This is a genomic window from Picosynechococcus sp. PCC 7002 (assembly GCF_963860125.1).
In the GTDB taxonomy this organism is placed as follows: Bacteria; Cyanobacteriota; Cyanobacteriia; order Cyanobacteriales; family MRBY01; genus MRBY01.
In genome coordinates this window covers 344,509-459,851 of record NZ_CAWLFA010000001.1, presented here as the reverse complement: position 1 = coordinate 459,851, position 115,343 = coordinate 344,509, and the positions used below count along the sequence as shown (strand labels likewise).

The 115,343-nt window shown below is 48.5% G+C and carries 108 protein-coding genes and 1 pseudogene (2 of these 109 only partly in view); 65 read left to right on the top strand and 44 right to left on the bottom strand.

All coding sequences use genetic code 11. From position 1 onward, the window contains the following. A protein-coding gene (locus tag AACQ84_RS02195; protein ID WP_012306068.1) for a M3 family metallopeptidase crosses the window boundary here: on the top strand, positions 1–1,346 show its 3' portion. 724 nt of this gene lie to the left of the window's left edge; the window shows 1,346 of its 2,070 coding nt (coding positions 725–2,070); the start codon falls outside the window, past its left edge; its stop codon occupies positions 1,344–1,346. A 59-nt stretch (positions 1,347–1,405) separates the two neighbouring features. Here AACQ84_RS02195 and AACQ84_RS02190 read toward each other — a convergent pair whose 3' ends face one another. From AACQ84_RS02190 to clpB, 3 genes are all read right to left on the bottom strand, one after another. Continuing rightward, a complete protein-coding gene (locus tag AACQ84_RS02190) occupies positions 1,406–2,167 on the bottom strand; it encodes a ParB family chromosome partitioning protein (RefSeq protein ID WP_012306067.1) in 762 nt (253 codons plus the stop codon). A gap of 3 nt (positions 2,168–2,170) precedes the next feature. Next, entirely contained in the window at positions 2,171–3,520 is a 1,350-nt protein-coding gene (locus tag AACQ84_RS02185; protein ID WP_012306066.1) for an AAA family ATPase, read from the bottom strand. A 167-nt stretch (positions 3,521–3,687) separates the two neighbouring features. Beyond that, positions 3,688–6,627, bottom strand: coding sequence for an ATP-dependent chaperone ClpB (gene clpB, locus AACQ84_RS02180; protein WP_012306065.1), 2,940 nt, complete (start codon positions 6,625–6,627; stop codon positions 3,688–3,690). Between the two features lie 208 nt (positions 6,628–6,835). Between clpB and speD the strand changes: the two genes are divergently transcribed. The 8 genes from speD to hetR all read left to right on the top strand — a co-directional run bounded on the left by speD (position 6,836) and on the right by hetR (position 16,239). Beyond that, on the top strand, positions 6,836–7,219 hold the full coding sequence (speD, locus tag AACQ84_RS02175) for an adenosylmethionine decarboxylase (protein ID WP_041443332.1): 384 nt from the start codon (positions 6,836–6,838) through the stop codon (positions 7,217–7,219). A 371-nt stretch (positions 7,220–7,590) separates the two neighbouring features. Further along, complete coding sequence (locus AACQ84_RS02170; RefSeq protein ID WP_030007054.1) at positions 7,591–7,821, top strand: hypothetical protein; 231 nt, start codon at positions 7,591–7,593, stop codon at positions 7,819–7,821. Between the two features lie 212 nt (positions 7,822–8,033). Next, a complete protein-coding gene (locus AACQ84_RS02165) occupies positions 8,034–9,695 on the top strand; it encodes a GAF domain-containing sensor histidine kinase (RefSeq protein ID WP_012306062.1) in 1,662 nt (553 codons plus the stop codon). 78 nt (positions 9,696–9,773) lie between these two features. Continuing rightward, complete coding sequence (gene ribBA / locus AACQ84_RS02160; protein WP_012306061.1) at positions 9,774–11,438, top strand: bifunctional 3,4-dihydroxy-2-butanone-4-phosphate synthase/GTP cyclohydrolase II; 1,665 nt, start codon at positions 9,774–9,776, stop codon at positions 11,436–11,438. Positions 11,439–11,606: 168 nt separating this feature from the next. Continuing rightward, a complete protein-coding gene (recA, locus tag AACQ84_RS02155; RefSeq protein WP_012306060.1) occupies positions 11,607–12,653 on the top strand; it encodes a recombinase RecA in 1,047 nt (348 codons plus the stop codon). A 178-nt stretch (positions 12,654–12,831) separates the two neighbouring features. After that, a complete protein-coding gene (locus AACQ84_RS02150; RefSeq protein ID WP_232308948.1) occupies positions 12,832–13,902 on the top strand; it encodes a tetratricopeptide repeat protein in 1,071 nt (356 codons plus the stop codon). A 23-nt stretch (positions 13,903–13,925) separates the two neighbouring features. Then, positions 13,926–15,050, top strand: a complete 1,125-nt coding sequence (locus AACQ84_RS02145; RefSeq protein ID WP_012306058.1) for an aldo/keto reductase — start codon at positions 13,926–13,928, stop codon at positions 15,048–15,050. Between the two features lie 244 nt (positions 15,051–15,294). Beyond that, a complete protein-coding gene (hetR, locus tag AACQ84_RS02140; RefSeq protein WP_234991360.1) occupies positions 15,295–16,239 on the top strand; it encodes a heterocyst differentiation master regulator HetR in 945 nt (314 codons plus the stop codon). A gap of 130 nt (positions 16,240–16,369) precedes the next feature. Here hetR and aspS read toward each other — a convergent pair whose 3' ends face one another. Continuing rightward, entirely contained in the window at positions 16,370–18,160 is a 1,791-nt protein-coding gene (gene aspS / locus AACQ84_RS02135) for an aspartate--tRNA ligase (RefSeq protein WP_012306056.1), read from the bottom strand. Positions 18,161–18,418: 258 nt separating this feature from the next. Here aspS and AACQ84_RS02130 point away from each other — a divergent pair, with 258 nt between their 5' ends. The 14 genes from AACQ84_RS02130 to AACQ84_RS02065 all read left to right on the top strand — a co-directional run bounded on the left by AACQ84_RS02130 (position 18,419) and on the right by AACQ84_RS02065 (position 30,422). Beyond that, entirely contained in the window at positions 18,419–19,243 is an 825-nt protein-coding gene (locus tag AACQ84_RS02130) for an ABC transporter permease (RefSeq protein ID WP_012306055.1), read from the top strand. A 24-nt stretch (positions 19,244–19,267) separates the two neighbouring features. Next, positions 19,268–20,110: a DUF2887 domain-containing protein gene (locus AACQ84_RS02125; protein WP_012306054.1), complete on the top strand. Its 843-nt coding sequence runs from the start codon at positions 19,268–19,270 to the stop codon at positions 20,108–20,110. A gap of 50 nt (positions 20,111–20,160) precedes the next feature. Further along, positions 20,161–20,616, top strand: coding sequence for a DUF29 domain-containing protein (locus AACQ84_RS02120; RefSeq protein ID WP_012306053.1), 456 nt, complete (start codon positions 20,161–20,163; stop codon positions 20,614–20,616). Between the two features lie 215 nt (positions 20,617–20,831). Beyond that, positions 20,832–22,133 (top strand): ABC transporter ATP-binding protein, encoded by a 1,302-nt coding sequence (locus tag AACQ84_RS02115; RefSeq protein ID WP_012306052.1) that lies wholly within the window; start codon positions 20,832–20,834, stop codon positions 22,131–22,133. Between the two features lie 39 nt (positions 22,134–22,172). Next, complete coding sequence (locus AACQ84_RS02110) at positions 22,173–22,967, top strand: putative sugar O-methyltransferase (protein WP_012306051.1); 795 nt, start codon at positions 22,173–22,175, stop codon at positions 22,965–22,967. A 29-nt stretch (positions 22,968–22,996) separates the two neighbouring features. Beyond that, positions 22,997–23,695 carry a hypothetical protein gene (locus AACQ84_RS02105; protein ID WP_143592282.1) on the top strand — a complete coding sequence of 233 codons (699 nt, stop codon included), beginning with the start codon at positions 22,997–22,999 and terminating at the stop codon, positions 23,693–23,695. A 3-nt stretch (positions 23,696–23,698) separates the two neighbouring features. Next, entirely contained in the window at positions 23,699–24,568 is an 870-nt protein-coding gene (locus AACQ84_RS02100) for an alpha-1,2-fucosyltransferase (RefSeq protein WP_012306049.1), read from the top strand. A gap of 179 nt (positions 24,569–24,747) precedes the next feature. Next, the gene (locus AACQ84_RS02095; protein WP_012306048.1) at positions 24,748–25,395 is read left to right on the top strand and encodes a Uma2 family endonuclease; all 648 of its coding nucleotides are present in this window, start codon (positions 24,748–24,750) and stop codon (positions 25,393–25,395) included. Positions 25,396–25,563: 168 nt separating this feature from the next. After that, a complete protein-coding gene (locus AACQ84_RS02090; protein ID WP_012306047.1) occupies positions 25,564–26,448 on the top strand; it encodes a hypothetical protein in 885 nt (294 codons plus the stop codon). Beyond that, positions 26,427–27,413 (top strand): nucleotidyltransferase domain-containing protein, encoded by a 987-nt coding sequence (locus AACQ84_RS02085; RefSeq protein ID WP_012306046.1) that lies wholly within the window; start codon positions 26,427–26,429, stop codon positions 27,411–27,413. The genes AACQ84_RS02090 and AACQ84_RS02085 overlap by 22 nt, the downstream gene beginning before the upstream one ends. Then, positions 27,406–28,440 (top strand): hypothetical protein, encoded by a 1,035-nt coding sequence (locus AACQ84_RS02080; protein ID WP_041443330.1) that lies wholly within the window; start codon positions 27,406–27,408, stop codon positions 28,438–28,440. The genes AACQ84_RS02085 and AACQ84_RS02080 overlap by 8 nt, the downstream gene beginning before the upstream one ends. An 80-nt stretch (positions 28,441–28,520) precedes the next feature. After that, the gene (locus tag AACQ84_RS02075) at positions 28,521–28,748 is read left to right on the top strand and encodes a hypothetical protein (protein ID WP_012306044.1); all 228 of its coding nucleotides are present in this window, start codon (positions 28,521–28,523) and stop codon (positions 28,746–28,748) included. Next, positions 28,745–29,134 (top strand): type II toxin-antitoxin system VapC family toxin, encoded by a 390-nt coding sequence (locus tag AACQ84_RS02070; RefSeq protein ID WP_012306043.1) that lies wholly within the window; start codon positions 28,745–28,747, stop codon positions 29,132–29,134. The genes AACQ84_RS02075 and AACQ84_RS02070 overlap by 4 nt, the downstream gene beginning before the upstream one ends. A gap of 43 nt (positions 29,135–29,177) precedes the next feature. Further along, positions 29,178–30,422, top strand: a complete 1,245-nt coding sequence (locus tag AACQ84_RS02065) for a glycosyltransferase family 4 protein (RefSeq protein WP_012306042.1) — start codon at positions 29,178–29,180, stop codon at positions 30,420–30,422. Positions 30,423–30,524: 102 nt separating this feature from the next. Here the strand turns inward: AACQ84_RS02065 and AACQ84_RS02060 are convergent, their stop codons facing one another. Next, entirely contained in the window at positions 30,525–30,947 is a 423-nt protein-coding gene (locus tag AACQ84_RS02060) for a type II toxin-antitoxin system VapC family toxin (protein ID WP_012306041.1), read from the bottom strand. Then, positions 30,934–31,191, bottom strand: a complete 258-nt coding sequence (locus tag AACQ84_RS02055) for an AbrB/MazE/SpoVT family DNA-binding domain-containing protein (RefSeq protein WP_012306040.1) — start codon at positions 31,189–31,191, stop codon at positions 30,934–30,936. The genes AACQ84_RS02060 and AACQ84_RS02055 overlap by 14 nt, the downstream gene beginning before the upstream one ends. 248 nt (positions 31,192–31,439) lie before the next feature. Here AACQ84_RS02055 and AACQ84_RS02050 point away from each other — a divergent pair, with 248 nt between their 5' ends. From AACQ84_RS02050 to AACQ84_RS02040, 3 genes are all read left to right on the top strand, one after another. Further along, positions 31,440–31,862 (top strand): DUF29 domain-containing protein, encoded by a 423-nt coding sequence (locus AACQ84_RS02050; protein ID WP_012306039.1) that lies wholly within the window; start codon positions 31,440–31,442, stop codon positions 31,860–31,862. A gap of 210 nt (positions 31,863–32,072) precedes the next feature. Beyond that, positions 32,073–32,996, top strand: a complete 924-nt coding sequence (locus AACQ84_RS02045; protein ID WP_012306038.1) for a glycosyltransferase family 2 protein — start codon at positions 32,073–32,075, stop codon at positions 32,994–32,996. 3 nt (positions 32,997–32,999) lie between these two features. Beyond that, positions 33,000–34,226, top strand: coding sequence for a glycosyltransferase family 4 protein (locus tag AACQ84_RS02040; RefSeq protein ID WP_012306037.1), 1,227 nt, complete (start codon positions 33,000–33,002; stop codon positions 34,224–34,226). Positions 34,227–34,255: 29 nt separating this feature from the next. Here AACQ84_RS02040 and AACQ84_RS02035 read toward each other — a convergent pair whose 3' ends face one another. Then, positions 34,256–34,687: a hypothetical protein gene (locus AACQ84_RS02035; protein ID WP_012306036.1), complete on the bottom strand. Its 432-nt coding sequence runs from the start codon at positions 34,685–34,687 to the stop codon at positions 34,256–34,258. A 61-nt stretch (positions 34,688–34,748) separates the two neighbouring features. Between AACQ84_RS02035 and AACQ84_RS02030 the strand changes: the two genes are divergently transcribed. The 9 genes and pseudogenes from AACQ84_RS02030 (at position 34,749) to AACQ84_RS01990 (ending at position 45,098) form a co-directional block, all read left to right on the top strand. Next, positions 34,749–36,008 carry a bifunctional folylpolyglutamate synthase/dihydrofolate synthase gene (locus tag AACQ84_RS02030; protein WP_315862073.1) on the top strand — a complete coding sequence of 420 codons (1,260 nt, stop codon included), beginning with the start codon at positions 34,749–34,751 and terminating at the stop codon, positions 36,006–36,008. Then, positions 35,992–36,381, top strand: coding sequence for a hypothetical protein (locus AACQ84_RS02025; RefSeq protein ID WP_012306034.1), 390 nt, complete (start codon positions 35,992–35,994; stop codon positions 36,379–36,381). Before AACQ84_RS02030 ends, AACQ84_RS02025 begins: the two co-directional genes overlap by 17 nt. A gap of 6 nt (positions 36,382–36,387) precedes the next feature. Beyond that, a complete protein-coding gene (locus AACQ84_RS02020) occupies positions 36,388–37,338 on the top strand; it encodes an ADP-ribosylglycohydrolase family protein (RefSeq protein WP_012306033.1) in 951 nt (316 codons plus the stop codon). 219 nt (positions 37,339–37,557) lie between these two features. Then, a complete protein-coding gene (gene urtA / locus AACQ84_RS02015) occupies positions 37,558–38,874 on the top strand; it encodes an urea ABC transporter substrate-binding protein (protein WP_012306032.1) in 1,317 nt (438 codons plus the stop codon). Positions 38,875–38,973: 99 nt separating this feature from the next. After that, the gene (locus AACQ84_RS02010) at positions 38,974–40,152 is read left to right on the top strand and encodes an ABC transporter permease (protein WP_012306031.1); all 1,179 of its coding nucleotides are present in this window, start codon (positions 38,974–38,976) and stop codon (positions 40,150–40,152) included. Between the two features lie 36 nt (positions 40,153–40,188). Then, the gene (gene urtC, locus AACQ84_RS02005; protein ID WP_041443328.1) at positions 40,189–41,358 is read left to right on the top strand and encodes an urea ABC transporter permease subunit UrtC; all 1,170 of its coding nucleotides are present in this window, start codon (positions 40,189–40,191) and stop codon (positions 41,356–41,358) included. A 9-nt stretch (positions 41,359–41,367) separates the two neighbouring features. Continuing rightward, positions 41,368–42,102 (top strand): annotated as a pseudogene (urtD, locus tag AACQ84_RS02000) (urea ABC transporter ATP-binding protein UrtD); the annotation flags it as partial. A gap of 471 nt (positions 42,103–42,573) precedes the next feature. After that, on the top strand, positions 42,574–43,440 hold the full coding sequence (gene larE / locus AACQ84_RS01995; RefSeq protein WP_012306028.1) for an ATP-dependent sacrificial sulfur transferase LarE: 867 nt from the start codon (positions 42,574–42,576) through the stop codon (positions 43,438–43,440). Between the two features lie 20 nt (positions 43,441–43,460). Beyond that, positions 43,461–45,098: an ABC transporter substrate-binding protein gene (locus AACQ84_RS01990; protein WP_041443326.1), complete on the top strand. Its 1,638-nt coding sequence runs from the start codon at positions 43,461–43,463 to the stop codon at positions 45,096–45,098. Between the two features lie 33 nt (positions 45,099–45,131). Here the strand turns inward: AACQ84_RS01990 and AACQ84_RS01985 are convergent, their stop codons facing one another. Together AACQ84_RS01985 and rpsN are read right to left on the bottom strand one after the other, a co-directional pair. Next, a complete protein-coding gene (locus tag AACQ84_RS01985) occupies positions 45,132–45,380 on the bottom strand; it encodes a DUF7219 family protein (RefSeq protein ID WP_012306026.1) in 249 nt (82 codons plus the stop codon). 246 nt (positions 45,381–45,626) lie between these two features. Further along, complete coding sequence (gene rpsN, locus AACQ84_RS01980; protein ID WP_012306025.1) at positions 45,627–45,929, bottom strand: 30S ribosomal protein S14; 303 nt, start codon at positions 45,927–45,929, stop codon at positions 45,627–45,629. 165 nt (positions 45,930–46,094) lie between these two features. On the opposite strand from rpsN, the gene tsaB reads away from it, so the two are divergent. Continuing rightward, on the top strand, positions 46,095–46,754 hold the full coding sequence (tsaB, locus tag AACQ84_RS01975; protein ID WP_012306024.1) for a tRNA (adenosine(37)-N6)-threonylcarbamoyltransferase complex dimerization subunit type 1 TsaB: 660 nt from the start codon (positions 46,095–46,097) through the stop codon (positions 46,752–46,754). Beyond that, complete coding sequence (locus AACQ84_RS01970; RefSeq protein ID WP_234991358.1) at positions 46,682–47,386, top strand: TIGR04282 family arsenosugar biosynthesis glycosyltransferase; 705 nt, start codon at positions 46,682–46,684, stop codon at positions 47,384–47,386. Before tsaB ends, AACQ84_RS01970 begins: the two co-directional genes overlap by 73 nt. Here AACQ84_RS01970 and AACQ84_RS01965 read toward each other — a convergent pair. From AACQ84_RS01965 to AACQ84_RS01900, 14 genes are all read right to left on the bottom strand, one after another. Continuing rightward, positions 47,367–48,236 carry a fructosamine kinase family protein gene (locus AACQ84_RS01965; protein WP_012306022.1) on the bottom strand — a complete coding sequence of 290 codons (870 nt, stop codon included), beginning with the start codon at positions 48,234–48,236 and terminating at the stop codon, positions 47,367–47,369. The two genes, AACQ84_RS01970 and AACQ84_RS01965, sit on opposite strands and share 20 nt — an antisense overlap. Positions 48,237–48,274: 38 nt before the next feature. Beyond that, positions 48,275–49,156 carry a glycine--tRNA ligase subunit alpha gene (glyQ, locus tag AACQ84_RS01960; RefSeq protein ID WP_012306021.1) on the bottom strand — a complete coding sequence of 294 codons (882 nt, stop codon included), beginning with the start codon at positions 49,154–49,156 and terminating at the stop codon, positions 48,275–48,277. Between the two features lie 198 nt (positions 49,157–49,354). Then, positions 49,355–49,633 carry a DUF1816 domain-containing protein gene (locus tag AACQ84_RS01955; RefSeq protein WP_012306020.1) on the bottom strand — a complete coding sequence of 93 codons (279 nt, stop codon included), beginning with the start codon at positions 49,631–49,633 and terminating at the stop codon, positions 49,355–49,357. 130 nt (positions 49,634–49,763) lie between these two features. After that, complete coding sequence (rlmB, locus tag AACQ84_RS01950) at positions 49,764–50,609, bottom strand: 23S rRNA (guanosine(2251)-2'-O)-methyltransferase RlmB (RefSeq protein ID WP_045441474.1); 846 nt, start codon at positions 50,607–50,609, stop codon at positions 49,764–49,766. A 544-nt stretch (positions 50,610–51,153) separates the two neighbouring features. Then, a complete protein-coding gene (locus tag AACQ84_RS01945; protein WP_012306018.1) occupies positions 51,154–51,549 on the bottom strand; it encodes a Mini-ribonuclease 3 in 396 nt (131 codons plus the stop codon). Positions 51,550–51,563: 14 nt separating this feature from the next. Further along, positions 51,564–51,920 (bottom strand): STAS domain-containing protein, encoded by a 357-nt coding sequence (locus tag AACQ84_RS01940; protein WP_041443323.1) that lies wholly within the window; start codon positions 51,918–51,920, stop codon positions 51,564–51,566. 151 nt (positions 51,921–52,071) lie between these two features. Continuing rightward, positions 52,072–53,130, bottom strand: a complete 1,059-nt coding sequence (locus AACQ84_RS01935; protein ID WP_012306016.1) for a ribonucleotide-diphosphate reductase subunit beta — start codon at positions 53,128–53,130, stop codon at positions 52,072–52,074. A 227-nt stretch (positions 53,131–53,357) separates the two neighbouring features. After that, positions 53,358–54,170: a TPM domain-containing protein gene (locus tag AACQ84_RS01930; RefSeq protein WP_012306015.1), complete on the bottom strand. Its 813-nt coding sequence runs from the start codon at positions 54,168–54,170 to the stop codon at positions 53,358–53,360. 132 nt (positions 54,171–54,302) lie between these two features. Continuing rightward, positions 54,303–55,109, bottom strand: coding sequence for an aminotransferase class IV (locus tag AACQ84_RS01925; protein WP_143589380.1), 807 nt, complete (start codon positions 55,107–55,109; stop codon positions 54,303–54,305). Between the two features lie 64 nt (positions 55,110–55,173). Further along, on the bottom strand, positions 55,174–55,737 hold the full coding sequence (locus AACQ84_RS01920) for a cyclic nucleotide-binding domain-containing protein (RefSeq protein WP_012306013.1): 564 nt from the start codon (positions 55,735–55,737) through the stop codon (positions 55,174–55,176). Between the two features lie 170 nt (positions 55,738–55,907). Further along, the gene (locus tag AACQ84_RS01915) at positions 55,908–56,156 is read right to left on the bottom strand and encodes a DUF3146 family protein (protein ID WP_012306012.1); all 249 of its coding nucleotides are present in this window, start codon (positions 56,154–56,156) and stop codon (positions 55,908–55,910) included. A gap of 110 nt (positions 56,157–56,266) precedes the next feature. After that, positions 56,267–57,004, bottom strand: coding sequence for an SDR family NAD(P)-dependent oxidoreductase (locus AACQ84_RS01910; RefSeq protein WP_012306011.1), 738 nt, complete (start codon positions 57,002–57,004; stop codon positions 56,267–56,269). Further along, entirely contained in the window at positions 57,004–57,699 is a 696-nt protein-coding gene (locus AACQ84_RS01905; protein WP_012306010.1) for a hypothetical protein, read from the bottom strand. Before AACQ84_RS01905 ends, AACQ84_RS01910 begins: the two co-directional genes overlap by 1 nt. 54 nt (positions 57,700–57,753) lie before the next feature. Beyond that, on the bottom strand, positions 57,754–58,128 hold the full coding sequence (locus AACQ84_RS01900; RefSeq protein WP_012306009.1) for a c-type cytochrome: 375 nt from the start codon (positions 58,126–58,128) through the stop codon (positions 57,754–57,756). 182 nt (positions 58,129–58,310) lie between these two features. On the opposite strand from AACQ84_RS01900, the gene petG reads away from it, so the two are divergent. From petG to nadC, 10 genes are all read left to right on the top strand, one after another. After that, complete coding sequence (gene petG, locus AACQ84_RS01895; protein WP_012306008.1) at positions 58,311–58,427, top strand: cytochrome b6-f complex subunit V; 117 nt, start codon at positions 58,311–58,313, stop codon at positions 58,425–58,427. Positions 58,428–58,537: 110 nt separating this feature from the next. Further along, positions 58,538–58,666, top strand: coding sequence for a hypothetical protein (locus AACQ84_RS01890; protein ID WP_254903471.1), 129 nt, complete (start codon positions 58,538–58,540; stop codon positions 58,664–58,666). Next, complete coding sequence (locus AACQ84_RS01885) at positions 58,656–60,596, top strand: transglycosylase domain-containing protein (protein WP_012306007.1); 1,941 nt, start codon at positions 58,656–58,658, stop codon at positions 60,594–60,596. Before AACQ84_RS01890 ends, AACQ84_RS01885 begins: the two co-directional genes overlap by 11 nt. A 51-nt stretch (positions 60,597–60,647) precedes the next feature. Beyond that, positions 60,648–61,598, top strand: coding sequence for a glycosyltransferase family 2 protein (locus AACQ84_RS01880; RefSeq protein ID WP_012306006.1), 951 nt, complete (start codon positions 60,648–60,650; stop codon positions 61,596–61,598). A gap of 214 nt (positions 61,599–61,812) precedes the next feature. Next, positions 61,813–63,309 carry a PP2C family protein-serine/threonine phosphatase gene (locus tag AACQ84_RS01875; RefSeq protein WP_234991356.1) on the top strand — a complete coding sequence of 499 codons (1,497 nt, stop codon included), beginning with the start codon at positions 61,813–61,815 and terminating at the stop codon, positions 63,307–63,309. Next, positions 63,299–63,499: a hypothetical protein gene (locus tag AACQ84_RS01870; RefSeq protein ID WP_012306004.1), complete on the top strand. Its 201-nt coding sequence runs from the start codon at positions 63,299–63,301 to the stop codon at positions 63,497–63,499. Before AACQ84_RS01875 ends, AACQ84_RS01870 begins: the two co-directional genes overlap by 11 nt. Before the next feature lie 97 nt (positions 63,500–63,596). Then, positions 63,597–64,388, top strand: coding sequence for a hypothetical protein (locus AACQ84_RS01865; RefSeq protein ID WP_012306003.1), 792 nt, complete (start codon positions 63,597–63,599; stop codon positions 64,386–64,388). A gap of 16 nt (positions 64,389–64,404) precedes the next feature. Then, entirely contained in the window at positions 64,405–65,667 is a 1,263-nt protein-coding gene (locus AACQ84_RS01860; RefSeq protein ID WP_012306002.1) for a hypothetical protein, read from the top strand. A gap of 190 nt (positions 65,668–65,857) precedes the next feature. Then, positions 65,858–66,169 (top strand): DUF2973 domain-containing protein, encoded by a 312-nt coding sequence (locus AACQ84_RS01855; protein WP_030006144.1) that lies wholly within the window; start codon positions 65,858–65,860, stop codon positions 66,167–66,169. Between the two features lie 5 nt (positions 66,170–66,174). Continuing rightward, positions 66,175–67,038 (top strand): carboxylating nicotinate-nucleotide diphosphorylase, encoded by an 864-nt coding sequence (gene nadC, locus AACQ84_RS01850; RefSeq protein ID WP_012306000.1) that lies wholly within the window; start codon positions 66,175–66,177, stop codon positions 67,036–67,038. Between the two features lie 25 nt (positions 67,039–67,063). Here nadC and priA read toward each other — a convergent pair whose 3' ends face one another. Next, positions 67,064–69,475: a primosomal protein N' gene (gene priA / locus AACQ84_RS01845; protein ID WP_012305999.1), complete on the bottom strand. Its 2,412-nt coding sequence runs from the start codon at positions 69,473–69,475 to the stop codon at positions 67,064–67,066. 660 nt (positions 69,476–70,135) lie between these two features. Here priA and AACQ84_RS01840 point away from each other — a divergent pair. Further along, complete coding sequence (locus tag AACQ84_RS01840; RefSeq protein ID WP_012305998.1) at positions 70,136–71,233, top strand: RpoD/SigA family RNA polymerase sigma factor; 1,098 nt, start codon at positions 70,136–70,138, stop codon at positions 71,231–71,233. A gap of 225 nt (positions 71,234–71,458) precedes the next feature. Here AACQ84_RS01840 and moeB read toward each other — a convergent pair whose 3' ends face one another. Continuing rightward, the gene (moeB, locus tag AACQ84_RS01835; RefSeq protein ID WP_012305997.1) at positions 71,459–72,634 is read right to left on the bottom strand and encodes a molybdopterin-synthase adenylyltransferase MoeB; all 1,176 of its coding nucleotides are present in this window, start codon (positions 72,632–72,634) and stop codon (positions 71,459–71,461) included. Positions 72,635–72,929: 295 nt separating this feature from the next. On the opposite strand from moeB, the gene AACQ84_RS01830 reads away from it, so the two are divergent. Both AACQ84_RS01830 and AACQ84_RS01825 read left to right on the top strand, forming a co-directional pair. Continuing rightward, positions 72,930–74,345 (top strand): LCP family protein, encoded by a 1,416-nt coding sequence (locus AACQ84_RS01830; RefSeq protein WP_012305996.1) that lies wholly within the window; start codon positions 72,930–72,932, stop codon positions 74,343–74,345. Between the two features lie 39 nt (positions 74,346–74,384). Next, the gene (locus AACQ84_RS01825) at positions 74,385–76,109 is read left to right on the top strand and encodes an FAD-dependent oxidoreductase (RefSeq protein WP_012305995.1); all 1,725 of its coding nucleotides are present in this window, start codon (positions 74,385–74,387) and stop codon (positions 76,107–76,109) included. Positions 76,110–76,115: 6 nt separating this feature from the next. Here AACQ84_RS01825 and AACQ84_RS01820 read toward each other — a convergent pair whose 3' ends face one another. Next, on the bottom strand, positions 76,116–77,645 hold the full coding sequence (locus AACQ84_RS01820; protein ID WP_012305994.1) for a YifB family Mg chelatase-like AAA ATPase: 1,530 nt from the start codon (positions 77,643–77,645) through the stop codon (positions 76,116–76,118). Positions 77,646–77,723: 78 nt separating this feature from the next. Here AACQ84_RS01820 and AACQ84_RS01815 point away from each other — a divergent pair, with 78 nt between their 5' ends. Continuing rightward, complete coding sequence (locus AACQ84_RS01815) at positions 77,724–78,245, top strand: TolB family protein (RefSeq protein ID WP_012305993.1); 522 nt, start codon at positions 77,724–77,726, stop codon at positions 78,243–78,245. A 41-nt stretch (positions 78,246–78,286) separates the two neighbouring features. Here AACQ84_RS01815 and AACQ84_RS01810 read toward each other — a convergent pair whose 3' ends face one another. The 5 genes from AACQ84_RS01810 to AACQ84_RS01790 form a co-directional block, all read right to left on the bottom strand. Beyond that, positions 78,287–81,793, bottom strand: coding sequence for a DNA methyltransferase (locus tag AACQ84_RS01810; protein ID WP_012305992.1), 3,507 nt, complete (start codon positions 81,791–81,793; stop codon positions 78,287–78,289). Positions 81,794–81,920: 127 nt separating this feature from the next. Continuing rightward, positions 81,921–83,108: a GNAT family N-acetyltransferase gene (locus tag AACQ84_RS01805; RefSeq protein WP_012305991.1), complete on the bottom strand. Its 1,188-nt coding sequence runs from the start codon at positions 83,106–83,108 to the stop codon at positions 81,921–81,923. A gap of 78 nt (positions 83,109–83,186) precedes the next feature. Beyond that, on the bottom strand, positions 83,187–83,660 hold the full coding sequence (locus AACQ84_RS01800) for a phosphoribosyltransferase (protein WP_041443738.1): 474 nt from the start codon (positions 83,658–83,660) through the stop codon (positions 83,187–83,189). A gap of 2 nt (positions 83,661–83,662) precedes the next feature. After that, entirely contained in the window at positions 83,663–84,241 is a 579-nt protein-coding gene (locus AACQ84_RS01795; RefSeq protein ID WP_012305989.1) for a metal-binding protein, read from the bottom strand. Next, the gene (locus AACQ84_RS01790; RefSeq protein ID WP_012305988.1) at positions 84,241–86,391 is read right to left on the bottom strand and encodes an IMS domain-containing protein; all 2,151 of its coding nucleotides are present in this window, start codon (positions 86,389–86,391) and stop codon (positions 84,241–84,243) included. The genes AACQ84_RS01795 and AACQ84_RS01790 overlap by 1 nt, the downstream gene beginning before the upstream one ends. A gap of 278 nt (positions 86,392–86,669) precedes the next feature. On the opposite strand from AACQ84_RS01790, the gene pdhA reads away from it, so the two are divergent. From pdhA to gcvH, 4 genes are all read left to right on the top strand, one after another. Next, positions 86,670–87,701 carry a pyruvate dehydrogenase (acetyl-transferring) E1 component subunit alpha gene (pdhA, locus tag AACQ84_RS01785; RefSeq protein ID WP_012305987.1) on the top strand — a complete coding sequence of 344 codons (1,032 nt, stop codon included), beginning with the start codon at positions 86,670–86,672 and terminating at the stop codon, positions 87,699–87,701. A 156-nt stretch (positions 87,702–87,857) separates the two neighbouring features. Further along, the gene (locus AACQ84_RS01780; protein ID WP_012305986.1) at positions 87,858–89,183 is read left to right on the top strand and encodes an aminopeptidase P N-terminal domain-containing protein; all 1,326 of its coding nucleotides are present in this window, start codon (positions 87,858–87,860) and stop codon (positions 89,181–89,183) included. Positions 89,184–89,198: 15 nt separating this feature from the next. Beyond that, a complete protein-coding gene (locus tag AACQ84_RS01775) occupies positions 89,199–89,321 on the top strand; it encodes a hypothetical protein (RefSeq protein WP_254903472.1) in 123 nt (40 codons plus the stop codon). Positions 89,322–89,500: 179 nt separating this feature from the next. After that, complete coding sequence (gene gcvH / locus AACQ84_RS01770; RefSeq protein WP_012305985.1) at positions 89,501–89,899, top strand: glycine cleavage system protein GcvH; 399 nt, start codon at positions 89,501–89,503, stop codon at positions 89,897–89,899. Here the strand turns inward: gcvH and AACQ84_RS01765 are convergent. Further along, on the bottom strand, positions 89,878–90,909 hold the full coding sequence (locus AACQ84_RS01765; protein WP_012305984.1) for a DMT family transporter: 1,032 nt from the start codon (positions 90,907–90,909) through the stop codon (positions 89,878–89,880). The genes gcvH and AACQ84_RS01765 overlap by 22 nt on opposite strands. Positions 90,910–91,295: 386 nt before the next feature. On the opposite strand from AACQ84_RS01765, the gene ftsH2 reads away from it, so the two are divergent. Both ftsH2 and petL read left to right on the top strand, forming a co-directional pair. Next, the gene (gene ftsH2 / locus AACQ84_RS01760) at positions 91,296–93,182 is read left to right on the top strand and encodes an ATP-dependent zinc metalloprotease FtsH2 (RefSeq protein WP_012305983.1); all 1,887 of its coding nucleotides are present in this window, start codon (positions 91,296–91,298) and stop codon (positions 93,180–93,182) included. 137 nt (positions 93,183–93,319) lie between these two features. After that, positions 93,320–93,415: a cytochrome b6-f complex subunit PetL gene (petL, locus tag AACQ84_RS01755; protein ID WP_099240448.1), complete on the top strand. Its 96-nt coding sequence runs from the start codon at positions 93,320–93,322 to the stop codon at positions 93,413–93,415. Between the two features lie 174 nt (positions 93,416–93,589). Here the strand turns inward: petL and nblB are convergent, their stop codons facing one another. The 4 genes from nblB to purM form a co-directional block, all read right to left on the bottom strand. Next, the gene (gene nblB, locus AACQ84_RS01750) at positions 93,590–94,246 is read right to left on the bottom strand and encodes a phycobilisome degradation protein NblB (protein ID WP_012305982.1); all 657 of its coding nucleotides are present in this window, start codon (positions 94,244–94,246) and stop codon (positions 93,590–93,592) included. A 31-nt stretch (positions 94,247–94,277) separates the two neighbouring features. Further along, positions 94,278–94,742: a CBS domain-containing protein gene (locus tag AACQ84_RS01745; RefSeq protein WP_030006122.1), complete on the bottom strand. Its 465-nt coding sequence runs from the start codon at positions 94,740–94,742 to the stop codon at positions 94,278–94,280. Between the two features lie 87 nt (positions 94,743–94,829). Continuing rightward, positions 94,830–95,276 carry a beta-carboxysome assembly chaperone CcmS gene (gene ccmS / locus AACQ84_RS01740; RefSeq protein ID WP_012305980.1) on the bottom strand — a complete coding sequence of 149 codons (447 nt, stop codon included), beginning with the start codon at positions 95,274–95,276 and terminating at the stop codon, positions 94,830–94,832. 52 nt (positions 95,277–95,328) lie between these two features. Continuing rightward, positions 95,329–96,354: a phosphoribosylformylglycinamidine cyclo-ligase gene (gene purM / locus AACQ84_RS01735; protein ID WP_012305979.1), complete on the bottom strand. Its 1,026-nt coding sequence runs from the start codon at positions 96,352–96,354 to the stop codon at positions 95,329–95,331. A gap of 332 nt (positions 96,355–96,686) precedes the next feature. Between purM and AACQ84_RS01730 the strand changes: the two genes are divergently transcribed. Together AACQ84_RS01730 and AACQ84_RS01725 are read left to right on the top strand one after the other, a co-directional pair. Further along, the gene (locus tag AACQ84_RS01730) at positions 96,687–97,553 is read left to right on the top strand and encodes a septal ring lytic transglycosylase RlpA family protein (RefSeq protein WP_012305978.1); all 867 of its coding nucleotides are present in this window, start codon (positions 96,687–96,689) and stop codon (positions 97,551–97,553) included. Positions 97,554–97,572: 19 nt separating this feature from the next. After that, the gene (locus tag AACQ84_RS01725) at positions 97,573–99,099 is read left to right on the top strand and encodes a bifunctional pantoate--beta-alanine ligase/(d)CMP kinase (RefSeq protein WP_012305977.1); all 1,527 of its coding nucleotides are present in this window, start codon (positions 97,573–97,575) and stop codon (positions 99,097–99,099) included. A 3-nt stretch (positions 99,100–99,102) separates the two neighbouring features. On the opposite strand, the gene AACQ84_RS01720 is transcribed toward AACQ84_RS01725, so the two are convergent. Beyond that, entirely contained in the window at positions 99,103–99,855 is a 753-nt protein-coding gene (locus tag AACQ84_RS01720; protein WP_012305976.1) for an RNA methyltransferase, read from the bottom strand. A gap of 38 nt (positions 99,856–99,893) precedes the next feature. On the opposite strand from AACQ84_RS01720, the gene AACQ84_RS01715 reads away from it, so the two are divergent. Then, positions 99,894–100,016: a hypothetical protein gene (locus AACQ84_RS01715; RefSeq protein WP_254903474.1), complete on the top strand. Its 123-nt coding sequence runs from the start codon at positions 99,894–99,896 to the stop codon at positions 100,014–100,016. A gap of 291 nt (positions 100,017–100,307) precedes the next feature. Next, on the top strand, positions 100,308–102,395 hold the full coding sequence (gene fusA / locus AACQ84_RS01710) for an elongation factor G (RefSeq protein ID WP_012305975.1): 2,088 nt from the start codon (positions 100,308–100,310) through the stop codon (positions 102,393–102,395). 163 nt (positions 102,396–102,558) lie between these two features. On the opposite strand, the gene AACQ84_RS01705 is transcribed toward fusA, so the two are convergent. Next, a complete protein-coding gene (locus tag AACQ84_RS01705; RefSeq protein ID WP_012305974.1) occupies positions 102,559–103,164 on the bottom strand; it encodes a HupE/UreJ family protein in 606 nt (201 codons plus the stop codon). Positions 103,165–103,207: 43 nt separating this feature from the next. Between AACQ84_RS01705 and pbpC the strand changes: the two genes are divergently transcribed. The 3 genes from pbpC to gloA all read left to right on the top strand — a co-directional run bounded on the left by pbpC (position 103,208) and on the right by gloA (position 107,815). Further along, positions 103,208–105,640, top strand: coding sequence for a penicillin-binding protein 1C (pbpC, locus tag AACQ84_RS01700; protein WP_234991349.1), 2,433 nt, complete (start codon positions 103,208–103,210; stop codon positions 105,638–105,640). A gap of 651 nt (positions 105,641–106,291) precedes the next feature. Next, positions 106,292–107,377 carry a transporter substrate-binding domain-containing protein gene (locus AACQ84_RS01695; RefSeq protein WP_234991348.1) on the top strand — a complete coding sequence of 362 codons (1,086 nt, stop codon included), beginning with the start codon at positions 106,292–106,294 and terminating at the stop codon, positions 107,375–107,377. 42 nt (positions 107,378–107,419) lie between these two features. Beyond that, a complete protein-coding gene (gloA, locus tag AACQ84_RS01690) occupies positions 107,420–107,815 on the top strand; it encodes a lactoylglutathione lyase (RefSeq protein WP_012305971.1) in 396 nt (131 codons plus the stop codon). 86 nt (positions 107,816–107,901) lie between these two features. Here the strand turns inward: gloA and AACQ84_RS01685 are convergent, their stop codons facing one another. Then, positions 107,902–108,834 carry a putative selenate ABC transporter substrate-binding protein gene (locus AACQ84_RS01685; RefSeq protein WP_012305970.1) on the bottom strand — a complete coding sequence of 311 codons (933 nt, stop codon included), beginning with the start codon at positions 108,832–108,834 and terminating at the stop codon, positions 107,902–107,904. 83 nt (positions 108,835–108,917) lie between these two features. Here AACQ84_RS01685 and AACQ84_RS01680 point away from each other — a divergent pair, with 83 nt between their 5' ends. Beyond that, on the top strand, positions 108,918–110,558 hold the full coding sequence (locus AACQ84_RS01680) for a rhomboid family intramembrane serine protease (RefSeq protein ID WP_041443318.1): 1,641 nt from the start codon (positions 108,918–108,920) through the stop codon (positions 110,556–110,558). On the opposite strand, the gene AACQ84_RS01675 is transcribed toward AACQ84_RS01680, so the two are convergent. The 5 genes from AACQ84_RS01675 to malQ all read right to left on the bottom strand — a co-directional run. After that, a complete protein-coding gene (locus AACQ84_RS01675; protein ID WP_012305968.1) occupies positions 110,532–111,371 on the bottom strand; it encodes a nuclease-related domain-containing protein in 840 nt (279 codons plus the stop codon). The genes AACQ84_RS01680 and AACQ84_RS01675 overlap by 27 nt on opposite strands. Positions 111,372–111,496: 125 nt before the next feature. Then, entirely contained in the window at positions 111,497–112,189 is a 693-nt protein-coding gene (locus AACQ84_RS01670) for a Rho termination factor N-terminal domain-containing protein (protein WP_012305967.1), read from the bottom strand. Continuing rightward, positions 112,189–113,604: a ParA family protein gene (locus AACQ84_RS01665; RefSeq protein WP_012305966.1), complete on the bottom strand. Its 1,416-nt coding sequence runs from the start codon at positions 113,602–113,604 to the stop codon at positions 112,189–112,191. The genes AACQ84_RS01670 and AACQ84_RS01665 overlap by 1 nt, the downstream gene beginning before the upstream one ends. A 64-nt stretch (positions 113,605–113,668) precedes the next feature. Then, positions 113,669–114,052 (bottom strand): DUF1818 family protein, encoded by a 384-nt coding sequence (locus AACQ84_RS01660; RefSeq protein WP_012305965.1) that lies wholly within the window; start codon positions 114,050–114,052, stop codon positions 113,669–113,671. Next, positions 114,053–115,343, bottom strand: the 3' portion of a protein-coding gene (gene malQ / locus AACQ84_RS01655; protein ID WP_041443317.1) for a 4-alpha-glucanotransferase. Its footprint extends 227 nt past the window's final position; only the last 1,291 of its 1,518 coding nucleotides appear in the window; its start codon lies off the right edge, out of view — the gene reads right to left on this strand; it ends in the stop codon at positions 114,053–114,055.

Below are 115,343 nucleotides of genomic sequence, written 5' to 3'. Positions count from 1 at the left end.
TCTACAAAGCGGCAGTCTCGAAGGCTTCTTCTGGGGAATTTGATAACCACCCCCACATTGATCGCATCCTTGAGTTACGTAAACAAAAGGCCCAAATTTTAGGCTTTGAAAATTACGCCGAACTGAGTCTGGCCCGGAAGATGGCTCCCAACGTCGAAGCCGTAGAAAACTTGATGGAAGAGTTGCGTCAAGTGAGCTTTACCGCCGCGAAAAAGGAATTGGCTGAACTCACGACTTTTTCAGGACAACCGGAGTTGAAACATTGGGATATCGCCTATTGGTCTGAGAAACAAAAGGAAGCAAAATTTGGGTTTAATGCCGAAGAATTGCGCCCTTACTTTTCCCTTGGGCGGGTGCTAGAGGGTTTGTTTGGCCTAGCGCAACGCTTGTTTTCCGTCGAAATCACCGCTGCCGATGGTGAAGCTCCCGTATGGCATGAAGATGTGCGTTATTTCAAAATTAACGACGAGTCTGGTGAACAAATTGCCAGTTTTTACCTCGATCCCTACAGTCGTCCGGCAGAAAAACGCGGTGGGGCTTGGATGAATGATTGTGTGGGTCGCGCCAAAATGGTGGTCAATGGTCACACCGTCACTCGTCTACCTGTGGCCTATCTGATTTGTAACCAGACGCCCCCTGTTGATGGCAAGCCCAGTTTGATGACCTTTGGGGAAGTGGAAACCCTCTTCCATGAGTTTGGCCATGGGCTGCAGCATATGTTGACCCACGTGGACTACCCTGGGGCGGCGGGCATCAATAATGTCGAGTGGGATGCGGTGGAGCTACCCAGTCAGTTTATGGAAAATTGGTGCTACCACCGGGAAACCCTATTTGGCATGGCCAAGCATTACGAAACAGGCGAAACGCTCCCAGAGCATTATTACCAGAAACTCCTGGCTGCTCGCACCTATATGAGTGGCTCGGCAATGTTGCGACAGTTGCACTTTAGTTTGCTCGATATCGAACTGCACGCAAAATATGATCCAGCCAGTGGTGAAACCCCGGAACAGGTACGGAACCGTCTCGCTGAAACCACCACAGTGATGAAGCCATTGCCAGAAGATTCTTTCCTCTGTGCCTTTGGTCATATCTTTGCTGGGGGTTATGCAGCGGGCTATTACAGCTACAAGTGGGCGGAAGTGCTCAGTGCAGATGCGTTTGCGGCATTTGAAGAGGCTGGTCTCGAAGATATGGTGGCGATCGCCGATGTGGGCAAAAAATTCCGCGAAACGATCCTCGGTCTAGGCGGCAGTCTCCATCCCTTGGAAGTCTTCAAGAAATTCCGGGGTCGGGAACCGCAAACAGAACCTTTGCTTCGTCACAGTGGTCTATTGCAAACGGCTTAATCTCATATAATCTAATAATTTTGAAAAAGGCTTTTGGAATATTCCAAAGGCTTTTTCTTTTATTTAGTTTCTTCTACATCAATAAATCGATTCCAAGCATCTAGAATTTTTACCATTGAAGTTTCAGTAATAGCTCTATTTTTGTTCTGTAACCGCACTCTGTTAATAATTTCTCCCAAAGAACTAAAGCGACTTTTTTCTCTCTCTTGAATAATTGCTGTTGCCATTTTCTGACCTTTCTTACCAGTAAAGCCAGCAGAACCTAGTTTATCGACTAAAATTTTGAAATCAGAAGCATTAAAGGTTTCTAGGTGATCCTCATCACGAGGCACAAGAATTTTAACACCATCAAATTTTTGCTCAAGATTTCTCGATAAATTATTTTCTAAGCGAGAAACTTCAAATTTAAGTTGATCTTGAAGGTGAGCTAAAAGATTTTTTTCTAAATTAGCAATTTCATTTTTGTTTAAACTATGTTCCAGAGAGTTAGTCGCAGAACTTTCTTGCACAGTATTTAAATAATCATATTGATGCTTGATCTGCACTTCATTTTCAGAAGTAATAATGATCGCGTTAATCATCTCAAAATCATCATTGATTTCTCTGGCTCGGACTGCTGCATAATATTCTAAATGTCCAGAAACAACGGTAAATGAATCAAAATCTAAGCGTTGAACAAGAATAGGTTGAGAGTTCCCACCGACTGTCAAAAAACTATTGGCCAAAGCTTCAATTTTATCCTTAGAAAAACCAGATCGGGGTTCTGGGCTATCAACAGATAGAATATCAATTAGTTGAATTTTTAAAAGGTTTTCTAGCATAATTTAATTGATTTTCTCTAATACTTCACTAGCTAGCATTGCAAATTCATGGGCTGATACAGAATCTGATTTATAGTCAAAAATAGAGAGTGGATCCGGAATATCTTCTTCTCCATACTCCAAGGTATTTTCCAACGCTTTGGCAAGATCTTCTCGTTCATAAATTGCCGCAGACATTAGGGGAAAACCATAACGTTGTTCGACCATTCTGCGACGTTTGGGATATGTGTATTGGACAAAGCGAGCATTCGTTGAAATCTTCGACGGTAAAACACCTAAGATTTTCAAAGGAGACATGCCAAACATATCTTTGGCTTCGTTTATATCCGCGATAAAATCTTTGACATTATTTAAACCCTCATTAGCAAATGGTTTAAGGTCTGAAGGAATGATTAGATAACCTGCACTTAGTAAAGCAATACGAGCATACAAATTAAGTGAGGGAGGAGTATCAATTAGAACAATATCATAATCATTCTTGACATCTTTTAGCTTAGATAATAGTCGAGTTTTGGCTGGTTCAATCCGGGTTAATTCCGATTCATATTTCATCATCTCAATATGAGATGGGATTACATCAATACCTTGGGATACGTAAGTTGAGGGTCTTGCAACTGCTTTGACTGGATATTTTTCTCTAGATTGAATGAGTTGCAAAATATTGTTATTTTTAAGGTCATCGTCTTTCTCATCAAGAAATTTTGCCAAACCAGTTGCATAAGTCGTATTTGCTTGGCTATCCAAATCAACAATTAAAATCCGTTTGCCTTGCTTCTGCAATGCGGCGGCGAGATTGACTACTGTTGTTGTTTTGCCAACTCCGCCTTTATTGTGATAAACAGCGATGATTTTCATACGATTTTTTCGCGCGGTTAAATTTTTTTCTGATTGAATTTCAGACTTTTTTCGACTACTGGGAACGGGTTTTAAACTTTTACGACCAACTAAAAATTTGATTTTTTCTAGGTTAGCATCAATTTCTGATCCTGAGCATTGAAAACACAGATCTATTTTTGAGCCATCTCGTTCGTAAATACGAAAATCTTTGCCATTCGTTAATATTCCATAGGGAGACTTTAAACTGGTCAAATAGGTTCTTAGACGAGGCACATGACGATCTAAATTTTCTCTCGGACTTTTGGCTTCAATAATAAGATTTAGAGGAGAGCTACTATCCCAAGTGAAAGGCATTACCGTCGCGGTAAACGCCATAAAATCAAGACGAATATTGCCAAAGGCAACTTCTTGGTACCAAGTGTTAGGCGGATAACCTAATTTTGGCAATAAGTAATGGACAATTAATTTACTTTCGACTTCTGTTTCGTTACGAAATGAACTAGGATCAGGAATCACGGCACTCAAAACATTGTGTTTCTTCGCCCATTATCTCCTATATGGATACCAGTTTTTTTGAAGTTTTATAAATTTTAGAAGGATAACTTTAGCAAGTTACAAAGTATTTCTTTGTACATAACACTCAAGAATAATTCAAGCTTAACATTATCCTTTTGCCTCAACACCTAGATAGAATCTAACCAATTTTCTTCTGAGTCAGAATCAGCACCAACATAGGCTGGAGGATTTGTTTCTCTGGTCGGGTATTCTACGCCATTGGCTGTTTGCTCTGGCTCATCGGCACCAAACCATTGATCATCGGGTTCATCGAGTTCAGCCTCTGCAACCACAATTTCATCCGGTGCGACGACAGGAAGGATTTCTGTTTCTGTTATGGATGCCTCTTCTGGTTCTGTGGGTTGCTCTTCCGGTGCTGGGGCGATCGCCTCTTCCGAAATCACCTCTGGCACTTCTCGTTCGGGTCGCTGCCGATCAAAAACCAAGGCACCCTCGACGCAATCGACCAAAATGCGATCGCCTTCCATGAAGTCTGTTTCTAAGATGCGGTTAGCGATAGGATTTTCTAGTTCCCGCTGGATTGCCCGTTTTAAAGGTCTTGCCCCAAAGGTCGGGTCATAACCCGCTTCCACCACATGATCGAGGGCCGCATCCGTAAGCGATAACGTAATTTTTTGGTCGGCCAATAGTTTTTCGATGCGATGGATTTGCAGTTTGACAATTTCGCGCAACTCATCCCGCTTCAAAGTATGGAAAATAATCAGTTCGTCAATGCGGTTCAAAAATTCCGGGCGGAAATTTTTCCGTAACGCCCCTGTCACCTTGTCCCGCATCTTGTCATAGTTGGCATCATCCCCCGACAAACTGAGGATAAATTCACTGCCGATATTGCTCGTCATCACAATGATTGTATTGCGGAAGTCCACCACCCGTCCTTGGGAATCCGTAATCCGGCCGTCATCCAACACCTGCAAGAGAATATTGAATACATCCTTATGGGCTTTCTCGACCTCATCCAGCAGCACCACCGAATAGGGACGACGCCGCACCGCCTCCGACAGCTGCCCCCCCTCCTCATAGCCCACATAACCGGGAGGGGCACCAATCAAACGGGATACAGCATGTTTTTCCATGTATTCGGACATGTCAATGCGCACCATCGCCTCTTCACTATCAAAAAGGAAGGCAGCTAAGGCCCGCGCTAATTCTGTTTTCCCGACTCCGGTCGGTCCCATAAACATAAACGAACCAATCGGGCGACTGGGATCCTTCATCCCAGCCCGGGCGCGACGAATTGCCGCTGAGACAGCTTCCACAGCTTCCTGTTGACCGATCACCCGTTCATGTAAATGACCTTCGAGTTGCAGGAGTTTTTGCCGTTCCGATTCCATCAGACGATTCACGGGAATCCCCGTCCAACGGGCAACAATTTCGGCGATATCGGCTTCCGTGACCTGCTCCCGTAACATGGCATCCCCAGCCGCTTGGATTTCCAGCAGTTTCGCTTCTTTTTCGCTCAGTTCTGCCTGTAACCCTTCTAAACGACCATATTTCAACTGAGCCGCTTTGTTGAGGTCATAGGCCCGTTCGGCTTGCTCCACCTGGAGGCGCAGTTGTTCTTCCTCTTCCTTGAGGGAATTAATTTCGTCAATGAGATTTTTCTCGGCAAGCCATTGGGAAGAAAGATCCTTTTGTTGAACTTCTAGGCTTTTGATTTCTTCGTCGATGCGGTCTAAACGTTCCTTAGAGGCGAGATAGGCGGGGGAAGTGGTGCCGAGTTGTTCTTCACCCTTGAGGGAGAGTTGCTCCATCTGGAGTTGCATTAAGCGGCGATCGATGGCTTCGAGTTCAACGGGTTTGGAGGTAATCTCCATTTTCAGTTTGGCGGCGGCTTCGTCTACTAGATCGATCGCCTTATCGGGGAGAAAACGGTCGGTGATGTAACGGTTGGAGAGGGTGGCAGCGGCAACGAGGGCGGAGTCGGTAATATTGACGCCGTGGTGCAGTTCATAGCGTTCTTTTAAGCCCCGCAGAATGGAAACGGTATCTTCCACGGTGGGCTGTTGGACTAAAACTTGCTGGAAACGCCGTTCGAGGGCGGGATCTTTTTCGATATGTTTGCGGAATTCGTCGAGGGTGGTCGCCCCAATACAGCGCAATTCGCCCCGTGCCAACATCGGTTTGAGTAAATTCCCCGCATCCATCGAGCCATTAGCAGAACCTGCGCCAACAACGGTGTGGACTTCATCAATAAAGAGAATAATTTGTCCGTCGGACTGGGTCACTTCTTTAAGCACAGACCGCAGACGGGCTTCAAATTCGCCCCGGTATTTTGCGCCGGCAATGAGGGAACCCATATCGAGGGACATCAACTGCCGATTTTTCAGGGATTCGGGCACGTCGCCATTGACGATTCGTTGGGCTAAACCTTCGGCGATCGCCGTTTTCCCAACCCCTGGTTCCCCAATTAAAACCGGATTATTTTTCGAGCGCCGAGAAAGCACCTGAATCACGCGCCGAATCTCATCATCCCGCCCAATCACTGGATCAAGTTTGCCGTCCTTGGCCTGTTCGGTGAGATCGCGGCCATATTTACTTAGAGGACTACCACCATAGGAACTGCCACTCTCTTCTTGGTTCTGGGCGGTGACCTTTTGGCTACCTTTGAGTTCTTTGATTTTGAGTTCGAGATCCTGGGGGTCGAGGTTAAAACTTTTCAGCGATCGCCGCCCAATGCGATCATCCTCCGCAAAGCCCACCAGCAAATGCTCAACAGAAATAAAATCATCCTGCCAACTATTGCGACAGGCCTCGGCCCGGTCTAACATCACGTCTAAACCTTGACCGAGATAGAGCTGATCACCCCGCATTAATTTGGGCTGCTGCTGGGCAAACCGTTCTAATTGCTGCTGGAGCCTGATCCCATCGACACCTGTCTGGGTCAAAATCGTTTGGGCCAATCCCTGTTCCTGCTCCTGTTCTAGCAATGACAAGAGTAGATGTTCCACCTCAAGATTTTGGTGTCTGTAGCGACGGGCGATCTCCTGTGACTTGACGATCGCATCCCAAGCTTGTTCGGTGAATTTGCTGGAATCGGTGGGCTGCATCAGTAGTTTGTTTTGGCGTTAACGGTTTTTATCAGCACAGTATAACAAGTTGCTGATTGTCCCTTGGGGGCGATGCGAAAATTTCCCCGATCCAAATTTAGGTAAAAATACGGATTTATTTTCCTCAGAAAATCATTGAAACTGAGATCTTCTTTGTGATATGTACGCAAAGTTTATCCCCTTTACTCGGAGTGTAAGGATAAAAAGAATGAAAAAATTGGGTACTCACCTTGTGGTGGATGGTTGGGGTTCCCCTGCGAACCTCCTCAATGATCCCGAAGGTATCCGTCGGGCCATGATCGAAGCGATCGCCGCCGGAGAAGCGACTCTAATTGATCTCTGTGTCCATCAATTCAGTCCCCACGGTGTAACAGCCACCGCAACCCTTGCTGAGTCCCACATTGCCATTCATACCTGGCCCGAATATGGGTACTTTGCGGCTGATCTTTTCTTTTGTGGTCGCGGCAAACCCGTTGAAGCCATGAAATTCCTCCAGCAGGCGCTACAGGCAACGGAATGTAAAATGACCGAATTTGATCGCGGTTTCCCCAAAGAAATTTTGGTGCCCTCCATGGCTGCGGCGATCGCCTAAATAATCTAACGACTGCTCCAGGGCGAAATTGAACCTCCCCGGCAGTCCAGTTATTACTGAATAACTCAATAAGTTTAGATGCCCCTCTATGTCCCCCAGACCAGAGGGGTTCCTTGTTTTTGGGCAACAAAATGGCAGCCCCATCAAGAAACCGTCACAATTTTGGCTGTCTAAATGAATCCTTCATCATGGTCTTAACCAAAGGCGATCGCCTCCGCAGACCCTACATTAAAAGTCTTTAGCATCCTCTTAGAGAGCTTGTGATGGCGCAAAAGATAACAACCTCGATTAGGGAAATTACCCAAGCCCCTTGATACAGAGACCCAAACGCCCTTTGATAGAATGTAGCTCATCCAATGGCCGCCATTTCTATGGAAAATCACCCCACCGACCCCCAACGACAGCCCGAAAAAACCCAGATTTCGATTCACATCGATCCAGAAGTCCTCGATCAGATCAAACATCTTACTAACGACCCCAGCAAAGTGATCGAAACTGCCGTTAAGCAGTGGCTCCGGGGCGAACGGGTCCGCGATGATGAACTGACCCGACGGTTTCGGCGTAATCCTCCAGTTCCGCCCAAGGGGGAATGGAACGATTAAGAAAGGTAAGTATATTGTTGTTAAGCTGGCCTTTACCCCCAAAATTGTTAGTCATAATGGGCCTTTGTCAGCCATCAAGGAAAAGTCCGATAAAATCCCCAATAGGGTTTGATTTTCTCAAAAGCGCACCGCGCAGCGGATCTCATTGCGATCGCCTGGGCTAGTCATCAAATACCCGGACTTAATCTCGACAATATTCACTCAATGCCTCCATGGGTTGTTTTCCGCCTCAACTACCAGCAGATCAACGGCAGCACTTCGCCTATTGGCAAGCCCTCAACGCAGAAATTATCTGGCTCCAGGACAATATGGGGGTTTGTACCGCTTTTTTTTGGCAATGGGCAGAAACCTTTGGCTGCCAACCCCAGGCAATGGTGACAACAGAAATTTTTCAGCAATGGATCACGGTAGACAACGCCATCTACACAACTGCTCTGCAACGGGTGGGTCAGGGGGGCCTCCCCGAAACCCTAGACGGTACTTTTCAATGGGCCGACCAGACTTTTCCCCTCAAGCTTTTGGTCACTGCCATCGGCGCGGGCCAACTGTTGGTGGTGGGTTTCCCCCAGGCTGTTGCCCCCAGTTCCCTCTCTCCCCTGTCCTATCAAAAAGCCCTCAGTCGCATTGCTCGCAAGATCCGCAATACCTTTGACCTGACGGTGATTCGTCAAGAGGCGATGAATGGCCTAGGTAAAACTTTACAAGTGAGTCGTTGTCTATTGTTGACCGCCGATGCAACCCAAAGCCGATTTCAGATCGAAGCAGAATATCGTTGCAGCTCGGTTCCCTCCTGTCTTGGGGCTAGTTGGCGATCGCCCGATAGCCCAGTCCTCGAAGAAATTTATCAAACTCAAGTTTCCCAATCTTTAACAACCCTTTGCCCGGCCCTGGCCGACAGTCAAGCGGTGCTTATCTTGCCTACCCTCTACCAAGGTAGTGTCAATGGTTTTATCTGTCTGCAACAGTGCGATCGCCCCAGGATTTGGCAGGAAGTTGAGCAAGAATTTGCCCAGGAGCTCGCCGAACAACTGGGAACGGCGATCGCCCATGCTACTCTCTACCAAGAACTCGAACAACTCCACCAAGCCGCCACCGAAGCCGCCCGCCTCAAAAACGACTTCCTCGCCAATACCACCCACGAACTCCGCACCCCCCTCAATGGCATCATCGGTTTTCTGACCCTCGTCCTCGATGAAATGGCCGACGGCCGCGCCGAAGAGTTAGATTTCATTGCCGCCGCCCACGAAAGCGCCCTCCACCTGCTGAACCTGATCAACGATATCCTCGACATTGCCAAAATTGAATCAGGCAAACTCGACCTCGATCTCCAGCCCATTAGCCTAGGGGAACTGCTCGATAACCTCAATAACTTTGCCCGGCCCCAGTTACAAACCAAAAATCTCACCTGGGAAATTTTAGTGCCCGAAAGCCACGACGATATCATCCTCTACGGCGACTACCAGCGTCTTTTTCAGGTGCTCCTGAACCTCGTGGGCAATGCGATCAAATTCACCAATGCTGGTGGTATTACGATCAATGTTGAGCTAGTTTTCAAACCCGTCATCCACGATGATCAACAATTTCCAGGGATGGTCAAAATCAGTGTGATCGATACGGGGATTGGTGTGGCTTTGGATATGCAATCTAAGCTCTTCCAAAATTTTTCCCAGGTGCGGGGTGGCCATACCCGCAAATATGGCGGTACGGGGTTGGGCCTCGCCATTTCCAAGAAACTGGTTGAAGCCTGTGGCGGCAAAATCTCTTTCTACAGTATGGGCGAAGGCTTAGGATCAACGGTCACTTTCTCGGTACTTCTCCAGCAAAAACCCGTGCTCAAACAGCCCAAGCACCAGGATCCCCAAGTGATTATCTAGGCCGCACCGACCCCGGCAAAACGTTACAATAGAAACTAAATATTAAAGAAACATTACATTTAGCAGACCGGAAAATACGTGGATACAGCTTGGCAGTTTGATTCGATTGAAGCGGCATTGGGCGACATCAAAGCCGGACGGGCCATCGTTGTCGTAGACGATGAAAATCGTGAAAATGAGGGGGACATCATCTGTGCGGCCCAACATGCCACCCCAGACATGATTAACTTCATGGCCGTAGAAGCACGGGGCTTGATTTGTTTGGCCATGACCGGCGATCGCCTCGATGCCTTAGATCTGCCTTTGATGGTTCACAAAAATACCGACAGCAACCAAACCGCCTTTACGGTCAGCATTGATGCCCATCCCCGCCTGGGGGTTACTACGGGAATTTCTGCCGAAGACCGTTCCCGCACAATTCAGGTGGCCATTGACCCCACCTCGTGCCCAGAAGACCTCAATCGCCCCGGCCATATTTTCCCCCTCCGAGCCCGGAGTGGTGGTGTCCTTAAGCGCGCTGGCCACACCGAAGCTGCGGTGGATTTGTCCCGTTTGGCTGGTCTATATCCTGCGGGGGTCATTTGCGAAATCCAAAATAATGATGGCTCCATGGCGCGGCTGCCAGAACTGATTGAATATGCCCGAAAATTTGACCTCAAAATTATTAGCATTGCTGACTTGATTTCCTATCGCCTCGAAAATGACCGCTTTGTCTACCGTGAGACTGTCACGAAGCTCCCCACAGAGTTTGGTCAGTTTGAAATCTATGCCTACCGCAACACCATGGATGGCACAGAACATGTGGCCATTGTGAAGGGTGATCCGAAGAATTTTGCCGACCAGCCTGTGATGGTGCGTGTTCACTCAGAATGCTTGACGGGGGATGCCCTCGGTTCCCTGCGCTGTGATTGTCGAATGCAACTCATTGCCGCCCTCAAGATGATCGAAAATGCCGGTCAAGGGGTGGTGGTCTATCTACGTCAGGAAGGGCGCGGCATTGGCTTGATTAACAAACTCAAGGCCTATTCCTTGCAGGATATGGGTTTAGATACAGTAGAAGCTAACGAACGACTTGGTTTCCCGGCGGATCTTCGGGACTACGGCATGGGGGCACAAATGCTCAATGACCTTGGCGTCCATGCGATTCGTTTAATTACCAATAATCCCCGGAAAATTGCGGGCCTGAAGGGCTACGGCCTAGAGGTGGTCGATCGGGTGCCGCTTCTGATTGAGAGTAATGATTTTAATACCCGTTATCTCAATACCAAGGCCCAAAAGTTGGGACATATGCTCCTGCAAACCCACCTAGCGACCATTGCCCTCCGTTGGCAAGGGAAGGATAATGTCACCCAGCGTTATGAACATTTAGAACGGCTCCGCCACTTGACCCAAAAACAACATTTACTCGTGCGGGAGGAAGCCCGTCCGGTCGCTAGTGCGGTCTTTTCCAATGCACCCTTAATCGTTCACCTAGGCTTCGACCAGGCCAAGTTAGCCCGCGCAGATTGGTACACCGATACGCAACATCCCTATCTCCAGGCGATCGCCTCCCTCCTTGGCGACATTGCCCAATGGGATGATCTCACGGAATTGGAGTTTATGATTGCCACAGGGGATGACCCCATGACTGGGTTGCAAATTCAACTCGACCGTGAATTCTTGGCCTGGCTCCAGTTACCAACCTTTATCCAAGCGGCCCCCGTCAAAACCCAGACCATCTATCACTTCCAGCAGCCCAAATAATCATCCCGGTGAGGGTTGTTTGCCGCCGGAATATCACCTGGATCTGCCTTTCGTCAGATTGTAAAAATCCTGCGACAGCTTTCCGGGAAAATTGCGATACCATAAGTACGATTGAACTCAGAAATCCAATCACTTTTGACCCATTACGCCACGGCGATCGAGGTAACCATGTCAGCCATCAGCAATAATCCCGACAAAGAAAAGGCCCTAAACCTAGTGCTCAACCAAATTGAGCGTAACTTTGGTAAGGGGGCGATTATGCGGTTGGGGGATGCCGCCCAGATGAAGGTCGCAACCATTCCCAGTGGGGCTTTGACCCTAGATCAGGCGATGGGCGGTGGGTTTCCGCGTGGGAGAATTGTGGAAATCTATGGCCCGGAGAGTTCTGGGAAAACGACGGTTGCTCTCCATGCGATCGCCGAAGTCCAAAAAGCGGGTGGCGTCGCTGCTTTTATTGACGCTGAACATGCCCTGGATCCCACCTATTCCGCGGCCTTGGGAGTTGATATTGAAAACCTGCTGGTGGCCCAACCCGATAACGGCGAATCTGCTTTAGAAATTGCCGACCAATTGGTTCGCTCGGCGGCTGTGGATCTAATCGTGATTGACTCGGTGGCGGCCCTTGTGCCCAGGGCAGAGATCGAAGGAGAAATGGGCGATGTGCAGGTGGGTCTCCAGGCCCGTCTCATGAGTAAAGCCCTCCGTAAAATTGCCGGGAATATGGGGCGTTCGGGTTGTACGGTGATTTTTCTCAATCAATTGCGCCAAAAAATTGGCATTAGTTACGGCAATCCAGAGGTAACCACCGGGGGAACCGCCCTCAAATTTTATGCCTCTGTGCGCCTAGATATCCGCCGCATCCAAACCCTCAAGAAAGGGAGCGAAGGGGAATTTGGCATCCGCGCCAAGGTTAAAGTGGCGAAAAATAAAGTTGCTCCACCGTTCCGCATTGCCGAATTTGACATTATTTTTGGCAAAGGAATCTCCCGTGTGGGCTGCATGCTAGACCTCGCGGAACAAACAGGTGTCATTACCCGCAAAGGCGCTTGGTACAGCTATGAAGGGGATAACATTGCCCAGGGTCGCGACAATGCAGTGAAGTATCTAGAGGAAAATCCGGACGTTGCGGCGATCGTCACCCAAAAAGTCCGGGAAAATCTGGATATGAGTTCCATGGGTTTCGGGGATGAGCACCACACCACCGAAGAAGAATAAGCATTTTTGTGGCAGCAAATATTCCTGATCCAATGCAAGATGGTAAGACAAGGGGCGAATTTAAGCCTCTTTTTTCTTGAGTTTTTTGAAAATTAGGGAAACAGGCACCAGACAACAGCATAATTTGCGGCGTGCTAGAATCGGATGCGTCATTTTGAAAAAAAACGTTACGTTCACTATGGGTATTCGTTTCTCTCGTTGGTTAGTGGGTTGCGGTGTGGCGATCGCCTTCGGTGTATTGTCCCCTTCAGTCACTTGGGCTAATCCCCAACTCAATGCCCTCCTCGAACAGGGAAATGAACAGCTGACCAATCGGAATTTTGCCCAAGCAGTGCAGCATTACCGCCAGGCTCTCACCCTAGAAGCCAACAACGCCCGGATCCATGGTGCCCTCGGTTACGCCCTTTCCCAACTGGGCAATTATTCAGAAGCGGTGACGGCCTACCGCCGGGCTACGGAATTAGAAGATGATAATGCAGAGTTTTTCAATGCCCTGGGTTTCAATTTGGCCCAAAGTGGCGATAACCGCAGTGCCATCAACGCCTACCAGCGAGCCACCCAACTGCAGCCGAATAACCTGGCCTACAGTCTGGGTTTAGCGACCGTACAATTTCGGGCCGGGGACTACGATCAAGCTCTGGTCGCGTACCGTAAAGTTTTGGCTAAAGACAGCAACAACACCATGGCGCTGCAAAATAGTTTAACCAGTTTGTTGCAATTGGGACGTAACCAAGAGGCGGCAGTGCTGTTTCCTGATTTGCTGCGCCAACGACCCAATGACGCGGAACTCCGCATTAAGGCAGCGGTGACGTGGTTTGGCCTCAATGATCGTGACCAGGCGATCGCCTTCCTGGAAGAAGCCCGCCGCCTCAGCACCCGCGACAGTGCGATGCAAATTCGGGTCGGCAAGATCTACGAAACCCAAAATCTGTTACCCCAGGCGATCGCCGCCTATGAACAGGCTAGTTTTGTCGATCCCCAATCCCGCGAAGCCTTTGCCTTATATGGATCGGCGGCGATGAAGACCGAGGATTATATCAACGCCATTATTGCCTACCGCGCCCTGACGGAATTGTCCCCCACGGATCCGGCGGCCTTTTACAATTTTGCGGTGGCCCTCCAGGGGCGGCGACGTTCCCGCGAAGCCCTCGAAGCTCTAGAAATGGCGCGGGATCTCTACCAACAACGGGGCGATCGCCGGGGGGTTAATATTACGGAATCTCTCATGGCGGCCATCGAAGAGGGCTAGGAACCGCACCAGTCACGATCACCATGCGTTACCGACGGTTTGGGAAAACAGAATTAGACATCTCAATTTTTTCCCTGGGGACAATGCGAGCCTTAGAAAGCAGCGCAACCATGACGGCAACGGTGCAGCGGGCTTGGCAGTTGGGGATTAATCATTTTGAAACAGCGCCGAGCTACGGAGTGAGCGAGCGTTTGTTGGGGCAAGCCTTTCGCGAATTGGGTCTCCCCCGGTCAAATTTTTTTCTCACGAGCAAACTATTACCCAAGGGGGCAGCAGCGGAAATTGAGCAGACCATCACGGTTTCCCTCGAAAATTTAGGCACCGATTATTTAGATTGTCTGGCGATCCACGGGATTAATACAGCGGAACATCTCCAGTGGTTTTTAGAAACGGGTCTGGAGCCGCTCCAACAATTGCAACGGCAAGGCAAATTTCGCCACCTTGGTTTTTCGACCCACGGCCCCCTGCCTTTAATTCTCACGGCCATCGAAACGGGCTATTTTGAATTTGTTAACCTCCATTACTATTATTTTTTTCAGCGTAATGCCGAGGCGATCGCCCTCGCTGCGGCAAGGGATTTAGGGATTTTTATCATTTCCCCTGGCGATAAAGGGGGCCAACTGTTTACACCACCCCAGACTCTCCAGGCCCTTTGTCAACCGGATACGCCCCTAGAACTTACCTACCGTTTTCTATTAGGCGATCGCCGGATTACGACCCTCAGTTTTGGGGCAGCCAATCCCACTGAATTGGCTGTTTTGGTGCCCCTCGTTGACCAAGATCAGCCCCTCACCCCCCAGGAACAACAGCGCCTCACAAACCTGAGTCAGCATCAACACCAACGCCTCCAGGGGACAGAATGCCACCAATGTTACGCCTGCTTACCCTGCCCTGAAGCAATTGCAATCCCCGAAATTCTCCGCCTCAGAAATTTGGCGATCGCCTACGATATGCAAAGTTACGGCGAATACCGCTATCAGATGCTCGAAAATGCCGGCCATTGGTTCCCTGGCAAAAAAGGCAATGCCTGTACAGAATGTGGCGACTGTTTACCCCGTTGCCCCAGCCAACTGCCCATCCCCCAACTGCTTCAGGAGGCCCACCAGCGCTTGAACGGAAAACCGCGCCGTCGTCTTTGGGAAACCTGATTTTGATTTTTGCGCATATTGGCGGATGCATTTAGCCTGTCAATAACCATTAAATTTTCGTGGGGCCGATTCGTCGCCAAAACGGGTTATTAAACTCAGCCAAATGTCAGATTTTCCCTATTTTCAGGGGACAAACCACAGCCAATGGCCAAAAGCCAAGTAGAATTTAGCCCCTAAAGGGATCATCGAAACTTCATTATTCTTGTTTAACTTGCCAGTTGATTCGTTTGGGGAACTCTGAAAATTGACCAATTCCTCTGGGGCTTTTTCGTCGATGGCACAACCGGAACTAGAACTGCTCCAAGCCCTAAATCCGAGTGCCTTTGATCAAGTGTTGTTGTCCTTGGCGTTTTTTGCGCTCCGGCAAAGCAGTTATCGCCATGGGGCTTTTTTGGATGCGGCGGCAACGGCGGCCAAATGTGCGGTCTATACCACCTATGTAGAGCAGGGGGGAAATCTACGCATGACTGGGCATTTGCACCACATCGAACCGAAACGGGTCAAGGCCATTGTTCAGGAAATTGAGCAGGGCCTCCAGGCGGGCCAACGGTTGCAGCATGCGGCTTTCCAGGAACCCACTTACCTGACTGAATTGCCCCAGGTTTGGTTAGGGCAGTATCCCTGGCATCGTTCCCAACCCCGGTTAACGGGCGATCGCCTCAGCGAAGACCAACAAACTTACCTCGAAGCGAAACTGCCCCCAGATCTCCCAGCGGCCCAGGGGATCTCCTCCGCCGAATTTGCGGATCTCATTGCTTTTTTACACCAACAGGCCCAGGCAAAAACCCCAGGCGATCGCCCATTGCCCCTCAGTGAAGCCCTCGCCGAACATATCAAACGCCGTTTGCTCCACGCCGAAACGGTTATGCGCCTCGATAACCCCTGGGGAATGCCCTATTACATCCTTTTGAGTTCTACCTACGGCGGCCCCGACAGCCCAACAAAAGCCCCCCATTCCCTCCTCGAAGACGCCGCCCACTTTCTTCGTCTCAGCCATGCCTGGACAAAGCAACAACACAACGTCATGCGCATTTTTGAATCCCTTGATATTGCCCCCGCCGATTTGTCCCAGGCCCAGACAGAACTGCATGAATTAATGCGGCACTGGGCGAAAAAATATCACCAACGGGGCAAACCCACCATGGCGATTCACATGATGTTTGGCCCCAAAGATCATTCCCTTTCCTAAAACCGAGAACAGCCGCGCTTTCCCAAATGATGTAGAGCACAAAAAAACAGGGGCGATCGCAGAAATTGCACGATCATCCCCCATTATTCTTTTTGAAATGACAATTTCAGTTGTCTTGAAAGCCCATGGCCTAGTCTTTTTCTGGGGCCGTAGAAGCGACAAAAAGTTCCTTCAGTTGCTTTTGATCGACTCCCGCCGGCGCATCGGTCAACAGACAGCTTGCCTGTTGTGTTTTCGGGAAGGCAATTACATCGCGAATGGAATCTTCCTGGGCCATAAGCATCACCAAACGATCTAAACCGTAGGCAATGCCGCCATGGGGTGGGGTGCCATATTCAAAGGCTTCGAGCAGAAAACCAAATTTTTCTTGGGCCTCGGTTTCTGATAAGCCAATGGTCTGGAAGACTTTTTCTTGGACTTCCCGCTGGTAAATCCGTAGACTGCCACCACCGATTTCAATGCCATTTAAGACGATGTCGTAGGCGAGGGCACGGGCCGTTGCCAGATCTTCTAGATCTTCTGGATTCGGTGCAGTAAAGGGATGATGTAGGGCTTCGAGGCGTTTTTCGTCGCTGTTGTATTCAAACATCGGAAAATCCGTAACCCAAACAAAATTGAGCTGATTTTCATTGATCAAGCCCATCTCAGCACCGACTAACTGTCGCACCCGGTCTAGAGACTTATTGACAATATCCGTCGCCCCGGCCCCAAAGAGGAGGAGCGTGCCCGCTTCAGCCCCAGTACGACTGAGAAGTTCTTGTTTTTGGGCGTCACTGAGGTTGTCCTTGATCGCGCCGATGGTATCAATTGCCCCGTCTTCCCGCACCCGAATAAAGGCAAGCCCTTTGGCCCCCATTTCGACGGCGGCATTAAATAGATCGCCACCGGGCTTGATCCGTACATTGGAAATGGCATCATTTCCGTTGGGAATCGGGAGGACTTTTACTTGGCCACCGCTCTTAACCGCGCCAGAAAAGACTTTAAAGCCCATGTCCGCAACGATATCAGAGACGTTGACCAGCTCCAGGCCAAAGCGCGTATCGGGGCGATCGCAGCCATATTTCTCCATGGACTCGGCGTAGGTGATGCGCGGGAAGGGACGCTCTAGTTCAATGCCTTGGGCATCCTGGAAAATACGACAAATTAAGCGTTCGTTGAGGTCAATGATTTCGTCGAAGGACATGAAGCTCATTTCCATATCCAACTGGGTAAATTCCGGTTGACGGTCGGCCCGGAGGTCTTCGTCCCGGAAGCAACGGGCAATTTGATAGTAGCGATCGCAACCGGCCACCATCAGCAATTGCTTAAAAAGCTGAGGCGACTGGGGCAGGGCATACCAATCGCCTGGGTTCACCCGGGACGGCACCAGATAATCCCGCGCCCCTTCGGGGGTAGACCGGGTCAGAATTGGCGTTTCCACCTCCATGAAGTTTTCATCGTCTTCCAGGAAGCGGCGCATGGATTTGACGACGGTGTGGCGCAGTTGGAGGTTTTTCGCCATGGTTTCCCGGCGCAGGTCGAGGTAGCGATATTTTAGCCGGAGGTCTTCTTTGACTTGATCGCCGTCGGCACTACTGGAAACGAGGATCGGTAGCTGTTTATGGACGCCATTTAGGATCTCGATGGTGTCAGCGTAGATCTCCACTTCGCCAGTGGGCAATTTGGGATTCTTCGCCCCTTCTTGGCGGGCACTGACTTTCCCAACAATTTTTACAACATACTCACTACGGCTAGCATCGGCATCATTGTAGGAATCTGGGGTTCGCTGGGGGTCACTGACAATCTGGACAATGCCCGTGCGATCGCGCAGATCAATAAAAATTACGCCACCATGATCCCGACGGCGATCGACCCAGCCATACAGGGTTACGGTCTGGTCAATGTGCTCGGAGCGCAAATCCCCGCAGTAATGAGTACGCATAGTTAGTATATATAGTTAAAGCATAGAGTTTTAAAGCGATACTAAGCCTACCAAAGATCCTGGGTCTTGCCTACATTCTCTTGGGCATCCCAAACTTAAGGGTAAAACTGGCTGCCATCTGACAAAAATCCGATCCTAATAATTCGTCAAGTCCCCCGCCCTGAATCAGCAATGAAAACTAGCGCGGCGATCGCCTGATGATTGTATAAACCCGTAAAATGCAGCAAGGTTATTGAAATAGCATTTCCCAGGGAATCGATGCGAAATTACTATCTGGTTATTGAAGCGGGCAAAACGGAAAAACAGTATTGGCAGGACATTTGGCAATATCGAGAACTGTTCTATTTTTTGGCCTGGCGGGATATTTTGGTGCGCTACAAACAAACGGCGATCGGCGTGCTCTGGGCTTTACTGCGGCCTTTTTTGACGATGATTGTGTTTACGATTGTTTTTGGTAATCTGGCGAAACTCCCCTCCGAGGGGGCACCTTACCCAATTTTGGTATTTGCGGCGATGCTACCGTGGCAATTTTTTGCAAGTTCCCTTGCTGAATGTAGTAACAGCTTAATCACCAACTCCAATCTTTTGGCAAAGGTTTATTTTCCTCGGTTGATTGTGCCGACCAGTGCCGTGATCGTCAGCTTTGTGGACTTTCTCATTTCGGGGTTTATCCTGCTGGGGCTGATGGCTTGGTATAACTTTGTCCCCAGTTGGCGAATTCTAACGTTGCCCATTTTTGTGGCGATCGCCTTTATGGCGGCGATGGGGGCAGGACTATGGTTAGCTTCTTTGAATGTACAGTACCGCGATTTTCGCTACATTGTACCGTTTTTCGTCCAATTTGGCCTGTATATTTCCCCGGTAGGTTTTAGCAGTAGCATTGTGCCGGAGCAGTGGCGGTTATTGTATTCTCTTAACCCGATGGTCTCGGTCATTGATGGTTTTCGCTGGGCAATCCTAGGGGGCGAGTCCCAGATTTATCTCCCAGGATTTTTGTTGTCCTTCGGTTTGGTGGTCGCAATTTTTGCGGGTGGTGTTTGGTATTTTCGGCGGATGGAGCGTATTTTTGCCGATATCATCTAAACTTCAGTCATTTCAAAAAAGCTCATGCGCACTGACAAATGGTTTTACGAGTTATTTTTATCCCAACCGGGGATGTTAGCGGAATTAATCCCTGGTATTGATCCTGACTGGGAATTTGTTTACAGCGCCCCCGTCGTTAAGGAAAAGGAATTTCGCTTGGATGGTCTGTTTTTGCCCGTCACTGAAAAGCCTGGGATCCCAATCGTATTTGCAGAGGCGCAAATGCAAGCAGATGAGCGGTTTTATGGTCGCTATTTTGCGCAATTATTCGTTTATCTGTACCAGTACAACGTTGACTGTGACTGGCGGGGACTACTGATTTTACGGGGTAGAAGACAAGGATTAGGTTCGGAATTACCCTATCAAGGCTTATTAGAACAACGGGTAACACGACTGTACTTGAGTGACCTCAAGGACAAGGCGGACTTGAGTCCTAATTTGATGCTGTTGCAGTTGTTGACGACAGAGAAGCTGCAAAGTATGCAGCTCGGCCAAACCCTGTTGAAAACTGCAGAAACAGAGGCGGAGTTTGACCGTCGACTGAGTTTGATTGAGACTATACTGACAAATAAATACCCAGATTTGACCCAGGAGATGATTATGGAAATTCTCGATCTGAAACAGACAGATATTACTCGTTCTCGCTTTTACCAAGAGATCATGACCAAAGGTCTTCAGGAAGGTCGTCAGGAGGAAGCGGCAAATTTGGTGATGCGTCAGTTAAAACGGCGCTTTGGAGAATTATCAGAGTCACAGAGCGAAAAAATCCGGTGTTTATCTGTGCGGCAGCTAGAGGATCTGGGAGAGGCACTATTGGATTTTGCTGCGGTAGCTGATTTGGATGGATTTTTGGCGCAGGTGGATTAGGGGATTCGGAAATCTCTATATTTTTCTAATTTTCTAAAGTCGATACTTTCATGGCTATCCCTCTTAGTCCGACACTTTACGATGATGATTATGTTGCTTGGTTAGATATCACCCTAGAGCAACTCAAAAAACATGATCTAGATCATCTTGATTGGCAAAATCTGACCGAGGAAATTGAAGCATTGGGACGGGAACAACGCCGCAAAGTCGAGAGCTATCTACTTCGACTTTTAATCCATTTACTGCTCTATCAACATTGGCATACCGAAAGAGAATGGTCGGGCAGAGGTTGGGAGAAAGAAATCGATAACTTTCGCTTGGAATTGGATTTACTCCTAGAATCAAAAGTCTTATCTAATTATTTAGAGACAGTCTTAGAAAAAGACTACCAAAAGGCGCGGAAAAGCGCGATTCGCAAGTCCCGGCTTTCTCCCGAAACCTTTCCCATCAGTTGTCCCTACAGTATTGAGCAAATCCTCGACCCGAATTGGCTCCCTAAAATTTGATCATTAGAGGCGATTTATAGAGCCCCCTGGCCCCCAGTCTGGGGGAGATTTTCGGATCAAAATTCTCCATTTCTGAAGCGGTCAATAAAGCTTTGAGAGCAATTCTCTCTGCGATTCCTCAGTAGTTCTCGGAGTAACGGTTTGTCGGAAGTGATCGCCTTTGGGGTCTGATCGGGTAGGCTATTTTAAGAATTGATATAGGTTACTGGGTTTCCATGTCGGACACGATCATCCGGGTCGAAAATTTAGGGAAAAAGTATATCATCGGCCACCAAGCGCAATCGGGGGGCTGGAAGCCGAACCGTGGTAATTATGTGGCGTTGCGGGATGTGGTGGCGAACGGAGTCAAATCTTTTGGGAAGCGGCTCCTAGGGAAAGAACAGCGGCGCAGTTACACAACGGAAGAGTTTTGGGCGCTGAAGAATATTAACTTCGAGATTAAACGGGGCGAGGTGGTTGGTATTATTGGCCGCAATGGGGCGGGAAAATCGACGCTCCTAAAAATCCTCAGTCGAATTACGGAACCGACCACAGGCCGCATTGAGTTACGGGGACGGGTTGCGAGCTTGTTGGAGGTGGGGACGGGCTTCCATCCGGAACTAACGGGACGGGAAAATATTTATCTGAATGGGTCGATCCTGGGGATGAGTCGGCTAGAGATCCGCAAGAAGTTTGATGAGATTGTGGCGTTTGCGGAGGTGGAGCGGTTTCTAGATACGCCAGTGAAGCGGTATTCGAGTGGGATGTATGTGCGGCTGGCGTTTGCGGTGGCGGCGCACTTGGAACCGGAGATCTTGGTGGTGGATGAGGTGTTGGCGGTGGGGGATGCGGCGTTTCAGAAGAAGTGTTTAGGGAAAATGGAAGATGTGGCAACAAATGAAGGGAGAACAGTTTTATTTGTTAGTCATAATATGGGTGCTATTGAGAAGCTATGTCGTTCTGGAATTGTTTTACAACAAGGTTGTCTGCGATTTCTTGGTTCTAGAGATGCTGCTATTAATGAATATTTAGCAGGTTTGTCTGAAAGCAACCTATCGTTATCTAAGCGTAAGGATAGAAGGGGTAACGGAGAAATAAGAATAACAGGTATTGAAATCAGAGATGAATCGGGCAAAATTTTAGATGTAGCTCAGTCAGGCCAAAATATTAATGTTCATTTTTACTTTGAAACTTATAGTGATCGTAAGCTATCGCGAATTATTATTGGATTAGGAATCACCACTATGTTTGGTACTCCTGTTTTTCTAATACATAATCGTTTAACTGGCAATGATTTTGGAGAACTGCCTAAACAAGGGGTTTTTATCTGTCATTTAGAAAAGCTAGCATTACCTCCGTCTAACTATCAAATTAATTATTCTGTTCTTAGAGATGGTGTGGACTACTTAGATTCTATACACAATGCAAAAGAGTTATCTGTAGTTGATGGCGATTTTTATGGTTCAGGTGAAGTCCCTCCAATTTCTCATGGTGTAAGCTTGGCGAGAGGAGAGTGGAAACTCCTCCGAGTTAGTTGATAAATCCTAGCCTTAAAAATTTAATCGATAGTAAAATTCATGACAAAAACAAGCTGCTCTGACAATGGCACATATCCAGACTTTTGTTTAAAGGCTTCTAGTCAAGAAAATATTTTTAATTGTTTCAGAAGACACCCAGTATATACTCAAGTCGTTGAAACAGTTCCCAGAAAAGGAGGAAAAGATTATCTTAAACTTGCGTTGAAATTCAATCCAAAAATAACTAAACATCTTGACAAGTTTGCAACAAGTGAAAGAATAGGTAGTCCAAAAACTTACAAATACCGAACTTCTTTTTTAGGCAAAAACTATACTTTTTCTCCAACGACATTGCGTTATGTTCTTGTCCTTAGTCAACTAGTACATTTTTTCGGAGATTTGAACAACTTCAATATTGTTGAAATTGGAGTAGGCTATGGAGGATTATGTAAAGTGATTGCAGATCTATTTCCTTCTGCAAAATATACCTTAGTAGATTTACCCGAAGCACTAAGCCTATCTCAAAAATTCTTGACACATTTTGATGTCAAAAATGTACAATATCTTGATGCAACTCATATACCTACTCAAATTTCTTACGATTTATGCATTAGTAACTATGCCTTTTCAGAACTAAGTAGAGATATTCAGGATTTATATTTTCAGAACATACTGAAAAACTCTAAATGTGGTTATATGTTGTGTAACTTTAAAACTCACACATGGCAAAATGAGCAGTATAAAGAAACTGAATTGCTTGAGCTGCTAAAAGGATCAGTGGTTTATAAAGATAAGCAATGGCTAGCAAATATAGATTTGCAATATAATATTTCATTAATCACATGGAATCAATAATGTTTACCATTACATACTAAATCAACCAAATGGGAATTGTAAGAATGGGGCCACCTGAAAATTTAATTCAGGAGCTAAAGAATCATTTAAAGCTCAATTATTTTGTGGAAACAGGAACCTATCTAGGTGGTACGGCAGTATGGGCTTCTAAAATTTTCCAGTTTGTTTTTACGATTGAATTTTCACCAGAACTTTTCCATAAAGCAAAAGAGAAGTTTGCGGATGTTCAAAATGTAAAATGTCTTTTCGGAGATTCAAGGGAGCAGTTAAAAGAAATCATTGACACACTTGATCAGCCTGCTCTTTTTTGGCTTGATGCCCATTGGTCAGGTGGCGTAACTTATGGCGATGAAGATCAATGTCCATTACTAGAAGAGTTAGAAATTTTAAATAATTCTGAATACAATCATTTTATCCTCATCGATGATGCAAGACTATTTTTATCTCCGCCTCAACCACCTCATCAAGTAGATCATTGGCCAAACATTTGTAATATTGTTGATGTTTTACGAAAAAAATACTCAGATAAGTATATTGTCATCATTGAAGATGTCATTATTGCTGTACCATTAGAAGCAAAAGATATAGTGATTCAATACTGTCAAGAAACCAATGCCAAGTCATGGCATGAATATGGCAGATCAAAACTAATTAAAGGTATTGAATTGATCGGAGTTTGGGGAAAACAGAAGCTGAAATCTGCTCTCCAAAAGATTTTAAAGCCTTAGGTTATGATTGTTATCTTTAGCTCTGGTCGTTTAGGGAATCAACTCTTTCAATACGCAGCAGCGAAAACCCTCTGTGATGATGGAGAGTGGCTAATTGGGATTGGCTTTGAAGATTTGCATGCTGGTTTTGATGGCATAGAAATGAAAATCATCAATCAAGAAACTTTCAAAGTATATCCATTGCTATATAAAATTCTCTTTAAATCTGCAAAAAAAATAATCAATTTAATGCTGAGACTAAAGCTCATTTCAAAAATTAGTGAATCAAAAGATAAACCAGAGTATTATAAGCAAGACGGATTATTCAAAAAAATCAAGATAATTCAAGATTGTTATTTTCAAAATGAAGACTTTTTTCAGAAAACTAAAATAGAATCCTTAAGAATAAAATCGACTTTTGAATCTTATGCAAAGCAAATCTTGAATAAAAATTTACCTGTAGAGAAAGTTCCCATTTTTGTTCATGTGAGACGAGGAGACTATTGCCATTGGCCTAATCGGGAATATGCGGCTGTTTTGCCTGCCCAATATTACCGTAAAGCAATCCAACAGATTCAAGAAAAAAACATCAATCCTTTTTTTATATTTGTATCAGATGATCCTTGGTATATTAAAGATGCTTTTTCTGATTTAGAAGATGCCTATATATCTAAGGGAAAATTTTTTGAGGATTTTGCTTTGATGACCTACTGTCAAAGTGGGATTTTATCGGCGAGTAGTTTTTCTTGGTGGGGTGCATACTTTGCAAAACAGCAACATTTAGAAAAAGCAATAGTTTTTCTTGCACCAGAACATTGGTTTCAACATCGTTTAAACGTATCACGTCCTAATTTTGTGAAAGCAAGTTTCATAAGTTATATTCATGTTTCCTGATTTACCCACATTACTTTCATTGATGTTATCTAGATCCGCTATGGAGGGCGATCACCTAGCATTGATCAGAATAAATATAGTGTTTTTGTTCTATTTTTAAAGGTGGGTCAAAAAGGTGATCGCCTACAATAAGAAAGAGTAGTAAATAGATTGTGGTACTCTATACCGAGGTCAAAAATATGTTTATCAAAGACAAAATTGATATTGACTTGCCACAAGAAACAAAGTTACTGACCTTAGAGGAATTTTGGGATTGGTATCCCGATGGTTATAAGGGCCGATTTGAATTACATAATGGGGTGATTGTCAAAATGCAGCCTACCGGAACCCATGAGCAAGTCGCTGGTTTTTTGGCAATGGAAATTGGGTTTGAAATTAAACGGTTAGGCTTACCCTTGTGTATTCCGCGCCAAGGCTTAATTAAAGCGATAGATACCGACAAAACCGCCTATATTCCTGATGTGATGGTGTTAGATAGTGCTGCCATACAAGATAAAGAGCCAATGTGGAAAAAGCGATCAACCATTACCCAGGGAGAAACCGTTCGATTAGCAATCGAGGTCGTCAGTACCAATTGGCAAGATGATTATTTAATGAAATTAGGAGAATACGAAAAGTTAGGCATTGCTGAATATTGGATTGTGGACTACTTAGGATTGGGTGGTAGACGCTATATTGGTAGTCCCAAACAGCCGACCGTTTCTATTTATCATCTAGTAGAGGGAGAATACACTTTTGCCTTGTTTCAGGGTCAAGATACCCTACGGTCAAATCTTTTTCCAGAACTGAGTTTAAGTGTGTCGCAAATCTCTCAAATTGGGCAATAGTGATATTTACTTGAATGAGGGGCGATCGCCTAGCCTCGCCAGAAATATTGTAATAACTTTGTTCTGGCTTTAGGGGGAAGTAAAAAAGGTGATCGCCTTGGTCACTCAGGTTTATACTTTTATAGTGCAGCACCTTTCCGATGGTCACAGACTCCCTACTCCATAACGATGCTCAAGACCCCCGTTGCTTTTATTATCTTTAATCGTCCGGATCTGACGCAGATTGTGTTTAATGAGATCCGGAAGGCACAACCAAAACAACTTTTTGTGATCGCCGATGGGCCAAGAACTTCAGAAGAACAGGCAAAATGTCAGGCAGCACAGGATATTATTAAGCAAGTAGATTGGGACTGTGAAGTTTTTTGTAATTATTCTGATATAAATTTAGGTTGTCGAGAGCGGGTTTCTAGTGGGATTACTTGGGTGTTTGAGCAAGTCGAAGAGGCAATCATTCTAGAAGATGATTGTTTTCCTTCTTCTTCTTTCTTTAAATTTTGTGAATATCATTTAAACAAGTATCAATATGATACAAGAATCATGTTGATTAGTGGGTATAATGCTCAACAGGAATGGAATTCTCATAAACAAGATTACTTTTTTTCTCATTTTGGTGGGATTTGGGGATGGGCTAGTTGGCGAAGAGCATGGAAAGAGTTTGATCTAGACATGAATAAGCTAGATGAACTTATCCAAGATAAAAAAATCAGACATCTCTTAGGAGAAGGTCTTGGTAAAATAAGAGAGAGACAGTTTCTTGATTGTCGCAACAAACAAATAGATACATGGGACTATCAATGGGCTTACTCTCGTCATATCAACTCAGGTTTAGCTATCGTTCCCAGTAAAAGCTTGATTGAGAATATGGGTTTTCGTGAAGATGCAACACATACTAAGTCTCAACCCCAAAGCAAAATCTTTGCTCAAGATTTAAAGTTCCCTATTCAAGAAAATAAAATTTTAATGCCAGATAAAGAATACGATCAATTATTTCACAATCCTAAAGTATCAATGACAAACAAACTCAAAGAAAAATGGTCGAAAATCTTCAAATAGTTCCTTCCCGTGGTGGATTTGTTATTTGGAACATCAAAAAAATCAAAGATAAGTTTATTTTTAAAAATCAATACAGCCCAGAAAGTAAAGATAAGCATCTTCAAAAATTAAATCAGCAATCTAGGCAAACCTTTCAAGTTAAGATCATATACAAAAAAAATATTCAATTAGATAAAATATTCTCTGAATATAATCAATTTGAGAATATTGATATTTATATTCACGGTAGCTGGGTAGACGAAACTAAAACACCTTTTTCGGATTTAGATGATTTGATTATTGTCAAAAGAAGTGACATAAAAACATTTAGAGAAGTTCGTAAAATTGAATCTTGGCTCAATAGAGTAGATATGAGATTTTGCCGTATAGATCCTTTGCAGCATCATGGACACTGGATTATTTATAAAGATCAGCTAGAAAATTATGATGAGTCTTACATGCCTCTCATAGTTCTGGAAAATTCAATTTGTCTACAGGGAGAAAAGCATATATCTGCACAGGTTGACCTAGAAGCAACTCAGCAGGGCTTAGAAAAAAATTTAGATACCACGTTATCAAATATAGAAAAATATTATGAAAAATATCAAAAGGGAAAAATAAATCTTTTTGAAATGAAGTGTTTAGTAGGCTCTTTTTTATTAATTCCTGCTTATGTTTTTCAATTGCAAGGAAAGCGTGCTACAAAAAAATGGGCAATTGAAAACGCATCAAATATATATTCCGCTAATGCACATAAAGCACTAGAAGTATGCTCGATGATGCGTCAAGATTGGGGGAAAGCCCTAAACACATTTCAATTTAGACTATTTTCTATATCACCAAAGTTTTTTACTAATCCCCACCTATATCGAAGGTTTGCACAAAAAATGTCTCCCAAATTTCCTTATGAACTTTTTCCTACCCTAGAAATCACTTCAGTCCAGAAATTCGTACAAGAAACAAGACAAAATTCAAATAATGGCTAGTCTAAAAATTATTGATGATTTATCAAGAGATTTGACTTTTAGTGATTATCAAGTAGCAAAAAGTAAGTTTGAGTATTTGTGTAAAAATGTCGGTATTCACAACAATCAATATGGATACTTTGGTTCTATTTCGTATCCTGGAATATCAGATATAGATGCTGCTGTAATAGGAACGTGTGAACAACTTCAAAGATTACATAAATTGTTTTCAGCAGAGAAAAAAAACAATGCAATTTTTGATTATGTATTCTGGCATCCTCCTGTTTATATTGAATCTTCTATATTAAACGATGTTCATTTTTTACATACGTTGGAAAACTTGAATTTAGAAGCCCTTACAGAAAACAAGAAGAATACTTTTTTAGATAGACAAGATGATCTTTATCTTGTTTGGTTTACGTTTCTCATTAGAGTCTGTATATCTATATTAAGAGGAAGAAAAATATCACTTAGATTATTATTGCTTGTTTACAAAAATCTGGAAGCATCCGAGCTATTTTTTTGTAATCAATTAAAGTTTGAACCGAATAAATTAGAAAATAGTCAACAAATACGTGAGTTAATTTTTTCTCATAAAATATCTAAAGATTACTTTTTTTCTATATTTAAAAGGAAATTCGAATTTTTGTTGTCCTTATTTGATCAATATTGCTTTATTCTTTCCAAAAATAAATCCCTAAAATACAGAGGCTTTTTCATATTAAGTAAAAATACGATAATTTCGCCTTCATCCAAAAGTGATATTTCGCTCGTTTCAAATATTGCTTTTTTAAAGCTTAATCAGTTCGCCTTCAATTTTTTAATTCACTTTGTTTTATGGGATGAGTATGTAAACAATTCAGGACTTTTTGATTACTTTCTTGCATCTAAAAAAACTGCGAAATTCTACCGAGAAAATAATCTGCATTATTCTTTTGTTACTCCCTTTGGAATCAATATCCAAAACAATCAAGTTTCAAGGAAAATCAATAAATTAATTTTTAATACTTTTAATTCTTTAAAAAACGACAAAAACTCTTCAAGTTGATATCAGTGATATTTCTGATGAAGTGGCGATCTAATAAAGTCACAGGCTTTGGTTATACTTAATGAAAGAGGAATGTTACTATGAAAGCCCAACATATTATTCTCGAAACTGACCCATCAGGAAACATCAAGAATATCCCCAAATTACCACCTAACAAAAAAATAGAAGGCATTTTTCTTGTCCTTGATGATGTCGCAGATTCTAGCTTACCCGTCCGTAAACCCCACCCAGATCTCGTTGGCCAAGTACAAATCCTTGACGACACCTTTGATAGCGTCCCTGAAACCGACTGGGAAATCCTGCAATGATTGTGATGGATACCCACATTTGGCTGTGGTGGGTTAACGGTAACCTTGACCGATTAGGCTCAAAAAGAGTCCAACTGTTAGAACAGCCTAAACCCTTGGCAGTTAGTGCAATTAGTTGCTTTGAGGTCGCTTGGCTAGATCACCATCAGCGCATCATACTGCCACACAAGAAAACAGCATGGTTTGATAAAGCTCTTGGTGGGTCAGATATTCTATTGCTACCGATTACCCCCAAAATTGCCGAAATAGCAGTCACTTTGCCGGAACATCACCGTGATCCCCAGGATCGTCTGATCATTGCCACTGCTATTTTTTACGACGCTTATCTGATGTCCGCTGACCAAAAATTCCCCCAATACTCTGAAATCAACGAAAAACTGGTATAAGTACTGATTTATTTTTAATGATTCAGATCACAATCCCACTCAGATGTTAAAAGTACTCCAGATTAGCAGTAGTGATATTTCCGGTGGGGCATCCATTGCCGCCTATCGACTCCACCAAGGCTTACAAAGAGTCGGTATTGATTCCAGCATTTTAGTCGGTAACAAACAAAGTGGCGATCGCCATGTAAATCAGATCAGCAAACGTCGCTATGTTAATAAAGCCCTTTCCCGTATTGGCGCAAGCTTTGGTCTCCACTACCTGACCATTCCCGATACCTGGCAGATCAAAAAACACCCCTTCTACCAAACCGCTGACATTCTGAATCTCCACAACCTCCACGGCGAATACTTTAATTATCTGGCTCTGTCCCAATTAACAGCTAATATTCCCGCTGTCTATACCCTCCATGATATGTGGAGCTTTACCGGACACTGTGCCTATAGTTTTACCTGTGAAAAATGGCAATCTGGTTGTGGTTCCTGCCCAAATTTAAGTACCTATCCTGCCGTTAAAATCGATAATACCCAACTCGAATGGCGACTAAAAAAGTGGGTTTATGACAAATCAAATCTAACAATTGTCACCCCCAGCCAATGGCTAAAACAACAGGCTGAAAAAAGCATTCTTATCGCGAATAAAACAACCCAAATTTACTGGATTCCAAACGGTATTCCTACTACAATTTTTCAACCACTTGATCAGCAACTATGTCGCTCCGTATTAGGTTTACCCCAGAATAAATATATTCTTGCTTTTGCGGCCCAGAACCTCAACGATCCCCGCAAAGGCTCCGATCTTCTTCAAAAAGCCCTCCAACTGATTCCCACTTCCCTCAAACAAGAAATTCAACTCCTAATCCTGGGTAATCAATCCGCCGGATTTCTAGCAGACATTGATATTCCTGCCATCTCCCTCGGTTATGTAGAAGGCGATCGCCTAAAAACCATTTTTTATAATGCCGCTGATTTATTGCTTTGCCCGACCCGTGCCGATAACTTACCCCTCGTTTTACAAGAAGCAATGGCCTGCGGTACACCTTTAGTCTCCTTCGATATTGGTGGCGTGCCTGATTTAGTGCGTCCCGGTGTAACTGGTTATCTCGCCCAACCCGAAGATCCCCAAGACCTTTGCAATGGCATTGTGCAACTGCTCGAAGACAAAACCTTAAGGGGAAAAATGGCACAAAATTGCCGCCGCATTGCCGAAACAGAATATCCTATTGAACTGCAAGCCCAACGCTACATCGACCTCTACCAACAGATCCTCAACCAAAAGACTACTGCATAAATGAAAGGTGAGTTTTGTCGGGGGATTTAGACAATAAGCAATATCTTAGGCTAACAGCGATAGTAGGCGATCGCCTCTGTCAGTACCAGAAAACAGCGACGATCAAAGTTTTTTTGGAACCGCAACAGAAGGCTGAAGACCCAGTCGTTGGACACGTTTCGCAAAACGTTTATCATCAAAGCTCACAAAACTCTGGCACTCCCGACTAGCCGCAAGATGGAGAGCATCAGCAAAATCCAGCCCTTGTAAATGCCACTGCAAAGCCAGATCAACACGTTCCCAACTCTCGACGATCACATGCTCTAATCCTAATAAATGTCGAATGACCCGGGCAAAATCTTCCCGTTGGAAACCATAAAACGCTCGCAGCACCCATTCCAACTCTAGGATGACAGTGAGCGGCACAAACAAACGAGTTGATTCTGTAAAAATTTTATAAGCGAGGCTTCTTTGCTGTTCTGCTTCTGGGTCGTTGGGATCATTGACATAGAACCGAGCCAAAATATTCGTATCAATCCCGATCACGTTGTTCCCTCATGGCTTGGGCAATATCAAAATCATCGAGCCGCCTCGGTGTTGTCGGTGGACAGACCAACATCCCAAATCCCTCGTCTATCTTGCTCTGGCATTGGGGATGCTGCAGTTCAACGCGAATGGACTCTCCATCCAAGCTAAATGAGAGCTTACAACCTGGCTTAATGCCCAGTTGCTTGCGAATTTCAATCGGAATCACAACCTGACCTTTGTGGGAAACCGTCACTGTATTCATCGGCTCATCGTCTTACTGAGTAAGAATATTGTAACAGGCCTAACTATACTGTTGAAGATAGTGCCAACCTGTGAAGATAATTAGGCGATCGCCTTTATGTTTTATCGCGTACACCGAGATGAAAAAATCTCACTCTCAATCACTACTAAAATCATAAAGGCCGTGATTGGCGATCGCCCTCCTATCTCCGCAGCAGCTTACTATAATCAAAATGAAATCAACAAACCCACCCATTGGCAGCAATACCCATGAGTACCCTGTATGAACAAGACTTTAGTCAATGGGCCGAAACCATGGCCGAATTGCTTGAAAACGGTCAGTTCAGTGCCCTCGATTTAGAAAACTTAGTAGAAGAGATTCGAGACTTGTCTAAACGAGAACGCGATCGCCTTTTAAGTAGCCTACGTTTAATTCTCCATCACCTCCTCACATGGGATTATCAACCAGAGCTTCGATCAAGAAGCTGGTTGGGAACCATTCAACAGGAACGATCAAATATTGCCGATTATCTAGCCGATAGCCCCAGTCTTAAGCGATATCTCACGGACGACTATTTACTCAAAACCTACCAAAAAGCCAGACTACAGGCGATCGCTGAAACAGGTATCGATATGCCAAAGGATTGTTCTTATCGCTTGGCAGACGTCCTAGAGCGTTCTTTGAATTTTTAATATTCCACAGCAAATTCTCCGTTACAAAGTTATTGCCTAGGTAAGCTTTGGCTATATCGAAGCGTTCTTTAGACAGTAGGCGATCGTCAAAAACTAATCACCAAAGAAACTTCACGGACAATAGTGGGTACCCTAAATCTATAAGAAGAACAATCTCTAGTAAAAGATAACAGTATCATTTCCAAAATCTACTTTAAGATATTTCAAACGATGCAACAATCTCTAGACTTTCAAGCATCAATAGACCAACCTGACCCCCCTCCTGCTGTCTATATCATCATCCCTGTACATAATCGCAAGGAGATTACTCTCACCTGCCTAAAACATTTACAGGAAAACGGAGACCTAGATCAATATTCAGTGGTTGTTGTCGATGATGGTTCTACTGATGGTACTGCCGAGGCCATCCAAGCTCAATTTCCTATTGTCACAATTTTGTATGGTGATGGGAATCTCTGGTGGACAGGAGCAATCAAAATGGGGATGGAATATGCTCTGGCTCAGAAAGCTGATTATATTATCTGGTTAAATGACGATTGTTTACCCCAAAAATATACTCTCAATACTCTAGTTGAGTTTTTAGAAAATCATTCACATACAATCGTTGGTGCAGCTTGTTATCTCAACAAAGTAAACATTCTAATTAAAACTGGCTGTTTACATAGAACTCCTCTAACAGCAGAACCTAACACAGTTACCTTTGTCGATAGCCTTTCTGGATATTGTGTTGGTTTTCCTTCAAATTTATGCTCTGTCATTGGTTTACCTGATGAGAGGCGATTTCCCCACTATAGAGGAGATGATTTATATGTCTTGCAGGCTACACGTTCAGGATTTCAAGCTTGTATTTTAGGAGATGCAAAAGTTTTTCTCGCGGACACAGTAAACCCTCCTAAAAGCCTGAATCAATATCTAAAACAAAATCCCAAAAACAAATCTATAAAGTCAGTTTTTTTGAATAAGAAATCAAAATATTATTTGCCGAGCAATTTCTTCTATTTTATAAAAAAATATAAAGCAACTAAAGGTACATTCCTCTTTTCTTTAAAGCTTTTACTTTGGTCATATCAGTATCTTGATTTTTTACTTATTGATAGCTTCTTTAAAAGAACTCAGACAAAGCATAATCAATAAATTATGAACTTAAATGAATTTAACTCTTTGTCACTACATATTTTGATGCTGCATAACCGCTATCAATATACCGGCGGTGAAGATACCTCGACACAAGCAGAAATTTCTATCCTAAGAGATTTTTGTCATCAAGTAACTTATTTAGAAGCTGATAATGATCACATTAAACAATTTAGTTTTTTTGATAAATTCCAGCTCTTTTTCACTACTGCCTGGAATCCTCAGCAGGCCACGACTTTGAAATCAAAACTCAAGAACTTAAAGCCTGATATTCTTCACGTTCAGAACTTTTTCCCACTTTTTTCTCCTTCTGTCCATCAAGCCGCTCAATCCCTAAATATTCCTACCGTTCAACACTTGAGAAATTTTCGCCTAGGCTGTCTTAATGCTTCTCTATTTCGAGAAAATCAAGTTTGTGAAGTCTGTATTGGTAAAAATCCCTGGCGAGGCATTGTTTACCGTTGCTACCGAGGGTCATTACCTGGTTCTTTAGCTGTTTGGAATATGATCACAGTCAATCACTGGCATAAAACTTGGGAGAAAAATGTTGATGCGTTTATTACCCCTAGCCAGTTCGCCGCCAACAAACTAATTCAAATGGGTATTCCCGGCGATCGCCTCTATGTCAAACCCAACGTTACTGAAGATCCTTTACCCAATCAAATAATTCCAGCATTGCCCAAAAGACCAACCTTTCTCTTTATCGGTCGCCTTTCATCGGAAAAAGGGGTGATGATTTTACTGAAAGCTTGGGAAAAACTGAATCAACCTGAATGGCAACTCAATATTGCTGGCGATGGCCCCCAGAAAGCGGAGCTAATGACATTTGTCCATGAGCGTGGCTTAACAAACGTCACTTTTCTGGGTCAGCAAACCAAAGAACAAGTGATCGCCGCTGTCCAAAATGCCACTGCGGTACTCGTTCCTTCGCAATGGTACGAAACGTTTGGGCGAGTTGTCATTGAAGCTTTTGCTTGCGGTCGGGCTGCGATTGTCTCTGACTTAGGTGCCCTCGCCGAACTGGTTAAGGATCAGACAACGGGTTTCCTAGTATCCCATAGTGATATTGATGCCTGGGTTGAACGCTTAGAATGGGCTGGCACACATCCTCTCGAAATTGCAGCAATGGGACAAAATGCTCGCTTAGCCTACCAGCAAAACTACACCCCTGAAATCAATTACCAACAAACAATGGATATTTATCAGCGACTTTTGCGGGGGAAGACTTAGCATTTTCTCCGGGTTACTTCTGTCTCGCTCTAAAACATCTCTCCATACTCTTCCAAAACAGCCAAGGTGTTAATCAAGATTTGTCGGTTGGCTTCGCTTGGGTCGAGTTGGTAGCGGAGTTCCGCAAGACGGCATCGAGTTTCGATTTGAGCTCGCGCAATTTGGCGTTCTCTTGCTTCAGCTCTTTGTTGCCCCTCCTCAGCTCTTCGTTGTGCTTCTTCAGCCAGGCGGTTTGTTTCTCGATTTCGACGGTTCCACTCAACGCCGAAATTAGCCAATGTAGCCACGACGGCTGCCACGGTGAGTCCATTGCTCCACTGTCTGGGGTTGGCGATGAGTCCGAGGAATTCAAAGTCGGTTTGGTCATAGAACCTCAAAAAGGCGATCGCAATCAATAGAATTGTTAAAACGCTTGAAGGCAGTAACGCCAGAAAATTGATCCAGATCTGGGAATTTCCCATACACAAATCCATTATAGTCTGGGGATATTGTCCCAAATTTTTGATATTCATCATGAGCCAAGTGGCGATCGCCAATCTCCTTGAAACCTTTGAACGGTTTGGCATTAACCTCGGTTTAACGCGCATTACCCAACTATTGGCGAACCTTGGTCATCCAGAGCGCCAAGTACCGATTCTCCATGTGGCAGGTACCAATGGAAAAGGGTCGGTCTGTGCCTATTTGTCTTCTATTTTGGCGGCGGCAGGCTATCGGGTCGGGCGGTTTACGTCACCCCATTTGGTGGACTGGACAGAACGGATTTGTTTGAATAATCAGCCGATTCCTTCCGAGCAGTTACTGACGGTTTTGGAACAGGTGAAAGCAGCCATTGATCCCAACCAAGAAACACCGACCCAATTTGAGGTGATTACGGCGGCAGGATTTTTGTATTTCGCCCAGGAACAGGTAGATATTGCGGTGATTGAAGTGGGTTTGGGGGGACGCTTGGACTCGACGAATGTTTGCGATCGCCCCCTCGTTTCTGTCATTACCTCCATCGGCATGGATCACTGGCAGCGCTTAGGTAATGGTTTAGATAAAATTGCTGGGGAGAAAGCGGGCATTTTAAAACAAGATTGTCCGGCGGTGATTGGGGAAGTGCCAGAGATCGCGGCGAAAGTGATTCGTGAAAAAATTAGTGAGTTAAATTGTCCTGCTACCTGGATTCAGCCTGCCCAAGCCATTCATCCCCCTTCAGGAGAGGGACAGAGGCGGAGGATAGCGAAATACAGTGATTTTGAATATTTTTTGCCGCTTTTAGGGGATATTCAACTTCATAATTCGGCGATCGCCATTGAAACTATCTATGCGTTGCGCAAACAAGGTTGGCAAATTTCCGATCAACAATTGCGTGATGGCCTTGCGAAAACTCGCTGGGCGGGCCGCATTGAATGGCACCAATGGCAGGGGCAAAAAATCCTCATTGATGGCGCTCACAATGGTGTGGCGGCGGCGGAATTACGCAAATATGTAGACACCCTCCCCCAACCCGTCACTTGGGTCATGGGAATGCTTTCCACCAAGGATCACCAAAATGTCCTCGAAGCCCTCCTACGAGACGGGGATCACTTGCATCTCGTACCAGTGGGGGGTCATAGCAGCGCCGATCCCCAGAGTTTAGCAATGTTGGCCCAGGTGATTTGTCCGGCCCTCGCCTCCTGTCAAACCCATGAAACCTTATTTGAAGCCCTTGATCAGGCGATCGCCACCCCCCACACTAGGGTGTTATGTGGTTCGTTGTATCTTTTGGGAGAATTTCTAAGTTATGCAGCCAAAATTTAAAACCCGCAAAGCCTGGAATCAGGCCGAAATGCTACTCCAACCAGCTTTTATTCGGGTCGTCGATAATTTCCGTGCTCAATTAGAAGATTCCCCCTGGACTGGGGAGTACGAAGATATTCAAGACCCCTACCCTGGCTACGTTTTGCGCCTCAAGAAAGACCACATCGAAACGACGGTTAATATCTGGGATCTCTGTTATCAGATCTGTTTTGTTGCCTATCCCACCGGAGCCCTCGTGGAAAATGGCTGTGCCGTGGAAATCGATGAAACCCTTTTCGAGGCGTCCGGGGCCGTGGATTGGCAAAAACTGGAAGCGAAAACCCAACAGTTGATCCACAATATGTTTGAGCAATTTGATCACTTAGGGGAGTAATCATTGATGGTTACGCAAGCGCAGATTCAAGGGGGACTATTGGGACTTTGTGTGGGGGATGCCCTGGGTGTACCTGTGGAATTTTCTGAGCGCCGCACCCGACAGCGGGATCCTGTGACAAGGATGCGGGGCTATGGCACTTACAATCAACCCCCCGGCACTTGGTCAGATGATAGTTCCCTCACTTTTTGTCTGGCTGAGGCGATCGCCGAAGTGGGTCTGGGCGAAGAACTCCCCGAACATCTGGGCCGTAAGATGGGTCTTTGGCTCAAGGAAGCTTACTGGACACCCCACGGCGAAACCTTTGATGTGGGCAACACGACTGCCGCCGCAATTCATCAAATTTTAGCGGGTATCAATCCCCTGGAAGCGGGTGGGATCGGGGAGCGGAGTAATGGCAACGGCTCCTTGATGCGTATTTTGCCCCTCGCCTTTTGTGGTGAGCGACTGCCCTATGCCGATCTTTTGGATCTCGTCCACAACATTTCCTACCTGACCCACCGTCATCCCCGTTCCCTCATTGCCTGCGGCATGTATATTTCCATTGCCCTGGAACTGTTACACGGAAAAAGTATTGAAACTGCCTACCAGCAAGGGATACAACGGGCCGAAGAGTTTTATCGCGATTCCATCTACAAGCCGGAACTCAGCCACTACCAGCGTATTTTTGACGAAAATTTAGCAACATTGCCCATCCATGAGCTTCAATCGAGCGGTTATGTCGTCCATGCCCTCGAAGCCGCCCTCTGGTGTTGTTTAAACCATGATAACTATCAGGATACGGTGCTCGCGGCGGTGAATTTGGGGGATGACACTGACACCACAGCGGCGATCGCCGGGGGGTTGGCCGGACTTCACTACGGCCTCGACAATATTCCCCCTGATTGGCTGGCGCAAATTCCCCGGCGGGATGACATTCTCCAGTTAGGCGATCGCCTCTTCAGGGCTATCTGTTGACCGAGCAGGGGCAAGCAGTCCATTTTCTTTAATGTAAAGTTAAATTAATTCTTCTCCATTAACAAACCCTTGAATCAAGCGCATCGGCACTTTGTATCAAGTGTCACATTTTTTTAGGGGCGGGACTTTTACACTGCAAAGCTTAAACACGACTTAAACTTTTAAGCTTCTTTCCTCCCACACACTATCCCAAAGCCCCTTGAGAAAATCGCATTAACCATGAGTAATCTCGGAAGACGTAAATTTATTCTCTACAGTTCCGCCGCCCTCGGTTCCAGTATTCTCCTCAAAGCCTGCGGCCAACCCACAGAAACCCCTGATACCCCCGATAGTGGCAGCACAACCTCAACCCCCAGTGGTGACACGATCAAAGTTGGCATTCTCCACTCCCTCAGTGGCACCATGGCCATTAGTGAAACCACCGTGGTCGAAGCCGAACAACTCGCCATCAAAGAAATTAATGCCGCCGGTGGCATCGATGGCAAACAAATTGAAGCCATCGTCGAAGATGGTGCCTCCGACTGGGATGTCTTCAAAGAAAAAGCCGAAAAACTCATTGATCAAGATGGTGTCGCCGTCGTCTTTGGCTGCTGGACTTCCGCCAGCCGAAAAGCGGTTAAAGATGTCTTTGAAGCAAAAGACCACATGCTGTTCTACCCTGTCCAGTACGAAGGCCAGGAATGCTCGAAGAATATCTTCTACACTGGGGCCGCCCCGAACCAACAAATCGAGCCCGCCGTGGATTGGCTCCTCGAAAATAAGGGCACAGAATTTTTCCTCGTCGGTTCTGACTATGTATTCCCCAGAACCGCGAACACCATTATCAAAGCCCAGTTAGAAGCCAAAGGTGGCACCACGGTCGGCGAAGACTATCTCCCCCTCGGTAATACTGAAGTGACGCCGATTATCACCAAAATCAAAGCAGCGCTTCCCAACGGTGGCGTGATTTTCAACAGCTTAAACGGTGACAGTAACGTTGCGTTCTTTAAGCAAATTCGTGATGCGGGCCTCACCCCGGAGCAATATCCGGTCATGTCGGTGTCGATCGCCGAAGAAGAAGTCCGTCAGATTGGCCCCGAATATCTCACGGGTCACTATGCGTCTTGGAACTACTTCCAAACCGTAGAAACCCCCGAAAATGAAAAGTGGGTGGCAGACTTTAAAGCGGAGTACGGTGAAGATCGGGTGACCAATGACCCCATGGAAGCGGCCTACATCATGGTCTACATCTGGAAGCAGGCGGTAGAAGCGGCGATCGCCAATGGAGCGACCGATGCCTATGACCTCGAAGCTGTACGGAGTGCCGCCATTGGTCAAGAATTTGCGGCTCCCGAAGGCCCGGTGACGATGAATGTTAACCACCACCTCTCAAAGACCGTGCGCATCGGTCAGGTACGGGAAGACGGGATGTTCGATATCGTCTGGGAAACCGACGGCCCCATCGCCCCCCAAGCCTGGAACCAGTATGTTGAATCCACCAAAGGATTTGCCTGTGACTGGAGCGACCCCACAAAGGGTGAAAAATATGCCATCTAGGGCCTAAAACCCAGATGTTTTCCGGGAAAGCTGGGATTCCGCCCTACAGAATCCGGCTTTCTCGCGGTTTTATTGCGCGTATTGTGGTGGGTTTGCCCTGTGACAGAACTTCTAATCGGTATTTTTAACGGAGTCAGCATTGGCTCTGTGCTTTTGGTTTCGGCCTTGGGTTTGGCGATCGCCTTTGGTTTGATGGGGGTGATCAACCTGGCCCACGGCGAATTAATGATGCTGGGCGCCTACACAACCTTCGTGGTCCAAAATGTATTCCGGGGGTTCGGGGAACCTTTTTTTAATCTCTACATTATCTTTGCGATTCCCCTGGCTTTTTTTGTCGCCGCCGCAGTGGGCTTTGGCCTGGAGCGGGGCGTAATCCGTTACCTCTATGGCCGTCCCCTAGAAACCCTCTTGGCCACCTGGGGGGTCAGCCTGATTTTGCAGCAGTTTGTCCGGAGCGTGAACTGGGCGATCGCCTTCGGGGTCATTGCCTTTCTCCTTAAAGATGTGATCCGCTGGGCCGTGCTCCAAGCCTTAAATCTCGCCAAGATCCAATCCGTGGCCCTAAAAATGTGGCTGGATAAATTAAACGTGGTTGCCGCCTTTGCCCTTGGTTTTGGGGTGATTTTCGGGGTCAATCTGACGAAAAATGACGCCCTCACAAAGCCGTGGTTTAGTGCCCGAAATGTGGATGTGACTGCGCCGCAATGGCTCCAGGGGGGACTTTCCCTGGGTTCCGCCCAACTGCCCTACAGCCGCATTTTTATCATCGTCTTGACCCTGATCTGTCTGGGGGCGATGTACTGGTTTTTGAACAAATCCAACTGGGGCCTCCGGATCCGTGCCGTTACCCAAAACCGCGAAATGAGTTCCTGTTTAGGAATTCCTACCGCCCGCGTTGATGCTTTGACCTTTGCCCTGGGGTCGGGTTTAGCAGGCATTGCCGGGGTGGCGATCGCCCTGTTGGGTTCCGTCGGGCCAAATACCGGCCAAAACTACATCGTCGATGCCTTTATGGTGGTCGTGGTGGGGGGCGTTGGTAATTTGCTCGGCACCATTTTGGCGGCCCTCGGTTTGGGGATTATCAACTATCTCATCGGTTCTGGCACATTTGTTACCGTTTTTACCTCTCTCCAAGCCCCACAATTTCTCTTGGATTTGGCCACTTTTTTTGCCACCACCAGTATGGCAAAGGTGATGACCTTTGTGATTATTATCGGCTTCCTCCAATTCCGGCCTGCGGGTCTCTTCCCGCCGAAAGGCAGAACCGCAGAACTATAAGCCCTTGTTCCGATAGCCCAGCCCATAAACAGCACCATGAATGTAGGTTTAACCCGACGTGACCAGCGCAAACAACAGCGCACCAAACTTCTCATTGAGGGAGCAATCATCCTTGCTCTGGTGATCATTACGATGGTCATCTTGCCCTTGATTTTGCCGGAATTTCGCCTCAAACTCGTGGGGCGTTTTCTCTCCATGGCGATCGTCGCCCTGGGGATCGACCTCATTTGGGGCTACACTGGCTTGCTCAGTCTTGGCCAAGGGATTTTCTTTGCCCTCGGTGGCTACGCCCTGGCGATGCACCTCAGTTTGCAACTGCCTGATGGTGCCATTCCCGAATTTTTTATGCTCTATGGCGTCGAAAAATTACCCCTCTTTTGGCAGCCTTTTTACTCGCTACCCCTGACTCTGCTTGCCATGGTGCTTGTGCCGGGGATCGTTGCGGGGATTTTGGGTTATCTCGTCTTTCGCAATCGCATTAAGGGGGTTTATTTTTCGATCATCACCCAGGCGGCGCTGTTGGTCTTTTTCAATTTTTTCAATGGTCAGCAAAAACTGATCAACGGCACCAATGGTCTCAAGACAGATACCGCTGTTTTTCTGGGGCAGCGGGTTGGGGATTCAGGGATTCAGTTGCTGTTTTATGAAACAACGATTGTCGCCTTGCTGTTGGTTTATCTCCTTTGTCGCTGGCTGACGAGTGGTCGCTTTGGCCGGATGTTGATCGCTATTCGGGATGATGAAACGCGGGTGCGGTTTACGGGCTACGATCCCACCTGGTTTAAGGTAGTTGTTTTTGCGATCGCCGGGGCGATCGCCGGAATTTCCGGCGCCCTTTATACGGTGCAAAGTGGGATTATCACGCCGAACTACATGGAAGTGGCCTTTTCCATTGAGATGGTGATCTCCGTGGCAGTGGGAGGCCGGGCGACCCTGATCGGCGCAATTATTGGCACGATTTTGGTCAATTTTGCCCGCATTTATTTGAGTGAAAGCTTCCCAGAAATTTGGCTGTTTTTCCAAGGGGCGCTGTTTTTAATCGTGGTGACGGTGCTCCCGGACGGCATTGTGGGCTGGGTGCGGGACGTTCTCTGGGTCAAGGTGGCCCGTCTGTTGGGGATCGGCCAGCCAGTGAGTTATCCGGCGATCGCCGACGATCCCGATGTGCAAAATATCCAAGAAGACCAATTAGTGACAAAGGAGTAGGGCGAGGCCATGGAAAATATCTTGGAAATTGAGAATTTGACCGTTAACTTCGATGGCTTTAAAGCCCTCAATAACCTCACCTTCCGCATGGGTAAAGGGGAGCTACGGGTGATCATTGGCCCCAATGGTGCGGGGAAAACTACGTTTTTAGATGTAATCACCGGCAAGGTTAAACCCACCACAGGCAAAGTCAAATTTAAAGGCAAAACCATCAGCGGTCTCCCAGAACATAAAGTGGCCCGCCTCGGCATTGGTCGCAAATTTCAAACGCCTCGGGTCTACCAAAATTTAACGGTACGCGAAAACCTAGACCTCGCCTGTAATCGCCACAAAAACGTTTTACCTACTCTTTTTGGGGGAACCAAGGCCACGGAAAGAACCCAAACCCTAAGTCTTTTAGAAACCATTGGCCTCACCGAAAAAGCCGATATCCAAGCGGCCTGGCTAGCCCATGGCGAAAAACAGCGCTTAGAAATTGGTATGCTCGTGGCTCAGTCCCCGGATCTGTTGCTGGTGGATGAACCTGTGGCGGGCTTGACCGATGAGGAAACGGAAAATGTCGGTAATTTACTCCTCGCCCTCGCCGAAAGCCATTCCCTGATCGTGATCGAACATGATATGGAGTTTGTGCGCCAGATTGCCCGGCAAGTAACGGTACTGCACCAGGGTTCTGTACTCTGTGAAGGCAACATGAATCAGGTACAAAACGACCCCAAAGTGATTGAGGTTTATCTAGGGGAAGCGCCCACCGTCACCCCGGAGCAAATGAACCTGATTCGCATCGCCGCGAGTATGGCCTGGGCCGATGGCAACTTTGCCCCAGAGCAGAAACAGGTGATCCTCAGTCGCCTGAGTGAGCAATTTACCAACGACAGTCAGCACCAGGCGCAACTGCAAGGGGAACTGGAAAATTATCTGGCGAGCAATCTGCCCCTAGAGCAGTTGACAGATACCCTAACCACGGAAAACGAGAAAATTACCGCCCTAAAGCTCAGTTATGAGGTCATTCGAGCCAATGGGGTCAATGAACTAGAGAGCATTGTCTACCAGCAACTCCTGGGGCAGTTGGGCCTTCCTCTGGAGATGGTGCGGGAAATCGAGGCCGAGATTGATCAAGTCTATGGTGGCTAGGGAGATGGCGATCGCCTTGGGGCCAAAAGCACCAGAGCAATCTGTTAAGATCCCAGGCTAAACCTTCAGTGAACGCGGCGATCCATGGCTTGGCAAGAAAAACTCACGGCACTGCAACATTTTTTCGAGGCAACGGAACGGGCTTTAATTGCTTATTCTGGGGGCATTGACAGCACTTTGGTGGCCAAGGTAGCCCACGATGTTTTGGGCGATCGCGCCGTGGCGGTGACTGCCGTTTCGCCATCCCTATTACCGGAAGAACTCGAAGCGGCGATCGCCCAGGCGAAAACCATTGGCATTGTCCACGAACAGGTGGAAACCCACGAAATGGACAACCCCAATTACGTCAGTAATCCGGCCAACCGCTGCTATTTTTGCAAAAGCGAACTCCACGACACCCTCAAACCCCTGGCCCTAGAACGGGGCTATCCCTACGTGATTGACGGGGTCAATGCCGATGACCTCCAGGATTATCGCCCCGGAATTCAAGCGGCGAAGGAACGGGGGGCGCGATCGCCTTTAGCGGAGGTGGGGATCGCCAAATTAGAAGTGCGGGAAATTTCCAAACAGTTGGGATTGCCCTGGTGGGATAAGCCCGCGCAACCCTGTCTCAGTTCCCGGTTTCCCTATGGTGAACTGATCACCACCGAAAAACTCCAGCGGGTCGGTCGTTGTGAAGTTTATCTACGGCGTTTGGGCTGGCGATCGCTGCGGGTCCGTTCCCAGGGTGACACGGCTCGCATTGAGTTGCCTCCCGAACAAATTCGCGATTTCGTCGTCCAGGTAGATCTCGATGCCCTGGTCAAAACGTTCCAAGGCTATGGGTTTCTGTACGTCACCCTAGACCTAGAGGGCTACCGCAGTGGCAAGCTGAACCAAGTCCTCGATCCCCAAACCCGGTCTGCCCAACAATATTCGGGGTCAAATCCCGCTATGATCAAGTCCACCTAGTCCTGTTGTCCAAAAGCACTATGATCCATTCCCGGCAATTTTATTCCGCAGCGGCGATCGCCCTTTGTTTTGGTTCCCTTCTGGTGAGCTGTAATCCCAATCCCAACGGCACCACTCCCAACAGCGAAACGACGACCATTAGCGCCGATGTCAATAATCGTCTGGCCCTGGGCACCACCGCCAAACCCCGCACCATCGATCCCGCCGATAGCTACGAAATTGCCGGTTTAAATATCATCTACAACGTCACCGAAAGTCTCTACACCTACGAAATCGGGACCACGGAGATCAAACCCCTCCTGGCCGCAGCTCTGCCCGCCATTAGCGACGATGGCCTCACCTATACAATTCCCCTGCGGGAGGGCGTCACTTTCCATGATGGCGAACCCTTTAACGCGGCGGCGATGAAATTTTCTTTAGATCGCTTCATGGAAAACAAAGGCAAACCCTCCTTTTTACTGGGGGACATCATCGAGAATATCGAAGCGACCGGGGAATATGAACTCACCATTACCCTCAAGCAACCCTTTGCTGCGTTTCCTGCATTATTGGCTTTTGCTGGGGCTAGTGCTGTTTCCCCCGCGGCCTACGAAATCGGCGAAGGTGCCTTTAACCCCAGTCAACTGGTGGGCACTGGCCCCTACAAGCTAACGGCTTTTACGAGCGACACCATTACCCTCGACCGTAATGACGATTACTGGGGCGAGACAGCGAAGAATGCCGGAGTTGATATCCAAATTTTTAATAGTAATGCTGCCAATTTATTTAATGCGCTCCAGACGGGGGCCGTGGATATCGCCTACCAATCCCTGGAGCCGGAACAGGTGAGTAATCTCCTACGGGAGGCAGAAAGCGGCGAAATTCAAGCCCTAGAAGCAGAGGGGACAGCGGTGAATTTTATGGTGCTAAACCGTAACCAAGCCCCCCTCGATCAGCTCGAAGTCCGCCAGGCGATCGCCGCTCTCCTCGACCGCAACCTGATCAACGAACGGGTACTCAATGGCCAGGCTGATCCCCTCTATAGTTTGATTCCGACTTCTTTTCCAGCATCACAACCGCTATTCCAAAGCGCCTATGGTGATGCCAACATTGAACAGGCCAAAACCCTCCTCACCGAAGCGGGCTTTACCCCAGAAAATCCGGCTGTAATTCCCCTGTGGTATCCGTCCGGCTCCACCACCCGTGGCATTATCGCCACAACCCTAAGGGAGTATGCCAACCGTGAACTGGAGGGCTTGTTGCAATTTGAACCCAGCAGTGTGGAAGGGGCGACCTTTTTTCAAAATATTGCCCAGGGGATTTATCCGGCAGCCCTGGGGAACTGGTACCCGGACTTTTTAGATGCGGATAATTACATTCATCCCCTTTTGAATTGTGAGGTGGGATCGCCAGAAACGGGCTGTGAATCGGGGGGCGCGCAAAACCAAGGGTCTTTTTATTGGAATGAAGCGATGAACCAATTAATTGATGCCCAACGGACAGAAACTGACCCAACAAAACGCCTCGAAATTTTCACGCAAATCCAGGAACAAATGGTGGCGGATGTGCCCTATATCCCCATTTGGCAAGGGAAAGAATATGTTTTTGCCCAGGCTAATATTCAAGGTTTAGCAGTAAATCCAAGCCAAAGTTTACCCCTCTGGCTGGTGGAAAAGTAGCGAAAAGATCACCAATATTATTCCCAAAAAAGATTAGGCTTTGTTCTCCTCGTCGGGGAGTTCAAGGCTTTTGCGGGTACTTTTAAGGGTTTTCCAAAGGTTTTTTATTTCTTGATAGGCTTGTTGTGATGAAATTTTGCCGTTCGTTTCTAGGTTGCAGATAAAATTCACCCGCTGGGCAAACTCCTGGAGGTTGGCATTAAAGAGGACTTTCTCCATTTTGAAGTCGCCTCGGTAGCTCTCAATGGGGAATAAAAATTTTTCTTTTTCGGATTCAGACATGGCGATCGCCTACGATAACTCCAATGAGGTTTTAATCAATACAAAAAAACACCCAAAGACGACTCTAGTGTAACGAAAGAATTTCTTGAGGGGAGGTGTTGCCTGATGCTTTTTACAAATTGCCTTCTCTCCTCCCCTGGCGATCAAAAGTAGCCATCAAAAAAGGTAGAGCGGGACTCTACCTTGGCAAAAATATTAAAAAAATAATGGATTGATTGCCTCAACCATTGGGGTAGAAGCCAGTCGTTACCAACTGGATTTAACCACGCCGGGGAGCAAGCCTTGGTGAGCCCAATCCCGGAGGACGTTACGGCACAGACCAAAGTCGCGGTAGTAGCTGCGGGGTCTGCCAGTAATTTGGCAACGGTTGCGCATCCGGGTCGGAGAGCTGTTGCGGGGAAGATTCTGGATTTTGCGGTGGATTTCGAGTTTTTCGAGGGGATCAGCTGCGTTGTTAAAAGCTTCCTTAAGGGCAGCTCTTTTTGCGGCGTATTTTGCCACCATGCGAGCACGTTTCTTGTCGCGCTCAATCATTGATTTCTTGGCCATGAAATTTAGTCTAAAAATTCTATATAAAGACAGCATTTTCTATCATAGCTTAAATGGCCAAAATTCCTAATCCCTAAGGCTAAATTTATGGGGCTACCGTTGGGTAATCGGCAGGCGATCGCCTAGAATGAAAGGCCTGTTATTTGTGGCAATTTGCAGACATCTATGGCGATCGCACCGGAGCCCACCTTGGGTTTAGCACTCCACACCACAACCCCCCAGTTAGGGCTGAGTTTACGGAACTTGGTCACAGGGGAACAACGCACGGCCCTGTGGGAACTGGGACGGGATCTATCGGCCCAACTCCATTGCTATCTCCAGGAGTTTATCCAGCCCCATGCTTGGCAAGACATCGCCTTTTTAGGGGTGGCAAAGGGGCCTGGTGGCTTTACGGGCACTCGGTTAGGCGTTGTCACGGCCCGCACCCTCGCCCAACAGTTAAACATTCCCCTCTATGGCATCTCGACCTTAGCGGCGATCGCACAGCGATCCACGACGGGGTGCGCTTTTCGGAACCGAGAAAATTGTCTGGGTCAAACGGTGGCTGTGGCTTTGCCAGCGCGACGGGGCGCAGTCTTTGGGGCCATTTATCAAATCACTGCGACAGGGGCGATCGCCCTCGTGCCGGATCAGTTATTTACCCCCACGGCTTGGGCAGATTGTCAGGGCAATTTTCCTGATTTGCAGGTGATCGATCCCCCAGAAACGATTGGTGATACTGTGACTGAAGTTTTAAGCCTTGCCCAATCCCAATGGCAAGCAAACCCCCAGGGGCCTTGGGGCGCGGTTGTACCGTTCTATGGGCAACACCCCGTTTATCAGTAATGTGTCACAAAGCAGCTCATCTCATTATTTTCACCCGCTACCCGGTGCCGGGCCAGACAAAAACCCGTTTAATTCCTGCTTTAGGGGCGGAGGGGGCCGCAACACTACAACGCCACCTGACGGAAGATACTCTGAAAACCGTAGAAGTTTTGAAAAATATCGATATTTCGATTTACTTTTCCGGCGCTACAATGCCCCAAATGGCGGCCTGGCTGGGGGAACAGTGGCATTATCAAGCGCAACAGGGCCAAGATTTAGGCGATCGCCTGATTCATGCTTTTCAAACCAGTGAACAACAAGGTTATGACAAAACCGTGGTGATTGGTATCGACTGCCCAAGCATTACCGATGAAATTCTCGCAGCGGCCTTTGATAAACTCGATGCGGCTGAAGTTGTCCTTGGCCCAGCAGTAGACGGTGGTTATTATCTGATTGGTCTGCGCCAAAATATTGCTGCTCTCTTTACAAAAATGCCCTGGGGTACAGCTCAAGTTTTCTCGGAAACCGAGGCCCGCTGCCAGCAGTTAAATCTAAGCCTTGCCTTACTGCCAATACTCCAGGACATTGACGAACCCACCGATCTCAGGGTTTGGGACAACCTTAAAAACACTCTTAAAAAAGCTGCTGAATAATTCGCTTGGCTTGGTTGCCATAGCCCCCACCAAATAAATTGAAGTGATTGAGCACGTGATAGAGGTTGTATAAATCGCGGCGATCGCCATAGCCAGAATCCAGGGGCCAAGCCTCGTTATAGCCCTGGTAAAAACGTCCCGGAAAGCCACCAAATAGCTCTGTCATCGCAATATCTACTTCGCGATCGCCGTAGTAGGCCGCTGGGTCAAAAATAATTGGTTCCCCCTGGTCGGTCACTGCGGCATTCCCTGACCAAAGATCCCCGTGGACGAGGGAGGGTTGGGGCTGATGATCCCGCAAAATTCTTCGTACTCCTTCAATGATCCGCTGTGGCTCCGGAAAATCGCCCCCTTTTCGCCTCGCAAGACGCAGTTGATAGCCAAGGCGTTGTTCCGCCCAAAATTCAGCCCAATTGCTTTGCCAGTCATTCATTTGGGGCGTAGAACCAATGGTGTTGGGGCGATCCCAGCCAAATTTTTCCGCCGTACCCCGACGGTGAAGTTCTGCGAGGTGGTGGCCCATGGCTTGCCAAGCATCACCACTACCACCACCGAGGTCGATCCATTCCAGGACGATATAACTATTACTCTCGGTTTCCCCCCAACAGATGGGCTTTGGAACACGGATAGTTTGGGTTGCGCCCATTTGCTGGAGGGCCAAGGCTTCTGCGGCGAACATTGCCGTCTGATTCGGGCGATTGAGCTTCACAAAATACCGCTGGCCAGAGCCTGCCAAACAGTAGCCCTGATTAATACAGCCGCCCCCCACGGAACGCTGCTGTTCGAGGGTAAACGGTTGGCCAGTGGTTGCCGCAATGTGCTCGGCAATGGCCCCTAGGGAAGTACGCATCGCAATACCTCAATTCGTCGGCGGAGTCTATCTCCAGCTTAGGCGATCGCCTTTTGTAACGGAAAGCCCAATTCTTCCCGTTGGGCAAGGTAAAGGTGGGCCACCTGGCGGGCCATGTGACGAATCCGCCCAATGTAGCGGGTACGTTCGGCCACGGCAATCACCCCCCGCGCATCGAGTAAATTAAAGGTGTGGGAACATTTCAGCACATAATCAAGGCTCGGCATCACCAACCCTTTCTCAATGAGTTGTTGAGCTTCTGCTTCGTAGAGCGAAAATAGCTGAAACAACATTTCCGGATTAGACGCTTCAAAATTGTAGGTGCATTGCTCAATTTCACTTTGCAGGAAAATATCTCCGTAGCTGGTGGTCTCATTCCAGCGGATCTTGGTGATCGCGTCCACTTCCTGGAGGTACATTGCCAGGCGTTCTAGGCCGTAGGTAATTTCAATACAAACCGGGCGGCAGTCAAGGCCACCACATTGTTGAAAGTAGGTAAATTGGGTGATTTCCATGCCATCAAGCCACACTTCCCAGCCCACACCCCAGGCACCGAGGGTCGGCGACTCCCAGTTATCTTCTACAAAGCGGATATCGTGGTCTTCCGGCTGAATCCCTAGGGCTTTGAGGGAGTCTAAATAGATTTCTTGAATGTTGTCCGGTGACGGTTTGATGATCACCTGGTACTGGAAATAATGCTGTACCCGGTTGGGGTTTTCACCGTAGCGGCCATCGGTAGGGCGACGGCAAGGTTCGACATAGGCAACGGACCAAGGTTCAGGGCCAATCGCCCGCAAAAAAGTGTGATGGTTCATAGTGCCGGCCCCTTTTTCGGTGTCGTAGGGCTGGGCAATTAGACAACCACGATCCCGCCAAAATTGATTGAGGGTGGCGATGATTTCTTGAAAATTTAACGACACGCTATTTTGCCTCGAACACTTGCTAGGAAATGGACAGAATATAGATTTTGTTCCCTAATGAAGATATCACAAGACTTCTACCCCTGTGGCGTCCTGGTTTCAGGGAAGCGGCTTCGCAACCACGACAAAAATCCCCATTATGAATAGCGCCGGGGCACACACAGAAAATGGGGATTACCAGGGGGAATAATTCAGAAGCTAGTGGCTAAAGCTAAAGATGGGCATCAGGGTTTTTTTTGACCCAGAGTCATCAAAAATGGTGAGCTCTTTGGGGGTACGACACCGCTGTAGGTTTACGTTGATGTTCTGGGCGCCTTCGTTGGTAAGGTCTTCGAGGAAACCGGGCTGGGCGGCGATCGCCTCTTTGCGACTGAGGTAAGGACCAAAGTAGTAGGTACACTCCGGTTGCTCAGTGGTAATTTCAAGCCAATAGGCACGACCAATGGTCTCGAAGAGCTTGAGCAAAAGTTCTTTCATATCTGTCCCTGTGGTGGTGAAGTTTGAGGTATGGGTCTACTGGAAAAATACTTGTTGTTGAAGATAGCTTGTCTGGATCCAAACCAACAACTCTTGTTTTATCCCGAAAGCGCTCACTTTGCATACTGCCTTAGGGGGTATCCGGGAGGGTGATTTGCACCTGGCGTACAAGCTTTTGTCGGTACACTTCATATAAGGCGATCGCCGCAGCGACGGAAGCATTTAGGCTAGGGGTTTTCCCGGTCATCGGAATTGCAACCAGTTCATCACAATGCTTTTGCGTCAACAAACTAAGACCTTGTCCTTCCGAACCGATAACTAATCCTATCGCACCTTCAAATTTGATATTGTGTAAGGCTTTACTGGTTCCGGCGGCAGTGCCATAAATCCAGAAACCAGCTTCCTTGAGTTCTTCCATGGCCCGACTAAGATTGACCACCCGCGCAACCGGGAAATGTTCAAGGGCACCGGCGGCCACCTTCATCACCGTTGAGGTTACCCCCACCGCCCGCCGTTGGGGAATAATCATCCCTTGGGCACCAATCGCTTCGGCAGTACGAATAATCGCCCCCAAATTATGGGGATCGGTGATGCCGTCGGCAATCACAACCACGGGGGATTCTGTTTTGGCCTTCGCTTGCTCAATGAGATCCGGCAACTCCATATATTCATAGGGAGCCGTCTGCACAGCGATGCCCTGGTGGACGCCCCGGTTGGTCAGATAGTCTAGGCGGGACATGCTCACTTCGTCGATCACCGTGCCTTGGTTCTTGGCGGCCTGGAGGAGGGTATGGAAACGATTGGCGTGGCGCAGGCGGGAGGTGACCCAAATTCGGTTGAGGGGACGTTCGCTCTCCAGCACTGATAACACCGCATGTTTGCCGTAGATCAAGTCATTATCTTCTTCTGGAGTGACTGCTTCGGTAACTTCCTCTGGGGCGGTTTGGGGCGTGAGTTCAGGCGCATCTTGGGGGATGAATTCTGACCCTTGGCTGCGCTGGGGCTTGGGACGGTCTGTAATGGGGCGTCTTTTATTCGGGCCCGCACCTTGGCTGCTGCGTTTATCAAAACGTTTAAAGGAGCGCTCTCCTCCTTCGTCTCGTCGGGAAAATTGACCCTTGCGACGGGGGGCTGGGCGATCGCCCCGTTCAAATTTACCGCCATCTTCGCGGCGATCAGAACGTCGATCCCGATCAAAGGAAGAAGCTTTTCCATACTTTTTGCTCGGCTTGCGGTCTCTTCCCCCAGCAGCTCTACCGTATTTTTTACCCGAATCGGATCGATGTGGCTTGTTCATAAAAAATCAGTCTTTGGTCGTTCAGATGTATTAACTTGTCAAGGAAAATCAGTTGCAGGGGCTGGGGCGATCGCCTAGAGTATGACTCTGGTTATTTAAAGTCAACAAAATCACCTTTTTCAGCCAACCCTTAAATCAACACAAACATATTTTTGTCTTACCTCAGGCGGAGCGCTCCCTGGGGGAAAAAGCCCCAACGAAACACAAAAGAGAGTCGATCATATCAGACCCCAGACCGTTCTTGGGGTAAACAGGTAAATAATTCGGCCAAACGCTGCGGGTTTGTGAGATAGAGATATCCGACTAGGGCTTCAAAGCCCGTAGCCTGCCGATAAATAGCTAAGCTCAGACGCCTTGGTTTTCCGGTGGCTGCATTGCGCCCCCGGCGAACAATGTCCCGTTCTAGCTCGCTTAAATGGGGTTCCAGGAGAGTTAAATATTGGGCTTGGGTTTCTGCCCGCACCTCCGCCACCACCTTACCGTGGTAATCCGCGATGCGACAGGGGGGCAACAAAAAATAACAGCGGCTGTAGAGTTCATAAACAGCATCCCCCACATAGGCTAAGGACGCGGGGGATAATTGTCGGAGCTGATCAGCGGTAATGTCAGGGACAAACAATGGTTTTCTCGTCCCTATTTTTTCTCGTCTAGGTGGGCGATCGCCTCATCAATGGAGTTCCGTAGAGACAAAAACTTCTCTAGGCGAACCAACTTCACCGTTTGGGTCACCCGTGGATTGGTTACCACCTGCATCGTTCCCCCAGCATTTTGGGTGTGTTTTACCAACTGCACCAGGGCACCGATACCAGAACTATCCACAAAATCAATTTGGGCTAGGGAGAGGATAATATCGTGGGGGCCTTCATTAATGCGGTTTTTGATGGCTGTACTAAACACAGGCTCGGAAAAAGCATCCAATAACCCAGTTAAGCGGAAAATTTGATATTTGTTGTCAATGACTTCGTAAGTTCCTCTCAAACTTACAGTCAGATTTAGCGGTTCAGGAATAGTCCTCTCCTCCTCAAACTGAACGGATATGCAACGCTAATTTTAGCTCATTGCGACTGCGGGCAGAATAAGGGACGAAAAACAGTACAACAAACTACAGATTTTTTGCTGCATTATCGCCCCCAGTGTCTGTTTAAAATTCATCCCAACCCGTAATTCCCGATGACATCACGTAGCTGGTCACCCCGGCCTCAAAGAAGTTGGCTTTGGTGTTGCCTTCTTTTTTTGTGTCTGAGAATCGTTCGAGGTGACGGTAGGGGCTTTTCTTGTATTGATCCCCTTTGTACAACGGTTCGAGGCCGATAGCTTGAAGACGAATATTCGCTAAATACTTGGTGTAAATCTCGGTGCTTTGTTCTGTAATGCCGAGGATATCGTTGCCGACAATGTGGTTTGTCCATTGGCATTCGTACTGTACAGCCCGTTCCACCATTTCATAGATGTGATCGACAGAGTGATCAAAGGTGGCCATGGCCTCTGGGATCAGTTTTTGGAATAGGCGCACGTGGCTGAGTTCGTCCCGGTTAATCATCTTAAAGATATCCGCAGAACCGGGCATCAACATCCGCGAGGCAAGGTTATAGAAGAACACAAAACCATTGTAAAAATACAGCCCTTCTAGCAAATAGTCGGCGACGAGGGTTGTGAAGTAATTTTCTGGGGTGGGGTTGTCAATGTAGCGTTGGTAGTTGCTGGCAATGTACTCACAGCGATCGCGTAAGACTTTATCCGTACGCCAAAAATCATAGACGGCACTGCGGCGATCGCTAGGGATAATCGTCTCAATCATGTATTGATAGGACTGGTTGTGCATCCCCTCCTGGGAGATCTGCTCGGCGATGCACAGGCTAATCTCTGGGGCCGTAATCGAGCTTTTGATGTGAGGAAGATTACAGGTTTGGACAGAATCAAGGAATGTGAGGTAGCTGAGGATCCCGTCAAAGGCGCGGCGTTCTGAATCTGTCAGGTTGTGGTAGTCGGTGACATCCTGGGTAATGTCCAGCTTCTGGGGAATCCAAAAGTTTTCGCGCATCTGTTGGTACAGTCCCACCGCCCAAGGGTAGCGAACGTCGTTCAGCTGCATCAGGTTGGTAGTTTCCCCGAACCAAATGGAACGGTGGGCGATATCGTCATTCCCATCGGGATTAAAGATGGGATTGGTGGGCATCCGGTCAAGGAGAGATTGTTGCATAGTGGCTGGGGCCGCGTAGAGGATACAAATCTTAAAAGGTCTTAGTTTAGTTTAAAAGAGTTTGCTGAGAGATACCACACCAGTGATGGGTGTAGTTGGAATGATTGTCCCCCAGAAAGCACTATTTATAGTCTGATTGCAATTTTTGTTTTTTTCTGGGCGAGCAGATAAAAAAGCCTCCCAAGGAACTGAGAGGCTTCAGGTTGAATTTTACAAGGGGACAAGCTTTAGGATTCAGATTCGGAAGGATTCGGTTGATTAAACATCGGCGCAATAAAGGCCACGATCGCCCCCATCATGAAGCCGAGGACATTGCGGAGTAGGGGTAACCAGTCGGAGGTGCGGGTGACAACGGGGCCAACGCCGAAGGCGAGGAAGAGGATGCCCCAGAGGGGAGACATGATTAAGGCCCACTGCCAAGCAAAGGCTTGACCTTCCTTGCGGGGAATGGCAGCAAAGCCACAGATAACGCCCCCAACAACGGAACTAATGAGGGTGAGTAGCCACTGTTCACGGGGTAAGCCAGGCACAACGATACAACCGCCTTCTTTGGTGACACAGACTTTAACGGTTTCTAGAGCGTCGGCGATCGCCTGATTTTCGCCATGTTCACGAACGTAGTACATATTACCGAAGCGAGTCTGGAGTTCGATCCAGAAGGTGCGGGGCATCAGCTCATAAACATCATCACCAATGCTAAAGGCTAAGAGGTTACCCCCCCGACCATCGGCAACGAGCAAAATGCTTTTATCATCGAGACCCCAGTATTCCTTTACGGCCCGTCCGGGACTGCGATCAAATTGAGTTAAGACGCGCATTTTCCAGCCCGTTTCTGCTTCAAAATTGTTCAGATCCGTCACGAGATTTTCTTCCTGGAGCTGGGGGAGGAAGTTCGCCAAATCCACGACCGGCGTTTCATAATCGGGGAGCAGTTCAGGGTTGTTAACGGCGAAGGCAGCGGGGGCGATCGCCCAGGTCATCACCGCCAAACAGACCGCGAAAAGACTACGGAGCAGGGGACGAGGCAAGAAATGATTCATAGAAATTTCTGAAAATAATGAAGCCAGCAGGGGCCGCTAATTATGAAAATTAATCGCGTTTTTATTACGGCTTGTTACTTTATTTTAAGTATTTTAAGATTTTTCTCAATGTTTTTTCGGGATTTACCTGGATTACACGACCAGTTGACCGCTCAAATGCTGGAGGTGGCGCAGGGCTGGATGGTTGATTTGGAGAGCGTTTAAGGAAAAATTTGCTCCCTGAATTGCTTGGAAAGGAATCACGCCCACGACGCTGTTGCTGTAGGCGATCGCCTCGAAGGTTTGGATCAAATCAATGTCCCAAGGAATTTCCTGGACGGGTATTTGGTGTTTTTGCAGTTGCCCTAGGAGGTGCGATCGCATCACCCCAGGCAAAATTCCCCCTAGGGGCGGCGTGTACCAAGTTCCTTGTTTAAACCCCCATAAATTTCCGGTGGCGGTTTCGAGCCAGTGGCCGCTGGGATCTGGCAAAATTGCTTCTCCGGCCCCCAAGGCGATCGCCCGTTGGCGGGCCTGCCACGCGCTGAGGTAATTGCCTGTTTTAAAATCCGCCTGGGGTCTCTGGAAGTAGGGGTCTTGGGCCAACCAACCTTGGATTCCCTGCTGCTGCTGTTGGGCTAAATGTTCCGGCAGTGGACGGCCGAGGATCAGTTCGCGGCCATCATGGAGGATTGTCACCCGCACCACGGGGGCGACGGTGGCCACTTTTTGGGCGCCCTGGTTAATGCGCTCCCAATCGGGTGCTGGCCATTGCAAAGTTTTAATGCTGTGGCGGAGGCGATCGCCATGGTGAGACCACAGACTGCGGGGATCCGTGAGGGAGTTTTGGTGAGCCCGGAGGGTCGTAAAGAGGGTCGCCCCAAATAAAAAACTCGGATCACTAACCGGGAGAGTCAGTTCTGTCCCCTCGTACCAAGCCCCCGCGTACCAATAGCCCATGACCATAAGATTCTAAAATTTCTATCACACCATACTTCAAACTGCTTTTACCTGGCGGAGAGCGTTAAACAGGATTTTCCGGCACCGTTTGGGATTGTACCCGGCGCAGCAACCAATCAAAGCGGGTGGTAGCGACATTGAGATTTTCTTGAATCATGCTGGGCACGGCTTCGGTAGCGCGACTTTGATTAAACACAAAATCTTTATCCTCGCCGAGGTGACGCACCGTATTCCGAAGACGACTCGCTAAAAAAGTGGCGATCGCCCGATTAAATCGCGCCGAAAAGCCAATATCTTGATTCAGGCGGTCGGAAATTTTGTCTTGGGATACGGCCAGTAATAAGCATTCACCACAGGTTTTGACACTGGCACTGGGTAACTGCTGATCAATAAAAGACAGTTCCCCAAAAACTTCCCCACTCTGGAGCACCGCAATATCCTTTGTCACTCCCATGAGGTCAATGAAAACCGATACCGAGCCATCGAGGAGAATGTAGAAATTTTCCAGGGGTTGATTTTCCTGGATTAAAACTGTTTGCGGTGGAATTTTGGCAATCTTACCGGCAGTGATAAGCCAGTCAATATCATCATCATTTAATTCTCCAAACAGAAATAATACTTTCTGCATTGCCAATGTCCTTTAGCACGAATGGTGCGGTCTGTGGTTATTTTACCCCGGATTTCCAAGGGACTTAGACCGCTGCGGCGATGTGTAACAAGATTTTTTGATTGCGTTACCGTGTCACTATCTAAATTTCAGTCTCCCCACAATTAATCCGAAAAGGAGTTGGAGGAACTTTATAGCCGTGACCGGAGGGTGAACTGATAATCGCCACCTGGTTCCAGACGATAATCACTCTGCTCCAAAAATCGGCCCAGGGGTTCGTAAATTAAGGCGCGGCCGAGGGTCGGATGTACCCGCAATTTTCCCTGGCGGAAATGCCACTGAAATTCCCATTGGTAGGAACCCGCTTGCACTTCGCCAATGATTTTGCCCTGCTGCCAGGACTGTTGCAAAATTCGCACATGGGCCGGGGTTTCAGGCACAACAACAACCTTAATTTGGTGCTAAAGAACGTTCCCTATTGTGGAAGTTTTTGCCGCAAAACGCACCATCATTTCAGCATTTCATGGCAAAATCGTTCTATTTTCTGCCGCTACCAGGGCAAAGGCTCACCATCCCAGTTAAAAAATTTACCCGTATCCTGGGGGTGCAGATTGGCGATCACTTGGCGCAGTTGGCTCACTGTCCGTGCGGGCGAAAAGAGCTTTTCCGGGGGGACATTTTTTTGGAAAGGCTGGGAGAGATCGGTAGCCGTTGTCCCTGGGTGCAGGGCCGCCACAATGATATTTGGGGCAACGCGACTCCATTCAATGGCGATATTTTTCAAAAACATATTCAAGGCTGCTTTCGAGGCACGGTAGCCATACCATCCCCCTAGGCGATTGTCTTCGATGCTGCCGACTTTAGCGGAAATAGCGGCAAAAATTGCGGGTTCTGGGTGACGGAGAAAGGGGAGGAGATGTTTGGCCCAGAGGACGGCACCGATGGCATTGACTTGAAAATAGGTCAGTAAATTTTCTGTTTGGATATGGCGGAGACTTTTTTCCGGTTGGAGGGTTTGGTGATGCAGAAGACCGACGCAATAAATTACTTCATCAAGGCGAGAGGTTTGGGCTTTGAGGGTGGCGATCGCCGCTGTGATTTGCGCTTCCTGGGTCACATCCACGGGGATTAGTTGGAGTCGATCAGGGTAGCGCGCCTGTAACGCCAGGAGATCGGCGGAGGGCTGGCGGTAGGTGCCATAGACCCGCTGATACAGATCTGAGGCGAGGTATTGCCGGACAAATTCTAGACCGATGCCGCGACCAGCACCAATAACAAGGGCTTCCATTATGAACGGCTTACCTCCGCAGTATTTGGGGGCTGACTGGAGGTTACGGGGTTTTCATGCTCTAGGGTGGGGGGACGCAGGGCAAGGTATAAGGCTGCGCCAAGGGGAGGTGTAAAGGCGATCGCCCACAGCAACCAGTTTTGCTCCCCAAGGCCACGGCGGGCTGAATCGTCCTTGATCAGGGTCGGAAACAAAAGCGCCAGCAAACAAAAATCTAAGCTCATCACGTGGATAAAGCGATCGCCCCAAAATCTGGTGCCAAAATCGCCCCAATCCCCCGCACTGAATCCATAAATCAGGAGTCCCAGCAGCGCAACCAAACAAAATAAGCCCAACAGTCGCGAATCCTGCCACCGGAGCCACCAATTTTTCTGCCCCGTAAAGGTGGGATTATCGCGCCGCAACGCCAAATAGGGCAGCAACGCAAACGCACCGAGGAAAAAACTGCCTGCCGCAAAGACCCAAGCGGGTAACTTTTGGCGATCGCCATCGAGAAACAAGAGCGCCCCATACATGACCGGGAAAATACCCATGATGTTAAACAGGGCAATGATCAACGGGTTGATGCCGTCCCACTGTCCACCGGATAAAGCGGTAATCAGCTCTAGGGTTTCCGGTTGGTTGGGGGGCGCACCCAAAAAGGCATACAACACAAAGGCAAGCCACAGGGAACCAAGGAAAATCGAGCGGGCCATAGCGAGTGAACTCCTAGGGACAGGGAAGAATAATAAATGGCGTCATTGAAACAACTACAGGGTGCGGAGGTAACTCAACAGATCCGCCATTTCCTGGGGGGCCGGCTGGAATTTCGGCATGGGGGGCGTTTTCCCGCTGATAACCTGTTGAATCAAACGCACGTCGGATTTTCGCTGGGCGACGGCCCGTAAACTGGGCCCCACGTTGCCATCCGCCTGGGGGCCGTGACAGCCAGCACAATTAATTTGAAAAATGGCATTGCCCCGCAGTTCATCCCCTTGGAGCGCTAAAACCTGTTGAATGTAGGGGTCACTGGCCTGGGTACTGTACACACCAAAGATCCCCAGGGCAGCAATGGCCAGCACTAGGATGATTACGAAGAGGAGCTTCGAAAAATTTGGGACGGAAAGCTCAGAAGAATTAGCCACGGGGTTTGCTGTAGAGGAGATACAACTTTGTTGATATTACGCAATTTTTCTTAATGGTTATCCTACTGCGATCGCCTAAGAATGTCGAATCAAATCCCTTTGCACGGACTTCCTCCATCCCATAGAATGATTAAAAATCTTTAACAGTTAGCTTTAATCTGCCGCCATAAGGAGAAACCCCTGTGATTGAACCCCTCTTACTCGGTATTGTGTTGGGCCTGATCCCCGTAACCCTCGCTGGTTTATTCGTCGCTGCCTATCTCCAGTACAAGCGTGGTAATGACCTCGGCATGGAGTAACTAGCCATCTACGGCTTCTATCCCAGTAGCGATCGCCAATCCTTGCTTTTTTTGGAGCAGGGATTATTTTTTACAACACAATGCACCACGGGTTTAAAAGGGAATTTCCCTTGTTAGAATTTTGGGCAGAAACGTTGGTGGGCGACACCGTTGCTGTGGGCGATCGCTCCCCGCCCATAGTTTGGACTGTTTCAACTTACCTTCTCAAGTCTTTAGAGGTTAGCGCCATTGTCATCTAGTACCGTTCGGCAGAAAACGAAAAAAGCCCTTGCCCGTCAGTCCAAAGAAAGGCGATCGCCTCAAGGTTTCTTGCGGGGGGTTGCCCAAAAGGCTATGGGAACGGTGATTGGTTGCACCATGCTCGGCAGTGCGATCGCCGCTGGGGGGTTAGTGGGTCTTGCCATTAGTTTCCGGAACCTGCCCGATGTGCGGACCCTAAAGACCTATGTGCCCACCGAAACCAGCTATATCTACGACATCAACGGCAAAGTCCTCCTGAGCCTCCATGGTGAAGCCAACCGAACCAATATCGAACTCAGTGAAGTTTCCCCCGAACTCAAGATGGCTGTCCTCGCCATCGAAGATAGTCATTTTTACCAACACAACGGCATCAATCCCACCAGTATCGGTCGGGCAATCCTCTCCAACCTCGAAGCAGGCGGCATCACCGAAGGAGCCTCAACCATCACCATGCAATTGGTGAAAAACCTCTTCCTAGCCCAAGATCGTACCTACAACCGTAAACTCGCCGAAACCGTCCTCGCCCTCCGCATCGAACAGATTTTCCCCAAGGACGAAATCCTAGAAATGTACCTCAATAACATTTATTGGGGCCACAACAACTATGGCGTCGAAACAGCCGCTGAATCCTATTTCAATAAATCCGCCGCCGATCTAACCCTGCCCGAAGCCGCCGTGATGGCCGGGATGATCCAAGCCCCCGAAGATTACAGCCCCTTTCGAGATTACCAAGCCACCAAACAACGGCAAAAAATCGTCCTGAATCGCCTAGAGGATCTCGGTTGGATTACCCCCGAAGAAGCCACCGCCGCCGCCCAAGAACCCCTTTTGGTGGGTCAACCAACTGCTTGGAAAGCCAGTGCCTCCCCCTATATCACCCAAGCTGTGGTGGAAGAACTCACCCAACGCTTTGGCGAAGAATTAGTTCGCAAAGGCGGGATGCGCGTCCAGACCACCGTGGATCTCAATATGCAACGCCGTGCCGAAGAAACGGTACAAAAAGCCTTTCAGCAGGCCCGTAGTCGGGGGTTACGAGCTGACCAAATTGCCGTAGCTGCCGTTGATCCGCGCACCCATTTTGTCAAGGTTTTGGTGGGGGGCAGAGACTACGAAGAAAGCCAATTTAACCGAGCGATCCAGTCTCAACGTCAGCCAGGATCAGCCTTTAAACCTTTTGTTTACTACTCTGCCTTTGCGAGTGGCAACTATACACCCTTTTCGACCATCGACGATAGCCCTGTGAGTTACCCCGATGGCAACGGTACCTATTCACCCCAAAACTATGGGGGATCTTTTTCTGGCACCGTGAGTTTGTATGACGCCCTAGTCACTTCCAAAAATGTTCCCGCTGTCAAACTTGGGAAAGCAGTGGGCCTCGAAAAGGTGATCGAACTATGTCGTTTATTGGGAATTGAGAGTCCGCTCCAACCAGTCATTTCCTTGCCCCTCGGCGCAGTGGGGATCAGCCCCCTAGAAATGGCTAGCGCCTACGCCACTTTTGCGAGTAATGGCTGGCAAAGTGAAACAACTTTGATCTTGCGGGTCACCGATAGCCAAGGGAATGTTCTTTTGGATAATACACCCCAGCCACGTTTAGTTTTAGATCCTTGGGCCACGGCCTCCCTGACAACAGTGCTCCAAGGGGTTGTGAATGGCGGCACAGGTCAGGCTGCTAATTTAGGCGATCGCCCCGCCGCCGGAAAAACTGGCACTACCTCCTCAGAACGGGATGTGTGGTTTGTGGGCTATGTACCCCAACTGGCAGCAGCGGTTTGGATTGGCAATGATGACTATCGGCCCATGGGCACTGGTACCACTGGCGGCGGCGATGCGGCTCCCATCTGGCGCGCCTTTATGCAGGAAGCCCTTAAGGGAGAAGAACCCCAATATTTCCCGGCAGCGTCTAAATATCCCCGCCCTAAACCGTAGGGGGATCCGGCATAATAGGACAGTCTTTTTCCATTTCCTTGGGTTAGAACTTTGGTTTACATTAGTGTCGTTATTCCCACCTACAATCGCAAACCCATTTTGACAAAATGCCTCCAGGCCCTAGAACAGCAACAGGTGCCGGAAGAGCTAGAGAATGGGGGCTACGAGGTGGTGGTGGTGGACGATGGCTCCACCGATGGCACAGTGAATTGGCTCCAGACCGAAGCTGACCAATATCCCCACGTGCGGCTCTTTGAACAGGCCCACAAAGGGGCGGCGGCGGCCCGAAACCTCGGCGTAGAACAGGCCCAAGGGGAGATTATTATTTTTATTGACAGTGATCTAGTGGTCACAGAAACTTTTTTGGCAGCCCACCTAGAGGGACTCCGCCGGGGTAAACGCAAACTCAAAAGCGATCGCCTATTTACCTACGGACGTGTGATCAACACTGCCAATTTTGAAGATCCCACCAGCGAACCCTTTAAGGTGACAGATTTTTCGGCGGCCTACTTTGCCACGGGAAATGTGGCGATCGCCCGCAAGTGGCTCCTTGAAGCTGGCTTATTTGATACCGGCTTCCAGCTCTATGGTTGGGAAGATTTAGAACTGGGTGTCCGTCTCAAAAAACTGGGTCTCACCCTGATTAAATGTCCCGATGCCGTCGGTTACCACTGGCATCCCCCCTTCAGTTTGGCGCAAATCCCTCAGCTCATTGATCAAGAAATTCAACGGGGCAAAATGGGGGTCATCTTCTACAAAAAACACCCCACCTGGGAAGTTCGCATGATGATCCAAATGACCTGGCTCCACCGTCTGCTCTGGGGCATCCTTTCCCTGGGGGGCTGGCTCAATGAAAAACGTCTAAAACCCCTTTTAGGTTGGCTAATCCAGCGAGGAAAATCACAACTGGCCCTCGAAATTGCCCGGATTTTTCTCAATTGGTATAACGTGCAGGGGGTCTATGCTGCCTACCGGGAAGATCAACTGGCCCGTCGATCTTGAATTGCGCAAAAATTATCTTGACAAGATCATGGGGATTGAGCTATGAATTAGCAACCGTAAAAAATCAATCTCTTTCAGTTCTTAAAAATTGAGTATTTTTTTCCTGAAAAAAGCTAACTTTTTGTTAGTTACGGAATCTGTCTCAGGGTTGATTTTTTAACAATTTTATTTGTACTAGGTCTATTTCTCTACACATCCCACGAAAACAACGATTGTGACTCCTTCTGCCTCTAACTTTGCCACTCCCAAGTATTTTGACCCTGCCGCCCGGGAGTCAGAGTTGCAGCTCGTTTCCGGCAAGCCAGACTCCCGCTTAGAAACGGCCATTGGCGAAGATGTCGAATTTTTGCGGGCACAAATTGCGAAGCTCAGCCGAGAGCAAACGAAGGTTCAAGATCTGTTGAGTTCCCTGGGTTTTGCCCTCAGAAGTTTTAACAACCTCAACCAATTTCTTGAGTTGACCCCCTTAATGTCTGCGCGGGTAGTGGATGCTGATGGTGGTGCTTTGGTGCTGTTTGATGCCCAGGGCCAGGTGCAGCTCGAAAAATTTTATTGTGGTGAGGGGGGAGATTGTCAGTTTATTCGACAAGCATTTACGCAGCTTCAGACGAGAGCGAAGACCACAAACCCGGAAGCAGCGACCTGTACGGCCCAGGAAGCGTTGCAGTTTGACGAAAAACTCCAGGCCCAGCTCGGCGAAGAAATTCGGGTTTGTAGCACGCCCATCCTTGTCAAAAATGTGACCCGTGGCAAGCTCTACGTATTTAGTCGTGATCCCCAGTATGGCTGGGATATTACCCGGCGAAAATTGGTGCAACTGGTGGCGGATCAAACGGCGGTGGCGATCGCCAACAATGACCTCACCAGCAAACTCCGGAGCAAAGAAAAGCAAGACCGGGAACTAGAAATTGCCTCGGAAATTCAAAACCATCTTTTACCCAGTGAATGTCCGCAAATCAAAGGTTTGGCGATCGCCGCCGATTATCGCAATGCCTACCGGGTTGGGGGCGACTACTACGACTTCATTCCCAGTAACTACGACCGCATCCGCAGCCAGGATGATCCGAAGCTTGTGCAATGTGTCCCCTGGAGTATCGTCATTGGCGATGTCATGGGGAAAGGCGTCCCGGCAGGTTTGATTATGACCATGACCAGGGGGATGCTCCGGGCCGAAGTGCTCAACCGCCACAGTCCCGCTAAAATCCTTGAACATCTAAACCGGGTCATGTACGCGGATCTAGATAATTCCCACCGATTTGTGACCCTATTTTATTCAGAGTACGATCCGAAAACCCGTACCCTGTCCTATAGCAATGCGGCCCATCACCCGCCGCTACTGTGGCGCGCCCAAACCCAAAACATCGAACCCCTCGACACCCAGGGCATGTTGATTGGTCTGGATCTAGATTCGTCCTACGAAGACGCCAAGGTGGTGCTGGAGGTGGGGGATATCATTCTCTATTACACCGATGGGTTTACCGATGCCGTCAACTCCCACGGCGATCGCTTTGACGAAGAAAACCTTGTGCGGGTCTTTCAAAATGCCTGCCAAAATTGCCAGACGCCGGAAGCAATCGTGCAGGAACTCTTTACCCAAGTGGAAAAATTCACCTATCCTAAAGTGCGTGGCGGTGATGATATGACCTTGGTTGTTGTGCAGGTACAATCAGAAGCAATTGAGTCCCATCTGTGTCAACACCATGACTGCTAAATCTCCTTTGCCCTTACCATCCGTAGCATCTGAGCAAATTGTGATCGCCCAAACGGGCTATGTCGAAGATCCTGATATTTTGGGTCAAATCCGTGATGGCTTTCAAAATTTCGTCGATAGTGGTCAAATGTGGGCCTTGATCTTAGGTTTTGTCCTCGGTTATTGGTTTAGTGGCATCCGTCGCGGTTAAGGGATTTCTCTCCTCTGATAAGTACGGTATGCTTAAAAGGAATTTTTCCTGCTTTGGAAAGATTTCTGTCGATATTACTAGCCCCTAGACTGTTTTCGTGTCTAAGTCTTTTCGCTTACGATCATCTCCTACTTTGATTGCGAAGGTGCGCCGTTTCAGTCAGCGCCCGCGTCGATGGTTTGCCCTCAGTCGGTCTGTGGATTGGCTTTGGGTGGGCAAAGTTGGCGGATTGGGGGTCGGCATTACTAGTCTTTGGCTCTGGCAATGGCAACTACTGGTGGCGATCGCCTTAGGATCTGGGGCAATGGCCGCGATTTATCTTTTTGAAGCTTCGCCTTGGCAGAAATATTTAGAAGAAGGTTATCGACTCTGGCATAGTCGCCACCGACGGTTACTCCTGGCGGGTATGGGCGGCAGTCTCACGGTGTTACTGAGTTATGGGGCGATCGCCTTTTGGCAATCCATGGCGAACCACTGGCTGACCAGTGTAATGCTCATTCAAGGGTTCATGATTAGTGCGATGTTTGCCCTGATGTTCAGTCGCCACTGGCAGTATCGATCGCCTCACCAGCAATTCGAGCAAGCCCTGGAAAATTTAGGCGATCGCAGTAGTATCCGCCGACTCTACGCGATTCGTCAATTGCGGCAGTTATTACAAGAGCAACGATTGACGGCAGAACAGCGCCACACCCTCCACGCCTTTTTGCAATTAAGCTGGCAACAGGAACGGGAAAAGCCCCTGCGGGAAGCCCTCCTGGGAACACTGCGCCTCTACACCAGACCCCAAACCCCATCTCCCCGGCCCCTCCAACTCCAAAAATCCCGCCCTCCCCTCAACTTGACCAGGCAGCAGCAAACCCGCAAATCTTTAGTCAAAGAGCAGGTCTAGGGGTGTTTGAGCAACAATGGCCCAACCCTTTGACCTGATTATCCTGACCAATGGCCCCGGTGAAGTGACCACTTGGCTCCGTCCCGTCGTGCAGGCCGTGCGTGCCCATTGGGGAAGCCTCCCACGCATTTCTGTGGTCTTGGCTCCCTGTTCCCACAGCACGGGTCAAGAAGCGGCGATCGCCCGCAGTTATCCCGAAGTTGACCGGGTTCAGGCCGCCAAGCATTTTTTCCCATTTCTGCTCTGGGGAAAAACCGCCGAATCTTGGTCTTGGTTTTCCCAGGGGGTGGTGCTCTTCCTCGGTGGGGATCAATTTTTCCCCCTAGTGATTGGTAAACGCCTAGGCTTTAAAACCCTAATTTACGCCGAGTGGGAAGCCCGCTGGTGGCGCTGGATTGATGGTTTTGGGGTGATGAATGCCCAAGTTCTAGCGAAAATTCCCCCCAAATACCAGGCTAAATTTCAAGTGGTCGGCGATCTGATGGTGGATATCTCCCAGGAGGCACAGCAGACTAGCACCCCACCGATCATCGGCCTCTTACCAGGCTCTAAGGGGATGAAACTCGCCCAGGGAGTCCCTTTACTCGTGGCCACCGCCAGTGTGATCCGCCGCCAGCGCCCAGCGGTGCAATTTTTGCTCCCCGTAGCCCCGACCATCACCGTGCAAACGCTACTGCACTATGGCGATCGCCAACGAAATCCCATGGTAAAACGCTTTGCTGCACCTGCCATTGAGCTTTGCCACACTGGGGATCAGCCCTATTTACAAGTCGCCGATGGCACGCAGATTCAACTGATCACTGACTTTCCTGCTCACCAGGACTTAAGGCAATGTCAACTTTGTCTCACCACCGTTGGCGCAAATACCGCTGAATTAGGCGCTTTGGGCTTGCCAATGCTGGTACTTTTGCCCACACAACAGTTGGACGCGATGCGCGCCTGGGATGGCATTCCCGGTCTCATTGCGAAAATTCCCTGGTTGGGAACCTGGTTTGTGCGCTGGCTTAATCGACGCATTATTACCCATGCCCGCAAACATCGGGTGCGTTATGCTTGGCCAAATATTTGGGCGAAAAAAGATATTGTGCCGGAGCTATTGGGGGAACTAGATCCAGAAACCCTAGGAGCGTTGGTGTTAGATTATTTAGATCATCCTGAAAAACTTGAGGCGATGCAAGCCTCTCTCCAGGCTTGTCGTGGCGAAGCGGGGGCCGCCCACAAATTAACGCTGATGATCGGTGATCTGTTGCACTTAACGACGGTGGATTTAGGCCATTAGCAGCCGCCAGTACACCCTCAGGATTCCCGCTTAAACAGGGAGAATAGTTAAGGATAAATACTTAGCCTTTGGGGATCAAAGGCGATCGCCCTTTGCCAGACGGGAATTTTTTCGAGATAATAGACCTAAGCATAGCGTAGCCCTTTTTTTGCACCGAATTGCTGCTATTGAAGCGAGGCACAGATTAATAATGTTTCATTTCTTGTTTATTTTGGCATTTGGAATTATCGCCACCATCGCAGCGGTGAACTTGGTGCGCAGCTTTATGATGCTGAGTAATGAAACAAGGGTCTACCCAAATTTTCAGAGTAATACCCAAGGAACGCAATCCCAACGGCCCCGGCCGACCCCCCACCCAGAAATGGTTGACGACTTGGGCCAACCGATTAATGAACCGCTATTGGTCGTGCGATCGCTAGATGTAGAAGACGCGAGGCAACGCCTGGATAATTTATACAACTCATCGCCGAGTGGTGAAAATAACCAAGAAGAGGATGCCTAGAACCGATGGCAACCTTACCCCCTTGGCTCATCGTTGATCCCCTCCTCCAACAATGGTTACAGGAAGATCTCGGACGGGGCGATCGCACGACCCAATCCCTTTTTGCAAATACCCAAGCTCCCATCGGTCAGGCGAAACTGATTTTAAAAGCCGATGGTCAGGTGGCGGGTTTACCTTTAGTGGAACGGGTTTTTCAGTTACTTGATCCCCAGAATTTTAAATTTGAAACGGCTTTATCAGAAGGTTCTTCGGGACAGCCTAAAAATTTAATCGCTACGATGACGGCTCCCCTCGATATTTTGCTCATGGGGGAACGGGTCGCGTTAAATATTTTGATGCGTTTGAGTGGGATCGCCACAATGACGGCGCAGTATGTGGAAAAAATTGCTGATTTGCCGACGCAATTGGTGGACACCCGCAAAACAACTCCTGGCTTACGTCTGCTGGAAAAATATGCGGTGCAGGTGGGTGGCGGGCAAAACCATCGTTTCGGGCTAGATGATGCGGTGATGATCAAGGACAATCACATCCAGGCAGCAGGGGGAATTTCCCAGGCGATCGCCCTTGTGCGGCAAAATATGCCCTATCCTCTAGCAATTGAAGTAGAAGCCGAAACCCCGGAACAGGCTTTTGAAGCGGTGACAGCGGGGGCAGACATTTTAATGCTGGATAATATGTCCGTGGCGATGATGGCGGATTTGATCCCCCCACTGCGGGCCAAAAATCCCCGTTTGAAATTGGAAGCGTCGGGCAATATTACCCTGGAAACGTTGCGGGAAGCGGCGTTGACAGGGATCGATTACATTTCTACCAGTGCGACGATTACCCGTGCGCCGTGGCTCGATATCAGCATGAAAATTACGGCTTAGTTTTAAAAAATTTTTCGCTGAATGGCTAATCGATGTACAACGGATCAACATTAATCGAAAGGCTTACCGGACGCGGGCAAAATTCCCGCAAAAAAGTCAAATCGGGGATCTCGGTTTTGCGCTGGGGAAATTTTAAAACCACCTGCCAACGGTAACGCCGTGCCACTCGCAGAATATTCGCTGGCACGGGGCCAAGAAGTTCGTCTTCGGGTTCGAGCAGTGGGAAACATTTTTCGGCGATCGCCTCGGCGGTGTAGCGCACCTGATCGTGGTTTTCTCCACTAAAGCGCAGCAAAATTAATTTGCCAAAGGGCGGATAGTCCAATTCCTGCCGTTGACTTATTTCCCGCTCGGCAAAGGTCAGGTAATCATGGGTTTTTACCGCTTGAATCACCGGATGCTCTGGGGAATAGGTCTGAATGATCACTTGGCCCGGTTCATCACCCCGACCCGCCCGACCTGCCACCTGGGTTAGGGTTTGAAAGGTGCGTTCCGCAGCCCGATAATCACTTTGGTGTAATAGACCATCGGCGGCAATCACCCCCACAAGGGTCACTTGAGCCACATCCAAACCCTTCGTGAGCATCTGGGTACCTAGTAAAATATCCGCCTCGCCCCGGGCAAATTGCCCCAATAAGTCGCGGTGCGCCCCTTTTCGACGGGTGGTATCACTATCAAATCGCAGACAGCGTAACTGAGGAAATTCTTTTTGCAGCGCCTGGAAAACTTTTTGGGTGCCGTTCCCGAAAAACTTGAAATAGGGGGAATTACAGCTTGGGCAATGTTTGGGTTGGATCTGGCTATGATCGCAATAATGGCAACGCAATAGCGGTAAACTGCCCTCCTGAACGTAATGGTAGGAGAGGGACACATCACAATGGGGGCATTCCATCACATAACCGCAACTGCGACAGGAAACAAAGGTACTGTGACCGCGACGGGCAATAAATAAAATCCCCTGTTCGTGGGTTTGGGTAATACGTTCGAGGGCCTGCCGGAGGGACTGACTAAAAAGGGAGCGGTTGCCGACGCGCAGTTCATGGCGCATATCAACAATTTCCACGGGGGGCAGCGGACGAGCATACACCCGCTCAGGCAGGGAAATGTAATAGTAATTTGAGTTTTGGGCGGTTTGAAATTCTACCCAAGTGTCCAGGGCTGGGGTGGCAGAACCAAGAAGCAATGGGCAATTTTCCTGCTGCGATCGCCACCGGGCGACGGTGCGGGCATGGTAGGTGGGGGCGGGCTGATCCTGTTTGTAACTACTGTCGTGTTCTTCGTCGAGGATGATCATCCCTAAATTGGGCAGGGGCGCAAAAACAGCGGAACGGGTGCCGATGATAATTTGGCTGTCGGGGCGCAACATTTGCCGCCATGTATCGTAGCGTTCTCCTGCTGATAAACCGCTGTGGTAAGTCAAAACGCGATCGCCAAACCGTGACCGAAATCGATCCATTAGTTGCGGTGTGAGGCCAATTTCTGGCACGAGGACAAGGGCGGATTTTTGTTGAGATAACAGGGGGGCGATCGCCTGGAGATAAACCTCCGTTTTCCCTGAACCCGTCACCCCATGTAACAGAACTTCCCCGTAACCCTGGATTTTTTTGATGGTTTCTAGAGCTGCTTGTTGGGCATTAGTTAATGTTTTGGCAGGGTCTACGCCCTGGGACGGCGACTGGTGTAAGCGTAATTTTTCCCGTTCGGCGATCGCCACACAACCGACCTTTGCCATTTTCGTCACCGTTGTCGCCGTTGTTTTCGCCACCCCCACCAATTCCGAGAGCCACATTTCGCCCCCTTCATGGCGCAACACCAGCAAAATTTCCCGTTGCCGTTTGGTGAGCCCTTCCCGTTCGCTCACGTAGCTCACCCACTTTTGCCGCTGCCCGTGGATGACTTGGGGCGTCGCCAAATATCGTTCTGCGAGGCCCGCCTTTTCCAATTCCTGTATCCCGCGATAGACCGACTTAATCTGTCGTTGGAGGTACTTCACACTGTAGTCCTGGGTTGATCCCCGCTGGAGTAACTGGAAAAGTTGTTGGGCCGTCGGTGGTAAAAAGTCGATGTCGATGGAGGCGAGATCGGTTTTCAAAAGCCGAACACGGGGTTGCGATCGCCGCAATAAACCCGGCGGCAAAGCCATTCGTACCACCGTCATCATATCCGTTTGATAGGCCTGGGCAACCCGCAACAAAAGTTGCCAATAGTGGGGCGAAAAAAAGCCCCGCGCGATGATCCCCTGCACCGGACGGATTTGCTCAGGATCTAGTCCCTGGGGGAGCTTTGCAATGAAGCGAATGGCGATCGCTCCCACCTGTTGCGCCCCAAACCCAACCAATACGATATCCCCTGGCACCACCGCCAATTCTAGCGGCACTCCATAGGTAAAAAGCCCCTGAGTATAACCACAATCAACTAAGACCTCAAGCCAATCCAAATCCCCAATCTCCTAAGATTCCCAAAACTCACTGCAAAAGCACTATACCCCATGATTTTTTATCAATTCAAATAAGGGCAATTATTTTTCTCTATATACAACTCTGGGTAGAGGGAAGTAAGAAGTAAATTGTGAGAGTTTATCTTTACTAATCAAAACTAAATTTTCTTGAAATTTCCTGGATTACATCACATTAAATAATCCTTAAAAGAAGTGTCCCTGATAATGCAGATGCCGCCAGTCTGCTATGTCAAGCTATTTTGATGGGCAGCCGATCTTTTTGGGCTTGGCAAGCAATTTAAGAAAAATTTACACAACTTCCCTGGGAAAAAGATTGACTCAACAAAACCTTAATTTTGTATTTAACAAAACCATATTCTACTCAACCATCTGCTACATTAATTCTGAGAAAAGTCTCGGATTTTTCCCAGAAACCTTTACTAATTGCTGCAATTGTTGATTTTTATTAAAAGCTTATTTACATTCCCAGAGCTCAAACAGGTATAACAGTTCTAAAGAATGAACTGTCTGCTCCTTGAAATTGTTTTAGCTGCATCCTGATAAACGATTATTTGGTATTGAATTCTGCTTATTTTTGTTTTTCTTTAGCTAATCCTCGCTTCCCACCACACATCCCCTGACTCTTTATTTCGTAGGATTATGTTCGACACAACCACAACCAACAGTCTTGACCCTGTGTATGCTCAAGATAGCCATCAAGCCACTGAATTAGAATCGAGCAATTCAATGGTTGAAGCGGAATTTTCAGAGACAGAACTCACAAATTTGCGGGGAGTCCGTAGTCGCAATGAGGATACTGTCGGTGCTTTTTTTAAAGAGATGGCCCGCTACCCCCTCCTCAAGCCAGACGAAGAAATTCAACTGGCCCACAGTGTTAAGTTTCTCAATGATGCTGAAGAGCGTCGCCTTGAACTTCAGGAACAATTAGGGCGATCGCCCACCAACGAAGAATGGGCGAGTGTCCTTGGCCTCGAAACAGTTAAACAGCTCAACTCTGCCCTGTACAAAGGCCGGGTGGCGAAGCGGAAGATGATTCGCTCCAATCTGCGTCTTGTGGTCTCCATTGCGAAACGCTATCTCAACCGGGGTGTACCATTCCTGGATCTGATTCAAGAGGGGGCGATCGGCCTTAACCGTGCCGCCGAAAAATTTGACCCCAACAAAGGCTACAAGTTTTCGACCTATGCCTATTGGTGGATTCGCCAGGCGATTACCCGCACCATTGCTAACGATGCCCGGACAATTCGCTTACCGATCCACATCGTCGAAAAGCTCAATAAACTCAAAAAAGCCCAACGGACGCTCAAACAAACCCTGCAACGGAATCCAACTGAAGCGGAATTGGCCCAAGAACTCGATATTACCGCTGATCAACTCCACCAACTGCTTCAACTCCGGCGTCAATCTCTCTCCCTGAACCACCGTGTGGGTAAAGGCGAAGATACGGAATTAGTTGATCTCCTCGAAGATGATGGCCTTCAACTTCCCGAAGAACGGATGAGTGAAGCGATGATGCGCCAAGAACTTTGGGATGTCCTCGGTGACGTGCTCACTGACCGTGAAAAAGAAGTCATTGCCCTCCGCTATGGCCTCTCCTCTGAACAGCCCCATACCCTCGAAGAAGTGGGTGGGATGTTTAATCTGTCCCGGGAGCGGGTACGACAAATCCAAAGTAAGGCGATGCGTAAGCTACGGCGTCCCCAGGTGGCCCGTCGCCTCAAAAGTTGGCTGTATTGATCCCCCAGATTAATCTTTGCTGGATTTGGCGATCGCCAACCTAGATTATTCCTCCTTTCGCTTTTGCCCCCGTAGCCCCTCTGTAATATTTAAGAGGGGTTTTTTCTATGGTTTATTGCTTTTGTGCCCACAAAAAAACCCGCTTGGTGCGGGCGCGTTTTTCATGAATTAATCATTTCAACGATTTTATGTGGTTCCAACCTGTAGCCTCATTCCCAAGACTGTCTAGTACAAGGGAACGTTAGCATCAACTTCTTCACTCCAGGCTTTGATCCCACCTTTGACGTTGATGCCTGTAATGCCTGCTTCCTGGAGAATACCGAGAGCTTTCGCTGAGCGGCCTCCCATTTTACAGTGGGCAATTAACTTTTTCCCTTCTGTCAGTAATTCCTTGACCTGATCAACCCCATCGCCTTGCTCAATATCGGGGAGAGGGATCAGGGTCGCCCCCGGAATTTGGGCAATGTCATATTCATGGGGATTGCGGACATCGATCAAAACATAATCATCAGCACCGCTGTCCAACAATGCCTTGAGTTCTGTAACTGTCATTTCTTCCATAGCTGCCTGCTGTTCTGCCTCCGCTGCCTTTGCTTGGGGAATGCCACAAAACTGTTCGTAATCAATTAATTTTTCGATTACAGGACGTTCTGGGTTGGGACGTAATTTCAATTCCCGGAATTTCATATCGAGGGCATTGAAAAGTAAAAGTCTGCCACTGAGGGTATTTTTTGCCCCAAGGATAATCTTGATGGTCTCTGTGGCTTGGATCGTGCCAATAATCCCTGGTAATACACCGAGGACACCACCCTCTGCACAGGATGGCACCATGCCTGGTGGCGGGGGTTCGGGATATAGATCGCGGTAGTTGGGGCCGCCTTCGTAGTTAAAGACAGTGGCTTGGCCTTCAAACCGGAAAATCGAACCGTAGACATTGGGCTTATTTAAAAGCACACAAGCATCGTTCGTGAGATAACGGGTGGGGAAATTATCAGTCCCATCCACAACGATGTCGTAGTCTTTAATAATGTCGAGGGCGTTACTCGAATTAATCTGGGTCTCGTAGAGATCAACTTGGCAGAAGGGGTTAATTTCCAGGATCCGGTTTTTGGCCGATTGGATTTTGGGCTTGCCAACCCAGGAGGTGCCGTGGATGATTTGGCGTTGCAGGTTAGAAAAATCTACAATGTCGAAATCGACCAGACCAATCCGACCGATTCCCGCAGCAGCAAGGTAGAGCAGTAATGGCGAGCCGAGACCACCACTACCGATACAAAGGACACTGGCGGCTTTAAGCTTCTTTTGTCCATCTACGCCCACTTCCGGCAAGATTAGGTGCCGTGAATAGCGTTCGTAGTCATCCTTTGTTAGTTCTATAGTGTCTAAATTAGGATTTAACATTTTTGGGTGTTCTGAGGAAATGTTTTAGAGTCTGCGGTCTGGGGTCACGACCAAGAACACGATTGCAGTCTTTTAGTCTACTGCGTTGTGGGGTTAGATTCTAGGTTAGCTTAAGGGATTGTGCCTTGGGCAGAAAATATTTTGCCCAGGAATAGGCGACGATTGACGAATTTCTTGGTATTTTTTGAGGAAAGCATTGTGCAACACTGCGGCAAATTATATTGACAGGGTATAGTCGCTTTTAGGATTCACTAAGCGGGATAATTTTGTATTAGTCCCTAGGAGAAACGGTCTTATGGTTCACGGTCAGGAAGTTACGAATGGGGATCATCCCCGCAAAGGCTCCACGAAGCTTCTTCGATCACCGCGCCACAATCTCTCCCGCCGCCATAAGCCAAAGTCTAAGGTTTTTTCGCCTTTCGTGCGGGGACTGTCATGGGGGGTTGGGTTTATGGGCACAATTCTCCTATCCGCTTCCCTAGGCACGGCGATCGCCGTCTATACCCCCATTGCCCAATTGGTATTACCTTTTCTGCCAGCTCCCCTGGGAAGCCTTGCCACCGACGGTTTACGGCAATTAGGGACTTACAGCTTGGGCCGCCCCGTGAATGTCCTTGTGATGGGGGTTGATCGCGTCGAAGGAACGGAGAATCCAGAAGCCGAATTTAATGGACGCAGCGACACAATCCTCTTGGTTCGCTTCGAGCCAGAACAGGGACAAGTCAATATGCTTTCGATCCCCCGGGATAGCCAAGTCAGAATTCCCAATGTGGGCATTACAAAAATTAATGAAGCCAATGCCTACGGTGGTGGTCAGTTGGCGGCCCAGGTTGTGAGTGACGCCTTAAATGGTGTGGCAGTTGATCGCTATGTGCGTTTGACCACCGACACTTTTAAAGAGTTGGTTGATGCCGTGGGGGGAGTTAATGTGTTTGTCCCAGCGGATATGCAATACACAGACCAGACCCAGGGCCTAGAGATCAACCTCGAAAAAGGCTGGCAAGTGCTAGATGGAGAACAGGCAGAACAGTTTGTCCGCTTCCGGCAGGATCAATATGGTGACATTGGTCGGGTACAACGCCAACAGATACTCCTCAAAGCGCTCCGGGAAAAAATTCAATCCCCGGCGATTATTCCCCGTCTTCCGGCTCTGATTGGTTTAGTACGTGAACACATTGATACGAATCTAACCTGGGAAGAAATGCTGGCATTGATGAATTTTTCACGACAGCTTGAGCCAGAAAATTTTCAGATGGTGATGCTCCCAGGGCGCTTTAGTGACGTGGGTGAATATAACCGTAGTTACTGGATTATTTCTGACCAGGGTAAAAATCAGGTGATGACAGAATTTTTCGCGGTGGAATCGCCCGTCTGGTCAGCCCCCGGCGAAAATGATGGCACTTTAACGAAAAACGTGCGCATTGCGATTCAAAATGCCTCTGGTTCACCGGGAATGGCGCGGCAGGTGTCGGAATTTTTGCAGACCCAGGGCTTTACGAATATTTATTTATCGAGTGATTATCCAGACCGCCTCGAGCAAACCCAAGTGATTGCCCAACAGGGAAATGTGTCTGGGGCGAATCAACTGCTAGCAAACCTAGGTACGGGCAGGGTTGAAGCTTCTTCCATCGGCGAAATTGAATCGGACTTTACGATCCGTGTGGGCCAAGATTGGCTGGAACAATCCCAGGAATCGTTTGTGTCCAATTAATTTGAAAGTAATTGAATCGATTAGCAACTAAGCAAATTAATGGAAAACTTACGGACGCAGGTCTTGGTGGTCGGGGGCGGCACCGGAGGGACAGCCGCAGCAATTCAATGTGCGCGACAAGGAATTGAGACAATTTTAGTGAGTGAGTTTCCCTGGTTGGGGGGGATGCTCACAGCGGCAGGGGTAGCGGCACCGGATGGCAATGAACTCAAGGCCTGGCAGACGGGACTTTGGGGCGCTTTTCTCCGGGAGCTACAACGGCGACATCAGCAAGCAGGCTTGGATCACAGTTGGGTGAGTATGTTCACTTTTGAGCCGCGAGTTGGGGCTGAGATTTTTGCAGATTGGGTTAAAGCAGAGCAGCAGTTAACCTGGATTGCGGGACAGATCCCCCTGGAAGTCAAAAGACAAGGCGATCGCCTTTGTGCGGTACGTTTTCCAGATTATTGGATTGAGGCGGACATTATCTTCGACGGGACAGAATTAGGGGATCTACTTGCCTTAGGAGATGTGCCCCACCGTTGGGGTTGGGATTGGTCAGAGAAATTTAAGGAACCCAGCGCTCCCACTGCCCCAAATGAAATGACGCAAATCTACCCGGTGCAGTCGCCCACCTGGGTTTTTTATCTAAAGGAAAAAGGGGTGCAGCCACCGCCTAGCCATGGCGATTTTTCGGCGTTCCAAGGGGCTTGGGAAAAATATGGCCTGGAGCATTTTCTGAATTATGGGGGCTTACCCAATGGCCACTACATGATGAACTGGCCCCTCGCTGGTAATGATTTTGGTTTGGGGGGCGATCGCCTTTTAGATCCCCAGCAACGTCTTAATTTTTATCGGGAAGCCCAGGCCCACAGTTTGGCGTTTGCGGATTACATTTACCAAGCATCTGGCGGAAAATATGGCCTAGCGACGGGCGTTTTTCCCCATGACTTGTACGGCGGCAGTTTTGCCCTGATGCCCTATTTCCGGGAAAGTCGGCGTTTGATCGGGACAGAAACTCTTACGGAGCAGCAAATTTTACCCCAAGGTACTGTTGCACCTTTGCCGTTAAATTCAGCCGGAGAAGTCCAGGCGATCGCCGTTGGGAATTACGCCAATGACCACCATTATCCGGGCTTTGAGTTTCCCCTCATGCCAAAGTCGATCCCCTGGGGCGGCCGCTGGACAGGTACTCCCTTTACGATCCCCTACACGGCTCTGTGTTCAGCCACGGTGGAAAATTTGCTTGCCTGTGAAAAAAATATCGCCGTTTCCCACATCGCCAACGGGGCAACGCGCTTGCAACCCCTGGTACTCAATCTTGGTCAGGCAGCAGGCCAAGCAGCGGCCCTGGCAATTCAAAATCGGTGCGCCCCAAAAGAGATTGATGTCCGACAACTCCAAGAAAAATTATTGACGGATAACGTCGCGCCCGCAGCAGTGATCCCTTTGTATAATTTGGCCTCTGACCATCCCGAATGGCTGAAATGGCAACGATTTTACCTCGATCATCCCGAACAATATCCCCAGGATGGTTTATGCGATCGCAGGCCGTTTGTCTCAGCACCCACACCCCAGGCAAAACTCTACAGCGGTGAAATTTTTCCCCAAGGTAATTGCCAATATGCGATCGCCCTACCTGATCAGTCGAAACCAATTCAGGTGGTAACCCTTGATCCCCAGATGCACCAATGGCTGGGAAATTTGCAGACTCCCCAAAAAATTCAGGCGATCGGCAGAATTAACAAGGCTGCCCCTTGGTTTGTCCTTGAGGACATTGCCTAAAACCTGCTACTGCATTCGGTCAATGGTGCGGTATTGAATCGCTTCGGCAATGTGGACTGTTTGGATGGTTGGAGCGGCGGCTAAATCGGCAATTGTCCGGGATACCTTCAGAATCCGATCCATGGCCCGGGCCGATAATCCCAACTTACGGATTGCCCCTTCGAGTAAATTACGACTACCTTGGTCAAGGCCACAATGTTGCCGCAAATCCTTGGTGGTCATCTCCGCATTGCAGTGCACTTGGGGGTGATCCTGAAATCGCACTTGGGCAATCTGTCGCGCCTGGTTAACCCGTTCTGCGACGGTGTGAGAATCTTCACCGACACCCTGTTGCATCATTTCTTCTGGCTTCAGACGATTGACCGCTACCTGGAGATCAATGCGATCCATCAACGGCCCAGAAAGTTTCGCCCAGTATTGTTCGCGGGCGCGGGGACTGCAAGTGCAAGCTTGGATCGGGTCGCCAAAATAACCACAAGGACAGGGATTGGTGCTGGCAACGAGGGTAAATTGGGCGGGAAATTCCACTGACTGGCGGGTGCGGGAAATGGTGACAAAACCATCTTCGAGGGGTTGCCGTAAAAACTCCAAAACAGTACGTTTGAACTCAGTCAGTTCATCAAGAAACAACACTCCTCGATGGGCGAGGGAAATTTCCCCTGGGCGCGGAAAACTACCTCCACCAACGAGGGAAGGGCCAGAGGCGGAATGGTGGGGGCTACGGAAAGGGCGTGCTGTTACCAATGTGCCACGATCTTTGAGTAAACCAGCGACGGAATGAATTTGCGACACTTCTAGGGCTTCATCGAAGGACAGTTTCGGCAAGATGCCCGGTAATCTTCGAGCCAGCATCGTTTTTCCGCTACCGGGTGGCCCCACAAAAACGAGATTATGGCCCCCAGCGGCGGCAATCTCCAGGGCGCGACGGGCTAGGGTTTGGCCTTTGACATCTTTGAGATCGGGGACGAGGTGGGCGGCTTTGGCGATCGCCTCTCGGATATCGATTTTTACAGCTTGATGCCCATGGGGTGCCCCCAACAGATCCGCCACTTCCTTTAAATTTCCACAGCCATAAACCGTTAGACCCGCTACGACTGCTGCTTCCTGGGCGTTGGCAGTGGGAACGACCATCCCCTTAAACCCTAACTTTTGGGCGGCGGCGGCGATCGGTAAAACTCCTGCCACAGGCCGGAGGGTGCCATCGAGGGACACTTCCCCCAGGAATAAAAAATCTTCTAGGAGCGTTGTTTCAATTTGTTCCGTCGCGGCCAAAATGCCCACACTAATGGGAAGATCAAAACTAGGGCCTTCCTTGCGGAGATCGGCAGGGGTGAGATTGACTAAAATTTTGCGCACAGGGAAGCCGAAGCCAGAATTTTTGAGGGCAGCCTTGACCCGTTCCCGGGATTCTTGTACTGCTGTATCCGGCAGTCCGACCACCATCATTTTCGGTAAGCCGCCGGAAATATCCACTTCCACCCCGACCCTGAGGGCATCGACCCCGACAATGGTGGCACTCCAAATTTTTGCTAGCATGGCTCTGTTTTAGTGTGCTGTTAGGACAATATTATAGAAAAATTGGCGATCGCCCGCCCTTTGATTTCCCTTTGACCTATGCGCTATGTTTCTTTTCTACGCAGTTTTTTCCTCGGTAGCCTCGGTTTGCTGCTCCAGAGCTGCGTTGGTTATCCGCGCATTGTCAATTTTCCCGTTGATCCCGGTGGCCGCAGTTTAAATAGTCGGGCCCTCGAATTTGACCCGGCGATCGCCGAACCCTACCTCGTTTTTGCCTCAGACCGCAATGGTTCCCAGGATATCTATCTATTTGATACCAGCACCAGGCAAACGATTCTGTTACCGGGCCTCAATACCCTAAATGAAATTGCCTCCCATCCTGCCGTTTCTGAAGATGGTCGCTACATTGTCTTTGCGGTCAATCGTCGCGGCGAATCTGATATTTATCTCTATGATCGCGAGTTTGAACAAAAGCGGAATTTAACCGATAACTTAAACCAAGAAGTGCGTAATCCAACCATTAGTGCTGATGGGTCTAAAATTGCCTTTGAAGCCGCTGAAAATGGCCAGTGGGATATCCTCGTTTATGATCGCAATGGCCGTCAGCTAGATGTCGAATAATATCTCCTGACCTTCTTAGCTAATGCAGCACCAACTGATCACTAGAGGGTAGCGTAGTAGCACTTGGTTTCGGTTTCGGTGTGACTCAAAATGACGCCGAGGTCTTCGAGGATTTCTAGGCAGTTTTGAATCGTTTCTAATTTTTTTGCGCTTGTGCCTTTGAACTGGGCGGCAATTTGGGTAATTGTCCATTCGCCGCCTTGGGTACGCAATAAATCTCGGATCGCGGCGAGTTGGCCTTTGAGTTTTGTCGGGAATTTTTGTTGTTCAGGAGGGGCAATAACGGCTTCTTTTGTTTCCTCTTCTACGCCAATACCTTCTATGACTTTCTGGGTGACGACTTGATCGGGGGCTTGGTATTCGGGACGGAGCCAACGGACAAAGCCGTTTCGTTCTTCTTCGGCGCGTTCGGCATTCAGATCGACTAATCTTTGCAAAATGCTTTGTTCGAGTTGTTCTTTGGTTTCGGTGTTGTTGGGTTCGGTTTGACATCCCTCTAAATCTCCCTTCGGAAGGGAGACTTTTTGCCAGAGGGGGATCAGGTCTTCCCATCCGTAGGCGCAGAATACGGCTTGATCGAGGTCGTCGTGGATTTGTTTGAGGGTGGTGATCAGGGCTTTATTGTTAAATTCTCTGTCGCCATCGGTGAAGGGTTCGCCACTACGCATTTTTTCGAGGCAATTATACATGGCGGTAATGGTGACTTCGGGATGGGCGGCTTGGACTTGTTTGCGGTGGCTGTCTAATCGCTCGCCTAATTCTCGTATTTCTTGTTTCAGTTCTTCCGATGGATCTGGAAATGGAAAACGATAAAAACAAGCATCATGATTATATACGGGACGATCTTCTAACCTCCCGCCTTGTGCCAGGGCCCAAATAATATGCAAACTCGAAGAACAAATGCCAAGAAAGTATGAATCATCGAGAAAAATCATCACCACACCACTTTCAGCCATTATTTCAGAGTTTAAAAATTGGAAAACTCTATGCTTAGCGGTTCTAACTGTTGCAATATATCGATTTAAATCTTTAATTCCATCTCGAATACTAGTATTAGCCCTTCGATATCTCCACCATTCACGTTTCAATTTCGGATCATTATTTGTTGATCTTTCTAATTTTACAGTCTCAGAAAGCCATTGATACGTTTTTGGATATGAAGATAAAAGCTGTTTTTTAGATAAATGATTAACATCAATTGTCTGTCTAAACTCTGGAGACTGTGTTAGATCTCGTCCTGTTTTAAACGGATGGATAATTTCTTGCTCTAAATTTTCCACTAAAGCTTGATTTTTAAGAACAAATCCTGAACCACCTACTACAAATCCTTGAGAAGCCAAGTTTTGATTGCTTGATAGACTATTCGCTTGATTGACATCATACCCAAATTGCAGATTGCTAAATATCTCATTAGCTTTGACATATGAAAATTTCAAACTGAATGCTGTTTCTTCAGGAGTATTCAGCTTGGACTCTTCTAAAATATGAGTTAATTGAGAATACTGTCTTCGCTTTTTCTTTAGTTCAACACCCGTCATTGAGATTCTTACAGCTACCTCGCCATCTGACCAAGGGTGATCAGGTATTGCAAAAAATAAGCGTATTCGTTTTTTTTGATTGAAATGAAAATCGATAACTGAACGTAAACGGGCTTGTCGAATACTATTGGTTGTAATAAAACCAAATCTTAAAGTCTTTTCTTTTCTGATTAATTCTGCTGCTTTATGCCACCAATACATTACAAAATCAACAGTATCAGGCACATCTTTATACACTTTCCGCAGCGTTTCTGTGTAGCCATCTCCCAAATATTCCCGCATTCTGGCATTACCCAAAAAGGGCGGATTTGAAACAATATAATCAGCCTGTTGCCATTGCGCTTCCCTTGGGTTGATATATTCCAAAATTTCAACTTGATCACTCGGATCCGGCACATCTTCCCCCGTTACTGGATGCTTCATTGTGCGTCCACCCCAGCGCGTCCGCACCTTACCCGTTTTCGGATCAATCGCCGGTTTCGTCCCGTCATAATCCAGCACCGCATCCCGATTCTCGATATTTTTATATTCCCGTAACACAGGCTCCACCGGCGGCAAACTCCCAAACAACCGAAAATGCCATTGCAGATAACCAATCCAGATCACCAAATCCGCGATCTCCGCCGCCCTGGGGTTAATCTCGATCCCCAAAAACTGCGAAGGATTAATTTGATCAAAATCTAGCCGTAACTGAGAAGCCCCCATCACCGTCCCCAGACGATTCAGCACCTCCAGCTCTAGCGTTTTCATCAAATCCATCGTCACATAGAGAAAATTCCCCGACCCACAAGCCGGATCCAGCACCCGAATTTTCCGCAACTCCCCCAGAAATTCCGTCAGCTTTTCCGCCGCCGCATTCCGTTTTTTCGTCTTCGCTGATGCCGACTTAGCCGCTTCTTCTTCTTCCAAAAGCGTCTCAACCTCCCCCTGAATCAACTGCCACTTTTCCTGTAAAGGCTCAATAATCACCGGACGCACCAACCTTTCAACATATGCCCTCGGCGTATAATGCGCCCCCAACTTACTCCGCTCCTTCTTCTCCAAAGCCCTTTCGAGTAATGTCCCAAAAATCGCAGGCTCCACATTTTTCCAATCCCGTTCCGCCGCCGTGAGGAGAATTTTTAGCTGATCCGCTGTCAGGGCGATCGCCTGCGGTTTCGCAAACAGACCCCCATTAAACCGCAGCAACTGCCCATGAAACCCAAAACTTGTCCCGTCATTCATCGCCTGCCAGAGCGCTTCCACTTGGGGCTTAAAATCCTGCGGTTGCGGAATCCAACGTTCCTTGAGTGCCTCCGTAAATAAATGCTCCTTCAGTAAACCCACATCCTCCGCAAACATCGTAAAAATGCACCGCATCAGGAATTGCGCCACTTCTTGAGGCTTGGTGGTTTGTTCCAACGTTTTCGCCAACTCCGCCAAATCCGCCGCCACTTCCCGCGTCACCTGCGCCGCGATCTTTTCCGGGTTTAACGATTGCGGATCCGTAAAAACCTTGTAGAAAAAATCCTGTATTTCTGGCTTTTCCAGATCCGTAAACGGAATTTTCGGCACACTGTCATAGGTTCCGTAATTCCCATTCGCACTCAGCCACGACTCACTAAAATCCTGCCAAACCCGAAAATGATCCCCGATATCACAGGTAATCAAAAACGGCGGCTTCGGCTCTACAAACCGCGCATACTTCAGCGCCTGCCCGAATGCCTTTTTCATCTCCTTCCGGTAGGCAGCCGTCCCCCGTTTCCCGTGACCCTTGTTGCTGGTGTTGCTACCCTGCTTCGTCTCTAGGACAAAACAATCCTCTTTGTAAAAATCAATAAAATTTGTCGTTTCCGCCCCACTCGGCGCAATGATTTTCACATCCCGATCAAAACAATAACTATTATTCCCGCTTCCCTTCGGTGGCGACTTTTCTACCCCTAGAAATTCACAAAAATCATTCAAAAAGCTCTGGTAATTGGCTCGCTCATTCCCTTCTGAGTTCTGCCATTTCTGAATAAAATCCGTCATACCCTATACACATATTGAGGCGATCGCCCCTTGATTTTACTCCATACACTAAGAGAATCCTCTCTACCTGTGGCATCTCCCCCAAGGGAGGATGGTCGGTGGGCGATCGCGCTTTTGGCTAGTGAAGCTAGGAAATTTTCAATTGAACTTCCTGCCGTTTAAAGGGAATATCCGCATTGATCGCTTCAATTTCCTGTTGCTCCATGGCATTAATTTCATCAATATAAGCGTCTAAAACTTGGCCCATGCGGGGTTGATAAAAACGGTGGAGGCTATAGTTTGGGGTTGCCGGGAAACCACGTCGTCGCTTATGTTTTCCGCCAGCGCCCGGATCGTACATCGTAATTCCCTGCTCGATTGCCCATTGGATCGGTTTGTAATAGCAGGCTTCAAAATGGAGACAGTCATATTCATCAAAGGCCCCCCAATAACGACCATAAAGATAATCATCTTTACGGATACAAAAAGATAAACCGACGGGATGTTTGTCATCTTCTGGCGTGTAAGCGGCGGCCAGAACAACGCGATGGCGATAGGTAGATTCTAGGGTTTCAAAAAAGGGTTTCCGGAGATATTTACTCCCCCAAAAAAATTTGTCGCAGGTGCTGCTATAGAAACGATAAATGAGTGGGAAGTAATGGGCGGGAATTTCGTCCCCGGTCATCATCTTGAGGGATAAACCTGCTTTGTCAACGGCTTTGCGTTCGCGCTTAATGTTTTTGCGTTGGTTGGAGGTAAAAGCACCGAGATAGTCGTCGAAGTTGTCGAAATTCTGGTTACTCCAGATATAACCATGGTGGAGCCAAGCTCGGAAGCCGAGTTGTTCCATGGTTTTTTGCCAGGTGGGATCGACAAACAGAAAATTACAGCCGGAAAGCTGTTGGCGATCGCAAAATTGATCAATGGCAGCGACCATGACCTGGGAGAGGGTCAATTCATCTTCGCCGGGGGCAATGAGAAAGCGGTAGCCCACGGCGGGCGTGAAGGGGGTCATCCCCACGAGTTTTGGGTAATATTCGTGGCCCAGGCGGTAGGACAGATCGGCCCATTGGTGGTCAAAGACAAATTCGCCGTAGCTGTGGCCTTTGATGTAGAGGGGGGCCATGGCAATAAATTCTCCATCCCGCTGCACCGAGAGATGGCAGGGTTGCCAGCCCGTCCGAGGGCCGACACTGCCAGACAGTTCAATATTGTGGAGCCAATCCCATTCTAAAAAAGGGGTTTTCAATGGCGCGGCGATCGCATCCCAGGCAGCTTTGGGGATTTCCGCGATTTCACTGTGCCAAGTAACGGTAATTTGCGACGGGGCAACCATTGATTTAGGCAAAATTTAAGAATTTTTTATACCTTAATGGATCTCGTTTGATTTTGCATGGCTCTCCCTGGGCATGGCTCACCATTTTTCGTAATGCTCAAAGGGTTGCTGAATCCAAGGATTATCGGGCAAATGCTGGACAAAGTAATCGGGCTGAAATTGGGAATGGCCTTTGTACCAGAGGACGGCGGTACGAATTTCTGTAATCTGGGGGGCTTGGGTTTGGAGCCAGGTCTGGGTTTGCTGGAGACTCCGCCCCGAATCAACTAAATCGTCTACCAGTAAAAGGCGATCGCCCAGAGGCCCAAAGTTCGTAAAATGTTCCGCAAACAAGAGTTTTCCACGTTCTCGATTGCCTGTGCCGCCGTAGCTAGCCACATTGAGAATTGCCAAGGGTTGATCGAAAATGCGCGCCAAAATGTCACCAATTCTTAAGCCACCTTTCGCCAAACAGAGAATTTGGTTGAATTCCCACTGGGATTTTTGAATTGTAGTGGCCAATTGTTCAATTAAAGCGTGGTATTCGGCCCAACTGATCTTGAGGTCTGCTATGGTCATCTTCGGGAGGAACGGGGGGATTTACGACGTTTTTTGCGTTTTTTCCGAGAAAAGGAAGAAAATAAGCCTTGTTTCTGGGATCGTTTAACCATGGAACCAAGCCAATCGCTGACGGAATGACTCATTGCTCCAATTTCTAACCCCACAAAGAGCGCTAAACTTTCCGCCCAGTAGTGTTGTTGCCACTGTCGCTGGACGTTAAGAAAGGCGGTACGCCAATTCCAGGAAAAATCAAACATTAATTGGGCGATCGCCACACCGATGATTGTTATAAACAGCAGAATTGACCCCAGATAGAGCAGGCGAACAATTGTGCCAATTAAAAACCCATGGGAAAGGGCTGAACGATGGCGGAGATTTTTTTGGTAGGGAAGCCAAATCCAGCGAAAAATTCCCCAACGTTTAAACTGCACGGAATGAATATCCAAGTCCGGGCCAAACATTAAGCCGCTAAACAGATAGGCCAAACTTAGAATGAGGGCCAATTCCCACCGTCGCAGCAGGAGAAAACCGAAGCCCACCACCACGGGCAATCCCCAGAACGTGATCTGATCGTGGGTGCGTCCGGAAGGCATTACAGGGTTTGGGAAGAACGAATCAACCAGCGATCGCCTTGGCGCACCAAGCTGTAGCGGACACGCAGGTCAGAATCATAGGACTGGCCGGGATCGCGTTCCCCATTCGCCCGGTAATAATCTGCCTTTTCCTGCACCTGGGCCTCAACGGTCGCCACATTGGGTTGGTCTGGGTTGAAGCTCACCGTTTCAATGGTCAAACTGTGGTCATAGGTGCGGTAGGTACCAGCGCTGCGGACGGCCTGGGCACTACTGCGCCAGCGGGACAGGGACGGTTCTGCCAAAATATTTTCTAGAGCCGCCAAATCACGGTCTTGGCCAAAGGCTCTAGCTTTACTCTCAAACCAAGTTTGAATCACCTCAGCGGCGATCGCCTCATTGAGCGCAGGCGTTGTCGTTGTATCGGTCGCTCCATTCTCCGGATTATTATTTGCCTCGGCGGTGTCTAAGCTGGGGATCGTTAGGGGTGGCTCACCGTTGAGGGTGACCTGTAAGGGTTCCTGGGTAGTTAGGCCAGACAAAATTCGCACCAGGCCCACGACCAGCAAAACACTCCCCACGATAGCGGCGATCGCCCCCCAAGGCCCGATAGACTTTTTTGACGAAACTGATTTTGACGAAGCAGAAGACGCTTCCGGGTCTGGGTTTAATGCCGCAGTTACAGGTGCTACACCAGGAGAAGGCGGTGCCGGGGGAACTGTAGCGGGAGTTTGAGTGACGAGATCCTCAAAGGAATCAACCTTGGCGGGACGACTGGGATGCGGCGAAACACCGGTTTCTGACTGTAATGTTTCCGGTGGCTTTTCCGACGGGGCCGCTGTACTTTCTGTGTCTGGATGTGGTGTGGGTGTGGGGACAGCCTCCGTGAGGAGATCGTCAAGATATTGCTGCACTTCAGGATCGGCGAAGTAAGCCGTCAACGAAACAGAGCCATCTTCACGCCGTTGCCGGAGATCGCGGAAATGGGAAAAAACCTCTGTCTTCAGCCACTGTTCCCCGTAGAGACATAGGCCTGGGAGTAGATCCGGTGCCCCCTCAGACTGCTCTTGAATGTAGGCGATCGCCTCCTGTTCCTGACTTTGTTCTAACAGTTGATTGGCTTCCGTTGGCTGACCTAAAAGTAAGGCGCAGATTGATTGCTCCAAGAAAACATCCTGGCGTTTGCCGAGGCGTTTTAATAGGGTCTGGGCTTGCACGACCAGGTCAGGTTTCCGTTGCGAAAACCCAGCAGCCAAGAGAGCATACACCGCTAGGTAGGCCGCTGCCGCCGAAGGTCGCTTTGATTCTGCCACAAAGAGATCCAACTGTTCTTGCACCGTTAGATAACTGCGTAACTGCTGGATAAAGCGCAAAAAATCATCAATACTTAGACCCGACTGATCGTCCCCCTGGCCATCAATCCCCACGCGAGCACTCAACATTTCCTGGAGCAGTTGTAAGCCCCGTTGTCGCTCTTGGGTTTCTGATTCGGGTAGGGCCAGAAGTTCTAGAACTTGATAGGGTCTGAGGCGATTGAGATCCCCTTGAATTTCCTGTTGGAGGTCTGCAAATTGTGCCACATCTACCAATAGCTCTTGACTCTTCTGACCGGAGAGAGCCGCCTGTTCATAATGTTGTTGGAGCCACTGTTCCCGGCTCAATTCCCAGTGGGCCAGGGCCAAACAAAGCCGTAGTTCTTGCTCGACGATTTCGACGGCCCCAAATTTCCCTTCCTTGACCAGCTTGCCTTTGCCCTTGAGGTAGGGGGCAGCCCACTTCAGCACTAATTCGTACTCCCCCAGGTCGAGGAGTAACAGCAGTCCCCCCAGTAAATCTTTTTCCGCGATGTCAATGGTTGGTTGGTGGGCTGTCAGGGCTTCTAACTCTGTGTCACTGGAGGGGCGATCGGGAAAAGGCAGTTTCGGACGGCTGGGGACGAGGGAACGAAACATATTGCCCGACAGCTCATGGTCGTAGACGGCGCGGGTTTCTGTTTGGGATAACACCTCAAAGGCTTGCTCGATAATCCGGTTGCGGGCCTCAATGGCCAAGGCATTATGTTCGCGACGGGGAAATTGGGAGAGGCGATCGCGATAGGCTTGGGTAATTTGGGCAGTGGTTGCCTTGGCGGGGACGCATAGGATGCGGTAATAGTCGAGCGGAATGCGCACAGTTTACTTTCCTATCAGCAAAAGTCAGGTCAATTAAGGTTATATTAACCAAAGAATTTTAAACACCATAGGTTGCACGCTGTAGCGTTACCGAGCCCCGCAATCCTTAGAACATAGACCTCAGACCCTCTGGTTTGTTGATTGCTAAGCGATTGAACCGATGATGCTTTGCTTCTATGGAAGTCAATTTGATTCTAAACTGTTACTGCAGATTTCACACAGCCCTCGCGCCGCGTGATCGACTCATAAGACTAACCGAAAAATCCTGAATGTTAATGATGCATAAAGAACGGACAGCCCCAGAATTTGATAGTTCTTCGGTAGAGATCACCAAAGAAGAAGCCCTCATGCTCTACGAAGATATGACCTTAGGACGCTTGTTCGAGGATAAGTGTGCTGAGATGTATTACCGTGGCAAAATGTTTGGCTTTGTTCACCTCTACAACGGTCAGGAAGCGGTTTCCACTGGGGTGATTCGCTCAATGCGGCAGGGAGAAGATTTTGTTTGTAGTACCTACCGTGACCACGTCCACGCCCTCAGCGCTGGGGTTCCCGCACGGGAAGTAATGGCGGAACTGTTTGGGAAAGAGACAGGCTGCAGCAAGGGTCGGGGCGGCTCGATGCACATGTTTTCAAAAGAGCATGGTCTCCTGGGGGGCTATGCGTTTATCGGGGAAGGTATTCCTGTGGCGGCAGGTGCGGCTCTCCAAAGTAAATACCGCCAGGAAGTGATGGGCAATAAAAATGCTGATAATGTGACGGCTTGTTTCTTCGGGGATGGGACGTCCAACAATGGTCAGTTTTTTGAAACTTTAAACATGGCGGCCCTCTGGAAATTGCCGATTTTATTCGTCGTAGAAAACAACAAGTGGGCGATCGGTATGGCCCATGAACGGGCAACGTCCCAGCCGGAGATTTATAAGAAAGCAAGTGTGTTTGGGATGCCCGGCTATGAAGTGGACGGGATGGATGTGTTGGCGATGCGGGATGTAGCCCAAAAAGCCGTGGCCAGAGCCAGAGCCGGAGAAGGGCCAACTTTGATCGAAGCACTAACCTACCGCTTCCGGGGTCACTCCCTCGCCGATCCCGACGAATTGCGGTCTGCTGAAGAAAAAGAATTCTGGGCCCAGCGGGATCCAATTAAACGCTTTGAAAAATTTGTCACCAATCGGGGCTTGGCTACCGCCGAGGAACTAAAGGCGATTGAGAAGAAAATTCAAGAAGTTGTAAATGAGTCTGTGACCTTCGCTGAAAGTAGTCCCGAACCGAATCCGGCAGAATTGCGCAAGTACATTTTTGCCGAAAGCTAAAACAGATCTTTAATTTCTAAAGTTAGGGTTGGCGATCGCCTTTTGGGTAGGATCGCCAACCTTTTTTCATGGGTCAATTTCCGGGGCTAAATTCGGGGACAGAAAAGTTTGCTACCATTTTATTCACTTAAAACAAGCGCAAATCGATAAAAATCAATGGGCATTACACCGCAGGAATATCAACAGCGTCGCCAAGCATTCATGGCCGAAATTGGCCAGGGAACCGCCATCCTACGCAGTGCGCCCCACGCGGTGATGCATAACGATGTGGAATATAATTTCCGCCAAGATAGCGATTTTTATTATTTAACGGGTTTCAATGAGCCCAATGCGGTGGCTGTGTTCGCTCCCCACCACCCAGAACATCAATTTATTCTGTTTGTGCAACCAAAGGATTTGGCCCAGGAAATTTGGGTCGGCTACCGGGCCGGAGTCGAAGGGGCCAAGGAAAAATTTGGCGCGGACATCACCTACTCAATTCAAGAATTAGACGAAAAACTGCCGGAATACCTCAAGGGCGGCGATCGCCTTTTTTATCACCTGGGCCGGGACGAAAAATTCAACCAAACGATTCTGCAACACTACCAACGCCTCCTGGCAACCCGCTCGAAGCGTGGTACAGGCCCCACTGCCCTTGAAGATCCGGGGCAAATTTTACATCAGATGCGCATGGTCAAAAGCCCAGCGGAACTAGATCTAATGCGTCGGGCCACAGCCATTTCTGCCAAAGCTCACCTCTGGGCACTGGAATATGCAAGACCTGGACTCTATGAATATCAAGTTCAAGCCGAAATCGAACACCTTTTCCGCCTCGAAGGGGCTGCCGGCTTTGCCTATCCTTCCATTGTTGCCGGGGGGGCCAATGCTTGTATTTTGCACTACGTCGAGAATAGCGCCCAACTCCAGGACAACGAATTACTTTTGATCGATGCGGGCGCTTGCTATGACTACTACAACGGCGACATTACTCGCACCTTCCCCATTGGTGGCCGATTTACCCCGGACCAAAAAACCCTCTACGAAATTGTCCTCGAAGCACAAAAACAAGCCATCGCAGCCGTCCAACCGGGGCATTCCTACCAAAGTTCCCATGCTGCTGCCGTGCGGGTCATCACCCAGGGGTTACTAGATTTGGGATTACTCCGGGGCGATCTCGAAGAATTGATCGAAGGGGAGAAATATAAGCCTTTCTTTATGCATGGCACAGGCCACTGGTTGGGGTTAGATGTCCATGACGCAGGGATCTACAAAATTGGCCCGGAAAAAGATGCTTGGACGAATTTTGCGGCGGGCAATATTGTCACCGTTGAACCGGGTATTTACATTTCCCCCTACATTGAACCGGCCGAAGGTCAGCCAGAAATTCCCGACCACTGGAAAGGCATTGGCATTCGCATCGAGGACGATGTGCTGGTCACAGAAACGGGCCATGAGGTTTTGACGGCGGCTGTCCCCAAGGAAATTAAAGATCTAGAGCAGTAGGGAGGCATTTTTGAGATGCAGCGTGATTTGCTCGGCTTTGGGCTGTTTTTTCTGGGCTTAACCCTCTATCTTTTTTGGTCGGCGAAAACAGAAATGGGCACTAAAATCGGTCAGAAAATAAAAGGCGATCGCCGCTAATGGGCCTTGAGGCGTTGCGGCCATTGTGGCCATGGCTCAGAAATCGTAACAAATTTCTGGTTAAGCCTTGATCTTGCCAAAATTCCAGAATAAAGTAGCCCAAGGGTTGTACAGACTTGACACATCCATGGCGATTTTCTGTCTGTGCCCTGCAACCTTCCAGCCTAGAGAAATTGACTATGGAACTCGAATATCCAGATGACCTCCGCTATTTAGATAGCCACGAATATATTCGCCTCGATGGGGAAATTGCCACCATTGGCTTGAGTGCCCATGCCATCGATGAATTGGGGGATATTGTGTTCCTAGAGTTACCGGAAGAAGGGGATGCAATTGTTGTGGGTGAAACCTTTGGCAGCATTGAATCAGTCAAAGCCGTCGAGGATCTTTACGCGCCAATTTCTGGCACTGTCATTGACCGTAATGAGGCGTTAATCCAATCCCCAGAGATGGTTTCCGAAGACCCCTACGAAGAAGGGTGGTTTATCAAAGTGCGGGTCGATAACCTCGACGATGAAATGCTCGCCGAAACGATGACCGCCGAAGAATACCGGCTTCAGGTGGCAGGCGAAGAATAGGATTGGGTGATAGCTTGGGTTTGGGGCTTTTGGGTCTGGGCCGATTTCGCCAGATAAATTCCCCCAAGCACCCCGCAAAAGGCGATCGCATTGGTCGGCGTTAAAGTTTCACCCAAGAGACCCCAGGCAAACACCGTTGTAATAATTGGCTCCAAAAGGAGAAAAATCGCCACAAAGCCAGACGAAAACGTTTTGAGACTATAGACCACTAGCCCCTGGCCAAAACACTGACACAGAATTGCTAAACCAATGGCGGCTCCCCATACTGGCAAGGACTGGGGAAACAGATGGTCTTCGGTGAGCCACACAAAAGGCAACAGCAACAGACAGCCGAAACCGCAGCGCCAGAGCAAAATTTGACTGGCCCCCAGGCGATCGCGCAGATTTTCTACCAAGAGCAAATTCACGCCATAACAAAGGGCTGATAGCAGAGCCAGCAGATCCCCGGTCAAATGCTGCCAGGCCAACTGGAAATCCGTCACCCCAATGGCGATCGCTCCCCCCATAGCTACGACCAGGCCCCAGAGAAAGCGTCGGTCAAAACTTTGGCGTAACCATAACCAAGCCCCCAGGGTCGTGAACAGCGGCGTCAAATTGCGTAAAACCGTCGAATTCGCCACACTTGTCTCGGCGAGGGAGAGCGCCCACAGCACCACAGAGCTCGAAGAAACCGCCCCCACCAAAAGCAACAAAGCATAATCTTTGCCGGCGATCCGTGGGGCGATCGCCGTAACGTTGCGATCATTCGCCCTGGGTTTTAACAGCTCCCACAAGCCCAAAACCACCGTCGCCAACCACAGCCGATTAAAAACCGTGGCCCCAGCCCCTAGCTCCGTACTGCACCAACGGATAAAAATCGCCGCAAACGATACCGCCAGCAACGCCAAAATGAGCAAAAATAAAGTCCACTGTAAGGGCGACTGGGTTGATGAATCAGGGGAAACTGGGTCATGGGGAGTCGCCGCATCGGCGGTCAGAGAGTCTTGGGGAACAGGGGAAGGAAAGATCACAGCAAAATCACGTTGAAAATCTAAAAAATTGAATTAAATATTTAACCTTAACCAAATCTACAGTAGAAAACGATCAGTCCTCCCTTTGTCTGGGAAACGCAGCCAATCATCGGCATTCCCCTCGCCCAGCGAAAAGCAGCGATTCGCCCTAAGAAAATCCCAGAAAGTTGCTATCAAAATGAGAATTAAGTTAAATTTAGTTAAGACATCGTCATAAAAATGCCAATTTATAGGCAAAGCCCCTAAGCAACGCTTCCTTTTTATACTGCTAACAAGCGCGGAAACCCTTGCTTCGTGGTGCGCCCCTAGGGATTGCAAAGATAAGTGGCCCACCGCTGCTTTTCTCCACATCCATTTATTGAATCAAACATAACAAAGATTAACCCATGAAACCATCTTGGAAAACCGTTGTCCTCTGGGCACTTCCCCTACTCGTGATCGGCTTTTTTGTCTGGCAGGGAGCCTTTTCGGCAAATCCCTCCAACCTCGTTGGTAATAGCGCCAACATCCGCATGAGCTATGGCCGCTTCCTTGAGTATTTAGATGCTGGCCGGGTAACAAGTGTTGATCTCTACGAAGGGGGCCGCACAGCGATCATCGAAGCGGTTGACCCAGAACTCGATAACCGTGTGCAACAAATCCGGGTTGATTTACCAGGCAATTCTCCTGAACTGATTAGTAAGCTCCGGGACGCCAAGGTAGATTTCGATTCTCATCCTGTCAGCAACAATGGCGCTGTATGGGGCATTCTCGGCAATCTGATCTTCCCAATCCTGTTGATCTCGGCGCTATTCTTCCTCTTCCGTCGCTCCAGTAATATGCCCGGTGGCCCTGGCCAAGCGATGAACTTCGGCAAGTCTAAAGCTAAGTTCATGATGGAAGCCCAAACAGGCATCATGTTCGATGACGTTGCTGGCATCGAAGAAGCAAAAGAAGAACTCCAAGAAGTTGTCACTTTCCTGAAGCAGCCGGAAAAATTCACAGCAGTGGGTGCCCGAATTCCCAAAGGGGTACTGCTTGTGGGGCCTCCTGGGACAGGTAAAACTCTCCTCGCCAAGGCGATCGCCGGTGAAGCGGGCGTACCTTTCTTCAGTATTTCTGGTTCTGAGTTTGTCGAAATGTTCGTTGGGGTTGGTGCGTCCCGGGTACGTGACCTCTTCAAAAAAGCCAAGGAAAATGCCCCTTGCTTAATCTTTATCGATGAAATTGACGCCGTTGGTCGTCAACGGGGTGCAGGCATCGGTGGCGGTAACGACGAGCGGGAACAAACCTTGAACCAGCTTCTAACGGAAATGGATGGTTTCGAGGGTAATACTGGCATCATCATCATTGCCGCAACCAACCGTCCCGACGTGCTGGATTCCGCGTTAATGCGTCCTGGTCGTTTTGACCGTCAGGTGACGGTGGACACCCCTGATATCAAAGGTCGTCTGAGCATCCTCGAAGTCCATGCTCGCAACAAAAAACTTGCTGACGAAATCTCTCTCGATGTCATCGCCCGCCGGACGCCTGGTTTTAGTGGCGCTGATCTCGCTAACCTTTTGAACGAAGCGGCAATTCTCACAGCCCGTCGCCGCAAAGAAGCAATCACCATGGCGGAAATTGATGACGCTGTAGACCGAGTGATCGCTGGGATGGAAGGGACACCCCTCGTTGACAGCAAGAGTAAGCGTCTGATTGCCTACCATGAAGTAGGCCATGCGATTGTCGGCACCCTACTCAAGGATCACGATCCGGTGCAGAAAGTAACCTTGATTCCCCGTGGCCAAGCCCAAGGTTTAACCTGGTTCACCCCTAACGAAGAACAGGGCTTGACGACGAAGTCCCAATTGATGGCCCGCATTGCTGGTGCCCTCGGGGGCCGCGCCGCCGAAGAAGAAATCTTTGGCCACGATGAAGTGACTACTGGTGCTGGGGGTGATCTCCAACAGGTCAGCGGTATGGCGCGCCAAATGGTGACCCGCTTTGGGATGAGTGATCTTGGCCCGTTGTCTCTAGAAAGCCAACAGGGTGAAGTCTTCCTTGGTGGTGGCTTCATGAATCGCTCGGAATATTCTGAAGTGGTTGCCTCCCGCATTGATGAGCAAATCCGCGTCATCGCTGAAGAAGCCCACCGCCTCGCCCGCAAACTGGTACGCGATAACCGGGAAGTCATTGATCGTCTCGTAGATCTGCTGATCGAACGAGAAACTATCGATGGAGAAGAGTTCCGACAGATTGTGGCCGAATACACAACCGTTCCCGAAAAGGAGCAGTTTGTGCCACAACTCTAAACTCACAATTTGAGATTAATCTAAGGATCAGGGGGAGCTAGTCAGTGACTTGTTCCCTCTTTTCTTGGGGCAACTTTTTGGGGCGATCGCCCTTTCCTTTATAATGAATGGCAATGTTTTTATTAGGACTACATCAGATGGCTGCCATTATTCCTTTTGCGGGTTATATCGTCGTTTTCACTGGTATTGCCCTTGCTGGCTTCCTTGGTCTACGGGCCGCAAACATTATCTAGGGAATTGATTTTTAGCGCGATATTTCGTTAGAAACTCATTCTAAAAAACTGCCCCAGGAGAAATCATTGACATGAAAAATCCGAGGCAGTTTTTTGTTGTTTATTCAGTTAAAAATGAATGCTATGGTTAAGCAGAAAAAATTCAAAAATGAGTCCCTTTGATTACGATAAAACCTAGTTAAGATGGTGCTTTGCTTCGTCGGCCACTGCCACTTGTTCATCCTGGGCTAGGGTTTCTAGGAAGGGCTTAACTTCTTCACCCCCCAGCCGTCCTAGGGATTGGGCCAAGCGATAGCGCACTTGCCAATCGGGATTAGCAATAAAGGGAGTTAATAGCTCAATGGCACGGCGATCGCCTAGATCTCCGAGGGCACTGATCGCGCTGGTGCGCACCAATTCTGTTTCTGATTTGAGGGCTTCTTTGAGTAAATCGAAGGCATTAGGATTGCCCAATTCACCGAGGGCTGCCACGATGCTGAATTGCAACAACCACTCCGAGGTGGAATGGTACACCTGGGCCAAATCATCATAGGCTTCGGCAATTTTTAAGCCGGCGATCGCATCGGCTGCTGCTGCCTTGACATCCAATTCCGAATCGTTAAAAAGGGCATGGCGGAGTAGTGCTAAAGCCTCTGTTTCAAAGCCTTGGCCCACCGCATCCATTTGACTGACCGCCGCATAACGTACCCGTGCTTCGGGATCACTCAGGAGGGGCTGAATCAGGGGAAACGCATCCTGGGACGAAAAAGCCCGGAGCTGATTTAAGCCGGAAATGCGATCGCCAAAGCTATCGGAAGAAAGCAATTGTCGGACGGATTCGAGGGAAGCCATGAAGATGTTTTACCAAATGAAACAATGGAATTTAAGAGGCCTGGGCCATTGCTCGAATAATATCACCTTGGGTAATGATCCCAATGACTTTTTCGCTGTCTGGGGCAATGACGGGCAAACGACCCACGTGTTTCTCATGCATTAAGTGAGCCGCTTCCCGGACAATTTTTTCGGGGTGAATCGTGTAAACTTTTTTGCTCATGACTTCCCCCACCGTTTGGCCGAGGGCCTTGTGAATCTCAGCGTCATGCTTGGCGGGATTTTGCAGATAAATCACACTATCCAACAACATGATGTAGGGGGGCGTATCTACCCCTGTTTCTTGCCAGGTGAGGTCACTGTCTGAAATGATCCCCACCAATTTACCCTGACCATCAACAACGGGAAGGGCGCTAATTTTTTTCTCCACAAGGAGGGCGATCGCCGTTTGGAGCGAATCATCTGCTTTGACCACGGCGGGATCGGGGGTCATGACTTCGGCAACGGTTTTGGTAATCATGATGCCAGCTTAGGGGATTTTTAGGATTTTCTGTCTTTATTTTAGGAAAATCTCGCTTTATTGTGGGGTTCTCGTAGTAGATCGTTACTTCGAGGCCGATTCAAGCTGGATAGATTCAGCCATGGCCGCTTCTAAATCGGCAATCAACTGATCCAGATCGGGGCCATGGGTTTGCCAACAGGTTTCAGGGCTGGGGTCAGCTTGGTAATACACCAGTTTCACCTGCCCATCACCAATGCAGAGGATAATTACATCCTGCTCAAAGTCTGCCCCTGCAATGATCCCCAGGATTTCCTGGAGACGACCCCCCACCCGTCGATTGAGGGTCTGGAGGGTTTCTGGGGAGCAGGGCACAAAATGGGGCTGGGGTTTGAGGTCAATGCCGAGGATCGTGCCGTCGTGGTGCCATTCCTGCTGGAGCCCCCAGGCGAGGGCCGTCAGTTGGGAGCGGTAGTCTTGGACGAACCAATCCACGTGCGATCGCCATTTTTCCCTGGGTTGCGGGCCTTGATTGTCGAAGGAGGAAAACATGAACTCAAACCCAATATCAGTAACTATTAATCGTTGGCAAGGATGACCGTAGCTATTGTAGCCCGAGGACTTCCCCTTGACCTGCGACCACCGTACCCACTTGCCAAGCCGCGATCCCCTGGGCCTTAAACCAAGCAACATTTTCCGCCGCTTTGGGGGCCGGCACAATTACCACATAGCCCACCCCCATATTGAAGGTGTCCCACATGGCTGCTTGGGGGACATCGCCCATGGTTTGCAGCCACTGGAAGAGGGTGGGGATTTCCCAGGTGCTCGGATCAATGGCCATGGATTGATTGGCTTGGAGACACCGGGGCAGATTTTCGGGGAGACCGCCCCCGGTGATGTGGGCCATACCGTGGATTTCCATCTTGGCCTTGAGGGCACCTTGGATCGCCTGGACATAGATTTGGGTGGGCGTAAGGAAGACTTCACCGAGGGTTTTGCCCTGAAATGCTGCGGGCTTGTCGTCCCAGGACAATTGATTCATTTCGATGATTTTCCGCACTAGGGAAAAACCATTGCTGTGGACACCGCTACTGGGTAAGGCGATCGCCACATCGCCGACCTGCACTTGGGAGCCGTCTAAAATTTCGCTTTTTTCGACGATCCCCACACAGAAGCCCGCAAGATCATATTCCCCTGCTTGGTAAAAACCCGGCATCTCCGCTGTTTCGCCCCCCAGAAGCGCACAACCACTCTGCTTACACCCTTCAACAATTCCGGCGACCACCTGGGCCAGTTGTTCAGGCTCGAGCTTGCCCGTCGCTAAATAGTCGAGGAAAAAGAGCGGTTCGGCCCCAGAGGTGAGGATATCGTTGACACACATTGCCACCAAATCAATGCCGACGGTGTGGTGCTGATCGGTCTGGTGGGCGATTTTGAGCTTTGTGCCCACCCCATCCGTACCGGAAATTAGCACCGGTTGACGATAGCCAGCGGGAATTTCAAAGCAGCCACCAAAACCACCGAGGCCACCCAGTACCCCCGGTCGGTATGTGCTTTCGACGTTATCCTTGATGGTTTTGACGAAGGAACGCCCTGCTTCGATATCTACTCCTGCTTGTTGGTAGTCCATGCGATAAAAATTCTTTATGAATTGGTCAAGGGAAATTGTCGAGTCTGACAAAACTCGAAAAGCAGATTTTACCGTGCTTTAACTTTATTCGTTGCCATTTATTTTGACCTGAAACCCCATTTTCGACTCTGTGTATACGGATGTGAAGCCGAAAAAGCCTGTGTTACTGTATGTCGGCTTAAGAAATGTAACGTGATCACAACGTTCTGACTTAGGTGTGGGTAAGCGCATTTTTTGGATGCAACGGCCCCTTTGACCAAAGGAAACCCTCTACTGTCAATTGTTTTTGGTGAGGCATGGTTTTCGGCGGTAGTTGAATTCAATTTTTTTTCATGACCTTAAAACGTAAACATTTGCTCGCTTTGTCTGCTGTTTTTACGACCTTTGCTCCCTTGAGCTTGACCACAGCACCAACCCTAGCAAATACGGATACGTCTCCTCGTGTTCTGGCCCGTACTCAAGTGACCGCTGCGGCAGAACGTTTAGAACCAATTGCTACGTTGTTTTCTTATCCCCACGAAGAACGGACTGCTACCACCCTCTACGTCAATCAACTCCCCGTTCTCACGTTTCTCAATTCTGGTGATGCCGCCGATGATGAGGCCCAGGCGATCGCCCAAAAAGTTTCCCAAGAATTAAATACCCTCGTTGCCCAAGCGGACTTTGATGCCACGAAATTTTCTGCAAGTTGGCAGGCCGCAGGCAAATATGACTTGCTCTATGACAATGCACCCTTGATCACCCTAGATGATTCGGTTTTTCTCGCGGATCGGACGGGCAATGAGACCCAGGATGCTCTGATTGCGGTGAATCGCTTCCGGCGGATCCTCGGTGGTGCTGAACCCATGGCGGCGATCGCCAATGCCCCCAAGGCAAAAAATGTGGCGGGTGCTGGCCTGAAGGTACAACGCACCATGCAAGGCCGGGCCTCTTGGTATGGGCCAGGATTCCATGGCCGACGTACGGCGAGCGGCGAACCGTTTAATCAATATGCGATGACTGCCGCCCACAAAAGCCTACCCTTTGGCACAAAGGTGCGGGTAACAAATGTCCGCAATGGTCGCTCTGTGGTGGTGCGCATCAATGACCGTGGCCCCTTCACCCCTGGTCGCATTATCGATTTGTCCAAGGGTTCGGCCCAGCAGATTGGTTTAGTCAGTGCTGGCGTGGCTACGGTAAAGTTAGAGGTTCTGAACTAACGTCTCTATCCCCTAGCCGATGAAAGTTGTACGCACCCTTGCTGGATTACAAACGGCGATCGCCCAGGTTGCCCCGAGGCAAAAAATTGGTTTTGTCCCCACGATGGGGGCGCTCCACCGAGGCCATGGCAGTTTAATCCAACGGGCAAGGGTAGAAACAGACTTTGTGGTGGTGAGTATCTTCGTCAATCCTCTGCAGTTTGGGGCCAACGAAGATCTTGACCACTATCCCCGGCAATGGGAAGGCGATCGCCAATTTTGTGACGACCTGGGGGTAGACCTCATCTTTGCCCCCACAGTAGCCGAAATGTATCCGGGGCCAGAACCAGTGCAGATCTTGCCGCCTTCTGGGTTAACCAGCGGGCTTTGTGGTCGCTTCCGTCCAGGCCATTTTACGGGGATGGCGACGGTGGTGGTGAAACTGTTGCAATTGGTGCGGCCGGCGATCGTCTATTTCGGTGAAAAGGACGCCCAACAACTGGCGATTATTAAACGGCTGGTGCAGGATTTGCATCTACCCGTCACTGTCCGGGGTTGTCCCATTGTCCGGGAGCCGTCGGGGTTAGCGCTCAGTTCCCGCAATCAATATTTATCTGCGACAGACAAAACCGAAGCGATCGCCCTTTCCCAGGCCCTCCAAACTGCCCAATCGCTATTTCAAACGGGGGAACGGCACGCAGGTCGGCTCATTGCAGCGGCCAAAGAAACCCTGGCTAAATTTCCGAGGGTACAACTGCAATATATAGAATTAGTTGATCCAGAAACCCTGATGCCCCTGCCCCAGGTGCAAAAATCTGGTTTACTGGCGATCGCCGCCTATGTCGGTCAAACCCGTTTGATTGATAACACCATGCTAAAAACCCGTCAGCCGATTATTGCCATTGATGGCCCCGCCGGAGCCGGCAAGTCCACCGTTACCCGCCAAGTGGCCGAGCAGCTCAAGCTTCTCTTTCTAGATACCGGGGCAATGTACCGGGCGATCGCCTATCTCGTTTTAGAAAACAATATCAATCCCCAGGATGAAGTGGCCGTCGCCGAACTCGTCAGTACCGCCACCATTACCTTAGTGCCCCCCAAGGCGCCCACAGAACCTATTACCGTGTTGGCGAATAACCTTGATGTGACCCAGGCAATCCGCACGCCTGCCGTGACGAAACAGGTATCTGTCATTGCCGCCCAAGCCGCCGTCCGCCAAGCCCTAGTGAAGCAGCAGCAACGCCTCGGTGAAAATGGGGGCCTCGTGGCAGAGGGGCGCGATATTGGTACCCATGTGTTTCCCGATGCCGAACTCAAGATTTTCTTGACTGCCACCCCCGCTGAACGAGCCAGACGCCGCGCCAAGGATCTCACTGCCCAGGGAGAAACCAATATTGACCTAGGACAACTAGAGGCAGAAATCACCGAACGCGATCGCCTCGATAGTACCCGCGCCATTGCCCCTTTGACCAAGGCCCCCGATGCGGTGGAGTTAATTACCGATGATCTCAGCATTGAAGCGGTGGTCGCTAAGATTATCCATCTATATAAAGGTATAAACCAGATCTAAATATTATTGTTCTGGTGCAGCCGCATTGGCGATCGCCCATTCCACCTGCCGTAAAATTCCCCGTAACATCGCCACTTCTCGACTGCTGGGACTGGCACGGTGGTACAAATTACGAAACGTTTCCATCCGTGAGGTGCTGGTGTGGGGATATAGAAATCCCACCTGCAACAACACCCGCTCTAGGTGCTGATAGTAGCCCTCTAATTCACTGAGATCGGCCAAATCAGGCAGTGGTGCGGCCTTTTCCTTGGGAGGAAAACCCTGTTGCTCGGTGGCCAAACTGCGCAATTCGTAGCTACAAACAGCGACCGCCTGGGCCAAATTGAGGGACGTATATGCATCCCCCGTGGGAATGCAGACCAGCCTTTGGGCTTGGTTTAATTCGCTATTACTCAAGCCGTGGTCTTCCCGCCCGAAAATTAGCGCACTGGGTTGATCGTCTTCTAAAAACCAGGGCAAAGCTGCCTTGGGGGTTTCCACGGGCATCGGTAAACTGCGCTGGAGTCCAGTGGTGGCGATCGCCTTTTTGCAACCCGTCAATGCCGTTGTCAAATCGGGAACAACCACCGCCCGTTCGAGAAATTCCCGCCCATGGACTGCCATTAAAAAAGCCTCTTGGCCTAAATGGTTACAATGGGGATTCACTAAGAACAATTGCCCCAGGCCCATATTTTTCATCACCCGGGCAATGGAGCCAAGATTTAGGGCCCCTGCAGGTTCTACAACCACAATCCGAATATGCGTCAAACTCGCCAAGCTATTTTCTCCATCGCAGTGCAACTCCCCATTGTGCCGTGGGCGTGACCCCAAAAAAACCCTGGCGATCGCCAAATCTCATTCTGATTCCATCGGCTCAATATTTGGGTCATGGTTACCTCACCCATTGGCGATCGCCCCCCAAGATCCTTTTAAGTTGACCGCAAGATAATTTACAATCTGTAATGTTGCCATCGTGCCCCGCAAGGATTTTAATATTCTTTGCTGTAGCAAAATATTCAGTTTTCCCAAGACTGGAGCGGCAGCTTATACGAACCAAGCGCGTGACACTTACAATACAAATTAGTCCCTTAACGACTCACCATAAACCACATCGGTTTTAGATTGGCTCAAACAAGACCGAGACGTTTTCAGTTGTACGTCTAATTGCACCGAGTGATCACCCTAGTAAAAATAGTAGTACTTAAATTTTATCGAGCGAACATAAACCTATGAAAGACCTGACCAAATATCGTAATATCGGTATCTTCGCTCACGTCGATGCGGGTAAAACCACCACCACCGAACGTATCCTGAAGTTAACCGGAAAAATCCACAAATTAGGTGAAGTGCACGACGGTGCAGCCACCACTGACTTCATGGAGCAGGAACAGGAGCGCGGGATTACCATTCAATCCGCTGCCACAAGCTGTTTCTGGAAAGATCACCAGCTCAATATTATCGATACTCCCGGTCACGTCGATTTCACCATTGAAGTTTATCGCTCCCTAAAAGTACTTGACGGTGGTGTCGGTGTATTTTGTGGTTCCGGTGGTGTAGAACCCCAATCCGAAACCAACTGGCGTTATGCCAACGACTCCAAAGTTGCGCGGTTGATCTATGTCAACAAATTAGACCGGATCGGTGCTAACTTCTACAACGTTGTGAAGCAGGTAGAAAATATCTTGGCAGCAACCCCTCTGGTAATGACCCTGCCGATCGGTACAGAGAGTGAATTTAAGGGCGTTGTTGATCTGCTTACCGAAAAAGCTTGGATTTGGGACGAATCTGGCGATCCGATGAACTACGAGATCACCGATGTCCCCGAAGACATGAAGGATCAAGTAGCAGAATACCGCGAGGCCCTCGTCGAACTCGCTGTCGAACAAGACGACGAGATCATGGAAAAATACCTCGAAGGCGAAGAAGTCAGCATTGACGAAATCAAGGCTTGTATCCGGAAAGGAACCCGTGAACTGGCTTTCTTCCCCACCTACTGTGGTTCCTCCTTTAAGAACAAAGGGGTACAACTGGTTCTCGATGCGGTTGTGGACTATCTCCCCAACCCAATGGAAGTAAATCCCCAGCCGGAAACGGATATCGAGGGTAACGAAACGGGTAATTTTGCCATTGTTGACCCCGAAAAGCCCCTCCGTGCTTTGGCATTCAAGATTATGGATGACCGTTTTGGGGCCTTGACCTTTACCCGGATTTACTCTGGGATGCTCAAAAAGGGTGACACTGTTCTCAACACAGCCACGGGCAAAACTGAGCGCATCGGGCGGATGGTAGAAATGCACGCCAACTCCCGTGAGGAAATCGATGAAGCCCAAGCGGGTGACATTATTGCCATCGTCGGGATGAAGAACGTCCAAACAGGTCACACCCTCTGTGATAAGGACAATCCGGCGACCCTCGAACCGATGGTTTTCCCCGACCCGGTAATCTCCATTGCGATCGCCCCCAAAACTAAAGGCGGCAACGAGAAAATGGGGGTTGCCCTCAGCAAGATGGTGCAAGAGGATCCCTCTTTCCAAGTGGAAACTGACCAAGAGAGCGGTGAAACTATTATTAAAGGGATGGGCGAACTTCACCTCGATATTAAAGTAGACATCCTCAAGCGTACCTACGGCGTGGAAGTAGAAGTGGGTAAACCCCAGGTTGCCTACCGTGAATCGATCACCAAAGTCATCAATGACAGCTACACCCACAAGAAGCAGTCTGGTGGTTCCGGTCAGTTCGGGAAAATCGACTACACCATCGAACCTGGCGAATCCGGTAGCGGCTTCCAGTTCGAGTCCAAGGTCACTGGTGGTAATGTGCCCCGTGAATTTTGGCCCGCTGTTCAAAAAGGTTTCGAGCAATCCATCGAGAAGGGTGTACTGGCTGGCTTCCCCTGTGTTGACCTGAAGGTGACTTTGACGGATGGTGGTTTCCACCCGGTTGACTCTTCGGCGATCGCCTTTGAAATCGCGGCCAAGAGTGGCTATCGTCAAACCCTACCCAAAGCTGGCCCCCAAATCCTCGAACCGATCATGAAGGTGGATGTCTTTACCCCCGATGATTACGTTGGGGATGTAATTGGTGACCTCAACCGTCGTCGCGGCATGATCGAAGGTCAAGAATCCGGTGCTACTGGGATCCGCATCAAAGCGAAAGTGCCCCTCAGCGAGATGTTTGGTTACATCGGTGACCTCCGTACCATGACCTCCGGCCGTGGTCAGTTCTCCATGGAGTTCTCTCACTATGATCCTTGTCCGAAGAATGTTGCGGATGAAGTCATCAAAGAAGCTAAAGAACGGGCGGAAGCAAATAGCTAACCCTTAAACGAAGCTCTCCCACTGGGCGAGATTAGAACCAAAAAGCCGATTGGTAAAAATGCCAGTCGGTTTTTTCTTTGGTCGTCATCAACCCATTAAAAAAACTCCCCACTAAAACCTGGAGAGTTCTTTGAGCCAATATTAAACCTGTCAGTATCGCTGCTTAAATGCTTTGGGCCAAGACCGCCACACCAGCGACCACCATCATCACCCCAGCAATGCGGAAAAATTGAATCTGTTGACGACGCAAGGCCAGAAAAGCCGTTCCCATGCCGATAAGGTGCAAGCTCGCAGTTCCCGCTAGAAAACCGAGGGCATAGTGAAGACCTTGGGCATTGGCAGGCATCTCGGCGCCGTGGGCATAGCCATGAAAAACGGCCAGCGCCCCAATAATGAGACTACTCCACAGCAACGGCAGACGGGTGCCAAAGAAAACAAAGCAACCTAACAGTAGATCGGAAAAGATAATCCCGACCTCGATCCCTGGTACGCTCATGCCAACCATGCCGAGTAAACCACCCACCAACATCAAACCCAGAAAACTCAGAGGAAGTAAAAAACGCCCTTGCTTTTCTTCGACTTGAACGGCCCAAATCCCCACCGCTAACATGGCAATGAGGTGATCGAGGCCCCCAAGGGGATGTTGAAAGCCATGCCAAAAACCAGCGGTTTCGTGGCCGCCAACGTGGGCGATCGCCACCGATGGCAGAAAAACGCAAAGCATCGCCCCAAGAAATAACAAACCGTGCCGAATGTAACGCTGACCCATGGTGTCGCTCCTTTGAAACATTCCAATTTTAGTGAACAATCTCATGGGTAATATCGCTTTGGTGATGAGTCTTAAAGATTCGCTTTATTCGGTAAAACTGCAAAATATTAAGCCTTTGGGCGATCGCCCCAGAAAAGGGCTACAACTACGACAAGAGATGAGGCCCAAGCTGCCTGTGTTGCTGCGTGACTGGCTCCTAAAAATTTGGCGACGATCGCCCCTCCCCGTAAAAATGATCGCTGTCCTGGGGGCGATCGCCTTGGTGGTGCGTTTAACGCCCTTCCTGATGCCCTTGCAAGCAGCGGATATTGCCCAAACCGATCAAGCCTTTCGCTTTTATGACCGCAATGGTTTGTTTTTGGGGACAGTCCTCAGCGCCGACCAAGAAAATACCTCTGTTGTCAGCCTCGATGAAATTTCGCCCTATTTTCAGCAGGCGATTATTGCGGCGGAGGATGGTGATTTTTACCACCATGGCCCCCTGGATCTCCAGGCGATCGCCAGGGCCACGTACCAAGCAATCAAACACAAAAAAATTGTCAGCGGGGCCTCGACGATTACGATGCAGCTTGCCCGAATGTTAGGCGATCGCCCCCGGACTTTGAACGCAAAACTCCAGGAAATTTGGGTCGCCTGGCGGTTAGCAGCAGGCATGAACCGCCAAGAAATTCTCACCGCTTATATCAACCGTTTGCCCATGGGGGGAAATATCTATGGCGTTGAAGCGGCAGCCCAGATTTATTTTGGCGTAGCGGCAGCGGATCTTAATTTGGCCCAGGCGACCCTCCTTGCGGCCATTCCCAACAGTCCCATTTATCTCAATCCCTACGATTATTGGGACAATCTCAAACAACGGCAACAGTATGTGCTGACGCGCATGGTAGCCGAGAGCGAACTGTCCCCAGAGCAAGCGGATCGAATATTCCAAGAAGCTGTCACCCTGCAACCGCGTCACCAGGGCATTCTCAGTGCGCCCCATTTTGTTTTTTGGTTAACGGAGCAGTTGGACACCAGCCAAAATCCTGTGATTCGTACCACCTTAGATAAAAATCTCCAGGATTTTGTTGCGGCACAGGTGCGCCAGACCGTTTTAAATTTAAACCAAAATCATGTCCACCAAGGGGCGGCGATCGCCATTGATAACCAAACCGGCGAAATCTTGGCCTATGTGGGATCTACGGATTACTTTACGCCCCAAGGCGAAACCGATGGGGTACAATCCCTTCGGCAACCAGGCTCCACCCTCAAGCCCTTTCTCTATCAATTGGTCCTAGAAACCCGCACCATTCGCCCCAATACGATTTTGGCGGATATTCCCACCTACTATGCCATTCCCGACGCCAAACTCTATGAACCCACGGACTACGATGAAAAATTTTTAGGCCCGGTGCGGGTGCGTCTCGCTTTGGGAAATTCCCTCAATATTCCGGCGGTGCGGGTTTTAGAAAAAGTGGGTGTTGAGGCATTTTTACAACGTTTGCACCAATTGGGTTTTCAGCATTTAACCGAAGCCCCCGACTACTATGGCTTGGGTCTCACCCTGGGGAGCGGTGAAGTAACCCTGATGGAGTTGGCCAATGCCTATCGCACCTTGGCTAATGGCGGCAAAAAAAGTGATTTAGTGAGTCATTTTGCTCATCCGGAATCAGCCACAACATTTCTCAGTGACTCCTCAACTTGGCAACTGATTACCCAGATGCTGAGCGATAAACAGGCCAGGGCGATCGCCTTTGGGGTCGATTCAGCGTTAAATTTACCATTTCCAGCGGCGGTCAAAACGGGAACATCTTCAAATTATCGTGATACCTGGGCGGTAGGATTTAGCGAAAAATACACTGTTGCTACCTGGATTGGTAACTTCGATGGCACACCCATGCAGCAAGTTTCAGGGGTGGCAGGGGCTGCACCGCTCTGGCGCGAAATTATGTTGCACTTGCACCATCAGCGGGAACCATTGCCATTCCCGGAGCCAGCGGCCATGGTCAAACGTCCCATCTGTGCTCTGTCTGGCAAAAAATCCACGGGCCTTTGTCCTGTCATCGTCCAGGAATATTTTTTTCCGGAAGATCTAGCCGAGTACGAAACGGATTTAGATGACTTTTACCAGGAAATTAACGGCGAGATTCGTCTCGTGTTGCCCCCCGAATATGACCGCTGGCTGGCGACCCAAACGACCTTGGCGATGCCCCAAAGCGGCTTAAAAATTCTGTTTCCCCAAGATGGCGATCGCCTCCTGAGCGACCCCAACAATCCCGGCCAACTGGTAATCCAATTTCAAACCAAGAACCAAGAGCCTGTGCAATGGCGGCTCAATGGCAATCCCTGGCAACCGGACGATCCCCAGAACCCGAAGTTACGCCTGACCCCTGGCCCCCAGACCTTAGAAATTCGTCAAGGCGATCGCCAGGATCAAGTCAACTTTTCCGTAGAAGTAGCCCCGTCCCAAACGACTAAACGGGGATTTTCAGTGAATTAAATGCTGATGTTCTGTCCCCAAAAAGATTCTAAATCTCTTGTAAGTTGGATGATTCATCGGCAGCTAACCCAAAATAAACTGATTTTACTGACTGTGTTGTTTTTTGAAATTGCTTTCAAAGAAAATTAGACAATGATGTCAGTACTTATTTTTTGATTTCTAGCATTTCCCATTGCTGAAAATTAGTGCATATCACCTTAGAGATGCAACATATCGTTGCCCCAGAGATGGCATTTAATCATCTTTTAATATAAAAAAGGCTCCAGAAAATAAATCTGTAAGCCTTTGCAATACTCAAGTTTTGGTGATCTCAACAACCAGCTTGAGCATTTAATCATGTGTGGGAAGAAACATTAGCTTTATTGTAAACAAGCCAGGGGAAGTAAAGGCCATCGTTACAGAATATGCAACTGCTGTCGTCAATCTACAGGCGAGAAAATCAGGTTTTAAACAGAGATTGATTTTACGAAGTGCTTCACTTCTGTCTAAAAATCAGCTCACCAATAGAATATTGCCAGTGACTACAATGGCACTGTCGTTATTTGAATAATCTTAGGAATGGTTAATGTAAAAAAAGTAGGTGATTTTTTTTCAATCAGGGAACTTAGGCAGAAGGGCCTACAAATTCTTGGCTTAATTGGCTTATCCATCTTGGCCGAAGCACAGATCCAAGTCGGATTGGCCCAAAGTCCCGATAATTTGCCAGACGATGAAGCGGCAGAAATTCTCCAGGTTGGCATTGGCGGCACCCCTCCTTTTTTAGTGGAGTCGGTCAACGGTGACTTTCAAGGAATTGTGCCGGATATCTGGGAAACCATTGCCTTTGTGAATGGCTGGGAATATGAGTTGATTCTGCAAACGGAGACACAAGCGGCCCTGGATGCCGTGGCCACCGGGGAATTAGATCTCCTGGTGGGGCCGTTTAGTATTACCGCCGAGCGTTTAGAAGCAGTTGATTTCACCCAGCCTTTTTTCATTTCTGGATTAGGGGTTTTGCTGCCCGAAGAGTCGCCCCCCATTTGGGAACGGGTGCGGCCTTTTTTCACGCGCACGGCCCTCTCCTCGGTGGGGGTTTTGCTAGTGTGTTTATTTCTAGTGGGTAACGGCATGTGGCTCGTGGAGAGACGCCATAATCCAGAGGAGTTCCCCAATCATTATCTGCGCGGTGTGGGCAATGGGATGTGGTTTGCCCTGGTGACTCTGACGACGGTCGGCTATGGCGATCGCTCACCCAAAACCCCTTGGGGACGGTTTATCGCCGGGGTTTGGATGTTGATCTCTTTGATTGCGGTTTCTTCTTTAATCGGGGGATTGGCCTCGGCTTTTACCCTTGCCCTTGCTAAATTGCCAGAGGATGCAATCCGTGACCCTGGAGATTTACGCGGCACCCGCATGGCCGTTGTCCAGGGCACAACAGGGGAAGCTTTTGCTGCCGAATATCGCGCCAAAGTTGTGCAACGCCCTAGCTTAGAAGCGGCGATCGCCTTAATGGAAGCCGATAAAGCAGACGGTGTAATTTTTGATCGGCCAACCCTGGAGTATTACCTTAGTCAGAATCCTGACTTACCCTTGCGGGTTGCTGACTTTAACCTAAATACCGAAAATCTGGGTTTTGTTTTACCTTACGATAGTCCCCTAGCCCTGCCCCTCGATGTGAGTATCGTGGCCCTCGAAGAAGACGGTACCCTCGTCCGCACTGCCCAAGACTGGCTCCAAGGGGAACTCAATTTAGAATAGACACTAGAGATAGTTTGTTACCAACGGAGAAAAACAGCCCCTATGAAAATGCTTCACACCATGATTCGAGTTGGCAATTTAGAAGAATCCCTCAAATTTTATTGTGATGTTCTGGGGATGAAACTCCTGCGTCAAAAGGATTACCCCGGCGGCAAATTCACCCTAGCCTTTGTCGGTTATGGCGACGAAAAAGACAATACCGTGATCGAACTAACCTACAACTGGGACACCGATCGCTATGACCTCGGTAATGGTTTTGGTCACATCGCCCTCGGTGTGGATGATATCTATGGCACCTGCGAAAAAATCCGCGAGCTGGGCGGTAAAATTTCCCGGGAACCCGGCCCCATGAAGCACGGCACCACGGTGATTGCCTTTGTCGAAGATCCCAATGGCTACAAGATCGAATTGATCGAAATGAAAAAGGCCGCCGCTTAGAGCTGATTGATAAAGCCCCCCGGCCCCCAGTCTGGGGGTTTAGGAGGCAGATCAAGAGACTTCTTAGCTTTAAAAACAACCTTCGTTTATTGGATCTTGCCAATCTGGCGGCCCACAGCTTCGATTTCAGCGTAGTTTTCGTTGCTGGTCTGAATAAATTGGGTCGCCCCAAACAAATCAAGAATTTCTTTGTGGTCAGGATTGTTGGGATCGAGTTGGAGCAAAGCCTGTTGCACTTTATCCCGGAAGCCTTCTCCATAGCGCTCGTCCACGTCGGGGGAAATGACCCAGTGATAGTCGTAGTAGGCGGGCGATCGCCAAATCACGTTCACTCTATTGGTATCTACTTCCCCAGCTTCGACGCGACTGTTCCACACCTGTTCATTGAGCATTCCCAAGTCATAGGTACCGGCTTCGACCAGTTGAATGGTGGCATCGTGGGAGGCCGAAAAACCCACTTCCCCTTGGAAATCTTCAAGAGAGACTCCGGCTTGTTCTAGGTAGTATTGGGGCATCAGGCGGCCAGAGGTGGAGGATTCACTACCAAAGGTGAGGGTTTTGCCTTTGACTTGGGTTAAATCAGCATCACTGGCTAATTCCCCTAGGCCACTATTCACATTGGCAATCAGTACCGAGTGAAATTCGGCGTCAATATCCCGTTGGGCGATCGCCTCAGCCCCAGGGACTTGCAATCTCGCTTGGACACCCGTCAACCCACCAAACCAGACTAAATCTAAATCACCCACCTTAAAGGCTGTGACCGCGGCGAGGTAATCGGTGACGGGTTTATATTCTACGGGGACTCCCAGTTCAGCACTCAGATAATCCGCCAGCAGGCCATAGAGTCGCTGCAATTTTTCAGGATCTTGGTCGGGAATCGCCCCAGTCACCAAGGGTTGCACTGCCGTTGTCGAGGTTTCATTTTCGGTGGGGCTAGTGACATCCGTAGTCGATGGCGCAGTACAGCCAAAAACACTGAGGGAAAGCAGACAGAGGGCAGACAGGAGCCGTTTTTTCATGGGTAATTTCTCAAGGGAAAGAAAAAGATTTATTCCCAACTTAAGATAGCAATTAATGTTTTCTCCCCCCAATGGCTTTCGTAATGGCATCTGCTTTGTGGCCCCTAATTTGGTTTTACGCTGTTTCTTTTTCCTGCGGGGTTTTGATGCTCCGTATTTGGCGATCGCCACGACCCCGTCCTCTGGGATGGTTCTGGGTGGCGGGGTTTGTCCTCGTCCTCACCTGGGGAATGAACCTGATTTCGATGGCTTGGGCTGCTTGGTGGGGCGGTATCGCTTGGTTGCTGTTGATCCTCGTGCCATCTTTGGGCTTGCGGCAGATCCAGAGTCTCTTGTCCCGGCAAGATTTTCAACGGGCTTACCAATGGGCTTTGTATTTGCGATATCTTCATCCCTTTGATGGTTGGTGGGAACAGTCGCAGATCATTCGCGCTTTAATCTTGAGTCAACGGGGTCAACTCACCCCAGGCTTAAATCTTTTAGAAAAATACCAGGATCACCCCAGTTTTTTGGCCCGTCAGGCGATCGCCATGGATTATGCGATGCGGTTTGATTGGATGGGGTTGCTGGCTTGGCTCCGGGGAATGGCGCAAACCCCCCAAGAACCTTTGCTTTTGGTTTACTATTGCCGCGCCCTGGGAGAAACAGGTCAACTGTCGGAACTTTTACAACTGGTGCTGAAACCAGAAACCAAAGCGCAACTGTTGCGGGGGAGCGATCGCCGTCAGTGGCATTTGGTATTGCTATTTACGGCGGCTTTTTGTGGCGAAATCAAGACGGTGCAACGGTTATTGACAGGCCCTCTCCGGGATTATGCCAAAGAAATTAAGGGTTTTTGGCTGGCGATCGCCCACTACGGCGCCGGGTGTGTCTCCCAAGGAAATGCCATTTTACAGACCCTCCAGGAGGACTCAAATAAACGTTTCCGCAATGCCGTCCAGATGCGTCGCCAACATCCTCCTCGACCAGCCCAATCGCTCCTCCCCGTAGACGCTTATCCTGATCTGGCCCGCCTTAGTCGCCTGGTACGGCAGGAAACCCAAGAGCAGCTTTATCAATCCCTCGTGGGCCAACCATCTGCGGGGCAAAAGCAAATTTCGGTGAATTCTGTTTTAGTTGCCGTCAACTGTCTGGTATTCCTGGGGGCGATCGCCGTTAGCAGTCCCGAAAATCCAGAAGCGATGCTCCAGGGTGGTGGTTTCATTCCCAACCAAGTGTTGCAGGGGGAATGGTGGCGCTTGTTTACGGCGAATTTTATCCATGTGGGGCTGGCCCATCTCTTGATGAATATGGCAACCTTGGCGTTGCTAGGCCCCTTTGCCGAAAAACATCTGGGGCGATCGCGTTATCTCCTCGTTTATTTAGGTAGTGGTTTCGGGGCGACGGTAACGCTGTTTGGGTTGGTACTGTTAGCCCAGGGCTTTGACTATGAGGCGTTTCCTGCGTGGTTGGCCTATCTCACCACAGAAATTCGCTATGGCTATCAGGTGTGGGTCGGGGCTTCTGGATCGATTATGGGCATGATCGGGGCGATCGCCGTGGTGTTGTGGCAGGGATGGCAACGGTTTCACCTCGAAGCCGCAGGCAGACAATTTCGCTTGATTTGCTTAATTATTGTGATCCAGTTTGCGGTGGATCTCAGTTCCCCGAATGTTAGTTTTTACAGCCATTTACTGGGCCTCTCCTGGGGAATTGCCTTAACGCTTTTGTTGAGGCGAATTTAAGGGGAATTGCTTTTGGCAATCGAAACAGTATGCTTTTCCGTCAAAGCGAATTTTATTATTAAAACAAAACATTGCGACTTTTTTGGAAATAGATTGCTTACAGCAATAGCAATAGTATTTTGTTTTCTTTGTCTGTTCTATTGAAACGGGGTGCTGATTGTCTCTTTCTCTAGAAATAGAAAATTTTTTATAGTAATCAAACTGGGAAGGTCGATGATAACTGACTAGGTTTTTCGCTATTTGCTGCAATGATTCGGATGAAATTATTTTTGTGATTGAACCAAGAGTTGTCAATATACTTTCATTATTGAGATTGTCTCGTGTTTGTTTATAAAATTCGTCTGACTTAATGACAGCATCTGTTTTAAAATCTTTTGCCTTGGGACGAATCACGCGAGATTTTGGCGAAACTAAAACATAGGCAAGAAAATGGGGTTGTAATGGTATTCCCAATCTTTTAGGTAGTATTTCTTCACCCTGGAGAAGGGTCTTTAAAACTTTGATGTGTCTTTTATTTTGCTCAATGGGAGACTCTATTGCTCTGTAGCTTTTCTGGAATGAGACTAAAAATTCGCCATGTTCTGTGATTTTGATACTACGGGCATAATGTTTTGTTTCTAAGATATAAAAATCAAGAAATCTATTGATTAAGATATGGTCAATTTGAGCAACTAATCCATTATGTTCAATTCTAAGATCGTGAATAATCGCCCAGTTTGGTGAATTTTTATAATAAAAATCAATAAAATAAGCAGAATCCTTTTCTCCTTGATTACCAGAGGTGAGTCTCTTTAGCTCTGTTTTTGTCTGCAAAACTTTTGCTTCGGATAAATTAGGTAAATTGATAATCGTTTTAACTGCTCTATGTTTGCATCAATGGGATCTTTTTCTTTAATGATCATTTAGAAATAATTTGAATCTTGCAATTTTCCTTCGGATTAACCTTGCTCAGTAAGTAATTTTACTAGAGCACTCTTTTTTAGCTTACTATATCCTTTTAAGCCACGTTTTTTAGCCATTTTTTGGAGATCTGCCTGGGTAAAAGTCGTAAGAAACTGCGGATCAATAATTACGTCTGGCAGAGGTTCAGGGGTTGTGTAAAAAATTTCTTTGAAAATATTTAGTTTTTTCCCTCTGGTAATGCCGCATTTTACTTTTGTGACATCCATTAAATTTTCTTTCCAATATTGACGCGGAGCATTTTCAATACGTTCAACTGCATTGGCGAGCTTAACGCTGCCCAATTTCAGGGGATTAATTGGACGCTTCATTAGATAGTCCAGACCCACTTTGATTTCCTCCCTAGTTGCTGTTGCGAGGTTAATTTTAGCAAGCTTTTCTTGAGTAAGAATGCGGGCCGATTCTTGAGTTTCTGGGGAATCATCAGCAACAATACACCAAACTTTCGTCAATCCTGCTTCTTCGGCAGCAGCAAAAACGAAGCTATTCGCAATCACTTGATAAGATTCAGAACCGATTTGTTTGACAATTAAAGGAATCCAATTTCTATTTTCAGCATCATTAATGGCTTTGGCTGCTCCTTGAATCAAAAAATCATGGACTTGTGTATCTATCCCTGTACTGATTTCATCGAGATAGAGATGTAATAATGCACCTACTTCTTGTTTCATTAAATAAAATACTCCCGAACTAAGTCACGATAATATTCCCGTGCTTTTTTACTTGTAAAAACTGCTGGACGATTAGAAAATGCAGCGGATGCAATGTGAGCATAGCTAGGCATCTCAAATATTTCGAGATTTTTGTGAGCTGGGCGATATTTAGGAAAAAAGAAGCGCATCAAATCAATTTGCTCTTCTTTTTTAGCTTGTTTAATGATTTTAGTAATTGCCTCTTGTGCTTGCCTTTTTTGAGTTGGAGTAATTGCTTCTCCATTAAAGAAAATTGGTAGGGGAACTGGGTCTGATAATTCTGACGCGATTCCAAATTTTTCAGCATCTACGTCAAACTGCCTGCGTGATTCTCCCAACATAGGAAAAATTGTTTTCATGGCAGTAGCCGCATTTTTAAATGAAGCAATACCATTGTGTTTAGATGGCATCAGGATAACGTCGGCAGCAGCGATCGCCTCTTCGGTAAATCTATTTGTACCGGGAGGAGAGTCGATCAAAATATAATCATAATTATTTTTCAAAGGATTTAAAGATCGTCGCAAAAAGCTCTTGGTTAAATATTTAGTATATTGAGTTTGCTCTTGATGTAACTCTTCATCTACTGGGATTACATCAAACCCATATTCTTTTCCGCTTTTTGTTTTCAAAGTATATCTCGAAATAACATCTTGGATGTCATGGTTTTTATGATCTTGGAGATATTCTGAGAGTTTAAGTTTACCTAGTTTAACATCTAATAAATCTGTCAAGTCTTTCTGGTTAGGGTCAAAATCTACAACCAAAACTTTCTTGTCAAATCCAAGAGAATTGTCTGGCTTTCCCTGGGGGAGCGATAAAATACCTGCAAGGTTGATGACAGTCGTTGTTTTCCCGACACCGCCTTTATTATTGTAGATAGCAACGAACAATGAGCGTTTTTGATTATCGATATAATGCTTAATAAGCTTAATTTTTTCATCGATATTATCAGCCGTTAATTTTATATTTTTGGTGTAGGGATAAACGACTTTTCCGTGCCGTCGAAATAATTGAATATATTCTGCGTTGGTAATGATTCCCCATTTAGCAGAATGGCAATGTTTTGATTTTGGATGTAAATAACCCTTGAGTTGGCTGACTGTTTTTTTATAATCGTTAGAGCCAAAACTTAAATCAAGTTGTCTTTTTTTTAGTTCAATGAGCAATGATGGATTTGCTTTAGTATGACAAAAGATATCATCCCCATAATTCTTGCGAGCCGCTAAGTCAACTTTTGCTCCACCATTCCCGACTAAGTATTGGCTCTCAATTTCATTTAATTCAAATCCCAAAAAAGGTAAAATTGCGGGTCTCATTAACATTGCTTCAATTTGCGGCTCATTTGCATCGGGAGCTAATGACAACCAAGCATCTTTGAGATTGAGATTTGACATAAGATAGCATTATATTTTGAGGCTCAAGTGATTATCTTATCAGACTTTAAATGTTGGGATCTCATCACAGCGGCAACTCATGACTTTTATGAAAAATATGACTGCATTGCACCAACTGCTGCACAGCTTCCGGTTGCCAATTTCCCTCAATATTCCGTTGGGTGAGGACTAACAAACGTAGGCTATAGCGGGTTGGAAATCCTTCAATCTCTAGCCAGACCAAATCACTTTCTGCTTCGATGGCAATCCGTTCCTCTGGCATCAATTCCGAGGCAATACTTCCGACCGTATCGGCTAACTGCACCAACAAGCGACAAAAATCTTCAAATTCTGCTGCGGTTAATTCCACAGCCCAATCATCGGCTCCAACCAAGCCCTGGAAAGTCCGGGTGGGGTCAGGATCCCAGCCTAACCGCCAACCCGTTCCTTTTTTGAGCGATCGCCCCATTTATTCGCCTCGATACTCCGGTTCACGCCCGTAAAGATAGACGAGGTAGCGTAATTTGCCAATGAGGTCATCACTCAGCATTTCCGGCTGGTAGCGCCAAGTCCAGTTCCCGGCGGCCACCCCAGGGGTATTCATTTTTGCCTCAGACCCCAAACCAAGTAGATCTTGGAGGGGGAAAACTGCCAGATTTGCCACGGAACCCAACGCCAGACGGATCAGACCCCAATGAATTCCCTCATCGCAGAGGCAACCGAGGTAATCCGTGACCCGCGCCTTTTCTTCGTCACTGCGCTTGTCAAACCAGCCCACCGTGGTGTCATTGTCGTGGGTGCCTGTGTAGACAATGCAATTGCGATTGGTGTAGTTGAACGGTAGAAACGGATTGGCGCGATCGCTATCGAAGGCAAAGTGCAGAATCTTCATACCTGGCAAGCGATATTTATCTCGTAGAGCCTCCACGTCCGGCGTGATTACCCCCAGATCCTCAGCGACGATGGGCAATTCACCGAGTTTATCTTTGAGTAACGCAAAAAATTCGTCACCCTTAGCCTTGATCCAGCGGCCATTCATCGCCGTTTTTTCCCCTTGGGGCACCGCCCAAAACGCTTCAAAACCCCGGAAGTGATCGATACGAACAATATCGACATACTCCAGCATGGTTTTAATGCGCTCGATCCACCAGGAATAGTGACGGCGCGAAAGGTTACGCCAGTTGTAAACCGGGTTGCCCCAGAGTTGGCCCGTTTCGCTGAAATAATCCGGTGGGACTCCCGCCATCCACTTGGCAGCTCCGGTTTCATAATCGAGACGGAAAATTTTCGGATGGCCCCACACATCGGCACTGTCGTGGGCCACATAGATCGGCAAATCCCCAAAGATTTGGATGCCCTTTTCATTGGCATAGCTTTTTAGGGTTGACCACTGGCGGAAAAATTCTGATTGGGCGTATTTGTGGAAAAAGACTTGATCGGCGAGGATCTCTGTCTGCTGGGCGATCGCCTTTGGGTCACGCCAAGCAAGGGCAGCATCCCAGTCATACCAGCTTTTGCCGTCGTGGGCTTCCTTGAGGGCCATAAAGAGTGCATAATCATTGAGCCAATAGGCCTGCTCTTCGCAAAAGGTTTGAAATTCTTGTTTTCTCTCTGGGGTCGCCACCGCCTGGAAGCGTTTACAGGCTTTTCTCAGGAGGGGCATCTTAAAGGCGATCGCCTGATCATAGTCCACTCGATCTCTAGGACAACTCGGACAGGCCGCCAAATCAGCTTCTTCTAATAAATCTTCTGAAGCAAGC

Bases quoted from the DNA above. Each gene is read 5' to 3' on its own strand.
- AACQ84_RS02190 (WP_012306067.1), bottom strand. From the start codon at position 2,167: ATGCTAGAAAACCTTTTAAAAATTCAACTAATTGATATTCTATCTGTT.
- clpB (WP_012306065.1), bottom strand. From the start codon at position 6,627: ATGCAGCCCACCGATTCCAGCAAATTCACCGAACAAGCTTGGGATGCG.
- speD (WP_041443332.1), top strand. From the start codon at position 6,836: ATGAAAAAATTGGGTACTCACCTTGTGGTGGATGGTTGGGGTTCCCCT.
- AACQ84_RS02170 (WP_030007054.1), top strand. From the start codon at position 7,591: ATGGAAAATCACCCCACCGACCCCCAACGACAGCCCGAAAAAACCCAG.
- AACQ84_RS02165 (WP_012306062.1), top strand. From the start codon at position 8,034: ATGGGTTGTTTTCCGCCTCAACTACCAGCAGATCAACGGCAGCACTTC.
- recA (WP_012306060.1), top strand. From the start codon at position 11,607: ATGTCAGCCATCAGCAATAATCCCGACAAAGAAAAGGCCCTAAACCTA.
- AACQ84_RS02150 (WP_232308948.1), top strand. From the start codon at position 12,832: ATGGGTATTCGTTTCTCTCGTTGGTTAGTGGGTTGCGGTGTGGCGATC.
- AACQ84_RS02145 (WP_012306058.1), top strand. From the start codon at position 13,926: ATGCGTTACCGACGGTTTGGGAAAACAGAATTAGACATCTCAATTTTT.
- aspS (WP_012306056.1), bottom strand. From the start codon at position 18,160: ATGCGTACTCATTACTGCGGGGATTTGCGCTCCGAGCACATTGACCAG.
- AACQ84_RS02130 (WP_012306055.1), top strand. From the start codon at position 18,419: ATGCGAAATTACTATCTGGTTATTGAAGCGGGCAAAACGGAAAAACAG.
- AACQ84_RS02125 (WP_012306054.1), top strand. From the start codon at position 19,268: ATGCGCACTGACAAATGGTTTTACGAGTTATTTTTATCCCAACCGGGG.
- AACQ84_RS02120 (WP_012306053.1), top strand. From the start codon at position 20,161: ATGGCTATCCCTCTTAGTCCGACACTTTACGATGATGATTATGTTGCT.
- AACQ84_RS02115 (WP_012306052.1), top strand. From the start codon at position 20,832: ATGTCGGACACGATCATCCGGGTCGAAAATTTAGGGAAAAAGTATATC.
- AACQ84_RS02110 (WP_012306051.1), top strand. From the start codon at position 22,173: ATGACAAAAACAAGCTGCTCTGACAATGGCACATATCCAGACTTTTGT.
- AACQ84_RS02105 (WP_143592282.1), top strand. From the start codon at position 22,997: ATGGGAATTGTAAGAATGGGGCCACCTGAAAATTTAATTCAGGAGCTA.
- AACQ84_RS02100 (WP_012306049.1), top strand. From the start codon at position 23,699: ATGATTGTTATCTTTAGCTCTGGTCGTTTAGGGAATCAACTCTTTCAA.
- AACQ84_RS02095 (WP_012306048.1), top strand. From the start codon at position 24,748: ATGTTTATCAAAGACAAAATTGATATTGACTTGCCACAAGAAACAAAG.
- AACQ84_RS02090 (WP_012306047.1), top strand. From the start codon at position 25,564: ATGCTCAAGACCCCCGTTGCTTTTATTATCTTTAATCGTCCGGATCTG.
- AACQ84_RS02085 (WP_012306046.1), top strand. From the start codon at position 26,427: ATGGTCGAAAATCTTCAAATAGTTCCTTCCCGTGGTGGATTTGTTATT.
- AACQ84_RS02080 (WP_041443330.1), top strand. From the start codon at position 27,406: ATGGCTAGTCTAAAAATTATTGATGATTTATCAAGAGATTTGACTTTT.
- AACQ84_RS02075 (WP_012306044.1), top strand. From the start codon at position 28,521: ATGAAAGCCCAACATATTATTCTCGAAACTGACCCATCAGGAAACATC.
- AACQ84_RS02070 (WP_012306043.1), top strand. From the start codon at position 28,745: ATGATTGTGATGGATACCCACATTTGGCTGTGGTGGGTTAACGGTAAC.
- AACQ84_RS02065 (WP_012306042.1), top strand. From the start codon at position 29,178: ATGTTAAAAGTACTCCAGATTAGCAGTAGTGATATTTCCGGTGGGGCA.
- AACQ84_RS02055 (WP_012306040.1), bottom strand. From the start codon at position 31,191: ATGAATACAGTGACGGTTTCCCACAAAGGTCAGGTTGTGATTCCGATT.
- AACQ84_RS02050 (WP_012306039.1), top strand. From the start codon at position 31,440: ATGAGTACCCTGTATGAACAAGACTTTAGTCAATGGGCCGAAACCATG.
- AACQ84_RS02045 (WP_012306038.1), top strand. From the start codon at position 32,073: ATGCAACAATCTCTAGACTTTCAAGCATCAATAGACCAACCTGACCCC.
- AACQ84_RS02040 (WP_012306037.1), top strand. From the start codon at position 33,000: ATGAACTTAAATGAATTTAACTCTTTGTCACTACATATTTTGATGCTG.
- AACQ84_RS02035 (WP_012306036.1), bottom strand. From the start codon at position 34,687: ATGGGAAATTCCCAGATCTGGATCAATTTTCTGGCGTTACTGCCTTCA.
- AACQ84_RS02025 (WP_012306034.1), top strand. From the start codon at position 35,992: ATGCAGCCAAAATTTAAAACCCGCAAAGCCTGGAATCAGGCCGAAATG.
- AACQ84_RS02020 (WP_012306033.1), top strand. From the start codon at position 36,388: ATGGTTACGCAAGCGCAGATTCAAGGGGGACTATTGGGACTTTGTGTG.
- urtA (WP_012306032.1), top strand. From the start codon at position 37,558: ATGAGTAATCTCGGAAGACGTAAATTTATTCTCTACAGTTCCGCCGCC.
- urtC (WP_041443328.1), top strand. From the start codon at position 40,189: ATGAATGTAGGTTTAACCCGACGTGACCAGCGCAAACAACAGCGCACC.
- larE (WP_012306028.1), top strand. From the start codon at position 42,574: ATGGCTTGGCAAGAAAAACTCACGGCACTGCAACATTTTTTCGAGGCA.
- AACQ84_RS01990 (WP_041443326.1), top strand. From the start codon at position 43,461: ATGATCCATTCCCGGCAATTTTATTCCGCAGCGGCGATCGCCCTTTGT.
- AACQ84_RS01985 (WP_012306026.1), bottom strand. From the start codon at position 45,380: ATGTCTGAATCCGAAAAAGAAAAATTTTTATTCCCCATTGAGAGCTAC.
- rpsN (WP_012306025.1), bottom strand. From the start codon at position 45,929: ATGGCCAAGAAATCAATGATTGAGCGCGACAAGAAACGTGCTCGCATG.
- tsaB (WP_012306024.1), top strand. From the start codon at position 46,095: ATGGCGATCGCACCGGAGCCCACCTTGGGTTTAGCACTCCACACCACA.
- AACQ84_RS01970 (WP_234991358.1), top strand. From the start codon at position 46,682: ATGGCAAGCAAACCCCCAGGGGCCTTGGGGCGCGGTTGTACCGTTCTA.
- AACQ84_RS01965 (WP_012306022.1), bottom strand. From the start codon at position 48,236: ATGCGTACTTCCCTAGGGGCCATTGCCGAGCACATTGCGGCAACCACT.
- AACQ84_RS01955 (WP_012306020.1), bottom strand. From the start codon at position 49,633: ATGAAAGAACTTTTGCTCAAGCTCTTCGAGACCATTGGTCGTGCCTAT.
- AACQ84_RS01935 (WP_012306016.1), bottom strand. From the start codon at position 53,130: ATGCAACAATCTCTCCTTGACCGGATGCCCACCAATCCCATCTTTAAT.
- AACQ84_RS01930 (WP_012306015.1), bottom strand. From the start codon at position 54,170: ATGAATCATTTCTTGCCTCGTCCCCTGCTCCGTAGTCTTTTCGCGGTC.
- AACQ84_RS01925 (WP_143589380.1), bottom strand. From the start codon at position 55,109: ATGGGCTATTGGTACGCGGGGGCTTGGTACGAGGGGACAGAACTGACT.
- AACQ84_RS01920 (WP_012306013.1), bottom strand. From the start codon at position 55,737: ATGCAGAAAGTATTATTTCTGTTTGGAGAATTAAATGATGATGATATT.
- AACQ84_RS01910 (WP_012306011.1), bottom strand. From the start codon at position 57,004: ATGGAAGCCCTTGTTATTGGTGCTGGTCGCGGCATCGGTCTAGAATTT.
- AACQ84_RS01905 (WP_012306010.1), bottom strand. From the start codon at position 57,699: ATGGCCCGCTCGATTTTCCTTGGTTCCCTGTGGCTTGCCTTTGTGTTG.
- AACQ84_RS01870 (WP_012306004.1), top strand. From the start codon at position 63,299: ATGACTGCTAAATCTCCTTTGCCCTTACCATCCGTAGCATCTGAGCAA.
- AACQ84_RS01860 (WP_012306002.1), top strand. From the start codon at position 64,405: ATGGCCCAACCCTTTGACCTGATTATCCTGACCAATGGCCCCGGTGAA.
- AACQ84_RS01855 (WP_030006144.1), top strand. From the start codon at position 65,858: ATGTTTCATTTCTTGTTTATTTTGGCATTTGGAATTATCGCCACCATC.
- nadC (WP_012306000.1), top strand. From the start codon at position 66,175: ATGGCAACCTTACCCCCTTGGCTCATCGTTGATCCCCTCCTCCAACAA.
- AACQ84_RS01840 (WP_012305998.1), top strand. From the start codon at position 70,136: ATGTTCGACACAACCACAACCAACAGTCTTGACCCTGTGTATGCTCAA.
- moeB (WP_012305997.1), bottom strand. From the start codon at position 72,634: ATGTTAAATCCTAATTTAGACACTATAGAACTAACAAAGGATGACTAC.
- AACQ84_RS01830 (WP_012305996.1), top strand. From the start codon at position 72,930: ATGGTTCACGGTCAGGAAGTTACGAATGGGGATCATCCCCGCAAAGGC.
- AACQ84_RS01825 (WP_012305995.1), top strand. From the start codon at position 74,385: ATGGAAAACTTACGGACGCAGGTCTTGGTGGTCGGGGGCGGCACCGGA.
- AACQ84_RS01820 (WP_012305994.1), bottom strand. From the start codon at position 77,645: ATGCTAGCAAAAATTTGGAGTGCCACCATTGTCGGGGTCGATGCCCTC.
- AACQ84_RS01815 (WP_012305993.1), top strand. From the start codon at position 77,724: ATGCGCTATGTTTCTTTTCTACGCAGTTTTTTCCTCGGTAGCCTCGGT.
- AACQ84_RS01810 (WP_012305992.1), bottom strand. From the start codon at position 81,793: ATGACGGATTTTATTCAGAAATGGCAGAACTCAGAAGGGAATGAGCGA.
- AACQ84_RS01805 (WP_012305991.1), bottom strand. From the start codon at position 83,108: ATGGTTGCCCCGTCGCAAATTACCGTTACTTGGCACAGTGAAATCGCG.
- AACQ84_RS01795 (WP_012305989.1), bottom strand. From the start codon at position 84,241: ATGCCTTCCGGACGCACCCACGATCAGATCACGTTCTGGGGATTGCCC.
- pdhA (WP_012305987.1), top strand. From the start codon at position 86,670: ATGCATAAAGAACGGACAGCCCCAGAATTTGATAGTTCTTCGGTAGAG.
- AACQ84_RS01780 (WP_012305986.1), top strand. From the start codon at position 87,858: ATGGGCATTACACCGCAGGAATATCAACAGCGTCGCCAAGCATTCATG.
- AACQ84_RS01775 (WP_254903472.1), top strand. From the start codon at position 89,199: ATGCAGCGTGATTTGCTCGGCTTTGGGCTGTTTTTTCTGGGCTTAACC.
- gcvH (WP_012305985.1), top strand. From the start codon at position 89,501: ATGGAACTCGAATATCCAGATGACCTCCGCTATTTAGATAGCCACGAA.
- ftsH2 (WP_012305983.1), top strand. From the start codon at position 91,296: ATGAAACCATCTTGGAAAACCGTTGTCCTCTGGGCACTTCCCCTACTC.
- petL (WP_099240448.1), top strand. From the start codon at position 93,320: ATGGCTGCCATTATTCCTTTTGCGGGTTATATCGTCGTTTTCACTGGT.
- nblB (WP_012305982.1), bottom strand. From the start codon at position 94,246: ATGGCTTCCCTCGAATCCGTCCGACAATTGCTTTCTTCCGATAGCTTT.
- ccmS (WP_012305980.1), bottom strand. From the start codon at position 95,276: ATGTTTTCCTCCTTCGACAATCAAGGCCCGCAACCCAGGGAAAAATGG.
- purM (WP_012305979.1), bottom strand. From the start codon at position 96,354: ATGGACTACCAACAAGCAGGAGTAGATATCGAAGCAGGGCGTTCCTTC.
- AACQ84_RS01730 (WP_012305978.1), top strand. From the start codon at position 96,687: ATGACCTTAAAACGTAAACATTTGCTCGCTTTGTCTGCTGTTTTTACG.
- AACQ84_RS01725 (WP_012305977.1), top strand. From the start codon at position 97,573: ATGAAAGTTGTACGCACCCTTGCTGGATTACAAACGGCGATCGCCCAG.
- fusA (WP_012305975.1), top strand. From the start codon at position 100,308: ATGAAAGACCTGACCAAATATCGTAATATCGGTATCTTCGCTCACGTC.
- AACQ84_RS01705 (WP_012305974.1), bottom strand. From the start codon at position 103,164: ATGGGTCAGCGTTACATTCGGCACGGTTTGTTATTTCTTGGGGCGATG.
- pbpC (WP_234991349.1), top strand. From the start codon at position 103,208: ATGGGTAATATCGCTTTGGTGATGAGTCTTAAAGATTCGCTTTATTCG.
- gloA (WP_012305971.1), top strand. From the start codon at position 107,420: ATGAAAATGCTTCACACCATGATTCGAGTTGGCAATTTAGAAGAATCC.
- AACQ84_RS01685 (WP_012305970.1), bottom strand. From the start codon at position 108,834: ATGAAAAAACGGCTCCTGTCTGCCCTCTGTCTGCTTTCCCTCAGTGTT.
- AACQ84_RS01680 (WP_041443318.1), top strand. From the start codon at position 108,918: ATGGCATCTGCTTTGTGGCCCCTAATTTGGTTTTACGCTGTTTCTTTT.
- AACQ84_RS01670 (WP_012305967.1), bottom strand. From the start codon at position 112,189: ATGAAACAAGAAGTAGGTGCATTATTACATCTCTATCTCGATGAAATC.
- AACQ84_RS01665 (WP_012305966.1), bottom strand. From the start codon at position 113,604: ATGTCAAATCTCAATCTCAAAGATGCTTGGTTGTCATTAGCTCCCGAT.
- AACQ84_RS01660 (WP_012305965.1), bottom strand. From the start codon at position 114,052: ATGGGGCGATCGCTCAAAAAAGGAACGGGTTGGCGGTTAGGCTGGGAT.